Genomic DNA, 115343 nt, shown 5'->3' with positions numbered 1-115343 from the left:
CGGCCGTGAGGGAGGAGGCGGCTAAGTGGTCTCAGGCCGAGCTGACGGATCGGGAGCGGGCCGCCATCGAGGCGATGCGGAAGGCGGGTAAGGAGCACTGGGCGAAGCTTCTGGAGCGACAGGCACGTGGGCGATGGGTAGAGACGCGCGTGTCTCGTCGATTCCCGCATCTGACCTGGAATGAGCACGGCGTGGACGTCACAGGGCCGAACGGGCAGAGCTACCACTACGAAATTTTGTCTGGTACGGAAGTCCAACTTCACCCTGCACGGGCGCCGGATGGCGCGCACCTTCTTCCGTATGATCTTCTTCTGAGGTGAGGGCCGCGTGACTCCCAATATCCACTTCAAGGACCGAGTAATTGAGGGCGAGCGGGTGGAGTTGCCGAAGCACGCCATCTATTGGCTTGGGCCGAACGTGACGTTTCGCAACTGCACCGTGGTCATCAGCGTGGCGTCGCGGGGGCTCGTGCCCATGTCGGGCCGGTTCATTGATTGCACCATCCAGGCGAAAGGCGAGCTGAAGAACGTGCGCTGGGCACCGATGCACTTCAGAGGGTGCCGGTTCAAGGGGCGGTTTGCTGGCAATGACTTCGGCTTCCGTGAGGACGACATCGACAAGTGGAAAATCGGAGGGATCGAGGACTGCGACTTTTCAGAGGCGCGACTCGATGGCTGCCGGTTCTTCAACTGCGACATGAAGACAATTCGGCTGCCGCTCTGGCCGTGCTTCACCTTCATGGACGCACGCAGGCATGCGGCGGAGCTGGGTCGGCACGAGTGGCCCGGCTCGTTCGACTCGGTCATCAAGGTGGTATGCGATGCGCCCGAGGGCACAGTCGCATCGACCTGGCACGCGCATACCGCGGCTGAGAATATGGGCACTACGGCAGAGGAGCTGCGCGCAGCCCTGGAGAAGGTGCCATGGGTCGTCATGTAGAGGCGTACTCGGCAACGGCCTTCTGGCGCCGGCGTGAGGAGTCCAGAGAGGAGTGGGCGGGGAGGGCGGAGACGTTCTTCCGGCTACTGGCGCAGTGCCATCCGTCGTTCTCGCGGTGGTACGAGGAGGGCCGTTCAGCCGAGGAGTCGCTGCAACTTGGCTTTGAGCCCACGCGGGAGGCCTTCGCGCGGTTCTTCGGGCGAAGCAAGGGCCGCTTCGCAGAAGGTGGCTTCATCTTCCGCGCCTGGACGGGATACGTGGAGGGGACGCACGGGGTAACGGCGGGCATCACGTCGGCCGGGGCGTCCGGGCACGTGAGCAGCGGGGGAGACGAGCGTGGCGCTTGAGGCGGAGGCCAGGAAGGAGCCGAAGAAGGAGAGGACGCCGCGAGTGGACTGGGCGGAACTGCTGAGGAAGACGTTCGACTTCGAAGTGAGCCTGCCCCGGTTTTGTGGACACACCTCATAAGTCGGCATCTTAACCCTACTGTCCACGTAACTGGGGCAAGCCCAAAGCTGGCGCTGATCGCCGCACGTACTGCGTCGGCGGCAACCCGACGTAGCGGGTGAACGCAACGCTGAACGTGCTCGCGGAGCTGTAGCCGACTTGCTCAGCGACCTCGGCGACAGTGATTTCCTTCCGCCGCAGTAGGTCCTTCGCTAGGGCCATGCGCCAGCCGAGCAGGTACTCCATCGGGGCAACGCCCACCGCGCGGCTGAAGCGCTCGAAAAACGCCGAACGAGAGAGTGCCGCCTCTTTCGCCAACTGCGCGACCGTCCACGCCTTGGTCGGGCTCTCGTGCATTCGTCGTATCGCGGCGGAGAGGCGCTCGTCGGCGAGGCCGCGCAGGAGGCCCGGCGACGCCGCAGTCCCCGCCGTGGAGCGGAGGGCTTCGATGAGAAGAACCTCAAGGAGGCGAGCCAGGATGACATCACGGGCGGGCCGCCGTTCGCGGGACTCCTCTCTCACGAGCTGCACGAGGGTGGAGAGCCGTCGCTCCCCTCGAACATGCACGAGCCGCGGGAGGAGCGAGACCAGCAAGCTCGCATCCGGGGAACCGAAGACGCAGTAGCCCACCAGCATTCGAACGTCGGGAGGGCCGCCTGGATTGCCGTGTCTGACTTCGCCATCGGGCAATACGACGTACGCGGTGTCGCTCTTGCCCCTCGGCGGCTCGAGGCTCGACGCCGTGAAGTTGAACACCGAGGGGACCAGAACGAAGTCACCCTTCTCGAGGATCACCGGCTCGTGTCCGTCGACCGCAAGGCGGCTCGCACCATCGAGGATCGCGCAGTAGAAGGGCCCCCCGGCTTCCGCGCGGCGAACGCTCCACCGACCTGCACCGCTGACGAGCTTCGAGAACGGAGCGCCCGGCTGGAGCAGCGTGACTACCTCGGCAAGCGGATCGATCATGGCCGGACTCCTGCAAACGAAATACGGACTCCCTATTGTAGAACGTCCTGCCTCTGCCTCCTATCGTCTGGGTGCTGAAGACCACCATCTACGAAGGAGTTACAAATGATCTTGGTTACCGGAGGTTCAGGTTTCATCGGTTCACACACCGTTCGTGCGCTGCACGAGATGGGCGAGAAGTGCATGCTCTTCCAGCGCCGAACCGGGGAGGTCCCGGCTCACCTCGCCGATCTGCCCGTGGCGGTGGCACAGGGGGACGTCACCGATCTGGCGTCGCTGCTCGACGTCGGCACTCGCCACAAGATCACCGGCATCGTGCATCTCGCGGGCTCCATGCCCTGGCCTCCGACGTCCGAGCCGCCCGTCGACGCCACCCGCAAGGCGCTCGGCGGCCTACTCAACATCGTGCAGGCCGCCCAGAACTGGGGCGTCAAGCGCGTGGGCGTCGCGAGCACGATCGGCGTCTACGCCGGTGTCGCGAGCGAAGGCGCCCTCCGTGAAGACATGCCGCTGCCGATGTCGGCTCCACACCTGATCCCAACGTTCAAGAAGATCGGCGAACTGCTCAACGAACACCTGTCTGGCGCCACCGGCATCGAGATCGTCAACTACCGGATCTCCGGCACCTGGGGCCCAGTCGGTCACGACGATCCGTTCTTCCCCGCGCCCGCGCTCATCCACGCGGCGGCCCGTGGCACGAAGCCGGATCTGTCCCGACTCGTCATCCCCGCCTATGCAGGAAACGCGCTTGACCTCTGCTACGTCAAGGACACCGGTCGCGCCATCGCGCTCCTTCAGCTCGCAGACCGTCTGAACTACCGCACGTACAACGTCGCGTCTGGCCGTGCGACGACGAATGCCGAGGTCGTCGCCGCGATCAGGACCGTCGTTCCCGACGCACAGCTCGAGCTCCCCACCGGCAAGCCGACCCCGCACAACTACCTCGACATCAGCCGCCTTCAGCAAGACACCGGCTACCAGCCCGCCTATGGCACCCAGCGCGCGGCCGAGGACTACATCGCGTGGCTGCGCGCGGGCAACGCGCGTTGAGCAACGGCCCGGACGCGGTCCACGCGCACGCATCCACCCGATCTTCATCAGCTACGCTGGCGTCGCATCCGCATCCTGCGCCTGCTCGATGAGGGCTGGAATCTCAGAGCAGCGGCTGTTCGTGTCGCTCCATGGACACTACCTCCCGTGTAGCCGACTTATTGGGTGTGTCCACAAAATCGGGGCAGGCTCACTCCTCGTGGAGGTGATGACCCTCGACACGCCGGGGGCGCCGCCTTCCGGTGGCACGGTCGAGAAGACCTACCGCGTGCTGGAGCGGCTGCGCACGAAGCAACTGCCCGCGCTCCGCCGGAGCCCGGAGCTGGAGGCGCTGGCGGCGGAGGTGGCCCGGAGCGCCCAGGGGCCCGGTGAAGTCACGGACGTGGCGGTGTACGAGCGCATCCTCAAGGCGCTGCCGAAGGCGACGACCGCGTCCGCGACGGTGTACGAGCTTCCGGACGTGCTGGGGCTGCCGCGTCCCGCGGTGCTGCTGGACCGGGCCACCTCGGACCTGGGGGTGGCGGTGGTGGACGCGGGAGAGGCCTCGCTGAAGCGGGTGGTCGTCGTGTTCGCTTCGCGGCCCCGGCCGGACCCGAAGACGGAGGAGATCCTCCAGAAGTCTCCCACGAGGATGATGGGCGGCAGCAGCGGCAGCGTGAAGTGACACCAACATCCACCGCGGCCCGCACATCCGGCATGCCCTACCGAGCCTGGCCCTGAGAGGGCGCGCCCCCTGGGCTCAGTTCGACCTGGCCAGCTCCACGGCGTCCACGCCGGCTGGCTGGCGTATCGGGCACGCCGGATCGTTCACCGCGCGCCAGATCACTTCCGCCACGTCGAGCGACCGGGTGAACGGCCCCGAGCGCCGCTCCGTGATTCTCTCGAAGACGCTCCGCGCGAAGTCGGAGTACGCCTCGGGAATGGCGACGCCCTGCTTCCGCATCAGGGCCTGTGCGTTTTGAGAGAAGGGCGTCTCCGGGGACTGCCCCGGAATCACGAGGCTCACCCGCACATTGAAGGGCTGGAGCTCCAGCGCGAGCGACTCGGTGAACGCGTTGAGCGCGGCTTTGCTCGCGGTGTACACGGCAAGCATCGGGAGCGACTTCAGCGTCGTGCTCGACGAGACGTTCACGATGACACCCGCCTTCCGTTGCCTGAACCGGGGCAGGAACGCCTGGGTCACGGCCATCACACCGAACGTGTTCGTTTCGAAGGTGGCGCGGACCGTTTCCATCGAAGTGCCCTCGAAGACACTCAGCAGGCCGACGCCCGCGTTGTTCACCAGCACGTCGATCGGTCCGGCGGCCTCCACCATTTCGCGAATGCTCCGCGGGTCGGTGACGTCGAGCGCGAGCACGCGCAGATGCTCGGACCGGGGCAACACGCCCTCGCGCGGCGTGCGCATCGTGGCGATGACCTTCCAGCCGCGCGCGAGGAAGTAGCGGGCGGTTTCGAGGCCGAATCCGGACGAGCATCCGGTGATCAAGATCGTCTTCATGACAGCTCCTGTCGGGGTGGTTTCTGTCCCAGACGATAGGGAGGGGAGACCGAACGTGCTACAACAGGAAGTCCGTATCTCGTTTGCAGGAGTCCGGTCATGGTCGATCCGCTCGCGGAAGTGGTCACGCTGCTCCAGCCGGGCGCCCCGTACTCGAAGCTCGTCAGCGGTGCGGGCCGGTGGAGCGTTCGGCGCGCGGAAACCGGGAGGCCCTTCTATTGCGCGGTCCTCGAGGGTGCGAGCCGCCTTGCGGTCGACGGACGCGAGCCGGTGATTCTGGAGAAGGGGGACTTCGTCTTGATCCCGTCGGCGTTCGACTTCACGGCGTCGAGCCTGGAGCCGCCGAGGGGGCGGCGCGACACCGCGCACGTCGTGTTGCCCGATGGCGAAGTCAGACACGGCGACTCGAGTGGCCCGCCCGATGTTCGAATGCTGGTGGGTTACTGCGTCTTCGCTTCCCCGGACGCGAGCTTGCTCGTCTCGCTCCTTCCGCGGTTCGTGCACGTTCGCGGCGAGCGGAGGCTCTCCACCCTCGTGGAGCTCGTGAGAGAGGAGTCCCGCGAACGGCGGCCCGCGCGCGACGTCATCCTCGCCCGCCTCCTCGAGGTTCTTCTCATCGAAGCCCTCCGCTCCATGGCGGGCACCGCGGCGTCGCCGGGCCTCCTGCGCGGGCTCGCCGACGAGCGCATTGCCGTCGCGCTACGACGGATGCACGAGAGCCCGACCCAGGCGTGGACTGTCGCGCAGTTGGCGAAAGAGGCCGCGCTGTCCCGTTCGGCGTTCTTCGAGCGCTTCAGTCGCGCGGTGGGCGTTACCCCGATGGAGTACCTGCTCGGCTGGCGCATGGCCTTGGCGAAGGACCTGCTGCGGCGCAAGGAAGTCACTGTCGCCGAGGTCGCGGAGCAGGTCGGCTACAGCTCCGCGAGCACCTTCAGCGTTGCCTTCACTCGCCACGTCGGACTGCCGCCAACGCATTACGCGCGGGAGCAGGCGGAACCGCGACACCCGTGAGCTGGGCGGTGGCGCGCCGGCTCGGCCAGGCGGACGCAGCAGCGGCGGCGGGACTGCCGGGCCGGCGGCGGCCGTACGGCTTCAAGCCGACACTGGACGGATCCCGCCATGCCGCGTACTGGCTCGACGACCTCGAAGAGGGTGTCCGCTCCTCGAAGGGGAGCCGCGTGGCCGTGGCCAGCAGCAGGCCTCGCAGCCCGGCATCCAGGGGTGACGCGTCCAGCGTGGCTCGGATGTTGACGAGCGGCAACGTGAGCGGCCGGAACCCCAGCTCCGCTGGGCCATGAAGCAGCGCGACCTCGTCATCCGCGCTGAGCCTTCCCTCGAGGTACGCTTCGAAGATGCGGCCAACCCCTACCATCCCATGGGGGTGCAGCTCGGCCGCACGCAGCGCCCCCATGCTGGACGCGCCCAGGACGATGACGTCCTGCCCAAGGGCATACAAGATCTCCTTGTGCCAGACAGAGAGAGTCCCCTTGAACACGCCGTCGATGATCCCAATCGCACGTGGCTGATGTTGGACGAGTGCCGATACAAGTTCCCCCTGTGCCACGGGTGGAAGGAACAGTGCGTCCGGCAGAAGCGCTCGCGCCACCTCAAGCGGAAGAGAGGGACCCAAGAAAACGATTTTCTTCATCGCGCTCCCCTCTCCATGGCTCGGCGAGCCCGCGGGCCCGGCTTGTAGCTATCGAACCGATACCCTTCCAGTCCGGGTACCAGGATCCGCACCACGCTCACTGGCATCTCCGCGGTGGAGAGGTCCACGCGTAGAACCTGCGTGAGCGCATGTGCGGCCAGCCTCTCGAGAAGCCGGGTCAGGTCTCCTTCGAGGCTGCCCGTGGAGCCATTCCGCAGGGCCGCGAACTCCACCGACCTGGGAGGGAGCGCACGAGCCCGCGCCAGAGCGGCGGCATCGTCCAGGCGGCGCAGGCGCGACAAATCCTCGGCGAAGTGGTCATCTCGAGAACCGCTAATGAAGACGAGTCGGCTTTGCGCCGCCTCCGTCAGGGCGCGGGTCAGAGCCACCGCCGGGTCGAGGTGGGCACCATACCCGCGATAGACACCCACGTGCCGCTCACGAAGATCATGGAGGTCCACCATGAAAGTCGGAACCTCGAGGTCGCTGGTGCAGTCGCGGATGACCGGGAGCACATCGGCCGCGAGGAGTCGGTCGATCAACTCGGCCGGTACGGCCGCGTCCACACTGGCCGGGTCCACTCGTGAGATGGGACAACCACGAGCCGCCGCCTCCAAGGCGCAGGCGACACCGCGCTGATTGACCGCGTCATCCACCACGCGGACGTCCTCGCTATTGAAGGCGAAAGCTACCGCCGCCGCGAGGCCGAGGAGGCCGCGACGACCAGGAAGGCGAAGTCCAAGCGCTGAGCCTCACCTCGGACCGGGATGCCGGACCCCCGGCACACCTCCGGCTTCCCGGTCCAAATTTCCGCGCTTCTTCGTGAACGCCAACAGAGCCCGAAAGCCTCAGGGGGTTGCGCGCCCGCCGATCTCCGGGAAGCGATCGTAGGCCCGTTTGAGCGCGTCCAGGTGCGCGGGGTTGTCCAGGTCGAGCGGCGCATCGGTGAGCTGCACAACCCACCCAGCCGACGCCGTGCGCCGCGAGCGCAGCTCGGCGTCGCGGGCGGGGTCCGGAAAGCCGATGGCCCGTGCGGCAGCAGCCGACCAGTAGTTCAGCCACCCCAGATAATGTGGGATCTCTGGCAAGCGGATCTTGTCGGGGAGTTTGAGCGCTGGCAGCCCGCGTGGTGGACGTGGAGGCCCTTCCAACGTGGGATTCGTCTGCTGTGCGATCTCCACACCCGCGTTGAACGGCGTCGCGTGCCCCCAGAACGCGCGTGCGCCCTCCGCTACGGCTTCCAGCACATCCACTGCTGCCGCGATGCCGGCTGCGTCTAGCGGCAGGTCCGCATGGACTTCAAAGTGCGGCGGGCTGCCTGCTGCAAGACCGTTCGGGTTTTCCCAACCAGCAATCGTCACGAGGTGGTTATCGTCGTTGTTGCAGAGGAACGGAAACCCGCCGTCTGTTCTGTTTGCCGCGACCCACTCATCGCGGCGAGGCAATGCAATAAAGTCTTCCTTTTCGGAAGTCGTCCATCCCAGGCGCAAGCCCGGAAGCGCACGTTCCATCCCATAGATGATGGTGAGAGGCCGCATATCGGAGCCCACGAGTGCAGGCGCATAGACGATGATGCCAAGCTCATTGTGACTAGACGTCATTTCAGCACCAGTCCATGACGACGACTTTGAGGGAGCGATCCGCGAATAGCAATGCTGTCTTGTGAGCTTCACTGCGCACGCCAACAATGAAGTCATACCCACATTCCTTGGCAAGCTTGGCCTCGCGCTGTATCTCGCTCAATTTCATTTTGATGAAGAATCTCTGCGAGTGAGGTGAGTGCTTGCCAAAGTCATCCGTCTTGACCTCCCAGAGTGTACGCGTGGCCAGTTGCAGCGCGTCGAAGCTCTTCCCATTCACGTACACATCCCCCAGGGAAGGTGTTGCCCGGCATCCTGTCGGCGCATTCGTTGTGCGGGTCATGCCCACCAAGGTGGCGCGGCAAGGGGGGGCGTGCATCTCGGGTCGTCTTCCTCCACGAGGGCGGACGCGAGCTGCTTCTGGGGCGAGGGCTCCCGTGCCGGTGCTTTCGTCGCACGAGGCTGGGCCTCAAGTTCCACCATGAGCTGCCGCGAGGACTCCGAGACGTCCCGCAGCCGTGCCTCGAACTCCCGTTGAGCGTCGACCCAGGGCGGGCGACGGTCGATCTCCGGCCCGGCGGTGCTGGAGGGATAGAGCAGGACGAGGACCGCGAGCAACGGGCCCACTCGGGGGAGCCCTTCAGCCAACGTCCCGGCGCGTCCAGCCTGCGCGAGGCCCTCGGCTCCCCTCGCCACCTCTGCGGCTTGCCCGCTCGTCCTCGCGGCGCGGGAGAAGCGCTCGAAGGCCCGTTCCGCTGCGGTGAGCTTGCGGTCCAACTGTTCCCACTGACGCGGCTCGACGTGTTCGCCTGCGTGAGGTGTGGCGGCAGGCGCCGGGTGTTGGCGTAGCTCACCCAGGGCAGCGTCATCCGGCGCATTCTTCGCCACCTGCACCTGCTCGAGCTGCCCCCACCCCAGGCACCTGCCAGGGGGCCAGAGCAGCAGGCGCTGTGGGAGTTGACGCACGGCTGAGGGATGCACTCTCTGGCACAGCCCAAGGCGACCGGTCGCCTGCGCAGGGGAGGGGGGCCTGCCCTCCTGCGCCGTCCAATGCGTGTCGCGCGGCCCTCCTGGACGACCCTCCATCCCAGTGCACAGAAGGGGGGACGCCTGCTCGCCGTTGCCTACATGGCGCTGATCACGATCTGTCCGCGCGCGCGCCTGCTCACCATGTGCGCCACGGCCTGGCCGGCGTGCGCGAGCGGATAGGTCCTGTCGATCACGACCTTCACGGCGCCCGATTGAATCAGCGCGCCGATGTCCTCGAGGTTCTTGCGTGACGGGACGAATTGAATCGTGCGCCACTGCCTGGACTTGAAGAGCGCCCCGAACGCCATGCTGGGCAGCGTTCCCAGCCACTTGTGGGTGCCGATGCTGTTGGGCAGCAACACTCCATTCGCGGTGAGGACGCGCGCCGAGACCGACGGAGGGTGGTTCATCACGTTGTCCATCACGACGTCGTAGCGCGCGTCCTGCTCCGGGTAGCTCGTCCGCGTGTAGTCGATGACGTGGGAGGCCCCGAGCGAACGCACCAGCTCGACGTTCCTCGTGCTGCACACGCCCGTGACCCTGGCACCCAAGGCCCTGGCGATCTGCACGGCGAACGTCCCCAGGCCACCGGAGGCACCGTTGACGAGCACCTGCTGACCCGCGCGGACGCGAGCGACATCGCGCATGGCCACCAGCGCCGTCACGCCCGACATCACCGCCCCGGCGGCTTCCTCGAAGCTGAGCTGCGCCGGCTTGTGCGCCAGTTGTGTCGCCGGGACCACGGTGTATTCGCAGAAGGTCCCGGGAGCGCCGCGCTTGTAACCTCCCGTCCACACCGAGCCGAACACGGCGTCGCCGGGTGCGAAGCCGGTCACGTGGGCGCCCACCGCTTCCACGACGCCGGCCACGTCCGAGCCGCGGACCGGCGACCTGGGCGCACGGAGGCCGGACACCAGGCGCAGCGCGTAGGGAACTCCGAGGGTGGCGATGCAGTCCGGCGTGTTCACCGACGTCGCGTGCACACGGACGAGGACTTCGCCGTCGCCCGGCGTGGGGATGTCGCTCTCGCCCTGCACCAGGACGCGTTCAGGCTCTCCGTAACCGCTCTGCAAGATGGTTCGCATGAGGACCACCCTACGCGTGCGGAAACTGGCGCCCCACGCATGATTTCGGGATGTCGGCGTGCAAAAATGTGCGCATGGACTGGGACGACCTTCGCTACGTGCTGGCGATCCACCGCGAGAAGACGTTGTCCGGCGCCGCCGCCACCCTCGGGGTCTCCCGGACCACCGTCGGGCGGCGCCTGAAGGAGGCCGAGGATCGGCTGGGCGTCCGGCTCTTCGACCGCACCGAAGAAGGCTTCGCGGCCACGGCCGCCGGCGACGAGCTGGCCGAGACCGCGGCGCGGCTGGAGGCGGAGATCCACGTGACCGAGGGGCGGCTTCTGGGCCGTGACGCCGAGCTCCGCGGCCGGCTGCGGGTCTCGACGGTGGACTTCCTGTTCGCGGGTTTTCCCGAGGTGTTTTCCAGCTTTATCCAGCGCTATCCGGGGGTGGAGGTGACCCTCGGCGTGACCAATGAGCAGGTGTCGCTCATTCGCCGCGAGGCCGATGTGGCGCTGCGTCTGGGCAACAATCCGGCGGAGGGCCTGGTGGGCCGCCGCGTCGGTCGAATGCAGTTCGAGGCCTACGCCGCGCGTTCACTCGTGGATCGGATGGGCCCTGGTGCCACCCTCGCGGATTTTCCGTGGCTGCATTCGGACGAGCGCTCCGATGGGCGTTGGCTCGATGGATGGCTGGCCCGGAACGCGCCGGGGGCCAGGGTGTCGCTGCGCTCCGACGACTTCGCGGTCCGCCGGCGCGCGCTCTCCGCCGGCATGGGCGTCACCTTCCTGGCGTGCTTCGACGGCGATGCCGATCCAGGGCTGGTGCGCGTGGGTGCGCGCCTCTCCGAAGAGGCGCGCGATCTCTGGGTGCTGACGTTGCCCGAGCTTCGCAACAACAGGCGTATTCGTGCCTTCATGGACCACGTCTACGACGCCTTCAAACCCCATCAGCGCACACTTGAGGGGAGCGCATAGGCCGCGGACATCGGACAAGCCGTGCCTGGCGGCTCTTCCCGTCGAAGTGCCGGATGTTCAGCCTGGTCACATCCAGAACAACTGCCTCTCCACGCTCTCGACGATGTTGAAGGTCGCGGTGAAGTGGAAGGTCATCGACCGGATACCGGTGGAGGTCGAGCACCTCAAGGCGGCGGACAGTACCGTCGACTTCTACGAGGTGGAGGACTACGAGCGACTGGTGCAGGCCGCCGAGAAGCTCGGACCGGCGCAGCAGCTCGTGGTGCTGCTCGGCGGTGACGCGGGCCTCCGCATGGGCGAGATGATCGCGCTGGAGTGGAGCGACGTGGACCTCAAGCGCGGGCTGCTCAAGGTGCAGCGCTCGGACTGGAAGGGGCACGTCAATCTCCCCAAGGGCGGGCGGCCCCGTGAGGTGCCGCTGACACGCGCTCTGGCCTCGGCGCTCGTGCGTGCCCATCACCTCCGAGGTGAGCGGGTACTCTATCGCGAGGATGGGACGCCGGCGTCCCAGCAGACGGTGCGGAGCTGGATGTCCGCAGCGCAGAAGCGGGCCGGGCTGAAGGTGACGGGAGCGCTCCACATCCTCCGCCACACCTTCTGTAGCCACCTGGCCATGCGGGGCGTGCCGCCTCTCTCGATCAAGGAGCTGGCGGGCCACCGCAGCCTCCGCACCACGATGCGCTACATGCACCTGGGGAAGGGGGAGAAGAGGAAGGGCGGGATACGTCTCCAATTTGGAGACATTCTGGAGACGTGCAGGAGCCCGAAAACACCGAGGCCGGAAACCCCTGATTGCTCAGCGGCTTCCGGCCTCGGCTTGTGTGTCCCCGACGGGATTCGAACCCGTGTTACCGGCTTGAAAGGCCAGCGTCCTGGGCCTCTAGACGACGGGGACCTCTACCTCTGTGAGTCGCGGGGGGCTCGAACCCCCGACCCTCGGCTTAAAAGGCCGGTGCTCTACCAGCTGAGCTAGCGACTCGCACTATTCTTTTTTGGGCGGCTCGCCGGAATCCGCAACCCCCCGGCGTTCGAGCGCTCTCTACCAGCACTCGTTCCGGACTTCTACTGGCGATCGTGCCCCCTGTCACCTGACACCCTCCGTTCAAACAGCCTCTCCCCCCGTGGCTCCTTCCTGTCCCGGCTCGCAGGAGGCGCTATACAGAAGCCATGCGTCGAGACACCCGGAATTCCCAGGAAGCCCCTGAGGAGAACGACGAGTTGGAGTTGGAGGGAGGGGAGGAAGAAGAGGAGGAAAAGCCCTCCGGCCACCGGCGCTACCTCACTCGGGCAGGGGCCGAGCGCATGCACAAGGAACTGCTGCGCCTGCTCAACGAGGAGCGGCCCAAGGTCACCGCCGAGGTGTCCGCCGCCGCCGCCCAGGGCGACCGCTCGGAGAACGCCGAGTACATCTTCGGAAAGAAGCGCCTCCGGGAGATCGACCGGCGCATCCGTTTCCTCCAGAAGCGCCTGGACACGGCCACCATCGTCGATCCCTCGGAGCAGAGCGACACCGAGCGCGTCTACTTCGGTGCCACCGTGACGCTCGAGGACGAGGACGGCGCCCGGGTCACCTATCAGATCGTCGGCTCGGACGAGATCGACACCGCGGGTGGGCGGATCAGCGTGGAGTCGCCCATCGCGCGAGCCCTGCTGCGCAAGAAGATCGGGGACACCGTCGAGGTCATCCGCCCTCGGGGGGAGATCGAGTACACCCTCGTCCAGATCCGCTACATGTAGCGACAGGTGGACCCTCGCCTGTGCGCCCCCTCCCGGCGCTGTGAGGTGTCGATCGGGTGACACTCGGGTGCCCCGAGGGTTCATAATGGGCGGGATCCAGTGATCCCGCGTCCAGGCGCCTCCCGGGACTCTGGTGGTTAGCGTGTGCGTTGATCCGAAGTAGGCCTCCACAAGTGGCCCCGGAGGGCTGCTTGCGTGGGAGGTCGGACCTATATTGGTGGTGCAGTCAGGCAGTCAGACGCAGAAGCGGTCCGTCAGTCGGAGTCCCGTCGCACGGTCGGTTCCAGCGGTCGCACCCACACGAGGTCGCGCTCCACACGATGCGAAAGAACTTCATCCTCGACACCAACGTCCTCCTTCACGACCCCCGCTCCATCTACAGCTTCAAGGAACACAACGTCATCATCCCCATCTACGTCATCGAGGAGATCGATCAGTTCAAGCGCGATCTCTCCGAGCTCGGACGTAACGCGCGCCTGGTTGCGCGCTACCTGGACTCCTTCCGGGAGGAGGGTTCGCTGAAGGATGGAGTGCGCCTGCCACATGGCGGGGTGCTCCGGGTCTGCTTCTCCGAGAGGAGCCTGCCGCTCTCCGTGGCGGACAGCAACCTGATGGACAACCGCATCCTCTCGGTGGCCATCGATCTGATGGAGCGCGAGCCGCAGTCGCCGGCCGTCTTCATCACCAAGGACACCAACCTGCGCATCCGCGCGGACGCGCTGGGCCTCATCGCCGAGGACTACGACGCCGAGCGGGTGGAGATCACCGAGCTCTACACGGGCTTCACCGAGCGCCTGGTCTCCCGCGAGATGGTCGACCAGATGTACAAGCCCGGCGCCGAGGTGGAGATCTCCGGGCAGGAGTTGCTCTCGCCGCACCAGTTCGTGCTGCTCAAGGACGAGACGAACCCCTCGCACACCGCCATGGGCCGCTTCAACGCCGCCCGGGGCCGGGTGGTGCCGCTGCTGCGCGGAATGAAGAGCGAGGGCGTCTGGGGCATTCGTCCGCGCAACATGGAGCAGAGCTTCGCGCTGGATCTGGTCATGAACGACGAGATCAAGCTCGTCACCATCGTGGGCAAGGCGGGCACGGGCAAGACGCTGCTGGCGATAGCCGCGGGGCTCCACAAGGTGACCGAGGAGAGCGTGTACCAGAAGCTGCTCGTCAGCCGGCCGGTCTTCCCGCTCGGCCGGGACATCGGCTACCTGCCGGGCACCCTGGAAGAGAAGATGAACCCCTGGATGCAGCCCATCTTCGACAACGTGGAGTTCCTGATGAACCTCAGCCGGGCCGACAAGAAGGCCGGCAGGGGCTACCACGAGCTCATCGACCTGGGACTGATGGAGATCGAGGCGCTCACCTACATCCGCGGGCGCAGCATCCCCAACCAGTACATCATCATCGACGAGGCGCAGAACCTCACGCCCCATGAGGTGAAGACGATCATCACCCGAGTGGGCGACAACACGAAAATCATTCTCACCGGGGACCCGTTCCAGATAGACAACCCCTACGTGGACGCGACCAGCAACGGACTCGTTCACGTGGTCAACCGGTTCAAGAACGAGAAGATCGCGGGCCACATCACCATGGCCAAGGGCGAGCGCAGCGCCCTGGCCGAGCTCGCGGCGAACCTCCTCTAGCCCCTGCGCTGAACGAGGAAGCGGTCATGAAGGGAGACGGTCAGATCCAGCAAGAGGGCGACGGGCAGGAGAAGAAGCCGCTCATCGAGTACCCCACCGTCTACACCTTCAAGGTGATGGGGAGGCAGGCGCCGGACTTCGTCGAGTACGTGCGCAGCCTCTTCCGGTTGCTCATGGGCACGGAGATCTCCCCGGATTCCATCCGGGAGCAGCCCAGCAGCAAGGGCACCTACGTCTCGGTGAGCGTGTCCGTGTACCTGCTGTCCGAGGAGCACCGCCGCTCCATCTACACCCGGCTGCGGCAGGAGCAGCGGGTCGTCTACTACCTTTGAGGGCGGCCCGTTTCACTGGCATGCCGGGCGGGTAGGGGGGAATTGGCGATTCCCTTCCAGCGGTGTACAACGGCTTTCTCATGAGCCCGGCTGAGCCCTTCCCGCTCTACTTCCCTGGTGACGCTCGGCGCCCCTTCTGCTCCGAGTCCGCGACCCGGCGCTTCGCGAAGGTGGCGCAGTTGGAAGAAGGGGGGCGTGTGCTGGAGCTCGGCTGCGGTCCCGCCGGCCCGGCCAGCGTGGTGCTCGCCCAGGAGTTCGGCTGCTCGGTGGTGGCCGCGGACTCGGACGATGCGGCGCTCGTGGGCATGCGGGATCGGGTGCGTTCGCTCGCCCTGGATGGACGCGTCGAGGTGCGGCGCGTGGACTTCGGCCGGCCCGCCTTCCGAGAAGGGGAGTTCGACGCCATCCTCTGCCAGGGCCGGGTGTTGATGTCCCTGCTCGATGCGCTGGGGACCCTCCGGCCGCTGCTGGCCCACCGGGGCCGGCTGGGCATCACCTACCCGGTGCGCGTGGGACGGGTGACGCCTCGCGCGGTGCTCGAGTTCTGGGAGCGCCGCCTGGGGGCTCCGTTGGTGCTGCCGCGCGAGCTGCTCCAGTTCCTCTCGCTGGCCGGCTTCGAGCCGGAGTCCGTCGAGTCCCTGCAGGACGCCGAGCTGGATGCGCTCTACCGGGAGCTGGAGCCCTCGCTGGCCAAGGCTCCGGCAGAGCAGACCCGGTGGTTGCGAGAGGAGATGGCCCTGCACCGCGAGAGCGGCAAGGCGACGGCGAGCTACGCGTTCGCCGTGGGCCGCCGCCGCGAGCCCGGGGAGAAGCCTCCGGCCTCGCGCGATCGCGGATAGTCGGGCGGGTGTTCTCCGGCCCTCTCCCAGGGGGAGAGGGCGGGCAGGGCGCTCAGTTCACCGCGCCGTGGAAGTCCAGCAGCTCCACCGTCTCGGGGGCCACGCTCAGCTTCACTTCCTCGCGGTAGCCGGCCGCGTCCCCGCCCACCTGGAAGGGCATGGGCCTGGCGAAGCGGATGGTCACCTCGCTCGCGTAGAAGTCCCGGATGCCCTCGGGGAACCAGCGGCCCGCCCACAGCTTCGGCAGGTTCGCCAGGACGCTGGTGGCCTGAAGCTGGCCCAGGCGCAGCTGCATCATCCCCCGGCGCTCCCCCGCGAACGGGAACATCCGGAAGCCGTACCCGTAGAAGGGCATCGTCGCCGCCGCCGCCATCATCAGTTCGCCCCTGAAGATCGTCTGCCCCGGGGCGATGGGCGCGCCCACCGGGTTGCCATCCGGCCCCACCCGGTACGCCTCTCCGGCCTGGCCGTTGGTGATCTCGCACTCCACCCACGTCGAGTTCGTCAGGTAGTGCGGCGCCGTCTTGAAGGCCACCGCCGAGAAGTAGCCGCCCGGGCCCGACAGCATCTTCTTGAAGAAGCCGCGGCCCAGGTTGCTCTTCACCCAGATGTAGTCGTTGAGCACCTTCCCATCCACGCCCAGGCCCGCGAACGGCGTGCGCTGGCCGTCCACCAGCAGGAGATCCATCCGCCGGTAGCCCGGCACCTCGCCGGCGCGCGCCCGCACCACGTCCTGGAGGATCCCGTCCGAGCCACTGCCCGCGTTCACGAACGTGGCCAGGCCATTGCCCGTGCCCAGCTTCAGCACGCCGAAGCGCGGCGCGCGCCTGCCGGCGAAACGGCCCCGCGGATCCAACTGGCGGAACACCTCGTTCACGAAGCACTGGAACGTCCCGTCTCCGCCACCCGTGAACACCATCGGGTAGTTGCGCTCGAGCACCGTCTGGACGATGCGCCGGCAGTCCAGCTCCGAGCGCGACAGGAACAGATCCTGCTCCGGCACCAGGTGCGAGAGGGACTTCACCACCCGTGCGTCCACCTTGCGGGCGTTGGCGTTCAGCAGCACCGCGACCTTGTGCTCGGGAGCACCGGTGACGGACGGAATCTGGCGCGGATCCACGGACCGAAGTGGCTGTACCAGCATGGGAGTCGACTCCAAGGGGGTAGGGGCATGTCGCCGCCTCGCGGCAGCGCGATGGCTCTCCAGTGCACTTTCCCAGCCAAGGGCTGACGCGTGGCGTTATCTCCTCCTACATTAACAATTCCAATGGGTTGGCATGTCGGGAACTGTTCGGATGGCTGGCCGGTTGCTACCGGCGGGTGGCGGAGGTGGAGAGCGCGTTACGCACCGGTTGCAGTGGGGTGGCGCATCCGTGACGCAGCTTTCGGCGGTTTGACACCCCCCGGTGGGTGGTTACGTTGGTCACACATCGGAAGTACTCGAGGGTTTCGCGGTATTTTCCGCAATTATTCCGGGAGGTTACACACCGTGGGCAAGATTATCGGCATCGACCTGGGCACCACCAACAGCGTGGTGGCGATCATGGAGGGTCGCGAGCCCAAGGTTCTCACCAATGAGGAGGGGAGCCGCACCACGCCCTCGGTCGTCGCGTTCGCGAAGGATGGGGAGCGTCTGGTGGGGCAGGTGGCCAAGCGTCAGGCCATCACCAACCCCGAGCGGACCATCTACTCCATCAAGCGCTTCATGGGCCGGCGGTACGAGGAGACCACCGAGGAGGCGAAGCTCGTCCCTTATAAGGTGGTGCGCGGCCCCCATGGTGACGCGCGCGTGGAGATCGATGGAAAGCAGTACAGCGCGCCGGAGATCTCCGCGCAGGTGCTGCTCAAGCTGAAGCGTGCCGCCGAGAACTACCTGGGCGAGAAGGTCACCGAGGCGGTCATCACCGTTCCGGCCTACTTCAACGACGCCCAGCGCCAGGCGACCAAGGACGCGGGCGAGATCGCCGGCCTCACCGTGCGGCGCATCGTGAACGAGCCGACCGCGGCGGCGCTGGCGTACGGTCTGGACAAGAAGAAGGACGAGAAGATCGCCGTCTACGACTTCGGCGGCGGCACGTTCGACATCTCCATCCTGGAGGTGGGCGAGAACGTGGTCGAGGTGCTCGCCACCAACGGTGACACCCACCTGGGCGGCGACAACATCGATCACGCGCTCATGGACTGGCTGATCGCCGAGTTCAAGAAGGACACCGGCATCGACGTCTCCAAGGACAAGATGGTGCTCCAGCGCCTGAAGGAGGCGGCGGAGAAGGCGAAGATCGAGCTGTCCAGCACGATGGAGACGGAGATCAACCTGCCGTTCCTCACGGCGGACGCCTCCGGTCCCAAGCACCTCAACGTCCGGCTGACGCGGGCCAAGTTCGAGGCGATGATCGACAGCCTCGTCGAGCGCTCGCTGGAGCCGTGCCGCAAGTGCCTGAAGGACTCGGGCGTGGACCTCAAGGACCTCAACGAGGTCGTGCTGGTGGGTGGCTCCACGCGCATCCCGAAGGTGCAGGAGGCGGTGAAGCGGCTGTTCGGCAAGGAGCCGAACCGCTCGGTGAACCCGGACGAGGTGGTGGCGGTGGGCGCGGCGGTGCAGGCCGGCGTGCTCGCGGGCGAGGTGAAGGACATCCTGCTGCTGGACGTCACCCCGCTGTCGCTGGGCGTGGAGACGCTGGGTGGCGTGATGACGAAGCTCATCGAGCGCAACACCACCATCCCCACCCGCAAGTCGGAGACGTTCTCCACGGCGGCGGATGGCCAGACGCAGGTGGAGATCCACATCCTGCAGGGCGAGCGCGAGATGGCCGGTGACAACCGGAGCCTCGGCCGCTTCCACCTGACGGGGATTCCTCCGGCGCCGCGCGGCGTGCCGCAGATCGAGGTGACGCTGGACATCGACGCCAACGGCATCCTCAACGTCAGCGCCAAGGACAAGGCGACGGGCAAGGAGCAGAAGGTCACCATCACCCACTCGTCCGGTCTGGCCAAGGACGAGGTCGAGAAGATGGTGAACGCGGCCAAGGAGAACGAGGCCGCGGACAAGGCTCGCCGCGAGCTGGTCGAGGTGAAGAACCAGGCCGAGGCGCAGGTGTACGCCGCGGAGAAGATGGTGAAGGAGAACCGCGAGAAGCTCTCGGCGGACGCGGTGTCGACGCTCGAGTCGGCCATCAAGGCCGTCAACGAGGTGCGCGAGGGCCAGGACAAGGACGCCATCAAGGGCGCGTTGGATCGGCTGCAGCAGGCCAGCTACAAGGTGGCCGAGGAGATGTACAAGGCCACGGGCGGCGCTCCTGGCGAGGGTGCTCCGCCTCCGGGCGCCGACGCGGGTGCGGCTCCGGGCAGCTCGGCCAAGCCGAAGGACGACGTGGTGGACGCCGAGTTCCGCCAGTCGTAATCGGTGCCCCTCCTCCTCCCTCTCCCCTCGGGAGAGGGCCGGGGTGAGGGTCGCAGACATCCCGGGTTGAAACCCAGGAAGAGCAAGGGCCGGCGCTCCCGCGAGGGGGTGTCCGGCCCTTCTGTTTTGGGGCTACGATGTAGGAGCCCTTGTTCCCAGGCCGAATACCCGTGATCCATCCGCCCACTCACGTCCATCCCCAGGCCGCGCAGGCCTTCCGCCACTTCTTCCAGGAGCTGCGCGAGGCCTACCTCGAGCGTGAGACGCTCCTCACCCAGATCGAGCTGGCGCTGCTGTGCCGGGAGCACGTGCTCGTGGTGGGGCCGCCGGGGACGGCCAAGAGCGCCATCGCCTCCGCGGTGCTGGGACGCATCCTGGACGAGAAGACGGGACAGCCCTCGCTCTTCGCCAAGCAGATCGCCGAATCCACCGTGCAGACGGACCTCATCGGCCCGGTGGACTTCAAGGTGCTCACCGAGACGGGGCGCACCGAGTACATCACCGAGGACGGCATGCTGGGCGCCACCCACGCCTTCCTCGACGAGGTCTTCGACGGGCGCGACATGCTGCTGCGCTCCATCCTCAACGTCCTGCACGAGCGCGAGCTCAAGCACGGGCGCCGGGTGACGAGCGGGCGCATCGAGTGCGCCATCATGACGAGCAACCGCTACCTCTCCGAGGTGCTGGCGCGCTCGCCGGAGCTGCTCCTGGCCTTCGCGGACCGGCTCAGCTTCATCTCCTTCGTGCCCAAGTCCTTCGCCCGGCGCCCCAGCCGCGCGGCCATGCTGCACCGCTTCGCCCATGGCATCCGGCCGGATCTGCGCGCCACCCTCACCCTGCAGCAACTGGACGTACTCCAGGAGGCCGTGGAGCGGGTGACCGTCTCCAGCCACCTGCTCGAGGCCATCGAGATGCTCGCCGACGAGCTGGAGCGCGCGCTCACGGCCCAGGTGTCCAAGCTGCCCGACTACGTGCCCACCAAGTACTTCTCCCAACGCTCGGTGGTGAAGGCGCTGTGGGCCCTCAAGGCCGCGGTGGTGAGGGATCAGCTCTACCGCCGCCCGGAGCGGTCGCTCGAGGCCACCGTGGAGGACCTGGATGCCCTGCGCTGGTTCTTCCTGCTCGGCGGACCTCCGGCGGAGGAGTCCGAGGCGCTCCTCAAGGTGGCGGTGGATCCCCGCGAGCGCGCGCAGTTGGAGATCGTCCGCATCGAGCAGAAGGCCTTCGATGCCGCGCTGACCAAGGTGCGCGCGGAGCTGGGCACGGGCGTGGAGCGCGAGGCGTCGTCGCTCGGCGCGGCCGAGGATCTCAAGGTCGTGGAGGCCCTGGCGCGCAACTTCCAGCCCGGCATCGTCACCACCACGGCGCAGCGCCTGCGCATCAAGCTCGTCCCGGGGCCGCGTCATCCGGACAACCGGGTGGTCCTGCTGGGAGCCGCGCGCGGGCTGCTCGCGACGGTGGAGCAGCGCATGGCGCGCGGGCCCGTCGAGGGCACCGAGCCCCGGGCGGGCGTGGCCGTGTTCTCCGCGCTCGTGGAGACGGTGGATCTGTGCCGCCAGGTGCCGGAGTTGCGCCAGCGGCTGCCGGCCCTGTGTGAGTCGGTGGCCCGCTTCGTCCTGCAGGCGCTCGAGCTGATGGCGCTCAACGCCGAGAGTCTCGCCTTCGACGAGGCGGTGGTGCTGGAGACGCTCGTCGGTATGGTGGACAACCTCTCCGAGGAGCTGGCCAAGGTGGGCGAGCTCCTGGTGCTGCTCGCCGAGGGCAGCTCGGGCGCGGTGGCGCGCCTGCGGGCCTCGGAGTCCGAGGCGCGGCGGCGTGCCGTGGTCGCGCTCCGTCAGCGTGCGACGAGCGTCTTCCCCGCGTCGCGTGGCCGGAGGGATCCGCTCGATGCGCTCGCGGCGGACTCGCGCCGGCTCACCCAGCTCGAGACGGCCCTGTGCAAGCTGGATCCTGCGCAGCGCGGCCTCAAGCAGGAGCTGTTGCAGCCGCTCGGGTTCGCCTACGCGCGGGACGTGCTGTCCACCACGCCCTTCGAGCGCATCGACCAGTTCTCCCGCACGGTGCAGTCGGTGGCGGAGAACCTGCGGCGCGAGGGCCTGTCCCCGGAGCCCGTGTTCACCGAGTGCCGGGAGATCCTCGAGACGCGCCTGCGCGAGTACGTGCGGAACATTGGCCGCGAGGTGGCGAGCCCTCCGCCGGCCCCTCATGCCGCCGTCAATGGCGAGGCCTACACCTTCTACCGGGGGGACTTCTCCGCTCAGGTCCGGGACGGTGAGTTCGCCGCGCTGCTCGGGCTGGACGGACAGCTCGCCTTCGCGCGGCCGGCCTCCGCTACGTCCTTCCTCTCCGACACCATCCGCGACGCGGTGGCCCGGGTGGAGCTGTCCTTCGTCCAGACGCGTCTCAAGTACCTGCGCAGCTGGCTCACCCAGCTCTTCAACGCGCTGCCGGCCCCCGAGTCCATCCAGAACCGGGCCTCCGCGGAGCAGGTCTTCGATCGCCTGGTGAAGAGCCGATTCCCGCTGCTCGCGCTCAAGGAGGGTGAGCTGGTGCGCATCAAGGGCCTGCTCGGCGTGCTGATCGCCATCCCCGGCGAGCTGGGCGACAGCGCGCGCAAGCTGGAGAGCGTGCTGCGCGGCATCGACGACGACTTCACCCGCTTCAGCAAGCAGCTGCTGGAGCTGCGGGCCTCGTTGTGAGGAGGGGTTGACGCGTGCTCGGCTCGCGGCTCTCACGCCTGCGGCTCCGGTTGGACGCGCTCCAGGGGAGTCCGTCCCAGTCCGAGGGTCTGCGGGGTTGGTGGCTCGGGCTCACCGCCCCGGCCGAGGTGGACCTGTCCCTGCCCACCGTGACGGCGCTCGACAAGGCCCTGGAGCGGGTGGGGGTGCACACGCTCGCGGATGCCCGACTGCTGCTCGAGCTCGGTGTGAAGAAGGGCAGGGTGGGCGAGCTGGCCACGGGGCTGAAGACCCGGGCCGGCGAGGCGCTGGAGGAGTACGAGCGGACGCTGGATGCGGTGGAGAAGATGCTCCGGGTAGGCCGGACGCCTCCGGGGGCGCGCACGGCGCTGGAGCGGGGTTTCGTGCGGCTCGCGCGGGTGCTGCGGGTGGCGGACCTCTTCATGTCCCCCACACCCCCGCCTCGGGAGGAGGAGGGCGCGTTCGAGATCTTCACGAGGCCCGGTCCGCTCTGGAACGATCGCGGAGCCCCGAGCAAGGCCCGCATGGCCGTGGCCGAGTTCCTCGCCGAGCGTGCGCGCACCAACGTGGAGGACCTGGTCCAGAAGCGAAGGGACCTGGACGTCGCCCATGAGATCCTCCTGCGCATCGGCATGGAGCACGACCGGGATCGCGGCGTGGCCCTGCGCAGCGAGGTGGCCCAGGCGCGTGAGCGTGTCCGGGAGCAGCCGGCGACGCGCTCGCTGGATGCACTGGTGAAGGAGGTGCGACGCACCGCGAGCAGGGATCCGCACATGGCCTGGCGCTCGCTCCGGGGGCTCTATGAGCGAGCCCTCGAGGCCAATGATCCCCGGCTGGCGGCGGCGGCCCGAGCGGCGCTCGAGCCGATGATGCCTTCCCGCGAGCCGATGCGGGCCATGCTGGAGTCCGCCGAGCGCGATGATCTGACCCGCTGGTTCGGCGAGGCGCCCCCCGCCTTCGAGGGCCCGAACGCGCTCCGGCAGGCGCCCAAGGCCTCCAGCGCGGATGACCTGCTCGCGGATCTGGCCTTCTCGCTGCGGCCCGAGCAGCTCTCCGCGTTCGAGCTGGCGGCCGGCTGCGCCCGCTACTTCGACGTGGAGGACTCGCTCTCCGAGGAAGTCGTCGAGGTGAACACCCGGAAGGTGCGTCCCGTGCCGCGTCGGGTGCCGTACCCCACGCAGAACATGACGTTCGAGCGCACGGGCGGTCTGCACGACGTGCACAACTTCGTCATCTCGGACCCGAGGCTGCTCGTCTACGAGCTGGCCGCCCACAGCCAGACGGTGCGCGCCTACCTGGAGGAGGAGCCGCCCGTCCAGCCCAAGAAGAAGAAGCGCACCGCCGTGCGCGTGTACGTCTGTGACGCCTCGGGCTCCATGCACGGCTCCCGGGCGCGCTTCCGCGACGCCATCATCATCGCCGAGCTCAACAACCTCCGCGTCAAGGCGCGCCAGGGCCACCCCTTCGATCCGCTCTACTTCTCCTTCTTCAACGACGCCCCCACGGAGCTGGCCCGCGTGGACACGGCCCGCGAGGCCACCCGGCAGATCGAGAAGCTCTTCCGCGACTCGCCCGCCGAGGGCCAGACGGACATCACCCTGGCGCTCATGTCCGCCTTCGACTCCATCCGCGCCGCGCGGGGAAAGGATCCGTACCTCGCCCGGGCCACCGTGGTGCTCATCACCGATGGCGAGGATCGCGTCGACCTGGAGCTCATCCGCCGTACCCGCGCTCCCGTGGACGCGCTGGACATCTCGCTCAGCTTCATCTCGCTCGGCGAGGAGAACCCGGACCTCAAGTCGCTCGTCATGGAGCAGCGTGCCCGGGGTGGCCGCGCCTTCTACCACCACCTCTCCGACCAGGAGATCCAGTGGGCGAAGACCGAGTTCGACAGCCCCTGGCGCACCCTCCTTCCACACGACGTGCCCGTCACCCCGGAGGTGATCGAGGCGCTCACCCCCCACCTCGACGCGCTCGAGGCCATGGCCACCGGACGGACGGACGCCTCTCGCGCGCCCCTGGCTTCCGAGGCCTCCTTCGATGCGCTCTTCCCGGACCCGGAGCGGGTGGGCGCCCAGAAGCTGGCGGGGGAGGCGCCCGGTCCCGAGGTGATCGCCCGCGTGGCCGACATCCTCGATGCCATCGTGGAGGCGGCCGCGCTCGCCTCCGCCGACCGCCGCGCCACCGAGGGCCTCACCCTCCTGCAGCACCTGCTCGGGGTGTATCAGCTCACCCCGGCGCGCTACCTCTCGGCGCTGGCCGTCGGAGGTTCACAGGTGCACGAGCGCCTTTCTCGCGTGCGCCTCCTGTGCCGTCCGTTCGAGTAGGCTGTGCTCGGCCATGCTCTTCGACTGGTTGCGCAGGAAGAAGACACCCAAGAAGCCCCAGCGGTCCACGGATCCGCTCGCGGCCTTCGATCAGCTCATCGAGGACCTGGAGCGGCAGGCGGCCGAGGTCCGCAAGTCCGCGGCCACGCTGTTGGCGCTCAAGGGAGACCTGACCCGCTCGCAGGAGCGGTACGTCAAGCGGCTGGAGGACATCTCCCAGCGGCGGGCCGTCGCGGACGAGCAGGGGGATACGAAGATCGCCCAGGCGCTCGAGCGGGATCGCGCCCAGACCGAGTCCCTGTTGAACACCACGCGCGAGTCGCTCAACCGGGCCGAGCAGGACGGCAAGCTGCTGCTGGAGGCCGCCGCGGAGCTCGGCGACCGTGTTGCCGAGCTGCGCACCGAGCGGGAGAGTGCCTCGGCCCGGCTCGCCGTGGGGGGGCTCGTCTCGACCGCCCTCCGCGAGCAGGTGGAGCGCTTCGAGAAGGTGCTGGCCGTGGATGCCGCGCGCGATGAGATCGAACGGGCTCATGCGCTCGCGGACATCTACCGGGAAGAGCGCGGAGCTTGATCACGAACGGATAGGAGGGAAGCAATGGGCTGCTGCCACTACTACCAGCACGTCGGAGAGGGCTGCGACAACGCCTTCACCGTGGACACCTCGCGTATCACCTTCGGCCGCGGTTGCCTGGCGGAGGTGGGTGATCGCGCCAGGGCACTCGGGATGAAGCGCGTGGCCCTGTTCACGGACGCGCGCATGGCCCGGCTGCCGCACTTCCAGAAGGTCCACCAGTCCTTGAGCGCCGCCGGGCTGGACGTGGTCGTCTACACCGACGTGCACGTCGAGCCCACGGACCAGTCGTTCCTGCACGCGGCGCGCTTCGCCTCTGAGGCCCGGCCGGATGGCTACATCTCCCTGGGGGGAGGCTCGGTCATCGACACCTGCAAGGCGGCCAACCTCTACGCCACCCATCCGGCGGACTTCCTGGCCTACGTCAACGCGCCGGTGGGTGAGGGGCGTCCGGTGCCCGGCCCGCTCAAGCCGCACATCGCCTGCCCCACCACCTCGGGGACCGGCAGCGAGGTCACCGGCATCACCATCTTCGACCTGCTGTCGATGGGGGCGAAGACCGGCATCGCCTCGCCCGCGCTGCGGCCCACCGAGGCCCTCATCGATCCGGACTGCACCGCGACCCTGCCCGGTGAGGTGGTCGCCGCCAGCGGGTTGGACGTGCTGTCCCACGCGCTCGAGTCCTATACGGCGCGTCCGTACGTGCGCCGTCCCGCGCCGCAGCGTCCAAGCCTGCGGCCCATGAGCCAGGGCGCCAACCCGTGGAGCGACCTCGGCTGTCGCGAGGCGCTGCGCCTGATGGGGCTGTACCTGGAGCGCGGGGTGAAGGACGCGGAGGACCACGAGGCCCGCGAGCAGTTGATGTGGGCCTCCACGCTGGCGGGCATCGCCTTCGGAAACGCCGGGGTGCACGCACCGCACGGCATGGCCTACGCCGTGGCGGGTCTGGTGCGCGACTTCCGTCCCTCGGGCTATCCGCGGGATGAGCCCCTGGTTCCCCACGGCATGGCCGTCATCGTGAATGCGCCGGCCGTGTTCCGCTACACCGCGCAGGTGAGCCCCGAGCGCCACCTGGAAGCCGCGCAGTGGCTGGGCGCGGATGTGCGCGGCGCCACGCCCTCGGACGCTGGCGAGGTGCTCTCCGGCAAGCTCATCCAGATCATGCGCGCGGTGGGCATCCCCAATGGCCTGGGGGGCGTGGGTTACGGCGAAGCGGACGTGGCGGCCCTCACGGAAGGTGCCTTCCCGCAGCAGCGCCTGCTGCAGAACGCTCCCCGGGAGATGACCCGGCCCGTCCTCACCGAGCTGTTCCGCCAGGCGCTGAGCTACTGGTAATCGAAGCGGAGGCAACCCCCATGACCGAAGCCGAGACCGCGGACCGCTACCGTTACTTCCTGCCCATCACCACCCGCTGGATGGACAACGACGTCTACGGGCACATCAACAACGTCACCTACTACAGCTACTTCGACACGGTCGCGAACCACTACCTCATCCACGAGGGCGGCCTGGACATCCTCACCAGTCCCGTCATCGGCCTCGTCGTGGAGTCGCGGTGCTCCTACCGCGCTCCGCTCGCGTACCCGGACCGTCTCCGGGCGGGCCTGCGCGTGGACAAGCTCGGCAACCGCTCGGTGACGTACGGGATCGGAATCTTCAAGGAGGGCGAGGAGCAGGCCTCGGCCCACGGGTACTTCGTGCACGTCTTCGTGGACCGCCAGTCGCGCAAGGCGGTGGCCATGCCCGAGCGCCTGCGCGAGGCGCTCTCGCGGATCTCCATCGGGTGAGGGCCCGCCGCGCTACGTGCGGCGCGCGGTCTGGTGCAGCTCCAGCACGATGTTGCCGCCCTTGAAGAGCCTCACCGCTCCCGACGTCTGGCTCACCACCAGCGCGATGCACTTCGTCGTCGACGTGATGCTCGCCGCCGCCGCGTGTCGCGCTCCCAGCCCCAGCGGAATCTTCACCGCCTCGTCCGAGGCCGACAGGTAGCGTCCCGCCGCCAGCACCACGCCGTCCTCGCGGATGACGAAGGCTCCGTCCAGCACCGAGAAGTTCTTGATGGCCTCGCGGATCTTCGGATCCAGCACGTTGCGCTCGGCCTCCGAGATCCCCTGGAACGGGTTGATCGTCATCTGCCGGCTCTTCTCCATCACGCTTGTGTGATCGCCAATCGTGATGATCGTCCCGATGGGGTGGCCCTCGAAGCCCTCCTGGCCGACCTGCAGCGCCAGCTGGATGAGCGCGTCCACCACTTGCGAGTTGAACTCGTCCCCCAGCTTCACGCCCTCGATCGTCAGCCGGTCGTCGAGCGAGCCGCCGATGCGCATCTGCATCAGCGTGTCGGGAGAGCGGCCGAGCTTGCCCGTCATGCACAGCACCAGGTCCCCCTCCTTGAACGCTCCCTGGGACAGGGCGGACACGAGGGCCACCTTTACCCGCTCGGTACGCGAGTAGTCATAGGCGGGAATCACCAGCGCCCGCTGCTTCTTCGACAACAGCTCCTCCGCCATCCGGGGTGCGGTGACCGCGTAGACGAGCTTGCGCTTCGCCTGCTGCCGGCGCAGGTCCTCGGGCGCGATGGGCACGTCGCTGATGTAGAGGAAGTGGTCCACGTCCCCTTTTCCAGCGAGCGAGAGAGCGGCTCGCAGGAACTCCCGGTCGAATTTCGAGGTATCGCTCATGGGCTACGAACGCGCCGCCTGTTATGGGTTGTTGGTCAGGTCTCCTTGACATCAGACCGCATGTGAATAAAGCTTTCCGGCCATTTTTTTCGAGGCACCAGGGCCCATTTTCCCCGATGCACGGGAGCCTAAGGCTGTGAACCAGAAAGATCTCAAGCGTTACAAGAAGATGCTCGAGGACAGCAAGACGAGCCTGCTGGAGAGCGCCAAGAAGACCCTGGTGGAGGAAGCGAGCTTCGACACCGATGATCTCCCCGACGAGATCGACCAGGCCTCTTCCGAGTACGCCCAGTCCATGGTGTTCCGTCTTCGGGACCGGGAGAAGTTCCTGCTGCAGAAGATCGAACGTGCTCTCGGCCGTATCGAGGACGGCACCTTCGGCATCTGCGAACGTTGTGAGGAGGAGATCTCTCCCAAGCGGCTGGAGGCGCGGCCCGTGACGACGCTGTGCATCCGCTGCAAGGAAGAGCAGGAGAAGAAGGAGAAGTCCTACGGCTAGCCCGTAGGAGAGGGCAGGGGGGGTTCTCGCGTACGGGCCCGCGTGAGACCTCCTGCTTTCCTCAGGCCGCCAGTTGGATCTCCACCCGGAGCAGCTGGCGGCCAATGAGGAAGTGGTCCCCGTTGTCCACGAACACCGGACCGGTCAGTCGGATGAAGGTGCCGTTGGAAGAGCCCACGTCCTTCACTCGCAACCTGTCCTGCTTCACCATCAACAGCGCGTGGCGCCCCGACACGAAGCCATCGGTGGCGAAGGTGATGTCCCCCTGCTCGCGCCCCAGATGGTTGTCCCCTTCCTTGAGCGGGAAGGCGGCGCCCCGCAGACCCCCTTCCAGAATCTGCACCAGCCTCAGCCGGTAGCCCGGGTCGTTCGAGCCCCAGATGTGGGCTCCACCCGGACCCACGGCCGCCGCGGGGATGGGCTCGAGCACCAGCCGCTGCCGGCCCAGGCGCAGCTCGCCGCCCACGGGCAGCTCCCGCTCCTGGCGCAGGCGCACGAAGACGCCATTGGCGCCGCCCACGTCCTCGACCGCCAACCTCCCCCCCGAGAAGAAGAAGCGGGCCTGCACGGGCATGATGAAGGGGTCATCCGCCAGCGGCAGGTCGCCCTGGGGGCCGCAGGTGAGCGTGTCCTTGGTCATCCGCACCACCGACTCCGGGCCGCCGTCCGCTCGCACGACGCGCAGGGCCACCTGGGGCCGGGCCGCCGGTTTCGGCGCGGCCATCACCATCGTGTTGGAGCGGATGGGCGAGCCACAGGCGTGGCAGGTGGAGGCGGTGTCGGGGTTGTCGGCGTCGCAGCGAGGGCAGTAGACCATGGCGGGCGGGTGTACATATCAAGCCCGGCGGGGGGTTGCTCGGGCGGCGAACAATGCCCGCACAATGGCCGTCCACCTTGCGGGCAACCCGACGCTCGTGGGAAGTTCGGGCCCCAACACCCCGACCCCTGCTTCAGGGAAGCCCTCCTTGCATTGCCCCAGCTGCGGCGCCGACGCCGGTGACGTCTCCAAGTTCTGTCCCTCCTGCGGCGCCACGCTCGCGCGCGGGGAGCCGGACGAGTACATCGGCCGCACCATCGCCAGGAAGTACCAGGTGGAGGCCCTCATCGGAGAGGGCGGCATGGGCAAGGTGTACCGTGCCCGCCAGGTGGCTCTCGACAAGCTGGTGGTGCTCAAGGTGCTGCGCCACTCGCTGCTCGGGGATGATCGCACCGTGGCCCGCTTCAAGCGCGAGGCCAAGGCCGCCAGCCGCCTCAACCACCCCAACTCCATCAGCATCCTCGACTTCGGCCAGACCGAGGACGGGGCGCTCTTCATCGCGATGGAGTTCGTCCCGGGGCAGGATCTGCACACCGTCCTGAGCAAGGACGGCCCGCTTCCCGAGCAGCGCATCGTCCGCATCGTCAGCCAGGTGCTCTCCGCCCTGTACGACGCGCACAACGCCGGCGTCATCCACCGGGATCTCAAGCCCGAGAACATCATGGTGGAGCAGCGCCGCAACGAGCCGGACTTCGTGAAGGTGCTCGACTTCGGCATCGCCAAGTTCCAGGACGGCGACGGAGAAGGGCCCGCCCTCACGCGCACCGGCTTCGTCTGCGGCACTCCCGAGTACATGTCTCCCGAGCAGGCGCGTGGCGCCACGTTGGATCACCGCTCGGACCTGTACGCCGTGGGCGTCATCCTCTACCAGCTCATCACCGGCCGGCTGCCCTTCGAGTCCGACTCCGCGGTGGGTTACGCCACCAAGCACCTCACCGAGGAGCCCCTTCCTCCGTCCCGCAAGCGCCCGGAGATCCGCATCTCCCCGGCCATGGAGCGGCTCATCATGCGGGCCCTCTCCAAGAGCCCGGATGATCGGCCCCAGGACGCGGAGGCCTTCCAGGCCGAGCTGCTCGCCGTGGACAAGGAGCGCGAGCGCCGCGCCAACGCCCCCGCCACGGGTCGGCGCCAGCAGGGAGCGGCGGTGCTCGCGCCGCTGCCGCGCAAGGCCACGCCGCCTTCCGGAGGTCTGCACACGGAGATCACCGATCCGGGCTGGGGCGGTGAGTCCGACGCCACAGTGCGCGCCATGCCCGAGCGGATGCATCCGGGGGCCAGCATGGCCCGCGCCGCGCAGGAGCGTACGCAGCTCGCTCCTCCGAGTCGCCCCGCGCCAGAGCGGGAGCGCGGAGAGCGCTCGCAGCCCCAGCCGCTCGTCGTCGTCCGGCCCGCGCCGAGCGAGCGCGTGACGACCGAGCGCACCATCGCCGTCGATCGGGCGTCGGCGCCCACCCCCGTCAACCCGTCCCTGCTCAACAGCAAGACGGAGGCCATGGTCTCCACCGTGTCCGACACCGGTGGCGGCTTCGGCTTCCTCAAGGCCTTCGTCCTCACCCTGGCGCTCGTCACGCTCGGCCTGGTCGGCTACTGGCTGTACACGAGCTGGCGCAACCAGACCCAGGAGAAGCCCTTCGTCCCTCCGAAGAACGCGCCCATCCCGGGGCAGGAGTCCGGCGCCAACGTACCCCCACCCGGCACGCCGTTGTACGAGCTGGACGTCCCGGCGAAGAAGCGCGATCCGAAGCAGGCGCTGCAGCGGCGGCAGGCGGGATACGCCGCCTACAGGAGCGGCAATCTGGATCAGGCGGCCAGGGAGCTCGGCACGGCCTTCTCCCTGGAGCCCTCGCCGGAGCTGTCGCTGATGCTCGGAGAGGTGTACTGGGCGCTCGACAGCCACGAGGAGGCGCGTGGCTGGTGGATGCGCCACCTGCGCGACCTGCCGGACTCCAAGGCCCGCGACACCCTGTTGCGCAGGGAGCCGCAGCTGGCCTCCGCCATCGGCGGCCGGTAACCGGCGGACCGTTTCCTCAGCCCACCAGCTCCACCTGGATGATGTGCTGGCCCAGGCGCACCCTGTCTCCGGGGCGCAGCGGCCTGTCCACTCCGGGAACGATGCGCACGTACGTGCCGAGGCCTCCGGAGAGGTCACGCAGCTGGGCGCCGGTGAGGGTGAAGCTCAGCTCGCAGTGGCGGCCGGCCAGCCCTTCCTCCTGGGGGTAGCAGACGTCACAGTTCGCCTGTCCGATGGTCAGGAGCGGGGCGGAGGTGACGACGGTGCGTCCACTGCGGCCTCCCACCAGCATCTCCTCCACGCCGAAGACACCTTGTCCGGGCGGCACCGGAGCGCCGTAGACGGTGGGGCGTCCGGCCAGGGGCGGCGGGGCCTCGAGCTTCCCGAGGAAGCGGAAGAGGCGCTGGCCGATGCTGAAGAAGGAGAGCGGCGCGAGCGTCTCCGCACCCGGGATGGTGACATAAATGCCCGAGGCGCTGGACTCGTCGCGAACATGTAGCACGTTGTCCTTGATGAGGAAGGTGGCGTGCTGGGCGGAGACGAAAGGATCGTCCGCGAAGAGGATGGCGCCCCGGGTGCGGCCCACGGTGCAGCCGGTGACGGGCAGCTTGAAGCGCTGGCCGCGGGCCGAGCCGGCGACGACCGCCAGACCGAAGCGCGAGGCGGCCGGGGCGGGCCGTGCTCCCGAGACGGGCGCGGCGGCTGGTTTGTGTGCCAACGAAGGCGGCACCGCCTGGGGTGGTGCTCCGGCGGGGCGTGTCAGGGGGAGGGGGGCCGCCGGGCTTCGAGGTGCGGCCACGCCTGGCGCGGGACGGGCGGCCAGGGGGATGCCTCCAGCCGGGCCGACGGGAGGCGGGGTGCGCGAGGCCGGACGCAGACCGGGCGGGGCGTCGGGCGGACGAATGGCGCTTGAAGGGGTACGAGATACACCCGAGACTGGCCTGCCCACGGAGGAAGCGGGCATGGCTCGAGGAGGTGGCGGCTTCGCCGTGGCCGGCGCCTCGCTCAGCGGGGTGCCGCAGCTCGCGCACACCTCCGCACGGGGCGGATTGTAGCCGTCACAGTTCGGGCACACCACGGCGAGAGCAGACAGCAGGAGCTGTGACATGGGCAGATCGACTCTAGAAGTGGGCGCAACACGGGGTCAACGAAAGCGCATCCCGCGCAAATCCCAAGGTCCTGACATTGCCCCCCCTGGGGGCGGCAGTTAGCATTGCTGACGACTCGATGATTCGCCTCAACGACATCCTCCAGCGGGTTGCCTCCTATCATCCGGACCCCGATCTGGACATCATCAAGAAGGCGTACGTCTACTCGGCCAAGGTGCATCAGGGCCAACTACGCAAGTCGGGTGAGCCCTACCTCATCCATCCGCTCGAGGTCGCCGGGCTCCTCGCCGAGTTGAAGCTGGACGAAGCGTCCATCGTCACCGGCCTGCTCCACGACACCATCGAGGACACGCTCGCCACGGCCGAGGAGCTCACCGAGCTGTTCGGCCCCGAGGTCGCCCAGCTGGTGGACGGCGTCACGAAGCTGTCCAAGTTCTCCGCCTCCGCCACCCTCTCACAAGAAGAGAAACAGGCCGAGAACTTCCGGAAGATGATCATCGCGATGGCGCAGGACATCCGCGTCATCCTGGTGAAGCTGGCGGACCGCACGCACAACATGCGGACCCTGGACCACATGTCCGAGGAGAAGCAGCGGAGGATCGCCCAGGAGACCCTGGACATCTACGCCCCGCTGGCCAACCGCCTGGGCATCAGCTGGATCAAGACCGAGCTGGAGGACCTGTCCTTCCGCTACGTGAAGCCCCAGGACTTCTTCGCGCTCCAGGACAAGCTCAACAAGCGCAAGAAGGAGCGGGAGAAGTACATCGAGGACGTCAGCACGCTCATCCACAACAAGCTGGATGGGCGCGGCCTGAAGGGCGACGTCAGCGGCCGCTTCAAGCACGTCTACAGCATCTACAAGAAGATGAAGTCGCAGGGGATCGAGTTCGAGCAGATCCACGACATCATCGCCTTCCGCATCATCATGCCCGCGGTGCCCAGCTGCTACGAGGCGCTGGGCCTGGTGCACCAGCTGTGGAAGCCGGTGCCGGGGCGCTTCAAGGACTTCATCGCCATCCCCAAGCCCAACATGTACCAGTCGCTGCACACGACGGTGATTGGTCCGCTGGGCGAGCGCATCGAGGTGCAGATCCGCACCCCGGAGATGCACAAGGTGGCCGAGGAGGGCATCGCGGCGCACTGGGCGTACAAGGAAGGCAAGACGCCCAACGTCAGCAAGGACGACGAGAAGTTCGCCTGGCTGCGCCAGCTCATGGAGTGGCAGCAGGACCTCAAGGATCCCAAGGAGTTCCTGGAGACGGTGAAGGTGGACCTCTTCACCGACGAGGTCTTCGTCTTCACGCCCAAGGGGGACGTGAGGAGCCTGCCGCGGGGAGCCACGCCGGTGGACTTCGCCTACGCCATCCACTCGGACGTGGGCGGCCGGTGCGTGGGCGCCAAGGTGAATGGGAAGATCGTCCCGCTGCGCTACAAGCTGAAGAACGGGGACACGGTGGAGGTGCTCACCAGCCCCCAGGCGCACCCGTCCAAGGACTGGCTCACCTTCGTCAAGACGAGCCGGGCCCAGCAGCGCATCCGCGGCTTCATCAAGCAGCAGCAGCGCGAGAAGAGCCTTCAGCTGGGCCGCGAGCTACTGGAGCGGGAGCTCAAGCGCTACCAGCTCAACTTCAACCGGCTGCTGAAGAACGGCGAGCTGAAGAAGACCTGCGAGGAGCTGGGCTACCGGGTGGAGGACGACCTGCTGGTGGCCCTGGGCTACGGCAAGGTGGTGCCCAACCAGGTGATCTCCCGCGTGGTTCCGCCGGAGAAGCTGGCGGCCTCGACGGGAGACGGCAAGGGCTCGGCGGCGGCCATGGAGAGCCAGACGTCCTCTTCCAGCGGCAGCATGCTGCCGGGCCTGTCCCGCGTCACCGACTTCGCCAAGAAGCTGGTGGGCAAGCAGAACAGCAGCGGGGTGCAGATCGGCGGCGTGGACGACGTGCTGGTGCGCTTCGGCCGATGTTGCAACCCGGTGCCGGGAGATCCCATCGCGGGCTTCATCACCCGGGGCCGGGGCGTGACGGTGCACACGGTGGGCTGCGACAAGGCGCTGGCCACGGATCCCGAGCGTCGGGTGGACGTGTCGTGGGACGTGCGCGGCGACTTCAAGCGTCCCGTCACCCTGCGCGTGCTCACGGCGGATCGGACGGGCCTGCTCGCGGACATCTCCAACACCTTCTCCAAGAAGGGCGTCAACATCTCCCAGGCCAACTGCAGGGCCACGGGGGATGACCGCGCGGTGAACACCTTCGAGGTCACCATCTCCGACCTCAAGCAGCTCACCGACCTGATGCGCACCATCGAGCGTCTCCCGGGCGTCTACTCCGTCGAGCGCATCTAGCCGTGCAACGTCTCCCTCTCCCCCTGGGAGAGGGTGGGGTGAGGGTCTGTGACGAGGCAGTAGCGCGCCTCGTTCGCACACGGACGAAGCCGCCTGTCAGGGGGTTGGCCGCCCGCCGGGCTGGTGGTAGAGCCGCCGCGGACGCGCGGCCGCTCCTGGCCGCCTCACCTTCGAGGTGAACGCATGGCTCGCAAGATTGTGCACTCCGACGAAGCGCCGAAGGCGATCGGCCCCTACTCGCAGGCGGTGCAGGTGGACGCCGGGAAGATGACCTTCCTCTCCGGGCAGATCCCGCTCGACCCGAAGACGATGAACATCGTCGAGGGGGACGTCATCGACCAGGCCGAGCAGGTGATGAAGAACCTGGGCGCGGTGCTGAAGGCCGCCGGGCTTGACTTCTCCCACGTGGTGCGCAGCACCATCTTCCTCACCGACCTGGGCGACTTCACCAAGGTGAACGAGGTCTACGGCCGCTACTTCACCGGCGCGCCCCCGGCGCGCGTCACCGTGCAGGTGGCCGCGCTCCCCCGTGGCTCCAAGGTGGAGATCGACGCCATCGCCGTGTCCTGACGCGCGCGAGGGTGGGGGAGGAAGACCCCCGCCAAAGAGAAAGGCCGCCGGACCCGCTTCGGTCCGACGGCCTTTTTCATTCAGGCGGGGCGGGGACTACTTCTGGTCCGCCGCGACCGAGCCCTTCTTCTTCAGCTCCTCATCGATGACGCGCTTGAAGGCCTCGGCGGGCTGAGCACCCACGAGCGCGCGGCCATTGATGAAGAAGGTGGGGGTGCCGTTGACACCCACGCGGGAGGCCTCGCTCATGTCCGCGGTGACCTGCGCGTCGTACTTGTTGCTGTCGAGCGCGGCCTTGAACTGGCCCATGTTCAGGCCCAGCTCCTGGGCGTACTTCTCGAGCGAGGCGCGATCCAGGGCGCGCTGATTGGCGAACAGCTTGTCGTGGTACTCCCAGAACTTGCCCTGCTCGTGGGCGGCCATGGCGGCCATGGCGGCCGGCTTCGCGTTCGCGTGGAAGGGCAGCGGCTGGTGCTTGAAGGCCACGCGGACCTTGCCCTTGTACTCGTCCTCGATCTGCTTGAGCGTGGGCACCACGCGGCCGCAGAACGGGCACTCGAAGTCGGAGAAGGCCACGATGGTGACGGGGGCGTTCTTCGGGCCGCGCGCCGGGGCGTTACCGACCTCGATGTTCTGCACGGGCGGCTCGGCGGGGGCCTGCGCCTGGGGAGCGGCTCCGTTGGACTTCAGGCCCTCCTCGATCAGCCTGGCGTACAGGTCGCCCTGCTTGGTGCCGGAGGCCAGCAGCTTCTCGGCGCGGGCCTTCTCCTCCTCGATGATCTTCTTGAAGTTGTCGAAGGGCTGGGCGCCCACGAACTCACGGCCGTTGACGAAGAAGGTCGGGGTGCCATTGGCGCCCACCGCGGCGCCGGCGGCGGCGTCCGCCTCCACCTTCGCGCGGAACTTGCCGGAGTCGAGCGCGGCCTTGAACTGGCCCATGTTCAGGCCCAGCTCCTGGGCGTACTTCTCGAGCGAGGCGCGATCCAGGGCGCGCTGATTGGCGAACAGCTTGTCGTGGTACTCCCAGAACTTGCCCTGCTCATGGGCGGCCATGGAGGCCTCGGCGGCGCCCTTGGCGTTCGGGTGGAAGGACAGCGGCTGGTGACGGAACACCACGCGCACGTCCTTGGCGTACGTCTCCTTGATCTGCTTGAGCGTGGGACCGACGCGGCTGCAGAAGGGGCACTCGAAGTCGGACCACTCGACGATCGTCACCTTGGCGTCCTTCGGGCCGAAGGAGGGAGCGTCGGCGGGCACGTCCACCTTGCGGTAGGCCTGGGCCGGAGCCTCCTGCTGCGCGGCCTTGCTGGGCGCGGACTCCACGCCCTTGGCCATGATGGCGGCGTACACCTGGCTCGCCGGGGTGCCGGAACGCGTCAGGGCCTCGGCCTTGCCGAGCTCCTCGTCGATCAGCGTCTTGAAGTTGGCGATCGGCTGCGCGCCGGAGAGGAAGCGGCCGTTGATGAAGAAGGCCGGGGTGCCGTTGGCGCCGAGCTTGCCGGCCAGGGCCTGATCCCGATCGACGATGGCCGACAGCTTGGGGCTGGCCATGTCCGCCTTCCAGCGGGTGATGTCCAGGCCCAGCTGGCTCGCGTACTTCTCCAGGTCCGCGTCCTCGAGCGCCTTGCTGTTGGCGAACAGCGTCTCGTGGTACTCCCAGTACTTGCCCTGCTCACCGGCGGCCAGCGCGGCCAGCGCGGCGGGCCTGGCGCGCGGGTGGAAGGAGAGCGGGTTCTGCTTCATGACCACGCGCAGCTTGCTGCCGTAGTCCTTCTGGAGCTGCTCCACCGTGGCGTTCGCACGGGAGCAGAACGGGCACTGGTAGTCGGAGAACTCGACGAGCGTGACGAGCGCGTCCGCGTTGCCCTTCACGGGCGAGCCATCGATGGGAACCTTGAAGACGGTGGGATCCACCGGCCGGGCATTCGGACGGGGCGCGTTGGCGGCGGCCGCCGTGGGCTTGTTGCCAGCGGCATTGGTCGTGGGGCTGCCGGTGAAGGCACGGCCACCAACGAATCCCAGCACCAGGCCCACCAGCAGGGCCACGATCACATTGGGTCTCATGAGTCTTTTCAGCTCCTCGTACGTCGTCAGGTCCGACTGCGGTCCCGGGCTTTGGTCAAGTCAGCAGGGCGCGGGTAGATAACAGAGCCCGTTCCGAGCACGCAAGGCGACGCAGGCGTACCCGGCCGGGTGAAGACACCACCCAGGGCCCCGAAAACACGAAGCTTTTTGGCGAAAATTCCCCCAACACCCATTCGCCTGGGACCGCAAGGCAGGTGGTTGTGCATGAAGGGGAGCGGAGCGCCATCGGCTCGTGAGTGACACGAGCGGGCCCGGAGTTTCACCCGGAATTTCCGGCGGGATTTCCTTCCGCTCCAGGGGGCCTGCTTCCTACGTGAGCTGCAGCACCCGCTCCTCCAGCCGATGGCCCCGCGAGACGCCGAGGATGAGCACCCCCGTCTGCAGCAGGTGGCCCACCACGCGGCTGATGACCTCCTCGGGTTTGTGGCTCTGTCCGTCGAAGCGGACGTGCAGGAGCGTCTCCCCCTCCATGCGCGCGGAAGTGACGCCGGGGATCGCCTGGAGCTCCGGGATGATGACGGTGCCACTGGCCACCTGGACGCGGAACTCGGCGGCCTGGCTGGTGAGCTCGGCCATGGTGCCGGCCTGGGCCAGCCTGCCCCGATCGAGGATGGCCGCCGCGTCGCACAACTGCTCCAGCTCCTGGAGATTGTGGCTGGAGACCACCACCGTCGTGTGTTGATCCCTCAGCTCCCGGATGACCTGCCGCACCTGATTGGCGATGCGGGGATCCAACCCGGCGGTGGGCTCGTCGAGCAGCACCAGCGGCGGCCTGCCCATGAGGGCCTGCGCCAGGGCCGCGCGCTTGGCCATGCCGTGCGACAGCGCGTGCGTCTCCACGCCCCAGGCCTCCATGAGGCCCACCTTCTCGAGCGACTCGCGCGCTTCCTGCTCGGGCCTGTCCAGGCCACTCAGCCGCGCCCAGTAGGTGAGCAGCGGCCCCACCTTCCAACCACCGGGCAGCATCGCGTCCTGGGGCAGCACGCCGAGCTTTCCCTTGAGGGCCCCATCCACCCAGGGATTCACGCCCATCACCCGCAGCGTGCCTCCGGTGGGACGCAGGTAGCCGCACATCATGGAGAACGTGGTCGTTTTCCCGGCGCCGTTGGGGCCGATGAGCCCGTACACCTGTCCCCTCTGCACCGTGAGGCTCACCCCATCCACCGCGCTCTTGGGGCCGAAGCGCCGGGTGACGTTGACGAGATCGATCGCCGGCTCGCTCACAGGTCCCTCGTGCGCAGGGCGGTGTAGGCGCCACCCAGGAAGAGCAGCGCGAAGACGACATAGGCCAGGGCGCTCCCGCCGAACTGCAGGGGCTCCGGGTCGAGCAGCTTCGTGCAGTAGTTCATGGGCGACAGGTAGCGGATGTTCTCGAGCGGATGGCCCTCTCCGCGGCCGAACCACAGGCCGGCCAGCCAGATGCAGAAGGCGAGCAGGATGCAGATGAAGTTGAAGACCAGGCTCACCGCGGGGGTGGTGGTGAAGCTGGAGCACAAGGTGGTGAGCGCCAGGAAGGCCAGGGAGAAGACCATGGTCCCCACCCAGAACCGGAACAGATTGAGGACGAAGGCGCCGAAGCCGAAGCCCGGCGTCGAGAGCCACGCGTAGACGCAGAGGATCAAATCCAGCGCGAGCACCAGGCCCAGCAGGATCGTGGTCTGGGCGAGGAACTTGCCCATCAGCACCGACGAGCGGCGAGCGCGCACGGTGAGGTAGCGGATGGAGCGCGGCCCCACCTCTCCGCTCAGTTGATCGAAGCCCATCAACGCCACGTAGAGGGGCAGGAAGAGGATGCTGAGGTAGAAGACCACCACCACCAGGGTGGGCATCTGCTCGGAGGGGGCGAGCACGCCGCCAGCCTGCTCCGCCATCTGCTGGATCCACGCGCGCAGGAGGGCCCCCACCAGCAGCACCACCAGGGAGATCAGGCTGTAGAGCCCGAGCAACACCACCGCACGCGCGCTGCGCACGGTGCGCCGGCATTCGGCGCCCCAGATCACCGCGATTTCATTCAATCCGTTCAAGGCGGTTGGACCCTATCGGGCCAGACAGGGGCTCGCCAGGATTCTTGCTCTCCAGGGGAACATCGGCGGGAGAATGGACGTCTTGTCCGGGGCAGGTACCATGCCTCCCCCCAACCCCCCCTCCGCGAGACGGTTCCGTATGACGCTCTCCCGCGCCTTTCCGGCGATGCTTCTCCTTCCCGTGTTCCTCCTTCTCGTCGGCGCGGACGAAGGGAGCGCCGACGAAGGGAGCGCCCGGGATGGGGGAACGACGCCGGGGGCCGAGGTGGCGCTGCTGGATGCCGGGACGCCTGACGCTTCGGTCGCCGAAGTGGCGGAGCAGGTGGATGCCGGGGTGATGCTGGGGCTCGTTCCTCCCGTGCCGGTGCCCTCCCGCGAGCAGGATCCGCCCTTCGCCCGTTTGCGCTCGCTGTCCATGAAGCAGGACGTGCTCGCCCGGGCGAAGAAGGACGCCCAGGGACGGCTCGTGGTGCCGGGGCCCCAGGGCAACGTGCCGCTGACCATCGACCCGACGCTCCAGTCGCAGCTCACCCACATCCTCACGGACTACGAGGTGCCCTACGGCGCCGTGGTGGTGCTGGAGCCCTCCACGGGCCGCGTGCTGGCCATGGCCGAGCACTCGCAGGCGCAGCCGGGCCTGCGTGGGTTGTCCACGCGTGCCGTCTTCCCCGCGGCCAGCATCTTCAAGATCGTCACCGGCACCGCGCTGCTGGAGGCCGGCGTCACCCCCATGGACGAGACGTGCTTCCACGGCGGCAAACGGCGGCTCTCCGAGAAGCTGCTGGAGGACAGCGCGCGCGATGGCCAGTGCCATTCGTTGGCCGAGGCCATGGGCAAGAGCGCCAACGTCGTCTTCGCCAAGCTGACGCAGCGCTACCTGTCGCCCGACGCGCTGAAGCGCGCGGCGGCCCGCTTCCACTTCAACCGGGAGATCTCCTTCCCGGTGCCCACGGACGTGTCGCTCGCCGCCGTGCCGGAAGACGACGAGTTCCGCCTCGCGCAGACGGGCGCGGGCTTCGGGGACGTGTACCTCTCGCCGCTGCACGGCGCGCTGCTGGCGTCCGTGGCGGCCAACAAGGGCGTCTGGAGGGAGCCCATCCTCTTCGAGCCCGACCCGAACGCGCCGCTTCCGGCCGGCGAGCAGGTGCTGTCGCCCGAGGTGGCGCGCGACCTGACGACCCTCCTGGAGGCGACGGTGACCAGGGGCACCGCGCGCCGCACCTTCCGCGAGCGGGGCATGGGCGTGCCGGGCGCGGTGGGCAAGACGGGGACGCTGGCGGACCGCAAGCCCTTCCGGGACTACTCGTGGTTCGTGGGGTTCGCGCCCAAGGACAACCCGAAGGTGGCGGTGGCGGCGGTCATCGTCAACGAGCCGCTCTGGCGCATCCGGGCCACGTGGCTCGGCCGCGAGGCCATGCGTCTGGGCCTGGCGCGCCTGCCTCCGGGCTCGCTGACTCCCGCCAGGGAGGAGACGACGCCCGCCGAGGAGACTCCCGCGGAAGAGGAGTCCTCGGACGAGGAGCTGCCCGCAGAGGAGGTCGCCGGAACACCCGCCGCGCCCACCGCTCCGGGCGCGAAGGCGGCGATGACGGGCCCCTGAGTCCGTTACCGTGGAGGTCCCCTCTCCCTCTGGGAGGGGGAGCATGCGCAACCCGATTCACCGCGGGGTGAGCTTCACCAGCCCGGTGTCCACGAAGGCTTGGAAGTACTTCAATGCTTCCAACTCCTTCAGCGGGGACACGCTGATGATGGCTCCCAGATCGCGTTTGCCATCGATGCGTGACAGCAGGTAGCGCTCGGGCGCGCTGAGCTGCGTCGTCTTGAGTTGCGCCGTCGAGACCAGCAGCGAGGGCACCTGGGGCTTGTCCAGCATCTCCCGGCGCAGCGCCCCCAACAGCGCGGCCTCCGCCGAGCGCAGCAGCTCCTCCGTCTCCGGCGTGGCCGACATCTCGTGCGCCCGCCGCGCCAGCGCCTCGCCATCCCGGAAGTTGCCGTTCTCGAGGAACGACTGCGCCGCCTGGATGACCTCGGCCGTGGGGGACTCGGCGCCGATCACATCCACGTCCACCACCTGCGCCTCGTCCTCGTCCTCGGACGGCGCGGGCCGCTGGCGCCCCGCCGGTGGCTTGCTCTGCACCTTCACCGCCTCCAGCCGGTAGAGCGCGTACAGCCGCTGGTACACCAGGAAGTCCGAGGCGTGCAGCACCTTGGTCATCTCGTCGAGCGTCAGCCCCTCGCGGATGCGCTTCACCAGCTTCGCGTCCAGCGTGCCCGGCCTGGGCGGCTCCGGCAGCCGGCTCTCGTCCACCGTCAGGTACAGGTTCCCCGAGGGGAACGCCCCACGGATGGCCTGCCACGCCGTCTCGCGGAACTCGCCCTCCCGGTGGATGTCCGTCAATTCCACGCGCGCATCCACGCCCTCCACCTCTGGCACCGCGCCCGCGTCGAAGGAGAACTCGCCCTCCTCCCAGCGGAACATGTCCAGCAGCGTCTCCCGGAACTTCAGGGTGAGCGTGCCGCGGACCGTCTGCTCGGCCACCAGCCCGGTCATCACCAATATCTTCCCCAGCGGCACCCGCGTCTCGCGCTGGGTGGCATAGGCCCTGCTGAAGTGCTCCTCGGTCAGGTGCCCCATGTTGATGAGGAACTGGCCCAGGAACTCGCGCGGCTGGTTGGAACTGGCGCTCAGCACCTGCCCGTCACGCAGCAGGATGAGCTTGCGCACGCCTGCCCGCATGACCCTCAGCGTTCCCGTGGCCCGCCGGCTGCCCAGGTACGCGACGAGATCCTTGAGGGGCATCGTCGAGAAGTCACCTGACAGACCGCGCATCGCGTCACATCCTTCGACCGAATGATTGTCCGACTCTACTCGAAACCCAACTGTTGCCTCTGCGACCAGGCCAGGGAAGTGCTGGAGCGGCTACGCGAGCGCCTCCCCTTCGACCTGGTGGAGGAGGACATCCGGGCAGATCCCGCCGCCTTCGCCGCCTGGCGGTACGACATCCCGGTGGTCATCATCGACGACCGTGACACCTTCAAGCACCGCCTGGTGGAATCGGAGGTCGAGGCGTGTCTCCGTCGGGCGACAAATGGCACGCCAGTTGCTGATTCAGGTGCGCACGGGGAGTAAGTCCCTTCCCAACCCCAGGAAAAACAAGGGGATGGAAAGGGCAGGGGTGGGTAGGACTGTAAACCTGGGAAGTACGCCGGAGGAACGATGAGGAAAAAGGTTCTGGCCGGACGGGGGACACGGTGGCGTTGAAGCGCAAGCACAAAAGGGCGGAGCAGCCGCTGACGGTGCTGGTGGTGGAGCCGCGAGCGGGAGACCTGGAGAGGACCCGGGTCGTCCTGGGCGAGGCGGGCTTCCGGGTGGTGCCGGTGACGCGCTTCGACGCGGCGGGGCCATTGTTCGAGGCCATCCGCCCGGACGCGGTGGTGCTGGCGGCCCAGCCGCCGGACTACGCGGCGATTTCAGTGGCGCGACGGCTGCGGCAGATGGGCCGGGGCGCGGTGCCCATGCTGTACCTGGTGGACTCCGGGGAGCCGGAGACGTACCGCTACTGCCTGGAAAAGGGGCTGTGCGTGGACATCGTTCCGCGCTCCGGCTCGGGCGAGGAGTTGGTGCTGCGGTTGCGCGCCCAGCTGCGCCTGAAGGCGGCGGTGCGCCGGGCGATCGTCCCGGAGGACGCGGGCTCGGCGGCGCTGCGCGATCCGCTCACCGGGCTGTACACCCGCGCCTTCCTGCTGGAGCTCATCGCCCTGGAGATGAGGCGGACCGAGCGCTTCGGGGGCACCTTCTCGGTGGTGACGGGGTCGCTCGATGACTTCCGTCCCCTGCGCAAGGCGTCCGGCCGGACGCTGGCCGAGCGCCTGCTCGTCTACAGCGCGGTGGTGTTCGGCCAGACGGTGCGCGAGGCGGACATGGTGGCCCGGGTGGGCGAGGAGGAGTTCGCGGTGCTGCTGCCGGGGACTCCGGCGGAGGGCGTGCCGGACGTGATGGCGCGCGTGAGCGAGCGCTTCGCCCTGGCCCGGTTGCAGGTGGAGGGACGGGTGCTGCGCCCCTCGTTGACGCTGGGCGCGGTGAGCTATCCGGATGTGGTGGGGACGCCCGTGCAGTTGCTGAGCAGCTCGTTGCAGGCCCTTCGCAGGGCTCGCGAGGAGCGCCGGGGGGCAGGGGCGGCTGGGATGGGACTGACGGTTTGACGAGGGGCGGACCCGACAGGGACGTCCCACGGAGTGAATCGAGATGGACAGGGTGAGGGGAGGCGAGGGGATGGATCGGATCGCGGTGCTGGTGGTGGACGACGAGGAGCAGGTGCGGACGTTCCTCGCCGAGCTGCTCAGCAGCTCGGGGTACCAGGTGCGCTGCGCGTCGAGTGGCTCCCAGGCACTGGAGATGCTCTCCGGTGGCTCATTCGACGTGGTGCTGCTGGACGTGATGATGCCGGAGATGAGCGGGCTCGAGGTGTTGCGGCGCTACCGGGCCTCCGGAGGTGGCGCGCCCGTCATCGTGCTCTCGGCCCTTTCCGGGGCCGAGGACGCCATGCGCGCCATGAAGCTGGGCGCCAGCGACTATCTGTCCAAGCCCTTCAGCAATGACGAGCTGGAAGACGCGATGAGCCGGGCCCTGGGCAGCCGCATGCCGGCGAGGCAGGGCACCGCGGGCGCGCAGGTGGCGAGCGCGGCGACGGCCCGGGAGGAGTCGAGCGGGGAGCGTGTCCTCATCTCGCACTCGCCGGCCATGCGCCGGGTGCGCGCGTTGGTGGAGCGCATCGCGGACACGGACGTGCCCGTGCTGCTCCTGGGCGAGTCCGGTACGGGCAAGGAGGTGATTGCCCGCGAGGTCCACGCGCGCAGCAACCGGCGCAACCGTCCGTTCATCAAGGTGAACTGCGCGGCGCTGCCGGGCGAGCTGCTGGAGAGCGAGCTCTTCGGCCATGAGCGGGGCGCCTTCACCGGCGCGACGGCGGAGAAGCCGGGCAAGTTCGAGCTGGCGGACCAGGGCACCATCTTCCTGGACGAGATCGGCGAGATGGCCATCCGGCTGCAGGCCAAGCTGCTGCAGGTGCTGCAGGACGAGGAGTTCTTCCGGGTGGGCGGCAAGAAGAGCGTCCGGGTGGACAGCCGCGTGGTGGTGGCGACGAACCGCGACCTGGAGCGGGAGATCGAGCTGGGCAACTTCCGCGAGGACCTGTTCTACCGCCTGAACGTGGTGGCCATCCGGCTGCCGGCGCTGCGCGAGCGTCCCGAGGACATCGTTCCGCTGACGGACCACTTCCTGAAGAAGTACGGGCGGCAGTACATGAGCGGGGTGGCGGAGCTGCCGCCCGAGGTGCTGAGGGCCTTCACCGAGTACGAGTGGCCGGGCAACGTGCGCGAGCTGGAGAACATGGTGCGCCGGCTGTGCGTGCTGAAGGATCCGACGCTGGTGCTGGACGAGCTGCGAGCCGGGGGCAGGACGCCGGCGAGCGCGCCCTCGCTGCCGACGTCCTACGCGGGAGACGGGGACGTGGAGCCTCCCGCGCCGACGCTCCGGGTGCCGGTCCCCGCCGCGATGCCGGCGGTGACGGCGGCGGGAGCGGGTGGCTCGGTGCAGGTCCTGGAGATGCCGTCGCGAGGGGTGGTGCCGCCGGTGGAGGTGCCGGTGAATCAGGTGGCGCCGGTGCGCTACGCGAACCCGTTCGACGTGCCACAACCTCCGCCTCCGCCGCCGAGCGTGCCGGAGGGGGAGATGTCGCTGAAGGACATTGGCAAGCGGGCGGCGATGCTGGCCGAGCGCGAGGCGATCCTGGCGATGCTGCAGCGCACGGCCTGGAACAAGAGGAGAGCGGCGGGCAAGTTGCGCATCAGCTACAAGGCGCTGCTCTACAAGATCAAGGAATGCGGAATCGTGGACCCTAGGGCCACGGCCGAATTCTGATCCCGGGAGTTAGACCCTCTCCCTCTGGGAGAGGGACGGGGTGAGGGTATAGAGGTTCCCGAGTTGGCTCGGGACGAAGGTTCTCGGCGCTCCCCGTCATGTTCAGACGGGTAGCAGGCCCCATGCACATAGGGTGCATGGGGCCATTTTTATTGGGCGAGAGCCGCGAGGAAATCCAAGCGCCCCTCTAGAGACAGACGATCGTGTGTTGTTGGGGCTCAGACTCTCCCAGTGTCGCGGGGAGCCGATCGTGCAGCTGAGGCCATGCAGGCGCACATGGTCGTCGTGGGAGACGCCGAGCAGGTCGCAGATGACGCGAATGGCCACGGGGAGAGCGAAGGCCGCAATCAGGTCGGTGGGCCTCGGCCCGGCCAGCATCGCGTCGAGCGCCTCGTCGACGGTGCGCTGGATTCGCGGTCGCAGGACTTCCATCCGCCGCGACGAGAACTCCTGCACGAGCATGGCCCGCTGGACCCGGTACTCCGAATCGGCGCGGAATGGGAACGGGAAGGTCCGTTCCAGCCGGGCCGCCGATGTGGGCGACGTGTGAGGGAATCCCGGCAGCCTGAAGTCCAGGCTCAGCCGCGGATCGCCGAGGGCCGCATGGGCGTCCTCGTAACGGCTGATCAGCCATGGCGTGCTGCCGTCCCACACCCGAACGCGAGTGATCGGAGCCTCTTTCCTGAGGCGCTTGTACTCAGCCGGAGGGTCCAGCGGGCGCCGCCAGTCCTTGGGCATCGGATAGGAATGGAAATGCGTCTCCGGAACCAGGGCCGCCCCACCCTCCGAATGACGTCCTCACGCCATGCCGCCGGGTGCGCGGGGGCCAGCGGGAGATAGGCCGCGCCGCTTCGCCAGACGGCGATCGCGGTCTCGACGAAGGCGGGCCCGCGGTCCATCACGATCGCGACCACATCACCGCGCCCGATTCCCCTGGCTCGCAGCATCCCGGCCAGGCGCCGGGTCCGCTCCCGTAGCTGTGCGTACGTCACCTCGACGGCCGCGTCCGCCATCGCGACACGGTCGGCATGTCGCCCTCACTGCTGCTCGAGTAGATCCAGCACCGACCGCCACGGTCCGTGATCGATCCTGTTGTCTTGCACGCGTACGGCCATTCGCGCCCCGACCACGCCCTCCAGCGGTGCGTTCCCGGAGTGCGCATTTCCTATCGCCCACGGGCGCTTCAGTCGCAGGCTGGACAGCAGCCGTTCGTATTCTGTTCCGGTGAGCATGATGGACAGGGGATTGTTGTCTTTGTTTTGGAATGGATTTGGAGGCAATTATTTGGAAATGGATCAGTCGTTCATGTACAGGCGTGTCGAAGACTGTCTCAGAGCGATGGGGTGAATGCCTCACGAGAACGAGTGAGGGCTGGCTACCGTCCGAAGGGGGGCGCGGACTCCCACGAAGGAGGTATGACGCTTCCTCCCCCTTTCGAGGGATTTCCCGCACCTGGTTCGAGAGGTATGGGAAATGTTTCGTGTCACGGAAGGAGCGCGGATGATGGATACGACGAGCCACCGCAGGGAGCTGTCGTGGCACCGATGGGTCCTGTCGTGGCTCTGTCTGTTCCTGTCGTACGGCGTGACCGCCACCGCGCGGGCGAATGACCGCGACCGCGGCATCGGCCAGGACCGCGAAGGGACCCTCTGGGTCGGCACCAGTGGTGGTCTCGACTGCTTCCGTCACAGCTCGTTGGTGCTGGCGGAGTTTCCGCGCGGCTCACATGACTTCGCCCTGGCCGCGGGTAACGATGGGGCGATCTGGGCGGGCAGCACCAACCGGCCCCTGATGCGGCTGCACGACAAGCAGGTCGAGTTCACCGAGCTCGGTGAACCTGTCCGCTGCGCGTATCGCGATCCGGAAGGCACCGTGTGGTTGGGGACCTCGGACGGCATCTGGCGCATTGAAAACGACCGTCCCGTGCGCGTTGCCACGATTCCATCCCAAGAGACCTTTCAGCAGGTCCAGGCGATGACGAAGGACGCGGCCGGTGCGTTGTGGGTCGCGATGTCGACGGGCGGGCTGCTGCGCTGGAAGGACGGCGTGTGGACACGCATGGACCCACAGCTCGGCACGACCGAGGTGGCACGCATCTATTCCGCGACGACCGACGCGCGGGGCCGCGTCTGGCTGGGGTACCACGACAACAGGATCGTCATGGTCGACAACGGTCTCGTGCTCCGCTACGGCGCCACGGAGGGGCTCGACGTGGGACTGGGGACCGCGCTACGCGCCGGGCGGCGGTTGTGGGTGGGTGGGCAGCTCGGCCTCGTCCATTTCGACGGGCAGCGTTTCCATCCCCTGGCCGTGGCCAGCAGCGAGCCCCTGCGGGGTGTCGCCGGAATCCTGGAGATGCCCGATGGCGGGCTGTGGATCCATGCGGTGCCGGGCATCTTCCAGACGTGGTGGTTCCGTGCGTCGTGCCTCGCCGTGGTCCTGGCGGGCCTGTGGGGGTTGTTCCTGCTGCGATTGCGCCAGATGCGGGTGCGCATGCGCGGCCTGCTGGAGGAACGTCACCGCGAGCGAGAGCGCATCGCTCGCGAGTTGCACGACACGCTGTTACAGGGCGTTCAGGGGGTGGTCCTGCGCCTCCAGTCGGTGGCGGAGATGCTCCCGGTGGGAGACCCCGTGCGCAACGCGATGGAGGATGCGCTGGACCGGGCCGACAACGTTCTGGTCGAGAGTCGCGACCGGGTGAAGGATCTGCGCGCTGCTTCGGAGCATACCAGGGGCCTGTCCCATGCCTTCGCGAAGGTGGGTGAGGAGTTCGGGCAGGACCATTCCGCGGGCTTCCATGTGGTGGTGGAGGGGCAGCCCACGCCGTTGGAGCCGATCGTTCGCGACGAGGTCTTCCGCATCGGTCGCGAGGCGCTGGTGAACGCGTTCCAACATGCGGATGCGCAGCGGATCGAGGTGGCGCTCACCTATGACTGCCGGGAGCTCCGTCTGCGCGTCCGCGACGATGGACGCGGCGTCGATGTGGAATTCCTACAGGCCGGTGGACGGCCCGGACACTGGGGCCTGTCGGGAATGCGCGAGCGGGCGAAGAAGATCGGCGCGCGGCTCGACATCTCGTGCCGCAGCGAGTCCGGGACGGAAGTGGAGCTACGCGTGCCGGCCAGGGCCGCGTATCTCGGCGCTCAGAAGTGTGCCTGGCGCAACCGCTTGGGGCGCATCGTGGGGGGAGGCCGCTGAGCCGCCGGGGCGTGCCGGTCTCAGATGTCGATGATTCCCCGCTTCAGCGCGACAACCACCGCATGCGTCCGGTCCCTGGCACCGAGCTTGGTCAGGACGTTCTTCATGTGCGTCTTGACCGTCTCCTCGGAGATGCCCATCCGGGCGGCGACTTCCTTGTTGGCGTTTCCGGCGGCGACGTAGGACAGGACGTCACGCTCTCGTGCCGTCAGCTCGTCGTCCGCCACGTGCTCGGCCATCTCGGAGGCGATGTCCGCTGCGATGCGGCGACGTCCCGCATGCACGCTGCGTATCGTCTCCACCAACTCCTTGCGCAGCATGCTCTTGAGCAGATAACCGGATGCTCCGGCCTTGATGGCGCGCAGCGCCTGTGCGTCGCCCTCGTAGGTCGTCAGGACGATGATTCGTGCCGTCGGGAACTCCGTGCGTATCGCCGTGATCGCATCGATGCCTCCCATCGTGGGCATCCGCACATCCATCAGCGTGATGTCGGGCTGATGCTCGCGGAAGGCTCGCAAGGCCTGCTCGCCGTTCTCCGCTTCGGCGATCAACGCCATGTCCGATTGCCCGGCGATCATGGCGCTGAGCCCTTCGCGCAGCACCGGATGATCGTCGACGACCAGGATGCGGATGATCGGGCCTGAGGAACTCATCGGTGTGCTGGATACCTCTCATCACCCTCGTCGGGATCCCCCGAAAGAGGGATGACGGACCGCTTCATCTCGCGGACAACTCCCTGGTGCGGCTGCGTAGGCTGTTCCAGGTGTGGGCTCGACTCTGGCGGCTGACGGTCATAGGAGAGCATCACTATACCGAGAGCCCGGAATTTCCTGGAAGGGCATGCATGAGCCAGGCCCGGCCCACCGTGGGGGGATTCTCCGCGGATGGCCGCCTCTTCACCGTGGACATGAGGGGAGAGCTCCACTCCTGGATGCCCGGAACCCGCGAGGCGAGATTGCTCGCGAGCAACCTCGGCATCGGAACGTCGCTCGCCTTCGTCCCGGGCACCCCCTGGGTGGCGATCGGTACCCAGGAGGGGGTGAGCCGGCTGCGGAGCTCCGTCACGGGACAGGCCAGGGACCTCCACCATCACGAAGGGCTCGTCAACAGCCTGGACGTCACCTCGGATGGGCGTTACCTCGCCGCAGCCAGCGCCGACCGGACCGCGATCCTCTGGGATCTCGCGACCGGAGAGCCCCGCGTGCTGCGCGGACCCCAGCGCCTCGCCTCGGCGGACGAGAACGGTGGGGTGTGGCTGTGGGCGCCCTCCTCGGGAAAGGGACAGAGGCTCGGCGCACACGGCGCGAAGGTGTGGCGGCTCGCGTTCTCTCCCGACGGCGGGCACCTCGCCTCCGCGGGCGAGGACAAGGTGGTGCGGCTGTGGAACGTGAGCACGGGCGAGTCCCGGACCCTGACGGGTCACGCTATCGGGTCGTTCGCGGCGCGGTGCGCCCGAGGATTTGCTCGGCGGTCGCCAGCAGGTGCTGGTTCAGTTCCTCGTCGGAGAGATGGGGGAACCAAGCCGCCGCATTGCGCAACCCGCCGAGCGTGACCGCCAGATACACCAGCTCCGCGTTGTCGGGGGCGTCACTCTCGAAGAGATGTCTGATGCGTTCGGCGAAGAGCGTCATCTTCTCGCTGATGACGGGGCTGGCCGCCGCGATCGGATCCTGCTCCAGCAGGGCCAGGAGCCCACGGTGCTTGACCAGCAGCGACACGTAGCCGCTGAGCGCCAGACGTCTTCGCACCGCCTTCCTGGGCTCGGCCTCCGTCTCATCCAGGAACCGTCCCAGGTCCGTGAACGCCGGCTCCGCCACGGCCGCCAGGAGATCCTCCTTCGTGCGGAAGTGGTAGGACACGGCCGCCTTCGACAGCTCCATGGCCGTGGCGATCATCTGGATGGACGTGCCTTCGTAGCCGTGTTCCGAGAACAGCTCGAGCGCGGTGCGGATCATGCGCTCACGCGTTCGTTCCATGGCAGGGGTCGTCATTCCCCCTCATTACACCCCAATCCCATCCCTCCGTCCTGGATGTCCGTCTGGTCCATGGGCTGGACGATCGTCCAGTCATTCACTTGACGATCGTCCAGTTCGAGCGTTAGACGAACTGGACGATCGTCCAGGAGTCCGGCCGGTCGCTGTACCAGCGGTGCACCAGGATGGCGAGAGGTCCCCAGATGGCACCGGAGCGCCCGGTCGCCGCTTACGGACCGGAATGGAGATCTTCATGAGTGCGACGGAACGGGATGTTGGGATTGCTGGCAGGTTGGTCAACTTCGGGGCCGCGCGTGCCCGGCATGGTGAGAGGGCGGACTTCATGGCGCGCATGCTCGCCGTGGGCGATCCGCTGGCGGACGCGGTGATCGCCGAGTTGGATGCGCTGGGCCAGGCCGGGAGGCAGATGCTCAACGCGGGCCTCGCGGACGGTCTGGACAGCCTGAAGAACCCTCCGCCGGCCATCGCCGCGCTGCTGCGCCAGCTCGAGACCATTCCCGAGTGGGTCGACCGCGAGGCGTTGAGCCAGGGCGACGTCGTGTCCCTGTCCATTCCTCCGCTCTGGAGCGACCTCGCCTTCTCCCTCGGCTCGCTGGTGCATACCTACAGCTCGCCGGCCATCGCCCGGCTGCTGATGCAGACCGGGCAGCTCGCCACCATGGCGCCGAGGCGGCTGCTGGAGACCGGCGTCTGGCGCATCCAGAGCATGCTCCCTGGTGGTCTGGTGCGTGGTGCGCCCGGATACGTCCAGACCGTTCAGGTCCGCCTGCTGCACGCCCGGGTGCGTGCCACCGCGCTCGAACGCGGCTGGGATTACGAGCGGTGGGGTGTCCCCATCAACCAGACCGACGTCGCCCGCACCTGGCTGGACTTCACCGTGGTTCCCTTCCGTGCCTTGGAGAAGGTCGGGATCGCCATCACCGAGGCGCAGCAAGAGGCCCTCTACCGGCACTGGTGGTACGTCGGTTACCTGTTGGGCCTGGACGAGGGTTTCTTCCTGCCCCTGCACAACCATACCGAGGCCGAGGCATTGCTGGAGTTGGTCGACTCCACCCTCTCTCCGCTGGACGAGAACACGCGAGCCCTGGCCACGGCGCTGCTGGATGCCACCGTGGAGGCGACATGCGCCGTTCCGGGCTCTCCCTTCACGCAGCCCGTGGCGCGAGAACTGTTCAATGCCCTGACCCGGAGTTTCCATGGCGACGCGGTCGCCGATGCTCTGGGTATTCCTCCCTCGTCGGTCACATCGCTGCTCCCGCTGTTCGCCGCGGGAAATGCCGAAACCCGGCGCTGGCAACTCCGCACACCGGACTCCGCGGAACAAGCGCGCGCGGAGAACCTTGTCGTCTACCGCGAACGGACATCCCTGGTCCCCGACGGCACGGAATACCAGAAGCACGTCAGGGCCGCGGGCTAGCCGGCTGAAATCCTCTCCAGGATGTATGGCCTCTGCACCCGCGCTTGATTCCAGGACGCACGTAAATACTGGTATTGTCGGTCACTCAGTGACCGCTGTACGCCGCGGACGGAAATAGACGATGCCGCTCGGTATTTTCAGTCCTTTCTTCTTGGGTTCTGGGAATCGGAAAGGAGCGGGCGTCCGACTCCAAACGCTCGAGAGCGGGCGGGCTCGTATTTCTGGCGAAGTGTCTTGATGTGGACGAGGAAGTTCCTGTACCAACATCATGGGGCTTCTCCGCCGGGCTCGACGCTCCGTTCCGCATGGATGGTTTCATCAGTGGAACGGGTCTGGTGAGCAGACGGACGTAGGCCTGAGACACGCAATGTTGGGGGGGGGCGTATGAGCAGTCATGGACCCGTTATGCGCATGTGGCTGATGGGGCTCCTCCTGATCGGGGGCGGGGCGCTCGCACGTGAGCCGCAGGTGCTGCCGGACTTCGATCTGGAGCGTCTGGATTTGAATCCGGGGGCCGCGGGTTCGCTGCTGGTGGGGACGGGGGAGTTGTTGCCAGCGGGCGAGTTGCGTCTGTCGGCGATGGGGCACTACCAACACCACCCGCTGGTGATGGCCCGTGGCAACAAGCGGGTGGCGGCGGTTGGCCACCGGGTCACCACCCATCTGGCGGCCGCGTGGTCTCCGGTCCGCTGGCTCGAATTGGGGGCGCAGATACCCCTGGTGGCGCTCCAGCGAGGTGATGACCTGCGCGCGGAGGGCATCGCGCCGCTGGCGGAGTACGGCATCGCCACGCCCTCGCTGAGTGCTCGCGTGTCACTGCTGTCCCAGGTGGCGGGAATGCCGCTGGACGTGGCGCTGGGGGTCGGGGTGGGCCTGCCGTTCGCGAGCGCCTCCCTGCTCGCGAGCGATGGGAAACCGAGCTACACCCCGCGGGTCATGGTGGGCCGGCGCTTCGGCTGGTTCCGCCTGGCGTTGGAGGCCCAGGGGTTGGTGCGGCCGTTGCTCCAGACCTCGAGCACCGCGCCCTATCAGCAGGCTGATATTGGCAACGAAGTACGTTTCGGGGCGGCAGTGGCCACGGTGGGGCGGCGGCTTCGCTGGGAGCTGAACGTGCGGGGAAGTGTTCCCCTGGTGGATCAGCCGAGCTCGGTGGAGCTGCTGCTCGGACCCCGCTTCCTGATGAACCCGTCGATGGAGGTGTTCACGATCGCGGGGGTGGGGGTGGGCTCGGCACCCGGGACCCCCCTGTTCCGGGTGATGGTGGGGACCGCCTTCGGCGATGTCACGCCCTCTCGGCTGCCAGGAGAGTCGTCCATCAACTGTTCGCCGGACCTGCCGCACTCCTACGAGGAGTGTCCCGACATGGACGAGGACGGGGATGGTGTGCGCAATCTGGTGGACCAGTGTCCGGATGTGGCGGGGACGCTGGAGCGCAACGGATGTCCGCGGCGGGATACGGACAATGACGGCATCGAGGACATCCTGGATGCGTGCATCACGGAGCCGGGCGAGGCGGTGTGGAAGGGTTGCCCGATGCCGGATGGCGACGGAGACGGCGTGGCGGATGAGAAGGACCGCTGCCCGGAGATGCCAGGACTGGCGGACCATGAGGGCTGCCCCAAGAGGGATCGGGACGAGGATGGGGTCGAGGATGATCTGGATCAGTGTCCGGTGATGGCGGGACCGGTGGAGCGTCAGGGCTGCCCGGAGTCGGATGCTGACAGGGACGGGGTCGTCAACCGCCTGGACAGTTGTCCCAATGTGGCGGGCCTCGAGACGAACTATGGGTGTCCGAAGCACGAGATGCCGCTCGTCATCCTCACGCCCACGAAGATAGAGCTGACGTCGAGAATCCTCTTCGAGCCTGGAGACTCGCGGCTGCGGCGTACCTCGGATGCGATCCTGACGTTGTTGGCGAAGGTGCTCAACGAGCACCCGGAGTTCCCTCTCGTCGTGGTGGGGGCGCATACGGACGATCGAGGGAATCGTGAGTCCAACCTGCGGCTGTCCCAGGCTCGGGCGGAGTCGGTGCGCCGGTTCCTCATCCAGAAGGGGGTGGAGCCGGAGCGGCTGGATGCGAAGGGCTACGGACAGGACCGGCCAATCGACAGCAACGCCACGGCCTCCGGCCGGGAGAACAACCGCCGGGTGGAGTTCGAAATCATCTGGCCCGAGTAGGGCCCGCGCGAGCGCTGAGGGGGAGATGAACCAATGAAGAGAGGGTTCCAGGTGGCGCTGTTCGCCATGGGGTTGTTTTCAACCGTGGCCCTGGCCGAGCCCGACACCTTCGGGCTGGGGACCGGGCGGGACGGGTCTCTGGTCGTGACGGAGGCGGGGAGGGTGGTCAACAGCTACACCCAGATGACGGGGCCAGCGGCGCCGGGGGACGGCGTGCTGCTGGTGGAGGGGACGGAGGGCTTCGGGGCCGGAGACCTGGTGTTGGTGTTCCAGGCGACGGGCCTCGTACCGGAGCCCAGGCCTGGGGTGTCCGGGCCGATCGTGCTCTCGGATGATCCGGTGGGACGGTGGGAGTTGGCCCGGCTGGCGGCCGTGGGGAATGGAACGCTGACGTTGAAGGGGCCGCTGGTGCACTCCTATGCGGCACGCGTGACGCAGGTCATCCGGATTCCGGAGTACACCGACGTCCACGTCCAGAGGGGCGCGAGTCTCCGCGCGGTGCCCTGGGATGGTGGCACCGGCGGAGTGGTGGCGTTCCTGGCCACGGGGACCGTGCGCAACGACGGGGAGATCAGTGCCACGGGCGCGGGATTCCGGGGGGGCCGCTATGCCCCGGACGCGTCCGACCCGGAGCGGTGCATGGGGATGGCCGTGGCCGCCCGGCCGGGAGCACGGAAGGGCGAGGGCGTGGCCGTCACGCAGTATGGCCCCATGAAGACCGGGCGGGAGAGCGGCTCCAACGGGGGTGGTGGCGGCGTGTGCCCGATGGCGGGAGGCGGCGGAGGAGGCAATGGCGGGCCAGGTGGACGAGGCGGGTGGTCCGCCGACCTGGGGGAGGGCTCCCTGGACATCGGAGGGCAGGGAGGCGCGAAGCTCGTCCATTCCACGTTCGAGCGCCTGATCTTTGGTGGAGGTGGTGGGAGTGGCCACGGCGAGGACTGGTCTGGCCCGGAAGGAGGGGCGGGAGGAGGCGTCATCTTCATTCGTGCCTTGGAGCTGTCGGGGTTGGGCTCCATTGCCGCCGATGGTGAGGCGGGTGGAAGCGCGAGTGTGGGCGGGGGCAGCGGTGGCGGGGCAGGTGGAGACATTCTCCTGCGGCTCGTCGGCTCTGCGGAGTGCGGCAGTGTCTCCGCGCGCGGCGGTGCCGGTGGAAATACCGTGGGTGGCTTCATGGGAGGTGGCGGCCCGGGAGGCGGAGGTGGCGGTGGACGAGTGTTCCTCCTGGCCGGGTCGTCGAGTGACTGTCTTGCCACCAGTGAGGCGGGACTGGCTGGTTTCTCACCAGGCATGCACGAGGTCCGCTCTTCTGGATCTGGACGTGGTGCCCAGCCGACGATGGAGGCGCTTGCCGTGCACGCGGGCGTTGTTGTCCGATCACAGCCCGTGCCTGTGGACGCTTCTGCCAAGCCGCCGCCCCCGACGGTGACGAGCCCGGTGGACGGCGCTTTTGTGAATACTGAACGGGGGTTTTCAATTGCTGGCAATGCCTCGGACGCCAAAAAAGTGAGTGTAAGTATCTATGCTGAAGGCGAGGCGGGCATTCATACGACGAAGGAGGCTTCTGTCAGCTCTGGGTCATGGATTCTGAATGTCCCCCCGGGTGGCTATGCCGACAGCGCCGCCTTCATAGAGGGCGGAAAGTATATCATAAGAGTCAAGGCGGAAAGTGGATCTGGAGAAACCAGTGATTCTTCTCAGGATGTCAGCTTTTTCGTGGACTGGAGTGCGCCAGGTACGAGAATCGATACGAAGCCGCCCCTGCTGACCAAATCGACGGAAGCCACGTTCACGTTCTCGTCAACGGACAGCGATGTGAAGGGATTCGAGTGTTTGCTGGACGATGGCGCCTACACTTCGTGCACCAGCGGGCAGAAATACACCGGGTTGGGCCACGGCCTCCATACCTTCGCGGTGCGGGCCGTGGATGCGGCGGGAAACGTGGATGGCAGCCCGGCCACGTATTCGTGGACCGTGGACACGGAGGCGCCAGAAACGAGCCTCAGTACGAAGCCGCCAGCGGTGACCAGTTCCACTTCGGCGACCTTCACGTTCTCGTCAACAAGTAGCGATGTGGTGGGATTCGAGTGCGCATTGAACGGAGGCTCCTTTGCGACCTGCACCAGTGGGGTGGAGTACACCGGGTTGGCTCAGGGACTCCGCTCCTTCGCGGTACGGGCCGTGGATGGGGCTGGCAACAAGGATGGCAGTCCGGCCACGCACTCGTGGACCGTGGACTCGAATGCGCCAGAAACGAGCCTCGGTACGAAGCCGCCCCTGCTGACCAACTCGACGGAAGCCACGTTCTCGTTCTCGTCGAATGAGACGGGTGTGACGTACCAATGCTCGCTGGATGGGGGCGCCTACGCGACGTGCACAAGTGAGAAGAAATACACCGGATTGAGTCAGGGCCCCCATACCTTCGCGGTGCGGGCCGTGGATGCGGCGGGAAACGTGGATGGCAGCCCGGCCACGTATTCGTGGACCGTGGACACGGAGGCGCCAGAAACGAGCCTCGGTACGAAGCCGCCAGCGGTGACCAGTTCCACTTCGGCGACCTTCACGTTCTCGTCAACAAGTAGCGATGTGGTGGGATTCGAGTGCGCATTGAACGGAGGCTCCTTTGCGACCTGCACCAGTGGGGTGGAGTACACCGGGTTGGCTCAGGGACTCCGCTCCTTCGCGGTACGGGCCGTGGATGGGGCTGGCAACAAGGATGGCAGTCCGGCCACGCACTCGTGGACCGTGGACTCGAATGCGCCAGAAACGAGCCTCGGTACGAAGCCGCCCCTGCTGACCAACTCGACGGAAGCCACGTTCTCGTTCTCGTCGAATGAGACGGGTGTGACGTACCAATGCTCGCTGGATGGGGGCGCCTACGCGACGTGCACAAGTGAGAAGAAATACACCGGATTGAGTCAGGGCCCCCATACCTTCGCGGTGCGGGCCGTGGATGCGGCGGGAAACGTGGATGGCAGCCCGGCCACGTATTCGTGGACCGTGGACACGGAGGCGCCGGATGTCCGCATCCATGTAAAGCCGCCCGTGTTGGCCAACTCGAAGGAGGCCACGTTCACGTACTCTTCAACGGCCAGAGATGTGGAGCGGTTCGAGTGCTCGCTGGACGATGCCGCCTTCAAGCCGTGCCCGAGCGAGGGGATCACATATACCAGACTCGCCGATGGCTCTCACTCCTTCTCCGTGCAGGCCGTGGACAAGGCGGGAAATGGTAGTCCTACTCGATACAATTGGATCGTCGACACCATTGCGCCCGAGGTGCGAGAGCTGAGGCCTGCGGATGGGGAGATGGTGAACTCACAAACGCCCCTCATTACAGGCAGGTTGGAGGAGCCGCTCAGTACGGTGCGGGTCTATATCGATGGCGAGTTGGCTGGGGATCTGCTCGTGGATCACTCGGGTTCATGGTCTTTCAGGTCGCCCATGCACCTGGCCAATGGCCCGCACACGGTGAGCGCTGAAGCCACGGATCCAGCCGGGAATACAGGTCCTCGTACCCCCATGCAGGCCTTCACCGTGGACACGGAGCCCCCTGATACCCACATTGTCGAGGGCCCACCTTCCACCCATAACTCCAGACTGGCGGCTTTCGTCTTCTCGTCCCCCAACGGAGCCACCGAATTCGAGTGCCAGCTCGACGATGCTCCGGATTACACGGCCTGTGGCGCGGAATCGCTCTTCTCGGGACTTGCCAATGGTACCCACAAGCTTCGGGTTCGCGCCAAGGACCCTGCTGGAAATGTGGACCCGGAGCCTTCGGTCTATGAATGGTATGTCCTCGTCGAGTTGCCGCGAGCTCCCGAGATCTTGGAACCAGCTGATGGTGCCGAGGTGAATACCAGGACACCGGGCATCAGCGGAACGGCCGTGGCCAATGGCTCGGTAACCGTCTATATCAATGACAAGAAGAGCGGTGTCGCGCTGGTGGATGAGTCGGGACATTGGATCTTCAGACCCCCAGAGCCCCTGGAAGATGGGGTGTATAGAATGACGGCTGAGGCGACGGACGTGGCTGGCAACACCAGCGAGCAGCACTCGCTGGTTCGAGTCTTCACCGTTCGCTACATGGAGGGGGAGCCGCTTCGGTCGATTGGTGGCGGGTTGAGTTGCACCGCCTCGGGCACCGGTGTCTCTCTGTCCCTGCTGGGAGTGGGGGGGTTGATCCTGCTCTCCGCTCGACGCCGCCATCGCCGCTGACGCCTTTTCACCTTCACCTACCTGGCCCGATCCGGGTCAATCTAACGCTGTTGGAGGAGTAATAGATGAGAGGATGTCTGCCGTTGGTGCTATGGGCCGTAGGGCTCTGTCCCACCGTTGCCCTGGCTTTGCCGGAAACGCGAATCACCGCCGCTCCTCCGCTCTATACAAAGCAGAGGGAAGCCACATTCACATTCAATTCTCCCACATCCGGTGTGACCTTTGAATGTTCGTTCGATGGGTCCGACTATACCCCGTGCGTCAGCCCGAAGAGCTACAGTGCGCTCGCCGATGGTCGGCACAACTTCCTGGTGAGGGCCGTGGATGCCACCGGTGTGGATACGACCCCTGCCCGGTACCCATGGACTATCGACAACGTAGCTCCCTCTGTGCAGATCACCCAGCCCGCGAAGGACGAGGGGGTGGGCTCGCGAGCGCCGATCATCAAGGGAAAGGTCGAGGACCCATTCAGCACGGTTCGCGTCTTCGTTGACGAGGAACTCGCGGGTTCCGTGGAGGCTGAGGCGGACGGAGATTGGATCCTGGAGACCTCCCTGAATCTGGCCAACGGGCCTCACACTGTGAGCGCGGAGGCCACGGATCCGGCGGGCAACGTGGGGGCTCGCTCCTCCTCCATCCCCTTCAGTGTGGATACGGAGCCTCCTGAAACCAACATCGTCGAGGGTCCGCCGTCCATCCACTACTCCGGAGTCGCCGTCTTCATCTTCGAGTCCCCCAGTGGGGCCACGAACTTCGAGTGCCAGCTCGATGATGCGGCCGACTTCACCGCTTGCGCGGCGGCGCAGCTCTACACGAACCTCGCCGAGGGTTCTCACTCGTTGAAGGTGCGTGCCAAGGACAGCGCGGGCAACGTGGACCCGTCTCCCTCGGTCCATCAATGGAGTGTCTCCCTCCAGGCTGCCTCCGCTCCGGATCTCCTGGAACCCGCGGACGGCGCCGTCGTGGATACCGAGTTCCCGGTTATCTCCGGGCGGACTCAGGCCCAGAGGCTGGTGGCCGTCTACATCGATGACGTGAAGAGCGGCGTGGCGCTGGCCGACGAGTCCGGAGCTTGGAGCTTCAGGCCAACGGCTCCCTTGAAGGAGGGCGAGCACAAGCTGAACGTGGGCTCATTGGATGCCAGCGGAAACACTCTCGAGCCGCGTTCCGCTACGCGCTCCTTCTCCGTCTCACTCGGGGGCTGTGCCGCCTCGGGCGCGCAGCCGCTGCTGCCCCTGATGGGCCTGGTCCTACTCGCCATGCGTCGGCGTCGGAGCTGATTCAACGCCGCGCGGGGTCCGTGCCCTGGCGCGGGCCCTTCGGTGACTGGTCCGCCTTTCAGGCGGCTGGGGCGTCTATGCGGCCCTGCTGCGGGAGGAGGAAGTATCGCTCCCGCAGCACGGTACGCCGGAGCGCATCCTCGTCGGTGAACCCCAGGGCACGTGCATACACGCCGATGTCCGGGGGAGCGGGACGGTCTGGCCGCTTCGATCGGTGGCGGGTTGAGCTGTGCCTCCTCGGGCACCGATGCCTCACTGCCCCTGCTGGGGTTGGGGGGGCTTGCTTCTTCTCTCAACCAGCCGCCATCGCTGCTGACGACGCTTCACCTTCACCTACCAGGCCCTAGCCGGGTCAACCTATCACTGTTGGAGGAGTAATAGATGAGAGGATGTCTGCCGTTGGTGCTATGGGCCGTAGGGCTCTGTCCCACCGTTGCCCTGGCCGCGCCGGATACGCAAATCACCGCCAGGCCTTCGCTTTATACAAAACAGAGGGACGCTAGATTCACGTTCACTTCCACCACATCTGGTGTGACCTTTGAATGCTCGTTCGATAGATCCGACTACAGCCCGTGCGTCAGCCCGAAGAGCTACAGTGGGCTTGCCGATGGCCGACACACCTTCCTGGTGAGGGCCATGGATGCCACCGGCGTGGATATAACCCCTGCCCAATACATATGGACTATCGATAACGTAGCTCCCGGGGTGCAGATCACCCCGCCTTATTCACGAGAGGTGCAGGAGGATGACCGGAAAAGGAGGGTGACGCGCCTGACCTCCCGAGTGGTAGAGGGGTGTTGTTCAGACATCCACCACCACAAGGCAGGAGGCGCGTCATGGGTGAAATCCTCAACGACTTCGGGCTGGAGTTCAACGGCTCCGTGAAGCTGGAGGCGAGGGCGGAGCGGTTGACGTCGGAGGCAGGTGCGGTGCTGCTGAGGGAGGTGGACGAGCGGTTGGGGCTGACGCGCTGGCTGGGGGAGATGTTGACGGACACGCGAGACGAGAAGCGGATAACCCACTCGCTGAGGGAGTTGGTGCGCACGGACCTTCTGCTGTTGGGGCAAGGGTGGAGAGACCACGACGACGCGGACGCGCTCAGGAGGGACGCGGCGTTGAGGTTGGCGGTGTCGGACAGCAAGAGCAGCGTGCCGCTGAGGGGGAAAGAGGGGGGAGCGGAGGGGTTGGCCTCACAGCCCACCTTGTCGCGGCTGACGGCCATGTTGGCGCGAGAGGAAAACCGGAAGGTGCTGCACGAGGCGCTGGTGTGGCAGACGGGGCGGAGGCTGAGGGCGCAGCAGCCCAAGGGCCAGAAGCTCAAGCAGGTGACGGTGGACGTGGACGGGTTGCCGGTGGAGGTGCATGGGCACCAGGAGGGCAGCGCGTACAACGGGCACTACGGAGTACGCATGTACCACCCGATTGTCGCCAGTCTCGCCGAGACGGGAGACCTGCTGGACGTGAGGTTGCGCGAGGAAACGTGCACAGCGCCAATGGAGCGCTGGAATTCATCGACGAGTTGCTGGGGCGAGTGGAGAAGGAGGTGTGTGAGGTGGCGGCGGTGCGCTTCGACGCGGGCTTTCCCGAGGAGAAGCTGCTGGCGAAGCTGGAGGAGCGAGGCACGCCCTACGTGGCGCGCGTGCGCAACACCAGCGTGTTGCAGCGGGAGGCGGCGCTGCCGCGCTTCATGAATTCGGGAGTGCCGCTGGGGGAGCCGGGCACCCACCTGTACGAATGGGAGTACCAGGCGCAGGGCTGGAGCCGTGCGCGGCGCGTGGTGTTGGTAGTGCTGGAGAGGAAGGACGAGCTCTTCCCGCACGCCTTCTGGCTGGTGACGAGCTGGAGCAAGGAGCAGATGCCGGCACAGGCGCTGCTGGAGCACTACCGCCAACGCGGCACGGCGGAGGGCCACTTCGGAGAGCTCATGGACGTGCTGGCCCCGGCGCTCTCCTCGGCCAGACGGCCCAAGTCCAAGTACCGGGGGCAGCCGCCCGTCCAGCGCTCGGTGTCCATCGACGCCTTCGCCAACAACGAGGTACGCCTGTTGCTCAATGCCCTGGCCTACAACCTGGTGCACGCCGCGCGCGTGCTGATGGAGCAGGCCACGGGCGAGGGCTGGGGCTGCTCCGTGTGCGCGAGCGGGTGCTCAAAGTAGCCGCGCGGGTGCTGTTACACGCCAGAAGAGTGGTGCTGGTCATTGGCCGGGAGTCGGCCAGCCTCTGGCAGAAGCTGTGGACGAAGCTGGGCTCGCTGAGCACAGCGCACATCACGTAGCTGCCTGGAGTCAATTGCAGCTCACGTGTCGCACTCTCCCCACTCCCCTCTCCATCTCCTCCTGCTTGCTACCCGCTGCCCCGGGGCGGGCTTCCTCTGCCTTGTGCCCGATAACTCAACCCAACGCGCTCGACCTCAGCCTTCATGCATGTCTTGAGCCAGTCGTCGCGAATATGGTGGGATCACCCAGCCTGCGAAAGATGGGATGGTGGGCTCGCGAGCGCCGGTCATCAAGGGAAAGGTCGATGATCCATTCAGCACGGTTCGCGTCTTCGTGGACGGGGAACTCGCGGGTTCCGAGCAGGCGGACGATCTCGGGATGTGGACTATTGAGACCACCGTGAATCTGGGCAATGGGCCCCACTCGGTGAGCGCGGAGGCCACCGATCCGGCGGGCAACGTGGGGGCTCGCTCCGCCTCCATCCCCTTCAATGTGGATACGGAGCCTCCTGAAACCAACATCGTCGAGGGTCCGCCGTCCGTCCACTACTCCGGGATCGCCGTCTTCATCTTCGAGTCCCCCAGTGGGGCCACGAATTTCGAGTGCCAGCTCGATGATGCGGCCGACTTCACCGCTTGTGCGGCGGCACAGCTCTATACGAACCTCGCCGAGGGTTCTCACTCGTTGAAGGTGCGTGCCAAGGACAGCGCGGGCAACGTGGATCCGTCTCCCTCCGTCCATCAATGGAGCGTCTCTCTCCTGGCTTCCTCCGCTCCGGAAATTTTGGAGCCTGCGGACGGCGCCGTCGTGGATACCGAGTTCCCGGTCATCTCCGGGCGGACCCAGGCCCAGAGGCTGGTGGCTGTCTACATCGATGACGTGAAGAGTGGCGTGGTGCTGGCCGACGACTCCGGGGCTTGGAGCTTCAGGCCAACGGCTCCCTTGAAGGAGGGCGAGCACAAGCTGAACGTGGGCGCGTTGGATGCCAGCGGAAACACTCTCGAGCCGCGTTCCGCTACGCGCTCCTTCTCCGTCTCACTCGGGGGCTGTGCCGCCTCGGGCGCGCAGCCGCTGCTGCCCCTGCTGGGCCTGGTCCTGCTCGCCATGCGTCGGCGTCGGGCCTGATTCATGAGAATGGCCGTGCCGCGGGAGCAGGAAACATCGCTCCCGTAGCACGGCTCGCCGGAGGGCATCTTCGTCGGCGAACCCCTGGGCGCGCGCGTACACGTCGATGTCCGCAGGAACGGGGCGCTCGAGCCGCTCCTGGAAGTACCATTCCCAGAGCTCCTCCTCGGAGAGCCCTGCCTCGGCCAGTCCTGGCCTCTCCAGTCCGGACCCGGCGAGCACCTGCTCCTTGCGGCGGACGCGTTCCAGGAGCGACCCGTACTCGCCGGTTGAGCGCAGGTGGTCTGGCAGATGCCAGGCGATCTCCGGTTCGAGGAGCGCTTCGATCCGGCGCACCTGGAACTCCCCCTCGAAGAACGACACTTCATCCTCGACGTGCTGCTCCTCGAGCCAGCGCTCGAACCGCTCCGCTTCGAGCAAGCCGCGCTCGCGCCGGAACGTGTCGCAGACCTCACGCAGTTCTTCCTCCCGGACGGCATGCCCCTGCCGCATGGCCTCCTCCACCGCCAGCGCACGTAACAGTGCTCCCCGCCGGGCTCGAGGAAACGTGCCGGAGATTCGCAGCTCCTCGAGGAGCGACTCCCGCAGGGGTTCTCCTCCCTGTCCCTCCAGAGTCGAGGAGAGCTGCTCGGAGCGGCGGCGCGCCTCCTCCCAGGCATCCGTTCGCGAGAGCGAATAGGTGACCTTCTTCGGACCGGGGTGGTTCGCCAGCTCCTCGCGCATGTCGCGCAGCATGGCCAGCGCGTCCTCTCGCTTCTGGTTGATGCGACCCCGGGGCAACCAGGAACGGAGCCGCTCCAGCTCAACGGCTGGTACTCCCTCGCGAGAAGCCTGGGCCAGCAGGGCGGGGTAGCAACGCTCCGGGTAATGGAGCCCCTTGGCGATCCGTTCCAATGTGGCTCGCGTCTCCAGGCGGACTACCCCCGCCCGTTCGGCGCTCGCCAGTGTGGCCCGGATGTTGACCATTGCCTCCGAGAGCGGGCGATAGCCTTCTTCCGCCGGGGCGTGCACCACCGCGACCTCGTCATCGTCCTCCAGATCGCCGTGCAGGAACGCCTCGAAGGTGGCGCCGACTCCGCGCATGCCGAACGAGGCCAGCTCCGCCGCGCGCAGGGCTCCCATGCTGGCGCTCCCGTAGACGTGGATGCCCTCGGCCATGGCCCAGAGGATCTCCTTGTGCCACACGGCGGGCGTGCGCTCGAAGTACCCATCGATGAGCCCGATGGCCTCGGGGCGTTCGCACGCGGTCCGGTACACGTCTCCCTGGGCCGCGGGCGGCAGGAACACCGCGTCGAGCTCCGCCCTGGCTTCCTCCACGGAGAGGGTCGGTCCAACGAAGACGTAGATCATCGCGAGCGCTCCTCCAGGAGCCGGCGGGCCCGGGCACCTGGGACGTAGCCCGGAGCGTCGTGAATGGCTTCCAGGCCGGGAATGACCACTCGCGCCACCGCGATCCCGAACGCGGGCTTGGAGAGGTCCACCACCACCACCTGCTCGAGTCCCACCGCGGCCAGACGCTCCAACTCCCAGGCCACGTCCTCGTCGAAGCTGTCCCCCTCGAAGGAGGGAATCTCGTGGAAGCGCCGCACGGGCTCGCCGGAGTGCATCAGCTTCCGGACGCGGAGCCAGAGGGCCGGGTCCGTCAGGGTCTCGTAGTACCGGGCGACGCCCAGGTCATCGCGCGAGCCGGAGATCAACGTGGCCCGGACCTGGGCCGCCTCGGTGAGGGCGCGCAGGAGCGCCACCTGGCGGGCGGGATGGCACCCCGCGCCCGTCGTGGGAAAGAGCGGGCGGAGGGGTTCCGGCGAGCGCTCGGCGCTCATGCAGAAGAAGGCGGGCAGACCGACATCCGAGGTCGTCTCCCAGACGGCCACGTCCACCCCGGCGCGATCGAATTTCTCCAGCACCTCGCGGCAGCCCGGGTCCTCCACGGTGTCCAGGTCGAGCCGGGTCCGCTGCCGCTCCTCCGCGGTGCGCAGGTGCCAGAGGGTGGTCGCGTCGCGCTCCACCACCTCGCACAGGCCGTGGCTGATCGCCTCCAGCAGGTGGTTGCCGGAGGCCAGCCCGTTGGAGCTCATGAAGAACGAGCCGCTGCCGGAGGGGAGCGGCAGCGTGTAGTCGGTATGCACCAGCTCGTAGGGCAGCCACACCGGGGTGTTGCCCCGTAAATCGCGGCCTTCGATCCACAGCAGCCGCAGGGAAGGGTGGAAGGCGCCCACCGACAGCCGGGGGAGCCGGGTGACGTCGATCAGCGGATGGCTGAAGCGCAGCTCGTTGTGACTGGCGAGTACGAGCGGGAGGGTGATGTGCTCGGCGTGATACGTCTCCACGGCCTCCATGAGCCCGGAGACCCTGGCCGAGGTGAGATCCAACCCCTTGCCCTGGGAGACCGCGAGGGAGCGTGAGTTGGGCCGGCAGACCGTCACCACGGGAATGCCCAGACGGTCCAGGCCGGTGATGTTGGCGATGCGGGTGATGCCCATCACCGCCATCAGGGGACGCACCCGCCGCAGCGTCTCCTCGGGGGAGCGCAGGCGGTGCGTCCCTTCCCGGTACCGCTTGGGCGCCGCCGGTCCGGTGGCGGCGGTGTGGGTCGCCGGGTCGATCATTCGTCGTTCCTGTCATCCCCGCGGTGGGCGATGGACGTGACGCGCCTACGTGAGCCTCCGGACCTCGAGCCACGACGGGTCTGGGCGCGGCGCTCGACGGGTCTCTGTCCCTCCACCTCCAGGCCTTGCGTCCGCTGCCCCTTGACGAGCCGGGCGGCGTGCGCGCTTCCCCTCCGGATGGAGGCCATGTTCACCAACTGGCAGGCGCTGCCCGCCGTGGGCAGACGGGGGATGTCCGCGACCACCGCGCCCAGCTCCACCATGAGTTGTGGTGCGCTCTGCATGTCCTCCGGGAGCACCTGCTGCTCGTAGTACTGCTTCTTCACCAGGTAGAACTTCCCGTCCTCGCCGAAGATGACCAGGTCGTCCCTCTCGACCCGCAGTCCTGGCGGGCTCTCGACCTCGGGGGGCTCGGAGGTGGCATTCACCGGGTCGCCGTTCGGGATCGGGCGCCCGGCGCGGGGATCCTTGTGCTTCTCGCTCTCCTGCCGGATGGCGGCCATGTTCAGCACGATGCAGGCGCAATCCGCCGTCAAGGGCTCGCGCGCCGTCTCATCCTCCTGTGCCGATTGATAGGCGGTGACGTCCGCGACCACCGCCCCCAGTCCCACCAGGAACTCCGGTGCGCTCTTGAACCTGTCCGGGAGCCGTTGCTCCGGGGTCGCGTAGTAGGTCTTGGGTACGTGGTGGAACTTCCCGTCCTCGCCGAAGATGACCAGATCGTCTTGTTCGAGTTGCAGTGCCGTCACGCGTGTCCGCTCGGCCTGGCCTGGCTTTGATTTTCCGTTGTTCATGAGGTGGCTCCTGCTGAGGGATCGTCTGTCTCAGGCGGTCATCAGGAAGGGATGGTATTGATAGAAGCGCGACACGTTCCGGCAGAGGTGTTGCTCCTGGTTGCACAGCTTGTCGATCTCGGAATACACGCGGTTGTCCGCGAGCCGCAGCATCAGTTCCCGGTGCTGTTCGAGGTTCTCGAGCTGCCAGATGTTGAGGATCCAGTCGGGGTGGGACTCGAACTGGCCCGCGACGAGCAGGGAGAAGCCCGATTGGGCGAAGGTGGGGATGATCTGGGACACGTAATCAGTGAAGCGGGTGAGCCTGCTCACCGGGTCCTCACCGTCCTCCTTCTTCAGGACGCAGATGTCGTTCAGGAGGTAGGGCGCCGTCGCCAGATCCCGGGAGACCTCTTCCTGGCTCTTCTGCTCGAGCAAATAGGGCATCTGGAGGAGCGTCCGCATGTGGGGGATTTCCGGGCTCGAGGGATCCAACACCTCACGCGCCGGGAGTCGCTCGGCGTCGATGATCTCCTGGAGCGCCAGGTACTGCGCGGCGTCCTCTTCGTTCATCATTCCGTCCAGCGCCAGGGGCTGGTCGGAATCCCGGATCAGCCGCTCGGGCTCGTCGGCGTAGTAGACCTCGAACACATGATCCGGGTCGCCCGTCAGCGCGGAAGACTTCACCTGCCGGCGCAATCCATATGTCTCCAGCAATCGCTTTCGACCCTGGGTCGCCAGGAGATAACGCAACAAGTGACCGTGTTTCACCTTGCCGGTGAACAGGATGTACCGGACTCGTGAATCGATTTGACCGTTCAGCTGCGACGGCTGATGACCGTTCTGATTCATATGCTCCTCTTGGGATTGACACCGATGACCTGACGAGGACTGGGATGCGCCCCGGACGGACGCGACCCCGGTCCCGCCAACAGGATGACTCCAGCGGGAGTCAGCTCATCTGGGGTTCACGTTGCGGCAGCGACTGCTCGGCCACCACGCGCGCCACGTAGTCGCGTAGTCGGCTGGGGCGTAGCGACAGGGCCTCCATCGCCGGCCTGGGATCGACCGGGGCTCCGAGCGCGACATTGAGCATCAGCGCGGCGAAGGAGCGCTGGAGCGGATCCGTGGCGCCGATGCACTGCTCGCGAAGCTCCTGCTCGGGCACGTGCTCCAGGGTCCAGGACCGCCCGCTCCACTGCTCGAAGAGGTGGACCACGTCGAGCTGGCCGAGCGCCTCTTCCCCGCCGAGCTCGAGCACCGCGTTCCAGGCCCGGGGACTCGTCAGGGCCTTCACGGCGGCGCGGGCCACGTCCTCGACGGAGATCCAGTTCATCCCTCCGTGCCCCGTTCCGAAGAGGCGGGCCCGGGCATTCCGGTAATCGAAGCCGAGGGCGGGGCTCAGCCAGACCTCGGTGAAGTAGCTGGGCTGGAGGACGGTGTAGCGGGGAATTCCACTCCTCCTCAGCGCCTCCTCCACCGCGCGCTTGGCATCCTGCAGGGGAAAGCGCCCCTGGAGGGGAGCGAAGGAGATGAGAACGAAGTGCTCCACTCCGGCGCGCCGGGCGGCCTTCACGAGGGCGAGCTGACCGTTCAGATCCACGGATTGAATGGAGTCTCCCGCCTGTCGCGACAGCGTGGAGGAGGCCGTCGAGATGACCGCCCGGGCTCCCTCGCAGACCGCATCGAGCGAGGCGGGATCCTTCAGCTCTCCCCGCCGGGGCTCCACCCCCGCCCGCGCCAACCGCTCGACCCTGTCTGGAGCCGAGGTCGGCCGGACCAGGGCCCTCACGGGCACGTCCGCCGCCACCAGATGCTCGCAGATCCTACCGCCCAGCAGCCCGGTGGCGCCTACCACGGTCGTGACGTGCCTCATGCGCTCCCACCTCCGCCAGGGGAAAGTGACTCCTCAGGGAGAGAGTGGGGGGGAGGGAAATGTGATGGAAGATGGACCGGGAGGCTTGCCTGCCCTCACAGAAATCCCTGTCGCCGGGCGGAGCCGACGGCGTGCTCCAGGTATTCCCGCGCCTGCTCCTGGCGACCCTGCTTCCATGCGTCGAGTGCCGCTTCCAGATCGGAGGTCAGGGACTCCGGTAGTCGCTGCTGGGTCGGGTCCAGCAGTGCGTGCGCATGCTCCACCGCTCGAGCCAGCGCATGACGTTGGAGCTCCACCGCCACGAGCACCCACAATCCCTGCCATTGGAACGGGTAGGGGTAGAGCGTCGAGAGCTTGCTCCAGCATTCCAGGGCCGTGCGAGCCTCCTGCTCGGCGTCGTCCACCCGCTGCTCCCGCCAGGCCACCCAGGCGTGGTTGGCCCGGGCCGCGCCCACGTAGTCACGCATCTGCGTGGCGCGTGCCAGCTCCAGGCTCCGCTCGCTGTACTCGCGCACGCGGTCGACGTCGCCCCGCTTGCGGTAGATCAGGGTCAGGTAGGTGAGGAGGCGTGACTTCTGCGTCAGGTCCCCCGTCTGTTCCACCAGCTCCAGCCCGGCGAGGCTTTGCCGCTCGGCCTCGTCCAGGTCTCCATGGAACAGCAGGGCGAAGGCGTTGCTGAAGCGGGTGGCCACGCGCGTGCTTGGCTCCCCCGAGGCATCGGCGGCTTCCACCGCGAGGCGGCCGTATTCCAACGTCTCGGACTGGACCACGTAGCGCTCCTGGCGGAAGGCGGTGTTGAGCACCATCACGAAGAAGTTGGCGCGTTGCAGCGGGGTCAGCCGTGTCTCCGCGACAGTTCGTAACTTCCTCACCAGCGCGTCCATCTCCTCCCGCCGGTTCATCCAGTAGTACGTCCAGTGACGATCCACCTGGAGCTGCACCCATTCCTTCCACCAGTCGGCGATGTCCGGGGCTCGCTCGCCGGCTTCCTCGGGCGCGGGTCCCAGGGCGGCCTCGGCCTCGTCATAGGCGCGCAGCGCGTCCTCGTGCTGGTGGAGTGTCTCCCACGTCTTGCCTACCTTGCGATGGATGCAGGCGCGATGGAGCCGCTCGTCCGGGGAGAGCCGGGCCAGCGCGTCGCCGAAGGCCGCCCGGGCCTCCTCCTGCCGTCCCGAGAGCGCCAGGACGTCTCCCAGGTGCTCGTGGACGCGGAGCAGGGCCCGTCGCCAGTCCTCCGGCTCGTCGCGCTCCTGTCGCAGGTACGCGTGGGCCTCGGTGAGCGCCGCCCGGTAGAAGAGGATGGCCTCCGCGTTGGCATGGGTCGCGCTCGCGCGATCCCCCGCCAGCTGGAAGTAGCGGCTGGCCTGATCGTGGACCTCGGCCTTGGCCCAGTGATTGGCCAGGCTCGGGAAGTACAGGGAGAAGTCGAGCGCCTGTTGGTAGCGGTGTTCGATGGCCTCCGCGGCCCGGCGGTGGTGCTGGCGGCCTCGCTGGGACGTGATGCTGGCGTAGGTGAACTCCCGCAGCTTGTCGTGGAGGAAGCGCAGCCTGCCGCCCGCGGCCTTCTCGAGGATCTGCCGGACCCGCAGCGTCTGCAGGGCCTCCAGGGCCGCCGTGTGCTCCAGCGGCACCGTGTCCAGCAGGAGGTCCGCGTCGAACTCGCGTCCGAGCACGGCCGCGGTCTCCGCCACCAGCTGGGCCCTGGCGTCCAGGTCGCGCAGGCGCCGGTGGATGATCTCCGCGATGGAGCCGGGCAGCGACAGCTCCTCGAGCGAGTCCCCCGTGCGCACCCGCTCGTCCAGCCGCCACTCGCCGGCGGTGTCCCGGTGGAGCAGCCCCTCGGAGATGGTGGCCCGCAGGTACTCGGCGACGAAGAACGGGTTGCCCTCGGAGCGGCGGACCAGCCTGTCGAAGTCCCGGGGGAGTGAGTGCAGGGCGAGCATGCCGCGCGCCATCGACTCGATGCTGCGCTCGTCGAGCCGTCCCAGCTCGATGTGAAGGGAGCCCGGGGCGGAGACCACCTCCCGCAGCGCGTCACCCATCTCCTCCATGCGGTAGGTGCCCAGCAGCAGCACGCCTCGCTCGACCAGGTCCTCGTGCCGTAGCTGCCGCAGGAAGGCCAGGGTCATCTCGTCCGCCCACTGGAGATCGTCGATGATCAGCAGGACCGGATCCTCCTCGGCGAAGGCGAAGAGGACATCCTGGAGGGCGGAGAAGATGCGGGCGCGCGCGGCATCGGCATCCGGGACTGGGGGCGGTGGAGGCAGCTCCCGCTGACCGGGGAGCTGATCCAGGGATGGCTCGTAGGCGACCAGCACCTTGCCCTTCGGTCCGAGCAGCCGTGCCGTTTCCTTCGCGCCGCCGTGCTGGCAGTGATCCGCCACCGCGGCCAGCAGCGAGCGGAAGGGATGCAGGGGCGGGGCCCTCATGCCGGCATCCACCCGCGTGCCGGAGAGACCGAGCGGGATGCACTCGCAGGTCACCACCGGGAGATCCCGGTGGAGGGCCTCGCGGGCCAGCTCCAGGGCCAGCCGTGTCTTGCCCACGCCACTGCCACCGCCGATGAAGACCCGCCCGCCCTTGCAGAACAGCATCTCGTCCAGGAGATCGTTCAGCTCGCGCATGGCCTCCTTCCGCCCGGTGAAGGGCGGGCGGTAGAGGTAGGGCCGGGGCCGGGGGCGATCCTCGTCGGGCTCATCGGCTTCCACTCCCAGCTCCGAGAGCACCCGGGCCACGTCCTCGGCATAGCCGAGCCGGTCCTCGGGCCGCTTCGCGAGGAGCTTGAGGATGAGCCACTCCAGCGGCTCGGGGATGGGCTCCTCGGCGAGCAGGGAAGGAGGCGTGGGCGTGTCCTGCAGGTGCCGGCGGCGGACGATCTGCGGCGAGTTGCCGAGAAAGGGGACGAAGCCGGTCACGCACTCGTAGAGGATGCAGCCGAGGGCGTAGAGGTCGGCCCGGGCGTCCACGAGATCTCCGCGGATCTGCTCGGGCGCCATGTACATCAGCGTGCCCATGCCGGCGTGGTCCGCCTGGAGGACCTCCCGTCCCTGGGCCCCTCCGAACTCCACCACCACCCCGAAGTCGCCGAGCACCACGGTGCCGTTCTTCCGGATGAAGATGTTGCCGGGCTTGAGGTCGCGGTGGACGATGCCGCAGCCGTGCAGGTAGGCCAGCGGCGCGCACAGCTGGAGTACCCGTTCCAACAGCGGGCGGGCGGGCAGCTTCGGCGCCGCGTCTCGAGCCCGGGTGTTGGCCTGGTGGTAGTACCCCTCGATGAGCTGATTGAAGGTCCGTCCCTCCAGCAGCTCCATGGCGTACCAGGGGAGGCCGCCGGAGCTTCCGTGATCGAGGATCCGGACGATGCCCGGGTGTTGGATGCGACTGAGCAACTGGACTTCCCGCCGGATGCTCGCCAGCGTGGAGGCGCGGGTGACACGCACCGTCTTCAGCGCCACGCGCTCGCCCGTCTCCCGGTGGACTCCCAGGTAGACGATTCCCATGCCGCCGCTGCCGAGGACCCCCTGGAGGAGATAGGGGCCCATCTCCTGGAGCACAGGCGAGTCCTGCTCCGCTCGAGAGACCTCCACCCGGTTCACGGCTCCCCCCTGTTCCCAGGCTCTTCGTGCCTATATGGGTAGGGAGGGCCCGGCGACGCTGGCAAGAAGACCCGACGGAGGGCACGAGCCCTCGTCGGATCCCTCCCGCCACGGGCGTTCAACCCCGGTCGCGCCGGACCTGCACCTTCTTGCCGCGCAGCGTGGCCTGGCGCAGCGCGGTGATGATCTGATCGGCGAGGGGCTCGGGCACCTCGACGAGGGAGTAGTTGTCGCCGATCTCGATGGCGCCGATCCGTCGTCCCTCCACGCCCGCCTCGCCGGCGATGGCGCCCACCAGGTCCGCGGGTCGTACGCCCGCGTGCCGGCCCACGCCGATGAAGAGGCGCGCCATGTCGAAGTCCTGAGACGGGCCCGAGCGGCGCTTCGCTCCCGGCGGCCCACCCGGCCGCTCCCGGGCTCCGGCGCGCTCCGTCATCCGGGCGTTCTTGCCCGGACGGGGCGGTTTCTGCGCGGGCGGGGGCAGGGTGGGGATGTCCTCCTCCTCCTGCTCGTTGCCCTCCACCTGGGCGTCGTGGAGCAGCTTCACCGCGGCGGTGGCCACGTCCACCAGGTCGAACTCGGAGGCGAGGCTCTCCACCACGGAGCGGTACGAGTCGAGCTCACCGGCCACCAGGGCCTCGCGCAGGGAGGCGCGCACGAGCTCCAACCGGCGGGCACGCAGGTCCGCCACGGTGGGCACGGTGGCCACTTCGATGCGCTGGCCCGTGAGCTTCTCGATGTTGCGCAGCAGCCGGTGCTCGCGCGGCTCGGCGAGGGTGATGGCCACGCCCTCTCGCCCGGCGCGGCCCGTGCGGCCGATGCGGTGGACATACGCCTCGGGGGCATTGGGCACGTCGTAGTTGACGACGTGGGAGAGCTTCTCGATGTCCAGTCCGCGCGCGGCCACGTCGGTGGCGACCAGCAGATCCACGGCGTGGCTCTTGAACTGCTTGAGGACGCGGTCGCGCTGGGCCTGGTCCATGCCGCCGTGGAGGGCCTGGGCGCGCCAGCCCCGGCCGTTGAGCGACACGGTGAGCTCATCCACCTCGGTGCGGGTGCGGCAGAAGACGATGGCGGCGGTGGGGGCCTCCACGTCCAGCACGCGCCCGAGCGTGGCGGCCTTGAAGGCGCCCGGGACGATGTAGGCCGTCTGGCGCACGCGAGGGCCGGTGCCGGGCGCGACCTTCTCCTTGGCGATGCGCACGTGCACGGGCTGGTGCAGGTGGCGCTCGGCGATGGAGGCGATGCGCGGGGGCAGGGTGGCGGAGAAGAGGGCCGTCTGGTGCTCCTCCGGGGTGGCCTCGAGGATGGCCTCCAGGTCCTCGGCGAAGCCCATGTCCAGCATCTCGTCGGCCTCGTCGAGCACGACGGTCTGGACGGAGTCGAGCAGGAGCGACTGGCGGTTGAGGTGATCGAGCGCGCGGCCCGGGGTGGCGACGACGACGTCCACGCCGCGCTTGAGGACGCGCAGTTGCTGCCCGATGGGCTGGCCGCCGTAGAGGGGCAGCACGCTGATGCCGAGCTTCTGGCCGTAGCGGTGGATGGCCTCGGCCACCTGCATGGCGAGCTCGCGCGTGGGGACGAGCACGAGCGCGGAGGTGGAGAACGGCGCGCGCTTGCCTCCGGGGGTGATGCGCTGGAGGAGGGGGAGGGAGAAGGCGGCGGTCTTGCCGGTGCCGGTGGCGGCGATGCCGAGCAGATCCTTGCCCGCGAGCAGCGGGGGCAGGGCGGCCCGCTGGATGGGGGTGGGCTCCTCGTAGCCGAGCGCGCCGAGCGCCTCCACGAGGGCGGGCCCGAGGCCCAGTTCTTCGAAGGTGGGGATGGTGTCCGTTGCGGTGCTCACGTTGGGCGGCTTGTATCACAATGCTCAGGCCGCCGAGGCGGTCGCCGACGCGTCCGTCAGAGTGAGGACGAAGCGGGCGCCGCCCTCGGGCCGGTTCTCCGCGGTGAGCGTCCCCCCCGTCCGGGCGACGTACTCGAGGCACAGCGCCAGTCCCAGGCCCGTGCCCTTTCCCGGGGGCTTGGTGGTGAAGAAGGGCTCGAAGAGCCGCGGCAGCACCTCCGGGGGAATGCCCGGGCCGTTGTCCTCCACCTCCAACCGGACGCCCTCCTTCGTCCGCCGGGCCCGCAGCGTGATGCGCGCCCGGCGCGCGGGCTCCGCTCCCTCCACCGCGTCCGCCGCGTTCAGCAGCAGGTTCAGCAGCACCTGCACCAGGCGCCGTTGCCCCAGCCGCACCATCGGCAACCCCGAGGGGACGTCCAGCTCCACGTCGCCCAGGCCGCGCAGGCGGACCGAGGCCAGCCGTCTGGCTTCCTCCATCGCATCCCCCGGGTCGCCCTGTTCCTCCTCGTTCCCATTCCCCTCCCGCGAGAAGCGCCGCAGGTCGGTGACGATCTGTTGGATGCGCAGCACCCCCTGCCGCGTTTCATCCAGCAGCTCGCGCAGCTCGGACATGTCCGGAGGCCAGCCCTCGCCCAGCAGCTCCTGCTCAAGGTAGTGCAGGTTGGACTTCACGAAGGCCAGCGGGTTGTTCACCTCGTGGGCTACTCCCGTGGCGAGCTGCCCCACCAGCACCAGCCGCTCCACCTCCGCGCGCTCGCGCTCGGCGCGCCGCCGCAGCCGCTCGCTCTCGGCCAGCTGCGCCAGGGCGCGCAGCCGCTCCTCCTGGGCCACCTTCTCCGCCTCGCGCAGCCGCCGGTAGGTACTCCCTCCGTACAGCCCGATGCTCCCGATGAGGCCGAAGGTGAGCACCTGCGGAAGGAAGGTGCCCGTGGGTACTCCGGCCAGGACGTTCAACAGCACCACCGCGCCCAACATCGTCCCGAGGGACACCAGCGTCGGCAGCCGGGAGTCCGGGGTGAACATGGACAGCAGGAGGGGCGCGGCGACGAGCGTCACGAAGTAGGGGCTCGCCGGTCCACCGGTGTAGTGGACGATGGCGGTCACCGAGGCGATGCACACCAGCGCGGACGCGGAGCCCGAGGCCCAGGGGGCCAGCAGTCCCGCCCCCACTCCCAGTCCGAGCAGCACGAAGCTCACGCTCCAGGCGACCTGCACCAACACCAGCCTCGGATCCTGGGCGGGGGAGATCAACCAGTGGAGCAGGAGGCTCGTCGCCATCATCCCCGCGGAGACGAAGAAGGCCCTCTTCTTCACCCGGAGCTGGGCCTGGAGCGCGGCGCGATCTGCGTTCATCACGGAGAACGCTGCCACGAGGGGCGTTGGGGCACGGTGTCACCCCGAGTCCTCCCCCGGAGGGGGCATCCAGTTTACGACACATGCCCGCCAGCAACGCCCGCTTGCGTTCCCCGCACCGGCCCAGTAATCGCGGGGCATGACTCCGCTCATCCTGCTCGGATGTGGTTACACGTTGACGCGGCTGGCGCGCGAGGAGGCCCGCCAGGGGCGCCGGGTGCTGGCGGTGACCCGTGACGAGCAGCGCCGCGAGGAGCTGTCCCGCGAGGGCGTCCAACTGCTCTCGCTGGAGGAGGCCGTGGCGTCCTCGAAGGAGGCGCACGTGGTGATCTCCATTCCACCGGACGCCGGGCTCGACGCCACCCTGGCCGCGTCACTGGAGCGCACGGGTCCCTCCTGCCTCGTCTACCTCTCCTCCACGGGGGTCTACGGGGGGGCGCGGGGACATGTGGACGAGGACACGCCGGTGGACCCCAGCTCCGCGAATGGCCGTGGCCGCATCGAGGCGGAAGCGCGGTACCGGCGGCTCGGGGGGATCGCCCTGCGCGTCGCGGGCATCTACGGCCCCGGCCGGGGCCTGCACGAGCGCCTCCGGGCCGGCACGCTCCGCATCCCCGAGAGTGGAGGGGGCCGCATCTCCCGGGTGCACGTGGACGACCTGGTGCAGGCCATCCAGGTGGTGCTGGAGAAGGGGGAGCTGGGGGGCTGGTACTGCGTGGCGGATGATCGGCCGGCGACCCAGGCGGAGACGGCCGCCTGGCTGTGCGCGCGAATGGGGCTGCCGCCTCCGCCCGCCGTCCCCCTGGCCTCCCTGCACGAGTCCCTCCGGGGTGATCGGGCCATCTCCAATGCCCGGCTGAAGGCGCTGGGGTGGCGGCCCCGCTACCCGGATTTCGTCGCGGGTTTCTCGGCCCTCCTGGACGCGGGGCGCTGAGCTTCCCCGGCTGCTTCCACACTGGCTGACGGACGCGATTCCAGCTACTTACGGCCCCTCACCATCCCGTTGCACGAAATGACGGGACGCGAGGTAACAGTTCGCGCCCGCTCCGGTGTTCAGGTGCGCGCAAGGGACGGAGGGTCCGACGTTGGCCATCGATGTGGAAGCCTGCTACCGCCGGTATGGACCGATGGTGCTCCGGCGTTGCCGCTTCCTTCTTCGTGACGAGGAGCGGGCCGTGGACGCCATGCACGACGTATTCGTCCAGCTCATCGATCATCAGGAGGCGCTGACGCAGACGGCCCCCTCGAGCCTGTTGCACCGCATGGCGACGAATGTGTGCCTCAACCGGATGCGCTCGGAGCGCCGGCGCCCGGCGGACGCGGACGAGGAGCTGCTGGTGCGCATCGCCTCGCTGGAGGACATGGAGGCGCGCACGGGGGCGGCGGCGGTGTTGGAGCGGCTCTTCGGACGCGAGCAGGTGTCCACGCGCACCATCGCCGTGCTGCACCTGGTGGACGGGATGACGTACGAGGAGGTGGCGAAGGAAGTGGGCCTCTCCGTCTCCGGAGTCCGCAAGCGCCTGCGCACCCTGCGCTCCCACCTGCAGGAACTGGAGGCCGCCTGACATGTCCCAACGCACGCCCGATTGGCTGTTGGAGCGCATCGCCCTGGGAGAGCTGCCCCCCGAGGAACTGGCCGCCGCCCGCGCCCGGCTGGCCGCGGAGCCCGAGGGTCTCGAGCGGCTCGCCCGACTGGAGTCGGATGATGGGGCCACGCTCGAGAAGCTCCCCCCCTCCCAGGTCGTCGCCGAGGTCGCGCGCCGTCGCAGGGGGGTGGAGGCCTCCCGCTCGCTGAACGCCTCCCGGCCCACGCGCGGCTGGCTACCGGCCGTCGCGCTGGGCGCGCCCCTGGCCCTGGGCCTCGCGCTGATGATGTTCTTCTCGCGCGAGAAGCTGCCCGAGGAATCCCGGCCCCAGCAGGTGGCGCTGCTGGAGACGACGCGCACCAAGGGTTTGGAGCCGAAGCTGCTCATCCACCGCCAGAGGCGGGGCGAGCCCGAGCCGCTGGTGGACCCGGCCCGGGCGCGGCAGGGCGACGTGTTGCAGCTCAGCTACGTGTCGGCGGGCCGGCGCTACGGCGCCGTGCTGTCCGTGGACGGCCGGGGCTCCGTCACGCTCCACTTCCCGGAGTCGCTCACGGGCTCGCTCGAGTTGAAGGGCGGCACCGTGTCGCTGCCGAGCGCCTACGAGCTGGACGACGCCCCCGTCTTCGAGCGCTTCTTCTTCGTCACCAGTGACGCGCCCTTCGACGTGAACGCGCTGATGGAGTCCGCGCGCCAGCTGGCCCAGGACCCGGACCGCGCCCGCCGCGAGCCGCTGCCCTTGCCGGAGCCGCTCTCGCAGACCTCCCTCACCCTCGAGAAGGTGCCTTGACGCGCGGCGCCGTTCGTCGGCGCCTCGTCGCAGAAGATTCACTTTCTGTCCGGAGAAGCGGGAATCCAGGTGGGGATGTGGACCGGGCCACAGCGCCTACAGGTTTGGGATTCCCGAGAAGTCCTTTGTCCTGTCACGCTTCCATGTCCGGCCGAGGTTCATGGGCCGGTCGCACGACGAGGCCGGCATGCGTGCCGGCGACAAGGGGCCCTATGTCCACTCTGCTCGCGGCATTCAATGAGGGCGTCAGCCTCTCGATGTCTGGTCATCACCAGGCCGCCATCCAGGTGTTCGATCGCGTTCTGGCTCAGGATCCGAACCACGTGTTGGCGCTGAGCGCCAAGGGATCCTCGCTCGCCAGTCTGGGACGTCCGCGCGAGGCGCTGAAGTGTTTCGAGCGCGCCATCGATCTGGATCCGGAGACGGCCGAGCACTATCGCAACGCGGCGCTCTGCCAGCTCGAGCTGGACGAGCCGGAGGCGGCGAGGACGCTGCTGGACGAGGCGCGGAAGCTCAACTCCGAGAAGGCCTGGCTCGAGGCGACGGCGGTGGAGATCGCCACCCTCGGCGAGGCGCTCCTGACGGAGTCGGGCAAGCACCGGACCCGGGGCATCGGGCTGACGGGCAAGGCGCGCTACCGTCACGCGCGCCACGTGCTGGAGATGGCGCTGGAGCTGCATCCGGGGCTCACGGAAGCGGCCAGGGCCCTGGCGGACGTCTGGGCGCACCTCGGGGACACCGAGAAGCGAGATCAGTACACCCAGCTCGCGGGCCGGCTGATGCGCGCCACCGCGCTCTGACTCCTCTGACTCAGAGGGCCCGCCACATGAGGTAGTGCGGGCCGATGCCGGGGAGCTCGAACTCCCCACCTTCCACGGCGAAGCCCAGCTTGCGGTAGAAGCCCGACGCCGTCGTGCGCGCGTTGCACCACAGCCGGGTGCCGCCCTGACGCGTCGCATGAGCGATGCAGGCCTGGAGCAGGGCGGCGCCATGACCCCTGCCCTGGTCCGCGGCGAGCACCGCCATCCCCCGCAGGCGCCACTCGGTGGTGGACCTCGAGCCCGGCTGGGGCTCGCGGTAGAGCGAGGCCACCCCGTGCTGCGCGTCTCCCACGTAGAGCGCCAGGTGCAGGGTGTCCGGGGCATCGTCTCCCGGGTAGACCAGCTCCTCGGGGCGCTGGTGCGGGCGGAGCACGACGTGGCGGAGGTGGCGCGTCTCCGCGGCGGAAACCTGACGGATCTCGTATGGGGGCATGGGGCCGGGGATTCTCCCGGAGGGGCTGGAAAACAGGGGGAAAAATCAGCGGTATGCCTCCCGAGGGGCTCGTGCGTCCTCCTGAGTGGAAACCGGGCAACGAGGTTCGACCTTGAAGGGCACCGCCGTCATGAACGAGCCGTCGATGAAGGAGAGGGTCACCCCCCTCGACTTCGACGTGCTCGTGGAGGGTGAGCAGGCGGCCCTCCTGCGGCTGGCCCGGCGGCTGGTGTGGGATGGGGAGGAGGCGAGGGATCTCGTGCAGTCCGCCCTGGCCGACGCCTACGAGAAGCGCCACACCCTGAGGGATGCCAGGGCCGGCCCCGCCTGGCTGCGGCGCATCCTCGTCTCGCGCGCCATGGGCCACCTGCGCCGACGCCGGGTGTGGAACGTCCTGCGCGAGGTGCTGGAGCTCGGTCCGGCCCCGCAGCCCTCGCCCGAGGAGCGCTTCGCCGGTGCCGAGCGCTGGCGCGCCTTCGGCCGGGCCCTGCGGACGCTCCCGGCCCAGCAGGCCACGGCCTTCTCCCTGCGGTACCTGGAGGGGCTCGATCTCGATGCCATCGCCGATGCCATGAACATCGAACGCGGCACCGTCCGCATCCACCTCTACCGGGCGCTCCAGAAGCTCAAGGCCGCGGACGCGCTCCAAGGAGACACCCCATGAGCTGCCAGGACATCGCCGCGGCCCTCGTGGACGAGCGCCTGCCCCGGCCTCCGGACTTCCAGGCCCACCTGGAGCGGTGCGCCGCGTGCCGCTCGCTCGCCCGACTCCATGCCTCCGCCAGCGCGCTCCAACTGCCGGAGCCACCCGCTCCGGCCCCCTTCGCGCGCGAGGCCATCCTCGGTGAAGTTCGCCGCCGCCAGCACCGCCGCCGGAGGGTGGCCAGCGCCACCGCCACGGCCGCCGTGGTCACCCTGTTCCTGCTCGTCTCGCCCCGCGTGAGGACGCCGGTATCCGTCGAGGACACGCCGGTGGTGGGGGGAGCCGCGGAGGGCTCCCTGCGGGTCGAGCAGCCCGTGCGGACTGCGCCAGAGGGGCAGGGGAGCGAGGTCGCCTCCATCGGGGCGCTGTTCGGCGAGGTGTACGGCTACACGCGCACCCACCCGAGCGTCGAGGACGAGATGTACCAGCCCTTCGGGGCGCTCGCCGTCTGGGTGCGTCCGCCAGACGGCTCCCGACGTGAGTGAGCCGTGGCAGTGAATGCGCAGTGAATGAAAGGAGCAGCACCATGATGAAGAAGCTGATGTGTGCCCTCGTGGTCCTCACCGCCGTGCCGACGCTCGCGCAGGACAGGACGGAGGACGTGCGCGTCAACGTGCAGCAGCCGATGCCGCCCCTGCCTCCAGTGCCGCCGGCGCCTCCGCTTCCGCCCGAGCATCCGCTGGCGCCGCCGTCCTATGGGATTCCGCCGCAGGTGGCGGCGAAGATCGGCCTGCCGCAGGGCCTCGTGCAGAAGGTGCAGGATCTGACCTTCGAGGCCAACGACGCGCTGATCGGCCTGGAGGCGGAGCTCAAGCGCACCCAGCTCGCGCTGGAGAAGGAGTTGCGCCAGCCGAGCCCCAACGAGGGCACCGTGAAGGAGCTGGTGGAGAAGGTGGGCCGCGCGGAGACGGCGGTGCGGCAGAACCGGGTGGGTTTGATGGTGGCCATCAAGAAGACGCTGGGCCCCGACTACTGGCAGAAGCTGGAGGCGGAGATGGGTCCCATGACTCCGGGCGCGTCGCCGCGGCGCATCCGTATCGAGCGGCGCATCGAGGTCCCCAGGACCCCCGCTCCCCCGGCGCCGGAGCGTGAGGCTGGCAAGCGCTGACGCTTCCTCCCGGTATCGCCGAGCCCACACTTTCGCACCGCCGCCCCTTCCCATTCCCCTGGCCCAGGCGCCATGGTCACGGGAATGGATGCAGACAAGAAGCACCAGCTGGAGGCGGACGCGGCTCAGCTCCAGCGTCTGGGATATGCGCAGCAACTGCTGCGTGACATGGGCGGCTTCTCCAACTTCGCCGTCTCCTTCTCCATCATCTCCATCCTCACCGGAGCGGTGACGCTCTATGGCCATGGCCTGCGCTTCGGCGGGCCGTTCGTCATGGGAGTGGGCTGGCCATTGGTGGCGGTGATGACGCTGACGGTGGCGGCGAGCCTCGCGCAGCTCGCCTCCTCGTACCCCACGGCGGGTGCGCTCTACCACTGGGCCGCCATGCTCGGGGGCGTGCGGGTGGGCTTCTTCACGGCGTGGCTCAACACCATCGGCCAGTTCGCCATCACCGCGGGCATCGACTATGGCCTGGCGGAGTTCGTGGCGGACATGTTCGGGTGGCCGCGGGAGCGGGGCTATGTGCTGCCGCTCTACGCGGCCATCCTCCTGTCGCACGCGGTGCTCAACCACGTGGGCGTGCGCGCGGTGGCGCTGCTCAACAACCTGTCGGCCTGGTACCACGTGGCCGGCGTGGCGGTGGTGATCGGCGCGCTGGTGGCCTTCGCGCCCAAGCAGGACGCCTCCTTCCTCCTCACGCGTTTCTCCACGGAGAGCAACGTCTACGCCTATGGTTTCCTCATCGGCCTGTTGCAGGCGCAGTGGACGTTCACCGGCTACGACGCCAGTGCCCACGTCTCCGAGGAGACGGTGGATCCGACGCGCAACGCGCCCTGGGGCATCTTCCTGTCCGTGGCGGTGAGCGCGGTGGTGGGGTACGTGCTACTGGCGGGGGTGACGCTGGCGATTGGAGACCTGTCGGCCGCGGCCGCCGCGCCCAACCCCTTCCTGCACGTGCTGCGCGAGTCGCTCGGGCCCGCGCTCGGCGGGGCGCTGGTGTGGATCGCCATCGGGGCCATGTGGTTCTGCGGGCTGTCCTCGGTGACGTCCAACTCGCGCATGCTCTTCGCGTTCGCGCGGGATGGGGGGTTGCCGGCCTCTCCGCTGCTCGCGCGCGTGTCACCGCGCTACCGCAGCCCGCATGTGGCCATCTGGGTGTCGGTGGCGGCGGCCTTCCTGGTGGCCATCTGGAGCGGGGCCTACGCCGCCATGGTGGCGCTCAGCACCCTGGCGCTCTACGCCTCGTACGCACTGCCCGTGCTGGTGGGCCTGATCGCGCGGCGCAATGGGACGTGGACGCACCGGGGACCGTGGGACCTGGGACGTTACTCCACGCTGGTGAACGTGGTGGCGCTCGGCTGGTGCGCGGTGGTGATGGTGCTCTTCGTCCTGCCCCCCAACGAGCTGGCCGGGTACACGTTCGCCGGGGCCCTGATCCTGTTGACTGTCTACTGGGTGGCATTTCAGCGGCACACCTTCGTGGGGCCGAAGCTGGCGCGGGTTGCTCCGGCATCGCTTCAGGCCACTTCGGGGAAGTGAGTTGGAAGGGGATCTGTTAGGAACAGGGCTCGGCCCCTCCTCTTCCCGACGGGAGCAGCACCTATGAGTAAGCGGCAGCAGTCCGATTCCTCCGAGCTGGTCAACGCCGCGATGGCGATCGAAGAGGAGCTGCGCAAGTTCGAGATCCTCGCGGAGGAGGTCCGCACGGGCGAGCTCCGGTCGCAGAAGCACCTGGAGCGGATGGGCAAGCTGCTCAACCAGGTGGCGGACTGCGACGAGCGGATGGTGGCGAACATGCGCTCGCTGCTCTCGGTGCTCAACGGCTGGAGGGATCGGCAGCAGGTGCTGGCGGCCGAGGTGAACAACCGGGCGCTGGAGCTGCAGGAGCGCACGAAGGTGTACCAGTCGTTGATGGAGCGCTTCGCGGCGCTGGGGCAGGAGGCGGGCTTGCTCAGCTCGCACATGCAGGAGCTGGCCAGCCGGACGCAGAAGGGCGAGCCGGTGAAGGCCGAGGACATCATCTCCTCGCTGCAGATGGTGAACGACCGGATGTCGAAGGTGGCGGAGAGCGCCGGCTCCCTGGCGAGCGACGCGGAGGCGCAGGACTTCGTCGACGTGGCGCGCGACGCCGAGTCGCTGCGGCAGCAGCTGTTGTCGGCGCGCAACCGGGCGAACCTCCTGCAGCAGAAGTTGCACCCGGCCAACGCCTGAGCCGCCGCGCTCCGCTCACTTCGCCCGGGGCAGCTTCGTCCCGCTCATGGCGAGGATGTGCTTGAAGTGCTCGGCGGTGGCGGGCGCCACGCTCAGCCGGCTCCGGGTGATGAGCGGGAAGTCCTTCAGCTCGCGGGTGGCCTTGATGGTGGCGAGCGTCACCGGCTCCTCGAGCGCCACCACGGGCCCCACTTCCACCGAGGCCCAGTCCTCACCGGGCGCGGTGGGATCCGGTCCGGGATCGGTGAGCACCCGGGCCACGCCCACCACGGCCTTGCCCTCGTTCGAATGGTAGTAGAGGCACAGGTCGCCGGGCTTCATCGCTCGGATGTTGTTGCGAGCCTCGAAGCTGCGCACGCCCGTCCACTCCGTCCTGCCGTCCTTCTCCAGCTGCGCGTAGGCGTAGACGGAGGGCTCGCTCTTGATCAGCCAATACTGGGGTTTCGCCATGGCGGCGCATGGTAGATAGCTGGCCCATGGCCATCCAGGGATACGACGAGCTCGACGCGACCGCCCTCGCCGCGCTGGTTCGCAAGAAGGAAGTCCACCCCACGGAGCTGGTGGAGGAGGCGATCACTCGCATCGAGGCCGTCAACCCGATCCTCAACGCGGTGGTCCACAAGATGTACGACCAGGCACGCGATGCCGCCGTGAGGCCGCTGCCCGAGGGGCCATTCTCCGGGGTCCCCTTCCTGGTGAAGGACCTGGACGGCTATCTGGCGAACGAGCCCTACGCGGGCGGCTGCCGGGCGCTGGTGGGCTTCGTCCCCGACCATGACGCGGAGCTGATGAAGCGCTTCCGCCGCGCGGGCGTCATCATGCTGGGCAAGACGGCCACGCCCGAGCTGGGAATCCTCGGCGTCACCGAGCCGGCGCTGCGCGGTCCCACGCGCAACCCCTGGAACCCGGACCATACGCCCGGAGGCTCCAGCGGAGGCTCGGCGGCCTGCGTGGCGGCACGGGTGGTGCCCATGGCCCATGGCGGAGACGGGGGTGGTTCCATCCGCATTCCCTCGTCCGCGTGTGGCCTCTTCGGGCTCAAGCCGACCCGGGCCCGCAACCCCGTGGGCCCGGATGTGGGGGAGGGGTGGGGCGGCTTCGTCCAGCAGCACGTGCTGACCCGCAGCGTGCGTGACAGCGCGGCGATGCTCGATGCGACCCACGGGACGGAGTCTGGCGCTCCCTACGTGGCGCCGCCTCCCGCCAGGCCCTTCCTCCAGGAGGTGGGCACCCCGCCTGGACGGCTCCGCATCGCCTTCTCCACGGGCTCGCTCTTCGGGAAGAACGTGCACTCGGAGTGCGCCGCCGCCGTCCTGGACGCGGTGAAGCTCTGCCAGGAGCTGGGACACGAGCTCGTCGAGGACGCTCCCCGGTTCGATCGCGAGGAGCTGGTGCGCGCCTACCTCGTGATCGTCGCGGCCAACGTGGCGGTGCAGGTGGAGGAGATCGGCGCGCTGAAGGGCAGGACGGTGGGCCCGACGGATGTCGAGGCCTCCACCTGGGCGCTCGCGCAGATCGGTAACATCCTCACCGCGGCGGATCTGCAGAAGGCGCGGGACTCCATGCACCGGGCCTCCCGGGTGATGGCGGCCTTCCACGAGCGGTACGATCTCTTCCTCGATGCGACGCTGGCCCATCCGCCGGTGCGCGTCGGGGAGCTGGCGCTCAAACCCGCCGAGATCGCCGCGCTGGCCGTCCTGCGCAAGCTCCCGCTGAAGCCCGTCATCCTCAAGATGTTCGACGCGCTCGCCGGCAACAGCCTGGAGCGCACGCCCAACACCCAGCTCTTCAACCAGACGGGGCAGCCGGCCATGTCGGTGCCGCTCTACTGGAACGCCGCCGGGCTGCCCATCGGCGTGCAGTTCGCCGCCCGCTTCGGAGACGAGGCCACGCTCCTGCGCCTCGCCGCGCAGCTGGAGCAGGCCCGCCCGTGGGTGGGGCGCAAGCCTCGGATCTCCGGACGGGCGCTCTAGAAATACCAAGGGCCTGCTCCCAGGAAGGGAAGCAGGCCCCGGTTCGAGCCGCTCGTCGAAGTGGCTCAGGTCCGCATCACAGCGGACGGACGTTCTGCGCCTGCAGACCCTTGGGGCCGCGGGCCACGTCGAACTCCACGCGCTGGCCCTCGGCCAGGGTGCGGAAGCCCTCGGTCTGGATGGCGGTGTGGTGGCAGAACAGATCCTCGCCACCGCCCTCCTGCGTGATGAAACCGAAGCCCTTCGCGTCGTTGAACCACTTCACGGTACCAGTCGCCATTACTTTTCTTCTTTCTCGCCCGACGCGGTGGAATGCGCCGGAACTCCGTCGCTCTGTGCGAGGGAGGCTCCTATGTGGCATCTTTGGGGGAACAAAGGAAGCCCCCCCTTTTCATTTCCCGAAAACGAATTGTCAGGTAGGCGTCACTCGGACGCGCCCGATGAAGAGGGTGTGCAGGGGCCCACCGCCCTTGCCTCGCGCGGGAGTCTCCACCACCTCGGTGTCGAATCCCGCCCGCTTCAGCCGGCTGGAGAAGGCGCGATCCGGTGCGGCGGACCACACCACCACCACGCCCCGCGGCTTCAGCGCACGCCGGATGGCGGCCAGACCGCGCTCCCCATAGAGCCAGCGGTTCTGTTCCTGGGTGAGGGCCTCGGGACCGTTGTCCACGTCCAGGAGGATCGCGTCGTAGTGCCCCTCCGCCTGACGGAGCAGCTCTCCCACGTCTCGCGTCTCCACCTTCACCCGGGGATCCTCGAGCGGCCTGCCGGCCAGGGGCGCCAACACACCCTGGTTCCACGCGACGACCGCCGGCACCAGCTCCGAGACGATCACCTCGGCTTCTGGCGGCAGCCGCTCCAGCGAGGCCCGGACCGTGTAGCCCAGCCCCAATCCGCCCACGAGGACCCGTGGGCGTTTGCCGCCGAGGCCCGTACAGGCCACCTCGGCCATCTTCTCCTCGGAGCCGTGCTGGCGGCTGGACATGAGCTCGCGGCCGTTCACACGGATGGCGAACTCCTCGCCTCGCTGGTGCAGCACCAGCTCCCCACCGCCCGGAGCGGGCGCTCGATCAATCACCTTCCACGGCTTCATCGTCCCCGTACCCTACTCGTTCCCGAGTAGGGTTACAGGGCGGACGCCTCGTCCATGCCCACCTCGGCCATGAGGGAGGCCAGCTCCGCCTTGAGCTTGTCCTTGGCGCGGATCTCCAGCTGGCGGGCGCGCTCGCGCGAGAAGCCGAAGTGCTCGCCCAGCTCGCTCAGGGTCATCTCCGCGTCACCCATCACCCGGTGCTCGATGATGAAGCGCTCGCGGGGATCCAGCCGCATCAGCGCCTGCTGGATGCGCTCGCGCGTCATCTTCGCCTGCTGCCGGTCGGCGACCTCGTCCACCTGCGAGTTGGACTCCGACTCCACGAAGTCCAGGTGCGTGGCGTCACCCTCCTCGCCCACGGGCGCGTCCAGCGACAAGTCCCGCCCGCCCATGCGCTGCTCCATCTCGCGCACCTCGGAGGCCTTCACGTTCAGCTTCCGGGCGATCTCCTCTGCGTCCACGATGGCGCCGTCGCCCGAGCCGAGCTTCTCCAGCTCGCGCCGCGTGCGCGCCAGGCTGAAGAACAGCCGGCGCTGGGCCTGCGTGGTGCCCAGCTTCACCAGGCTCCAGTTCTTCAGGATGTAGTTCTGGATGTAGGCGCGGATCCACCACACCGCGTAGGAGATGAGGCGGATGCCCTTGTCCGGATCGAACTTCTGCACCGCCTTCATCAGGCCGATGTTCGCCTCCTGGATGAGGTCGGACATCTTGATGCCGTAGGAGCGGTACTCGTACGCGACCTTCACCACGAAGCGCAGGTTGCTCGTCACCAACTTGTGACCCGCCGCCAGGTCTCCCGAGCGGAAGCGACGCGCGAGAGCCTGCTCCTCGGGCTGCGTGAGCAGCGGGTACTGGTTGATGTCCGAGAGGTACGTGGAGAGGGTATCGGCGGAGAAGGAAGAGGTGGCCTGCATGGGGTCGTCTCTCGGGGTGGGTGAAAAGAAGGTGGGGTTTGCGTTCCGACTTCGTGCCCCTTGCCAAGAGCAATACGGGTGCCAGCGGGCCTTTCGGAACGTCCCTCAGTGAAAGCGGGTACTTGCAGCGCGCGCCCTCCATGACTAGGCCGGTAATCGGTCGTTTTTACAGACCCGGTTTTTGGAACTTTTTACAGTCGACCCCCTTCCCCAGGTGGTTGGGGGGGAGGAATGGTGGGTTTTGTGCGTGCGATGTGTGGGGTTTTGCCCACGTCCTGTGTCCAGAAGAGATGGGGTGTGCGGCACCGGACGTGCAGTGGACCTCGGGTCGGGCCAAACGTGTGCTGTTGGACGGACGGGGGGGTCTGGACGAGGGAGCTCCTGCGCCCGCCACCGCCTCACGGGTATTGCGTTCTCCATCACGAAGGATCTGCAGGGGCGCTACACCTTCATCAACAGCGTCGGGGCTCGCTTCCCCGGCAGGCCGGCGGAGGAGATCATCGGTCGCAAGGACAGCGAGCTGATGTCTCCGGAGGAGGCACAGAACACGCTGGAGTTCGACCGGCAGACACTGGGAACTGCGCCTGCTGCGCCTGCTGCGCCTCAACGCCCACGCCGAGTCCCTGCTGGGCCACGAGGCGCGCGAGGTGGATCGGCACCGAGCTGCGCCGGCTGGAGCTGCCCCAGGAGGACCTGCGCGAGCTGCTGGAGGCGCTCACCGAGGCCCGTGAGGCACCGAGCGCATGCGGCTCATCGTCGAGAGCCTCCGGGCGCTCTCTCTCGGCGACGCGGTGCTCACCCACCCGTTGGATCTGCACGAGGTGCTGGAGAACTCTTCACCACCAAGCCGGTGGGGGAAGGGACGGGCCTGGGCCTGTCCATCAGCCACGACATCATCCGCGCGCTCGGCGGCGTCATGACCGTGGACAGCACCGTGGGGCAGGGCAGCACCTTCCGTGTACCTGACGGCCTGACCGAGGAGCGAGGGCCCTCCCGTGCGTGGGATGTGCTATGCGCCCGGTCGGGCCGGACGGGACTCCCGGCCCCCGGTTGCGTTCCGCCCGGTGAACGAAAGGCATGATGGGATGGCGTCACTCACCGAGACACTTACCAACGAGACCAAGAAGACGGCGGTCATCGACGACTGCTGTGCGCTCATCGACGCCGAGGTCGCCGACAAGGGCGGCATCTCGGGTCTCGCCATCAAGGCGGGCTACAGCGCGGTGAAGGGCATCAAGCCCGGCTTCATCAGGCACGCCGTCTCGGATCTCCTCCCCGAGTTCGCCGCGGCGCTCGATCCGCTCTACCAGGAGGCCAAGACGGGCGGGAAGCCGGTGGCCGCCCACATCACGTCGAACTCGGGGCGCGCCGCCGATGCCCTGCTCGCCATCACGGACGGGAAGGTCCGCAACGCGCAGAGCGGGCTCGTGAAGGGCACCTACGAGAAGCTCCGCGGCACGGCGAAGAAGAACGTCGAGGCCGCCGTCCCCCGCATCGGCAAGCTCATCGAGAAGCACGCGGGCTGAGCAGTCGGGAGGGGCACTCCACCGGGTTTCGCAGACACCCGGTGGCACGGACACCGGCGACAGATGAGAGGGACTCTTCACCGTGCCGCGGAGGCGGGAGTGATTGGGGCCTCGAGTGGCACGGCGAGCCGCGAGCCCCCCTCGCCTCCGAGCACCACCGTCTGTTGGGCCACCACGGGTGTCGTCTCCTCGTACCAGGGCCGCGCGGTGTTCATGTGCACCGACAGCATGGGATGGCTCGACGAGGACACCCACACCCCGAGCCGGTGCCCCTTCGAGAGCACCCAGGAGGTGGGATGGAAGTCGATCTCCACCTCGCGCTCACTTCCCGGCACGTAGGGCACGAGCGTCGCGGTGTCCGCGGTGGGCCAGCGCAGGGTGGCCGCGCCATCGGTCACGTGGAGTGCCCGCCCCCTGGCGTCCACGTCGACGAGCTTGGCGACGAACGCGGTGTCCTCCGCGCTCGAACGCACGCGCAGGCGCAACCGGGCCCGGCCGGCGATGCGCTCGTCACGCACGGCTTCCGCGCCCAGGAAACGCAGCACATCCTCGCGCTCGCAGGGCCACGTCTGCTCCACGGGTCCCGGCTCGACGCCATCCCCTCTCAAGAAGGCGAACGCGATCCCCCGTGCGCCTCCCTCGCTCTTCCACGGCTGGAGAGGGTCATAGCGGTAGCTCAGCTCCGCCGGCGTGGAGTCCGGCTCGGACGTCAGCGAGGAGGAGGCACAGGCCCCCGGCGCCGCGACGGCCCGTGCCGCATCGAGGAAGAGCACCTGCTCCTGCGTGGGTGGAGGCCAGGTGGGCAGCTCGCGGAAGCCCGGGTCTCCATGCCCGGCGATGAGCGCGCGACCGGTGGCATACGGCAGGGGAACGCCCTGGAGCGTGTGGCGCAGCCAGGGAATCACGGTGCCCCACTGCTCGAGGCCATCCTTGATGCCGGTGACCTTCACGCCTGCTCCACCCTGCGCTCCCAGGTGGTTCCACGGCCCCACCACGATGACGCTCTGCTCACGCGTGGCGAGCGATTCCCAGGTGCGCAGGGTCGCCGGGAGGAAGGGATCGTCGAACCCTCCGACGAGGAGCATCGGGATCCCGAGGTGCTTCGGACTCTGGCGCAGGGCCTCGGTCTCCGGCCGCTGCCACAGCGCTCCCCCGGGCTGTAGGGACGTCAACCACTCGCGATAGAAGGGGAGGGGCGCTCCGAAGCTCGCGACATCCGCCTCGAGGTGGGGCCGGTGCGCGAGCATCTTCCGGTAGGCCGAGCCCGCGCTGCGCTTCGACTCGCGCCCCGGCATGTAGGCCGCCCACGCCGTCAGGAGCTCGTGTGGCATCAGCCCCCGCTCGGAGAGCACCTCCCGCAGGTCCGTGCCGAACACGCTGACGACGATCGTCTTCACTTCCACCGGGAGCTGCCCCGCCGAAGCCGCGAGCGCGGTTCCCCCGAGATACGACATGCCGTAGAGCGCGATGCGACCGTCGACGAAGGGCTGCTGCACGAGCCAACGCAGCGTGTCCTCGCCATCGGCCTGCTCGTTCATCAGGGGCCACCATTCGCCGCCGCTGTCGAGCCGCCCGCGGACGTCCTGGAGGACGCAGCCCATGCCGTAGCGGACGAACAGGTCGCAGCTCAGCTCGAAGAGGAAACGGAGATCATAGGGGTTGCGGATGAGCACCACCGGCGCCCGTTCCACCCCCTTGGGCAGCAGGATGCGGGTGGACAACTCCACGCCATCCCGCATCCGCACCCGCTCGGTACGCCAGTCTCCCGCCTCATGGGTGAAGGCCGGAAGCGCGTACGAGGATTTCCGGTCCTCCTGGATGTAATCGCGCACCAGCCCACAGGCGCTGAGCGCACCCCCCAGGAGGAGCAAGAGGCCCATCCTGGCCCACACATCGATGCTTCGCATGTCACCTCTCTACTGGATATCTCCGGGAAGTCAGTCCTTCCTACCCGCGACCGCGCCCTTCGGTGACAGGACCGCCGTGGGCTCCTCGCTCCTGGCGAGGACGGGATCACACTCCGGCCGGGTCTCCTGCTCCGGAGCGCCGATCACGACCGGTTGCTTCCTGCGCACCATGGCCTCCTGGACCAGGCGGGCCAGCGCCTCCTGTCCGTGAGGATAGGGCGCGACGGCGCCGGTCAGCTCACAGAGCTGCTCGCGCAACCTCAGTCCCCGGGGCGTGCGGTCCACCACCCTCCACTGGATCAGGCCCATGATGGCGGCGTCGAGCGCGGGGGGGATGTCTGGACGGAAGCTCGAGGGCGGCAGGATGAAGGGCGGGGGAGCGCTCCGCGTCGTGTCGGACACATATTCTCCCTGGAAGAGGCGCCGTCCCGTGAGCGCCTCGTGCAGCGTGAGGCCGAGCGCGAAGAGATCCGCGCGCCCGTCGAACGGCTCGCCCCGGGCCTGCTCCGGAGACATGTACCCCAGCTTGCCGCGGACCCGGTCGGCCTGGGTGAGGCGGACATGGATGGCCGCGCGGGCGACCCCGAAGTCTCCCAGCTTCACCTCACCAATGCGCGACAGCAGGATGTTGGGCGGATTCACGTCCCGGTGGACGAGGTTCAGCGGGACGCCGTCGCTCGCGGTGCGCCGGTGGACATAGTCGAGCGCCTGGCCCATCTCCGCCCCGATGTAGGCCACCACCGCTGGCGGCAGGGGGCCGTGGAGCTTGATCAGCTCGCGCAGGGAGAGCCCCTCGATGAACTCCATGGCCATGAAGTAGGTGTCCGCGAACCGGCCCACGTCGAGCACCTGGACGATGTTGGAGTGGTTGAGGAGCGAGCCCAGCTCCGCCTCGCGCCGGAACAGCGTCACGAAGTCCTCGTCCTCGGCGTAGGCCGGGAGGATGCGCTTGATGGCCACCACCTTCTCGAAGCCACCCTCCGGGCTGTAGGTGGCGCGGAACACCTCCGCCATGCCGCCCACCCCCAGCTTCTCGTGCAGGAAGTACTTGCCCACCAGGTCCTTCGCCCGGATGGCGTGCAGGGCTTCCTCGGCCTTGCGCGTCAGGTGGCTGGCCACGAAGGCCGCCAACCCACCCGTGGTGAAGTAGTAGATGGCGCGCTGCACCATGAGCGTCGGTGTGAACATCAGGGCGATGGGCTCGCTCAGCCGGGGCAGGGCGACGAAGAAGTAGAGCAGCAACATCTCGGCCGTCACCAGACAGCCCGCGAAGAAGGCCAGCCCGCGATTGGCGCGCAACGCCGCGAGCAGGATGAGCGTGCTCCAGAGGACGGCCGAGGGGTTGGACAGCGCCTGCTCGGCATCCCCATAGAGGATGTCGAAGAGGAAGATCCACGCTCCGGCGGCGGTCTCCAGGCAGACGTTGAACCAGCAGAGGGCGGGATGGAACCAGCCCCGGCTCAAGATCCGGGCGAGCCACGCGTAGTACCCGGCATAGAGGACGCACATGCCCGCCACGGAGAGGGCGCGAGGCCAGCCGAGCAGGGGTCCCAGGGCGAGCGCGGTGAGGATGAAGAGGCAGCACACCCCGCTGTTGAACCGGGCCACGGAGGCTTCTCGGGCGGCGGTATCCGACCGGATGTGCTCGGCGAGCAGTTGTCTGCCGAGCGGTGTCACGCGTCCTGGACGGTGGAAGAGGGGCATGTCGCCCCCCATTCTCTTGCAGCCTGGGAGGCAAGGCGAGTTCAACGGCACGCCAGGAGGGCAGTCAGCCTGCCCTCATGGGGCGGATGGTGCTAGATGACCTGGCAGGAGGAGCTCTCAGTGGACCTGATCTCAGGAGTGTGGGAGTCGCTGAAGGCGGTGCGGGAGCGGTCGCCGCTCGTGCACAACATCACGAATTATGTCGTGATGAACAACACGGCCAACGCCCTGCTCGCCGTGGGGGCCTCGCCCGCCATGGTCCACGCACGTGAGGAGGTGGCGGACTTCACGGCCATCTCGCAGGCGCTGGTGGTGAACATCGGCACCCTGTCACCCGAGTGGGTGGAGGGCATGCAGCTGGCCGTCCAGTCCGCGCGCCGGGCCCGGGTGCCCTGGGTTTTGGATCCGGTGGGCGCCGGGGCCACGCGCTACCGCACCAGCACCGCCGCCGAGCTGGCCCGCCAGGCCCCGGCGGTCATCCGTGGCAACGCCTCGGAGGTGCTCGCCGTGGCGGGCGAGGCGGGCGCCACGCGCGGGGTGGACAGTACCCAATCGTCCGAGGCCTCGCTCGAGGCGGCCCGGCGGCTGGCCTCCAGCCTGGGCACCGTGGTGGCCGTCACGGGCAAGACGGACTACGTCACCGACGGCACCCGCGTGGTGGCGGTGGACAATGGCCACCCGCTCATGGCGCGGGTGACGGGCATGGGTTGCACGGCGTCCGCCCTGGTGGGGGCCTTCCTGGCGGTGGAGTCCGACGCGGTGCTGGCCGCCGCGCGCGCGCTCGCGGTGCTGGGGATGGCGGGAGAGCTCGCCGCCGAGCAGTCCAAGGGACCGGGCTCACTGCAGCTGCACCTGCTGGACGTGCTCTACTCCCTGGACGAGGACACCGTGCGCGCCCGCGCCCGGGTGGGCTGAGGAGGCTCCGCCCATGTCCCGTCGTGTGCCCGACCTGTCCGTCTACCTCGTCACGGATCGCCTGCTGGCGCGTGGGCGCGAGTTGGTGGACGTGGTGCTCGCCGCGGTGCGCGGCGGGGCCACCGTGGTGCAGTTGCGCGAGAAGGAGGCCTCGGCGCGCGAGACGCTGGAGCTGGGCCGGGCCCTGCTCGGACGGCTCCGGCCGCTCGGGGTGCCGCTCATCGTCAATGACAGGGTGGACCTGGCCATGGTGCTGGGGGCGGACGGTGTCCACGTGGGGCAGGGCGATCTGCCCCCCGAGGTGGCCCGACGCCTGCTGGGGCCCGACGCGCTGGTGGGGCTGTCCATCACCGGACCGGCGGATCTGCGCACGCTGGATCCGTCGGTGGTGGACTACGCGGGCGTGGGTCCCATCTTCCCCACCGGTTCCAAGGCGGACGCCACTCCGGCGCTCGGCTTGGAGGAACTGGCCCGCCTGCGGCCCCTGTTGCCCGTCCCGGTCGTGGCCATTGGTGGCATCAACGCCGCCAACGCCGCGAATGTCATCGCCGCCGGGGCGGACGGCGTCTCCGTGGTGTCCGCCATCTGCTCCGCGGATGACTGCGAGGTGGCCGCGAGCGCCCTCGTCCAGGCCGTCCGGCGGGGGCTCGCGAGCCGGAAGTAGGCGTCGCCCTACGGATTCCGCGCCGGTCCTGCTCGCCCCGTTCTCAGGCGCGTGCTGGCGGCGGGCGCCGTCTCGGCCCGCACGGTGTGGTTGCGGACCCGGAACTCGTTGTCGAAGTGGCCGCTCTTGAGTGACACCTTGCCGAGGTCATCGGTGGGAGGCGCGTCGGAGCGGAAGGCGAAGCGGTCGGCCACGAGCACCTCGGTGCCTCCTGGAGGCCGCACCCAGACGCTGTAGGTCTTGGCGTTCAGGTCCGTGCGCATGCGCACGTGGTACGTGGCATTGGCCTGGTAGGGCACGTTCGCGAGCGCGGCGTACGCGGCACCCCGGCGCACATCGAAGGAGCCGCTCGGGTTCATGCGGATGGCCATGGCCAGGCTGGAGTAGGCGGTGACGTTGGTCGAGGTGTCCGCGTAGCCGATGACGCCGTCGATGGGCTGGCTGAGCGGCGTCACGTCGAACTCGACGATCCGCACGCCGGTGTTGCCGGTGCCCAGGCCGCGCACGCTCGCGGGGAAGCCGAGCGTCGAGAGCCACCCGTCCTGGTTCCACAGCTTGAAGCGGCTCACCGCCTCGACGAGGTAGTAGTCGCCGTAGATGAGGCTCTTGTCGATGTCCTCTCCCTGGGGCTTGATCGCCGTCCTGTAGAACGCCACGCCGTGCAGGAGGATGCCGGGGCCACCACCCGTGGCCGAATTCAGGTAGGCCGGGGAGGCGAGGGTGTCGAGCGTCGCCAGGGCCGCGTTCCGGTACCGCTGGGCCACGGTCGCGTCGGTGACGTACCTGCTCAACTCCTGGAGCGCCGAGGCGACGATGGCGGCGGCCGAGGAGTCCTTCTGCTGCTGGTCCGCGGGGGCGTTGAAGTCCCAGTTGGGGATGGAGTCCGCGGGCAGCCGGGGCAGGTAGTAGTCGGTAACCTTCTGCGCGGCCTGCAACATGCGCGGATCTCGCGTGTACCGGTAGGCCGTGGTGAAACCGTAGATGGCCCAGGCCTGTCCCCGGGCCCAGGTGGAGCTGTCGGAGTACCCCTGGAACGTCTTCCGGGAGAGGATGGCGCCCGAGGTGCTGTAATCCACCACGTGGAAGGTGCCGCCGTCCGCGCGGACCATGTCCGAAGCGGTCTTCAATGCATGACGGAGCGCCATGTCGTTCCAGGCGGGATCTCCTCCGTTCCGGGCTCCCCAGAAGAGCAGCTCCAGGTTCATCATCGTGTCCACGACCATGGGCACATGCCAGGTGCCGTCATTCCAATCGCAGCAATCGATGACGCCCACGGTGGGGTTGAAACGTCTGGCCAGCGAGGTGGCGGCCGTCAACGTCACCTGCCGGTAGTAGTCATCCCCCGTCAGCCGGTACGCCTGGCCGAAGCTGTTCATGAACTTGAAGCCCAGATCATGGGTGATTTGACGGATGTCGGTGTTGCTCTTCTGGACCTCCAGGTTGCGCGTCCAGGCGTCGGCCTTGGTGCGCCAGAAGGGATCCCGCCCCTGCTCGTACATGAGCCAGAGCTGACCCGGGAAGAAGCCCTGGACCCAGTCGTGGTTGGCCGTGTTGGGGACGAGCCGCCATGGGCCGTTGGTCGTGGCCTTGGGGTACTGGTTGGTCGGTATCGCGGGATCCGAGGATGTGGCGCGCAACTTCTGCTGGGCGGTCTGTAGGACCCGATCAGCCGCCGCGTTGTCGAAGGCCCAGGCGGGTGCCGCCGCGAACACGCAGAGACATCCCGCCAGCAGCCCGCTGATGGTTCTTTTCCTGTTCATGTCCTCCTCCTGGTGTGCCCAATCAGGGCGGACAGGTGGAGTGACTCTCCTGGATTCGTGACGTCTTCTTCCGGGCCGACTACTCGTAGAAGTCCGGAGCGAGGCGGCGCGAATGGACGTCGTCCGGATCATGCAGGAGGACGAGCTCGCCGCCGGTGGCGTCGCGGATCGCCTTGAGCTTGCGAATCGACGCGATGCCCTGCTCGGGGGTCGAGCACTCCCCGGGCGCCAGCTCCCGCTCGAAGTTCTCGTGCAGGTCTCCCGCGTCGGCGACGAGGATCTTCGTGCCACTCACGGGCAGCTCGACGACGAGTGATTGGTGCCCGGGCATGTGACCGGGCGTCAGGACGCCACGCACGCCCGGCATCAGCTCCCAGTCGCCCTCGACGAGCCGCCAATCACGGTCCGCCAGACGGAGGTCCTCGTCGAACACCGCCGGGTTGCCATGAGGACCCATGGCGAAGTCGTACTCGCGGCGCTGGATGTAGATGCGGGCGTTGCGCAGGTATTTGAGGTGGCCCGTGTGGTCGTAATGGACGTGGCTGAGGATGACGGCGGAGATGTCGTCCGCCCCGATCCCCAGCCTCGCCAGTTGCGGCAGCAGCTCGTGCTCCGGCAGGACGATGGGCGGCGCCAGCCAACCCGGACCCGAGAAGAACCGCTGGCGCAACGCCGGATCCTTCAACCGCGCGGGATCGATCCCGGTATCGAAGAGGACCCAACCGTGCGCCGTATCCAGGAGATAGGCGCAGACCGGCTCGCACAGGATGACGGTGGGATCCGCTCCGTGGATGGAGACGGATCTCGGCAGGATCTCGTACCCGCAGCGGAGGATGTAGAGCCGGCGGACATCGCTCATGGGAGAGGTCAGCGGGCCCCGGTCTTCAGGAAGACGCGCAGCGCCTCCGCCACGCTCCAGGCCTGGGCGATGCACCCTCGCGGCCGGTAGGGCTCCGTGGCATCGAAGATCTCACTGATCTGCCCCACGCCCGCGTGCTCCAGGTGATCCTCCAGACCGCTGAGCAGTTCCCGCGCCGCGCCCTTGTCCGGGTTCACCTTCATCGTCGCGTCCACGTAGTGGCCGATCAACCAGCCCCACACGGTGCCCTGGTGATACGCCGCGTCGCGCGCCCGCAGATCTCCGTCGTACTTCGCCTTGTAGTCCGGGTGCCCCGGCGCCAGGCTCCTCAGGCCCACCGGTGTCAGCAATTCCTTGCGCACCTTCTCCAGCACGGGCTCCCACTTGTCCCGCCGCAGCACCGGATTCTTCAGCGAGATGGCGAACACCTGGTTCGGCCTCACCGAGGGATCGTCCTTCCCGTCCTCACCGTCCACGACGTCGAACAGGCAGGACTCCGTCGCGTTCCAGAAGCGCCGGTTGAAGCTCGCGTAGGCCTTCTCCGCCGCCGCCGCGTACGGCCTCGCGTCCTTGCCCAGCCGCTCGGACCACTCCACCATCAGCCGCAGCGCGTTGAACCACAGCGCGTTGATCTCCACCGGCTTGCCGCGCCTCGGCGTCACCACCCAGCCGTCCACCTTCGCGTCCATCCACGTGAGCTGGTAGCCCTCCTCGCCCTGGCTCAGCAGGCCATCCGCGGGATCCACCCGGATGTTGTGCCGCGTTCCCTTCTGGTGGTGGTCGATGATCTTCGCCAGCGTCGGGTAGAAGTCCCGCAGCAGCTCCTCGTCCTTCGTGTGCTCGAGGTAGCGATCCACCGCGTGGAAGAACCACATCGTCGCGTCCGCCGTGTGGTACAGGCCCTCGTTCTCGCCCTCGGGGAAGAGGTTGGGCAGCAGGCCGTCCCGCACGTGGTGATGGAAGGTGCGCAGGATGGCCGCCGCCGTGGAGTGCAGGCCCGTGCACAGCGTCAGCCCCTCCAGGGAGATCATCGTGTCCCGGCCCCAGTCCGTGAACCAGTGGTAGCCGGCGATCACCGAGCGCGCGTCCTGGCCCACCGCTCGGGCCCAGGCGTCGTCCGCGGGGCGCGTCGGGTCGATGATGAACTGGTCCGCCGCCAGCACCAGCCGCGCCGGCACTCCCGTGCGCGCCTCCTCCGGGGCCCGTACCAGCAGCCGCCGCTCGCGCTCGTACTCCAGGGACAGCGTCTCCTGGGGCTCCCGGTCCAGCACCACCGCATCCTCCGTGGTGACACCCAGCGCCAGGGACTCGCCCGGCCGCAGCGTGCAATCGAAGTAGCCCGGGCTCACCAGCGTCTCCACGAAGTCGTATCCGCGCGCCTTCTCCACCCGGTAGAACTGTGGCGCGCTCGCCTCGCACAGCCCCACGAACGGCGCCGGGCGGGGCGAGTAGAGGCGCATCTTCATGGGAGGCACGCCGTCCCCGGCCTGCATCTCCACCCGCGAGCCCCTCAGCAGCACGGTGGGCTCGAGCTCCGAGTGGTGCAGCTTGTCATCGTGCATGCGCATGGCCGGGAAGGGCCGCAGTTGCAGCGCCACCTCGGGACCCGACAGGTGCTCCCACAGCACGATGAGCGTGTTCTCCCCGTGCACCAGCGCCAGCTTGCGTTGGATGCGCGCCTCGCCCACCTGATAAATCCAGTGCGGGACCAATCCGTCCAGGTGGAAGCCGCGCAGCAGCGTGGCGGCCTCGGGCACCTGCGTCCCGTCCGCGAGATCCTCCGCGTCCAGCCGGTACGTTCTGCCGCGCACCACGGCCAGCTCCCCCAGCCGCGCCAGCAGCACCGTGCGGCCACGCTTCTCCAGACCGGGGATGAACATCCCGTGGTAGCGGCGCGTGTTGCACCGCGCCACCGAGCCCGAGGCGTATCCGCCGCGCCCGTTGGTCACGAGCCACTCGCGGGTGACGATGTCCGAGAAGTCCGCGCCCGTGGGCCAGTCGAAGGCGAGCCGGGGCAGGGAGGGGCACTCAGTTGCAGGAGGGGTCACGTCTTCATCTCCTCGCTCGTGAGCACGAGCGACGTCTGTCCAGGTATCCGCATGCGCGTCTCTTCCGAGAAGGGCGGGGTCCCCATTCCGCCGTAGCGGACGTGCTCAGAAGCCAGGAGGAGGCTCCACTTATTTCCCGGTGGGGGAGCCAGCAGCGGCTCTGGACACGGGGCCACCTCCAGCTCCGTCCCCAGGTTGAGCAGCACCAGCCGGTCGCCCTCCTGCCCGCTTCCAAAATAGCGCAAGACCAGCGCGTGCTGCGACAGCACCGCTCCCGCGAGGCGCTTCGGGTCCCGCGCCGCGAACACCGGATCCTCCCGCCGCAGCCTCAGCAGCTCCTTGTGGAGCGCCAGGGCTCCCGTGTTCCGCTCGCGCTCGCTCCAGTCCAGCTTGGACAGACGGAAGGCCTCTTCACCGAACGGCACCTGATAGCCCTCCTTCTCCAGGGCATGGCGGGCGCTCGGGAATTGGGAGAGGAAGTCGTTGCGCCCCTTGCGCACCAGCTCCTGCAGCTCCGCGTTGTGATCCACGAAGTAGAGGAAGGGCGAGGAGGCGTAGAATTCCTGCCCCATGAAGAGCATGGGCGTCTGGGGAAGCAGCAGGAAGAACGTCGTCAGCGCCCGGGCCCGCGCTGGCCCCGCCTGCTGGTGCAGCCGCTCGCCCTTGAGGGCATTGGCGAGCTGATCATGGTTCTGCAGGTAGAAGACGACGTGCTTCGGATCCGTGTGCAGCAGCGGCGTACCCCGGGGCTTCTTCTGCCACTTGTAGTACTGCCCCTGGTAGAGCGAGTTACGCAGCACGCATGACAGCAGCTCCTGCGCGGTGCCGCAGTAGTCCATCAGGTAGGCCTCGGAGCGGCCCACCGCCGCCACCTTCGCCGAGTGGTGGAAGTCGTCCACCCAGATGGCGTCCACCCCGTACCCCTTCTCGGAGGGGGGCTTCACCAGCTTCACGTTCTGGGGCTCGTTCTCCCCGATGATGAGGACGTGCCGCCTGCCCGCCGCCTCGCGCACCCGCTCGACGAGCTCCGCCACGATGTGTTTCGGCGAGGCGTCGTACAGGCTCTGCGTGGCGTCCAGGCGAAGCCCGTCGAAGTGGTACTCGGCCACCCAATAGCAGGCGTTCTGGATGAAGAAGTCGCGCGAGGGGCCCGCCGCCTCCCCGTCATCGAAGTTGGTGGGATCGCCCCACTCGTTGGGGTACTTCGGGTTGAAGTAGCCCTCTGCGTACTGGGACAGGTAGTTCCCGTCCGGCCCCAGGTGGTTGTAGACGACGTCCACGATGATGCCGAGCCCCAGCCGGTGCGCCTCGTCCACCAGCTGCCGCAGCTCGTCCGGGCTCCCGTAGGCCGCGTGAGGCGCGTAGAGCTGCACGCCGTCGTAGCCCCAGTTGAAGCGGCCGGGACAGGCGTGCAGCGGCATCAGCTCCAGCGTGGTGACGCCCAGCTCATTGAGCAGCGGGAGCTTCCAGGCCGCCGCCGTGTAGGTTCCCTCGGGGGTGAAGGTGCCGATGTGCAGCTCGTAGAGGACCTGTCCCTTCGACGTGACGCCCGCCCAGCCGCTGTCCTTCCAGGCGTAGCGCGTGGGATCCACCACCTGCGAGGGGCCATGCGGGCCCTCGGGTTGGAAGCGGGAGCAGGGGTCCGGGAAGGCCTCTCCGCCGTCCAGGCGGTACTTGTAGAGGCTCCCCACCGGGACGGGGTGGGTGCCCTCGAAGTAGCCGCGACCGGAAGGCTCGAGCGGCAGGTTGCGGAGTCCGCCCGACTCGTGGACACAGACATCCACCCTTCGGCGGCGCGGTGCCCACACGCGGAAATGGGTGCGGCCATCTGTGAGCGGACGCGCGCCGAGCGTCATTTGAAAGCTTCCCGACCCCACGGCTCCTCCCAGACAGAAGCGAACGCCGTCAAGGTTGTGCAGGGTCTCGGGAGAGAGGAAGGCATGCCATCCCGTACGCCCCTCCTCACCGGGGGAACGCATGCCCGCCCGCCTGGCTGGCGATGGGGGGCATGTCTCGATGCTCCATCGGCTTTCAGCCCCGGTGCCGCTTGGCCTCGCGGTAGAGCCAGGTGAGCGAGTAATCCAGCAACGCCTGTCGCGAGCGCATGTAGTGGCGGGCCCTGGCGAAGGGCAACCACACGCGGTTGCCCACGAGAACCTGTGCCTCCTCGAGCTTCTGGCGCGGAATCCACCTCCCGCCGAGGTTGCGCACCAGCGCCTCCCCCAGGTACGCACCAATGGCGGGCACCGCGTGCTCGTCGATGGCTTCCCTTGGGCGGCTTGTCGGGAATTCCTCGCGCCAGAAGTAGAAGTCGATGTCCGTGAGCGACTCGGGCGTTGCCCCGAAGACGGAGGGCACCTCCGAGTGCAGCAGCGCCACGAGGTGCTCGGCGAGGGTGCTGTAATGCTCGCGAGCGCGCTCCAGATCCTCCACATCCGGGGGGAGGGCGGAGTCGGCGGGGCGCCACTCCTCGGGCTCGGGAGGGCACCATGTGTTGAGCCCGGCGATCCTCCGCTGGCGCTCATGGCTGGCGGCGCGGTCCACCACACGCGAGAGGAGCGGGGCCAGGTCCGGGTGGAAGCGAGGCTCCACGGGGGCGAGCATGGCACTGCGCTCGTGCAGGGTGCGCAGCACGGCGTCGAAGTCGAGGTCCGGCCGGAGGTGCGCGTGGGCACGGGCCTGCGCGAGCCGTGCCTCCTTGCTGGCGAAATCCGCCACGGTGGGCCACGTGACGATGAGGACGGAGCCGTTGGGCAGTTCCTCCACCCGGTGCGCTGGGGTGGACAACATGCGCTCGCGGCCCACGGCTTCCACCAGCTTTGGACCGAAGACGTTGAGCCAGAACACCTCGTAGACTCTGTCGAACCCGTCTCTGGATTCCGTCTCGTCGTCGCGGCCGAAATTGGGAGAGCCCGCCAATATCATGTCATCACCGCTATGAGCCACGGCATGTGTGACTGGATAACGGGAGGCCCAGGCACGCACCAGCTCCACGAATTTCCCGCAGTGCTCCGGCTCCGCGAAGAAGGAGAGCGGTTTCAAGGTGAGCGTGAGGTCCAGTTCAGGATGGAGCGGCGGGAACCAAAGCCGTAGCGTCATGTCCAACGCGGGCCACTGCGTACGATAGAGTCCGATGGCCGTTCTTCTCTCCTGGCGCTCCTCTTCCAGGGACTTCCAGATGGCGGCGCGGGCATACTTTCGCCGCCGCTTGCCTTCGACGATGTCCGGCATCCACCCGTCGGCATGCTTCTCGAGCGCCAGGAAGAATGGCTCCAGTTCTCTCTCCGCTGCCGCGTGCGGATCGAAGGCTCCGTCGAAAGTGAGCCGGAGGCGATCCTCCGCCTTCAAGTCGTGCAAGTGCAGCACTCTCATTGGAATTGCACCTCCACTCCCGGAGCCAGTCTCTTGGTTTCGTTCACGGCTCTCTTCAACATGGCTACATCCGAGGGCTTGAGTTCGCCCCCCTCGTAGATGAGGCGAGCTCTCGGCACGTTCACCTCACTGCCTCCTGGGAGAAGGTGCTGGAGGGATTCTCGGCGGATGTCCAGCGTCTCGCCATAGTACCTCAGGGCCTCGCTCGCGTCGTCGGTCATCTGCGCTGCCAGCTGCTTTTCCCCCATTGTCGAGAGATCGCGACTCTTGAAGCTGAGCGTCTCCACTCGCCGTGGTCGCCCGCCGGACTCGCCCTGTTCAATGACGAGCACGTCCGCGTAGCGAAGGCCAGGGCCCGGCTTCCTCACGCCCACATGCGTTTCGATGCGGGGCTTGTCGAAGTCCCCAAGGAAGCGGCGATCGGCCCGAGGCTTCTTCGCGTCCTCTTGAAGCAATTTCACCATGGAGCGCTCGAAGGCCAGCCCCCGGGCGAACAACCCGCGCATCCGCTCGTAGCCCTCCCATTTCAAGGGGCCCTCGGCGGCCGTGCCCTTCTCCACCTCGAGAGAGCGTCTCTCGTAGTAGTCGACATACTCGCGCCAGCGCGGGTTGCCCCGGGCCTCGGGCGGAGGGGCGTCGAGGGTGGGGTGGTGCTTCTTCAGTACGCCTATGTCCGTGGGGTGGCGCGGGCCCGTGGTCTCGAGCTCCACCGCCGCCAGCTTGGCCTCCACCACCTCCCGCGTGTGGCCCACCCCCTCGTCCACCAGCGAGGCCAGGGTGCCAGGGCGCTTCGTGGCACGGGCCTTCTCGAGAGAGGGACGTGGAGCCTCATTCGCCGCGGCGGCTTCCCTGGCGCCTGTCCCCGCACCGCTCTTCACGGGCGGGGAGTCCGTGGCCCCGGGTCTGGCCCTGGACAACAGTGGCCGGGCCTTGGCTACGTCCCCCCGGGCCTCGTACAGCGCCAGCGCGGCGTCCGCTCCTCCCGCGGCGACGAAACGGCCCGCCTCCCGGCTGGCCTGGAGGTACCGCACGAGCTCGCGCAGGCCCTCCTGGCTCATCCGCCCTTCCAACTGCCTCGCTGTCTCCTCGAGGGCTCGCAGCCGCAGCTCGAGGGCCTCGAGCCCGGTGCGGCGGTGCGGCCCCCTCCCCGGTGCGCCTCTACCCTCGGAGAGGTAGCGCAGGCCCTTGCCTCCCGCGTAGAGGGCCACCAGCAGCGCCGCTGGAGCCAGCTCGCGCGTGGCCTGCTCGTACCTGCCCTGCGCCAGCGACCGCGCGCCATGCCCCGTGCTGGCCAGCAGCCCGTAGAAGCCCAGCGGCACGCCGAAGGTGAGGTGGTCGAATCCTCCCAGTGCCACGTTGCCCGCCGAGAAGTGCTGCTCCGCCCATCGCTTCTCCGCCTCGTCGAGGGCCTTCTGGTACTCCGGCGGCAGTTGGCCTCGTATGGGGAGGAAGGCGAATCCTCCCCCTCCGTCGTTCGCCAGGGAGCTGGAGAGTCCGTCCCTCAAGGCGCGGCCAGCGCCTCGGCCCAGGTCTCCGACTTCAAAGTCCCGGTCCACACGGGCCGTGGGTTTCAGGCCCCTCCTCTCCAACGCCCCCTGGAATGCGGGCAGGCTCGCGAGCGTTTCCTCCAGCCGCTTCTCCCGGGCCAATAGGAAGAGGAGCTCCCTCAAGTCGTCGTCATGGGCCGAGTCGACGATGAAGACGGCGAGCACCTCGGCTCCGAGGGCGCCATACTTCTCGGGGGCCTTCATGAGGAAGGCGGCGCGCTTGCTGTTGAGCAGGTGGGCGACATCCTCGCGCGGTGTGCCCAGGGCACCGAGTCGCACGGCGCGCCAGTCGTCCAGGGCTTCCACCAACCGGGGCATGTCCACGCGCTCTTGCAGGGCGAGGACTTCCGCGGGCGAGGTGCACGAGAGGAAGGGAGCGAGCAGTGCCTCTCTGTCTCCAGAGGAGAAGTCGGGCCAGCCTGGAGGCACCGCCTCCCCTCCGCAGGAGGGCGGGCCGTGGGCTTCAGGCCCCGCGCTCGCCAGGGCCGGGCCTGCTCCGCCAGCGCTCCGGCGGCGGTGCGGTGGCTCCGGCTCGGAGGAGGAGCGGGCCCCCATTTCGTGCAACGCGGAGAGGGTGCGAGGGCCTTCGGGGGAGCCTCCGCCTGGATGCGGCGTCAGTGTGACGCAACCGCTCGTCACCAGGACGGCTCCCAGTATCAGCGCCGCCCACGTGTACGCTCGTTCCTCCGCGTGCATCGTCCATCCCCAGGAGTTGCCGCGCAGGCTCGTTGACGGAGCCCTCACCGGAACCGGGGTGAGGACTCAGCTGGAGGTGACCTCGAGGGTGCTCGTCCTCATGTGTTTCCCCCTGCATTCGTGGACGTGCCGCCTCGGAGCGCGGGCGTCCGGAGCTGGCTCCGTCCATTTGCGCTCACAAGCTAGCTAAACGTTGAATACAGGAAAAGCTGAAGAATGTTGAATTGTTTGACGCATGCGGACATGGGCCCATTGGGGCGCCTGGCGCCGCGAGCGTTTCGCTGAAGCGGGTGGTCGTGGCGGCGCTGCCCGCGCAATCGCCACCCGCTTTTTTTCAGCCCTTCATTCGTGGACTTCAGGCTTCCTTGGCTACTCCCGCCTGAGGCACCGCGTCCTTGTTTCCGCTCAGGACCGAGCTGCCCGCGAACAATCCCACGCCCACCAGCGCCAGCGTGGCCGCCTCCGCGTACGTGCCCAGTACCGAGCCCAGCAGCGTCATCATCCCCGCGCCCACCGTGAACATCGCGATCACCGCCCCCGCCGCCGCCTTGCTCATAGCCCCGTCCGCTCCTCACTCGCCCGGTCCTGTCTGAACCCGGGCGTCGCGAGAGATGAATTCAAGCGGCGTGCCACGCGCCTCTCCAGAGGGAGAGGGAAAAAACGAGGAGCGGCGGAGGAAGCGCGCTGCCCACCCCGGGGGCCAGAAAGACTGAGATCCTGACCCTCCCTTACGGCCGATGCCGGAATTTTTTCCCGGACATCCCACACGGTTCCGAGGGGCTGTAGCGCGTAACCCATGACGATCCGGGGACTTTGCCCGCGTGGGAGGTTTGGCACACCCGCTGCTAAGGCCTTCCGCGAACACACGGCCCCTGGCCTTTCATCGGGGCCAGGGACTTTGGGGAGAGGCGAGCGATGGGAAAGACGAGCGCGAGGTGGTGGGTGGTGCTGGGGTTGCTCATCCTGTCGGGGTGCGCACACAAGGCGACGGGGAAGGTGGACAATTCGGACCAGCCGTACCGCATCGGCCGTGAGGATCTCCTGGACGTGGCGGTGTGGCGTGACGCGGATCTGTCGCGCACGCTGCCCGTGAGGCCGGACGGTTTCATCTCCCTGCCCATGGTGGGCGAGGTGAGGGCCGAGGGGCGCACGCCGACCGAGCTGTCCGACGAGATTCGCGAGGCGCTCAAGCCGTACGTGCAGGAGCCTCGGGTGACGGTCGTCGTCCGGGAGGTGAACAGCAGCCGCGTCTTCATCACCGGCGAGGTGGCCCACCCTGGCGCCTACCCGCTGCGCGGCCGGGTGTCCATCCTGCAGGCCATCGCCCTGGCGGGAGGCTTCACGGACTTCGCGGATCGCGACGGCATCGTCGTGCTGCGCCGCTCGGGCACGGATGGGAGCACCATCCCCGTGAGCTACAACGATCTGGTGAAGGCGCCGGACAAGAACGAGCCGCTCATCCTTCGTCCGGGCGACACCATCGTCGTGCCGTAGCGCGGTGGAGTGCCTGGGGAAGTGGGGCCGGTTCCGGGTCGGAGAGTGGGGATGGAGGGTGCCGTGAGACGTTCATGGAAGGGTTGGGTGGTGGCGGCGGCGGTTCTGGGCACCTGTCCGGCCGCGCTCGCGGCCACGCAGGTGGAGCCTCGGCTCCGGGTGTCGCTCGAGGAGCGCTACGACGATGACTTCCGGCTGGCCGCAGACGGCCAGGCGGGTGGTCAGTTGATGACGAAGCTGACGCCCCGGCTCGGCCTGGACGTGAGGGACGAGACGCTGAAGCTGGAGAGCTTCTACGCGGCGGACCTCCTCATGCGGCACGGCAGTGGCTCGCTGACGTTGGATCACCGCGGCGGCCTGTCGGTGCGCAAGCTGTTGTCGCGCCGCCTGAGGGTGGAGGCGTCCGGGAGCATCTACCGGGTGACGGATCCCGCCTCGCTGCCGCGTGACAGCGTGGCGCGCTCGAGAGAGCCCGTCCTCTACGGCCAGTCCCGGGTGTACGTCTCCGGGCGGGCGACGCGCCGGTTGGACGTGGGGGCCGGTTACGGCTTCGAGGGCGTGCAGGTGCTCGCGCCGGGGCAGGTCGCCGGTTTCGTGCACACCCCGTTCGTGGAGGCCTGGCTGCGCACCACGCGGCGGCTGTCGTTGGGCGTGGAGTACCGCTACCAGGGCTTCCTGTACGGCGACAGCTTCCAGCAGGCGCACGGTGTCTTCGGAGGCCTGCGCTACCGGCTGAGCCGGCAGACCACCTTCACGGCGCGCGCCGGTCCGGTGGCCTTCTCCGGGCAGGAGGGCACCAGCGGGGTGATTCCGCGGGTGAAGCTGGAGCTGCTGCATGAGGCCAGGCACTTCGACCTGGGCATCATCGCGGGGCATGACCTGGTGGGCGCCAGTGGCTTCACCAATGCGTTGTGGGCGGACTACGCGGGCATGGTGCTCAACAAGCACTTCAGTGACCGGGTGTCCGTGTATGGAATGGCGAGCTTCTTCCGCAACGGGCGGGCGCCGGGCCATGGCGTCTTCTCGTGGGGAGAGGATCCCACGGTGGCACAGGGCTACGCGCTGGGCGCGGGGCTCGAGTTCAAGGTGAATCGGTATGTGTCGATGCAGGCGGCCGTGGATCGCATCGCACAGGTGGGGATGGATGAAGAGGCCACGGCCGGACTGAACCTGACTCGGAATGTGGCGGCGATCCGCCTCCACATGACGGCCTGGTGAGACACGTGACTGGAGTAGGAGGAGGAGAGCACATGGAGCGTGGGATGACGGCAGACCAGGTGCTGAAGGCACTGTGGCGCCGCAAGGTGCTGGTCGGGGCCATCGTGCTGGGAGCTTTCGCGGTGGGCGCCGCCATCGTGTTGAGCCAGCAGAGTGTGTACGAGGCAACGGCGGTGGTGCGGGTGCAACCGCAGCGCCCCGGTGAGGAGATGGTGCAGCGCACCGTCAGCGAGCTGGTGGAGCAGCGGTTGCTCACCGTCCGCCAGGAGTTGATGGCGCGTCCGGTCCTCCAGAGGGCCATCGAGGAGATGAACCTCTATCCGGAGATCGTCTCCGAGGCGGGCATGGAGGCCGCCGTCAACCGCATGCGCAAGGATCTCACCGTGCGCGTGGAGGGGGAGAGCGCCTTCGAGCTGACGTACGCGCACACGGATCCGAACGTGGCGGCTCAGGTGGCCAACCGGCTCCCGCAGCTCTTCTCCGAGCAGGCGCTCAAGTCGCGCCAGGAGCAGGCGGCGCGTGCCACGAAGCTCTTCGAGGACGAGATCGTCGCCCTCTCCAAGAGCGTCACCGAGTGGGAGAAGAAGATCGCCCAGTTCAAGGTGGACCACATCGGCGAGCTGCCCGAGCAGCTGGAGATGAACATGCGCGGGCTGGAGCGCGTGGGGGCGCTGCTGCAGACGAAGTCCGAGGAGCTGCGCGTGGCCGAGGCCCGCCGCTCGGAGCTGGCGCGGGCTCGCAACGCCGCGGACAGCGAGGCCGGCCGTCTCGAGGCCGCCGAGCACTCCCTCACCCAGAGCCTGGTGGCCGCCCGCTCCTCGTGGACGGCGGATCACCCCGAGGTGAAGCGCCTCACCCAGGAGCTCAACACCATGCGTGAGCGCCGCAAGGACGCAGAGAGCCGCCAGTGGGCCGAGCGCCAGGAGCGCTCCCGCGTGGCCGAGCTCATCTCCTCCATCCAGAAGGAGATCGAGGGTCTGCACCAGCAGGCCAGGAGCTACCAGGAGCGGTTGGATCGCACCCCGCGCTGGGCCCATGAGCTGGGGGTCCTCAACCGCGACTATGAGATCGCCCGCGCCAAGTACCAGAGCGTGGTGTCCCGCCGGGTGGAGGCCGAGCTGGCGCAGGACCTCGAGGTGAAGAGCGCGGAGAGCCTGTTCAACGTCGTCTCCCCGGCCGGTGTGCCCGTGGCGGCGGCGCGGCCGGATCGCCTGAGCGGCCTGCTCATCTCCTTCCTGATCGCCCTGGGTCTGGGCGTGCTCGTCGGGGTGGTGCTGGAGATGCGCGACGACAGCATCCGGGACACGCAGGAGCTGCGCGATCGCCTGCCCCTCCCCGTGCTGGCGGTGGTCCCGAACATGCAGGGTAAGGCGGAGAAGCGGGTGCTGATGCCCGCCTCGGGGGTTCGCAATGGAGTGGCGTCACCGTCTTCGTCGGACTCGCCGCTGAACTAGGAGACTTCGGGTGAACAACGCGGAATCCGGGAGGAACAAGATGGATCAAACGATGGAGCGGGCGGGGAACTTCCTTCCTCGCGTGGATGACGCCGCGGGGTCTCCGAACGCCGTGGACAAGCGGGTGGTCTCGCTGACGGCCCCGGCCTCGGGTGCGGCGGAGCAGTACCGCAGCCTCTACTACCGGCTGGAGCGGATGCGCGAGCTGCGTCCTCTCAAGGTGGTGGGTGTCACCTCGGCGCTGCCCGGCGAGGGCAAGACGGTGACCACGGTGAACCTGGCCCTGGCGGCGGCCCGGGCGAACATGGAGCGGCGCATCCTCCTCATCGACGCGGACCTGCGTCGCGGCCAGGTGGCGGACGTGCTCGGCATCAAGGGCCGGCCGGGTCTGTCGGAGCTCTTGAGCGGGGAGTGTGAGGTGCGCGACCTGGTGCGCCGCTTCCATGCCACGCGCATGGCCGTCATCACCGCGGGTGCCACGCCCGAGGAGCCCACGCAGGCCCTGGCCAGCGCGCGGATGAAGCAGTTCCTCAAGGTGGTGCGTGAGCACTTCGACGAGGTCTACATGGACCTGCCGCCCACGCTGCCCTTCGCCGACTCGGCGATCCTCGGGCACCAGGCGGACGGCCTGCTCATGGTGGTGCGTGCCAACGTCACCCCGGCCCGGGCGGTCAACCAGGCCGTGGAGCAGCTGGGTGGGGCGCCCATCCTGGGCTGCGTGTTGAACGGGGCGGAGATGAGCGACACCCCGTACTTGAAGAACTACGTCCGGAAGTAGGACGTCGGCGGTAGCCCGGCCACGCGCGAGGGGGCGCGTGGCCGGGAGGGGTGTGGCAGGGGGGCGAGGTGGTCGGAGGGAGAGATACGTGCTTCGGGTTTTCCATCATTACTTTTCGTCCAGGAAGCTGACGCTCTTCGTCATCGAAGGAGCCGCGATTGCCCTGGCGTGTCTGTTGGGGGCGGTGGCCTGCGCGAAGATGCTGGCGCCAGAGGATGCGCACCTGCCGCTGGCGCAGTCGGGGCCCGCGCTGCTGCTGCTGGGCGCCACCTTCGTCCCCACGTTCCAGTTCTCCATCTATCTGATGGATCTCTACAACCTGAGGGTGGCCGCGGAGGATCGGGGTCGGGGCGCGCGGCTCCTCAAGGCGGCGGGGGTGACGACGGCCTTCGTCGGTTTGTTGATGCTGATGGCGCCGGCGGTGCTGCCGGTGCACCTGCCTCCGGGGGCGCTGCTCGGCGGCGCCGTGGGAGCCCTGGTGGGGACGCTGCTGGTGCGCTCCTCGCTTCGCGCGGTGGTGGGCATGCCCAGCCGTGTCGTCATCGTGGGTGACGGGCTCAAGGCCCGCGCGCTGGCCAGCGTCATCGAGCAGGGCGGTGAGGACAGCTTCCAGGTGGTCGCGCTGGTGGAGCCCCGCGTGCCGAGGGCGGATGGCTCGCCGGCCGAGCAGGTGGACGAGACGGCCGCGCGGCTCGGCGCCGAGTTCGTGGTGCAGGCCGCGGACGACATGCGCGGGGCCAACTGGATGGACGCGCTGCTGCGCTGCCGCCTGGCCGGGCGCCGGGTGTACGAGGCCGCCGGCTTCTGCGAGCGCGTGCTGCGCCGGATTCCGGTGGCGCACCTGCGCACCAGCGACTTCGTCTTCGCGGACGAGCTGACGGTCTCCCGCTCGAGGCGCATGGCCAAGCGCGTCTTCGACATCCTCGTGGCCTCGATGCTGCTGCTGTGCGCCGCGCCCTTCCTTCTGCTGGTGATGTTGGCCATCAAGCTGGATTCGAAGGGGCCCATCTTCTACCGGCAGGAGCGCGTGGGGCTCAACGGGAAGACGTACTGGCTGTGGAAGTTCCGCAGCATGCGCACGGACGCGGAGAAGGACGGAGCGGTGTGGGCGCGGACGAACGATGATCGCGTCACCCGGGTGGGCCGCTTCATCCGCAAGACGCGCATCGACGAGATTCCCCAGGTCTTCAACGTGTTGATGGGGGACATGAGCTTCGTGGGGCCGCGGCCGGAGCGCCCCGTCTTCGTCGAGCAGCTCAAGCAGCAGATTCCCTTCTATGGGCTGCGCGAGGCGGTGAAGCCGGGCCTCACCGGGTGGGCTCAAATCCGCTACCCGTACGGGGCGTCGGTGGAGGACGCGCGCAACAAACTGGAGTTCGATCTGTATTACGTGAAGAACGGCTCCCTTTTCCTGGACATGGGCATCATCTTCCACACCGTGCGGCACGTGTTGCTGGCGCGCGGTGCGCGGTAGGTCGGGCCGGGCCCTGGTGGGGGCCCGGGTGTTGACGCCGCCGGGGGGCCCGGCGGCGGGGATTCGGATGGGCGTTGGAGGGGATGGAACATGCTCGAGCTGCAGTCGCCTCTCGAAGAGGCGTGGGAGAGGGAAACGAGCGATGGGCGCCGGATTGGCAACCGGAACGAGCTGTTGCAGGCGCTCGACCTCCGGCCGACGCGCATCGTGGCCATGGGCGGTGGGACGGGGCTCCCCATGGTGCTTCGCGGCCTGGCCCGGCGCGCGGCTCCCAAGCTGGGGGATCCCGGCCTGGATATCACCGCCGTGGTGGCGATGAGCGACGACGGGGGCAGCTCCGGCCGGCTGCGCCGCACCCGCGGGGTGCTGCCTCCCGGGGACGTGCGCAACTGTCTGGTGGCCCTGGCGGGCGGCAAGAGCCAGAGTCCCCTGAGCGAGGTCTTCCAGTACCGCTTCGCCGGGAAGCGCGGGCTGGCGGGGCACGCGGTGGGCAACCTGCTGATCGCCGCGCTCGCCGAGCTCAAGGGGGACTTCCTGGAGGCGGTGCGCGTCTCCGGGGAGCTGCTGGGGATAAAGGGCCGGGTGCTGCCCAGCACCACCTCGCCGGTGCAGCTGGTGGCGCAGATGGATGACTCCACCGAGGTGGTGGGCGAGAGCGCCATCTGTCGCGCCCATGGCCGCATCCGCAAGGTGCTGCTCAGCCCGCGCTCGCCGCCTCCGGTGGACGGGCTCATCGAGGCCATCCACACCGCGGACCTGATCGCGATCGGCCCGGGCTCGCTGTACTCGAGCGTGATGCCCAACCTGCTCGTGGACGGGGTGGCCCAGGCGCTGTGCGAGACGCGGGCGCTCAAGGTGATGGTGGCCAACCTGATGACGCAGCCGGGTGAGACGGACGGCATGGACTGCCTGGATCACGTGCGCGCCGTCATCGACCACGTGGGCCCGGTGCTGGACGCGGTGCTGCTCAATGGCACCGCGCCCTCCGAGGAGGCCGCCCGTCGCTACGCGCTCAAGGGCCAGTTCCCCGTCCGGGTGGATCGCCGCGCCCTCATCAGCGCGGGTGTCGTGCCGGTGGAGGCGGACCTCCTCAAGGAGGGCTCGCGCATCCGCCACGACAGCCGCAAGGTGGCGCGCTGCCTGATGAAGATGGCGCGCTGCGGGTTGTAGCGGGCGGCGGCGTCGGGCCTGGAGGTGAGCACCTCGAACACCATCCGAGGGGACAACAGGCACCCGTCTTCAGGCCGGCCGCCCCACGGCCCTCCAGGACGCGCACGTCGGGCAGGGCCCGCACGTGCTGGCGGACCACCCATTTCCTGGTTCGTTCAGGCCGCCTGCCGTGGGGTGGCGGCGATGGGGGCCGGGCCGGGGATGAGGGCGGCCTTGTCGGGCTGGGCGGTGAGCACCTTCATCAGCATCCGCGGGGAGAACAGGGCCGTGGGCGATTCGAGCATGTGTTGCACCCGTGTGAAGGTCTTCATCGCGCCCTCGTCGTAGTTGGTGAGTGTCTGGAGCCGGTCGACGTACCAGTGGATCAGGCCGAACCCCGGCGGGCGCTTGCCCTTCACCTCGGGGATGCTCAGGTCCCCGAGCGTCGCGAGGGTCCAGAGTCCATTGAGGAGCTGGCCCGCCCGCTGGCGGTAGCGCGTGGAGGCACCGTGCAGCCCCTCTCGCAGGGACTCACCCATCGCCTGGACCTGCAGCGCGCTCGAGGTCATGCCCTGGCCGTAGATGGGATTGAACGAGCAGACGGCATCGCCGACCACCGCCAGGCCCTCGGGGAAGCGGGGCATGCGCTCATAGTGGCGCCGCTGGTTGTGCGGGAAACGGTGGCTGTTGATGGGCCCGATCGGCTCCGCGTTCTTGATGGCTTCGTAGAGGTGCGGTTGGGGCAGGCCGCGGGCGAACTCGAGAAACGCCGCGTTGTCCGCGGAGGGGACCTCGCCCAGCCAGCCCGCCAACTGCACGAGCCATCGGTTTCCCTCGATGCTCAGGATCAGTCCGAGCCGCCGTTGCTGGGGCAGCTTGGGCGTGAGGGCGAGCATGTCCCATCCCGGCGCGAAGCCCGGCGGCTTCTGGTAGAGTCGGCTGACGTAACCCACGTCCACGTGGATGTGCGTCTCCTCCACGCGGGGGTAGCCCAGTGACTCCAGCCACTGGGGCATGCGAGATCCACGGCCGCTGGCGTCCACCACCCAGTCGCCCTCCAGCGTCTCCTCCTGCCCGCCACCAGGGGCCTGGAGCTGGAGGCCCGTGATGAGGGCCCGGTCCGCGCTCGTCTTCAAGCCCACCACTTCACGTCCATCGAGGATGCGTACGTTCGCGAAGGTCAGCAGGCGCTTGCGGACGACCCAGTCGATCAGCAACCGGCTCTGCGAGGAGGCCCTGACGCCCACATGATACCGCCGACGCCAACCGCCAGCTCCAAAGGCGGCGGTGGAGTCGCCCACGTCCACCACTGCCGCCCCGGCGGCTTCCAGATCCTCCAGGACACCTGGGAAGGTGTCGGCGATGATGTTCAGTCCCCGCATGAGCAGGGCATGAGCGTGCTGCGCCTGGGGGATGCCTTTGCGCGGGTTCGGTCCATCCGGGAAGCGGTCGCGTTCCACCAGCGTGACACGCTCGAAGTAACGGGACAGGACACCCGCGGAGATCAGCCCCGTCATGCTGCCGCCAAAGACGATGGCGTGCTTGCCGACGGGCCTGGGGGGAAGGGGGAGGGGGCTTGAGGTTGGCATGGGCGGCTGATCGTAAGTGAACGAATCCCTGCCCGTCGAGCCATGGAGCCCGGTGCGCCGCGGCCCCTGGCTTCTGGCATCACATACACGCTGGCCAGTTGTGCGCGCGTACCCGACTGTCCTCCCGGGCGAAATGGCAGGCGCGGGTTGTGGGCGGCAACGTCCGTGGCCACCTTGCGGCGCATGCGGGACCTCGGGGGCCCTGCATCGTCAGGAATCGGATAGAACACATGGAAGCCAGACAGCTCACCTCCGCACCGCGTGTCGTCGAGGTGGCCGACCGGACCACCTTCATGGCGCTGGAGCCGGAGTGGAACGCGCTCGTGGAGTCCACGGCTGATGAGCCTTTCTACCGTCATGAATTCTTTCGGATATGGCTGGATGATTTCGCCCCGGAGGCGCGGCTGCGAGTGTTCACGCTGCGGGATGGGGAGGGACGCCTCAGCGCGGCCCTGCCGCTGATGGCCGGGCGTGTCTCCATGTACGGAGTGCCGGTGCGGCAGCTCTCCGCCACGGCCAATCCGCATTCATGCCGTTTCGATCTGCTGGCGCGCGATCCCGGGGAGGCCTCGGCGGCGTTCCTCGAGCACCTGCGCGGAGACAAGAACTGGGACGTGCTGCTGCTCACGGACGTGCCCGAGGGTGGCGCTGGCTGGAGCCTGTACGCGGCGGCGAAGGCGGCGGGGCTGTCCGTGGGGACGTGGGAGTCCCTGCAGTCGCCCTACATCCCGCTGCCGGGCTCGTGGGAGGCGTACCAGAAGACGCTGCAGTCCAAGTTCAAGGCCAACTGCCGCCGACGGCGCCGCAAGCTGGAGGAGAAGGGCCGCGTCACGGTGGAGCGCGTGGAAGGCGGGCTCGAGCTGGAGGCGAAGCTGGAGGAGGGCTTCGCGCTGGAGGCGAGCGGCTGGAAGGGCCGGCGGGGCACGGCGATGGCGCAGGACGCGCGCACGCGGGGCTTCTATTCGGAGCTGGCGCGCACGGCGGCGTACGAGGGCCGGCTGGCGCTGTTCTTCATGAGGTTGGACGGGCGGGCGGTGGCCTTCCAGTACGCGCTGGAGTACGGCGGGCGCTACTTCCTGCTCAAGCCTGGCTACGACGAGTCGCTGGGCGACTGCAGCCCGGGACAGCTCCTCATGGAGGACGTGCTGCGCGACTGCGTGACGCGGGGCCTGCGCGAGTTCGATTTCCTCGGGCCGGACATGGTGTGGAAGCGGGACTGGACGGACAAGGTGCGCCGCCACACGTGGCTCTACGTCTTCAACGATACGGCTTTGGGTCGCGCGATGTGCGCGGCCAAGTTCCGCTGGGCCCCGGTGGCCAGGGAGGTGGTGGCGCGATGGAAGAAATGACGAATGCCCGGCTGTTCGTTCCCGCCCTGCCCACGTTGTGGCCGGGCATGCTGTTCGGCCGGCGCGAGCCGAGCAACTTCATGCCCTTCAGCGCGCCCAACGTGCGCTGGTTCTACTTCGCCCGCAACGCCGTGTGGCTGACGGTGAAGATGCTGGGGTTGGACAAGGGCGAGGTGCTCATGCCGGCCTACCACCACGGTGTGGAGGTGGAGGCGGTGGCGGACGCCGGGGCCACGCCGCGCTTCTACCGGGTGGGCAGCCGCTGGGACGTGGATGTGGAGGACGTGGAGCAGCGCATCGGTCCGAAGACGAAGGCGCTCTACCTCATCCACTACGCGGGCTTCCCCAGCCCCGCCGAGGAGATGCGCCGGCTGGCGGACAAGCACGGCCTGCCGCTCATCGAGGACTGCGCGCTGTCGCTGCTGAGCGCGGACGGCTCGGTGCCGCTGGGGACGACGGGGGACATCGGCATCTTCTGCCTCTACAAGACGTTGCCGCTGCCGCACGGTGGGGCGCTCACCGTCAACGGCCCGCGCTCGTACAGCCTGCCGGAGCCGCCCACGCCTCCCTTCACCTCCACGCTGAGCCATACGCTGTCCGCGCTGCTGCAGAACCTGGAGCTGCGCGGGGGCGCGTTCGGGCGCGGGGTGCGCAGCCTCATCCGGAGCCTCGGCAAGGGGGCGGTGAAGGCGGCGGACATCCAGCGGGTGGCCACGGGGACGCAGCACTTCGAGCGGCGGCACGTGGACCTGGGGATGAGCCCGTTCGCGAAGCGGATCGCCCAGGCGCAGGACCTGGAGGCGATCGTCGAGCGGCGGCGGCGCAACTACTTCTTCCTGTTGGGGCGGCTGCGGGACGTGTCCGCGCCGCTGTTCAACCAGCTGCCCGCGGGGGTGTGCCCGCTCTTCTACCCATTGGTGGTGGCGGACAAGGCGGAGGTGCTGGCGAGGCTGCACTCCAAGGGCATCGAGGCCATCGACTTCTGGAAACACTTCCATCCGGCGTGCGACGCCTCGGCCTTCCCGGAGGTGGCGCAGCTGCGGCGGAGCATCGTGGAGATTCCCTGCCACCAGGATCTCTCGCCGGAGGTGATGGCGGAGGTGGCCACGGTGGTGCGAGGCGCGCTCACGCAGGATCGCCGTACGCGCAAGCACGCGGGCTGAGCGAGCGGACACGACAACCCCTCCCTCTCCCTCCGGGAGCGGGTCGGGGTGAGGGTATTTCGAGACACGAGGTCGACACCGTGATTCACGAAGCGGAACTGTCACCCACGCCGAGCCCCGCGAGGTGGCTGGAAGTGGGCACCGTGCGGGAGCTGTCCCAGCTGGCGGGACTGAGGAGCGCCTGGGACGCGCTGCTGGACGAGAGCCAGGCGGGCCCGTTCAACGCATGGGAGTGGCTGTACCCGTGGTGCAGACGCATCGGAGCGGACCGCAAGCCCTTCGTGCTGCAGGCGAAGGATCGGAGCGGGGCGCTGGTGGGGCTGATGCCGCTGGGTTTCGATTACCACTGGGTGCTGGGCAGGCCCATCCGGCGGCTGGCGTTCCTGGGCGAGACGCACGTGGGCAGCGACTACCTGGACGTGGTGGCCAGGAGGGGCCGCGAGGAGGAGGTGGCACGCACCTTCGCCGGAGCCCTGTGGGAGCTGAGGGATCAGTGGGACGTGCTGGACCTGACGAACCTGCGAGAGGACTCGGTGACGGTGCGGGTGCTGCGGGAGACCTTCGAGAAGCACCGGG

General features: G+C 68.2%; 97 protein-coding genes, 2 tRNA genes and 5 pseudogenes (2 of these 104 only partly in view). 59 read left to right on the top strand and 45 right to left on the bottom strand.

Annotated elements, in window-relative coordinates; genetic code table 11:
• The 3 genes and pseudogenes from sitA5 to JQX13_RS45955 form a co-directional block, all read left to right on the top strand.
• Positions 1-315, top strand: a pseudogene (sitA5, locus tag JQX13_RS45965) (SitA5 family polymorphic toxin); it begins 1333 nt to the left of the window's first position.
• Positions 316-327: 12 nt separating this feature from the next.
• On the top strand, positions 328-939 hold the full coding sequence (locus JQX13_RS45960; RefSeq protein WP_203405737.1) for a hypothetical protein: 612 nt from the start codon (positions 328-330) through the stop codon (positions 937-939).
• The gene (locus JQX13_RS45955; RefSeq protein WP_203405736.1) at positions 924-1286 is read left to right on the top strand and encodes an Imm52 family immunity protein; all 363 of its coding nucleotides are present in this window, start codon (positions 924-926) and stop codon (positions 1284-1286) included. The genes JQX13_RS45960 and JQX13_RS45955 overlap by 16 nt, the downstream gene beginning before the upstream one ends.
• A 136-nt stretch (positions 1287-1422) precedes the next feature.
• Here JQX13_RS45955 and JQX13_RS45950 read toward each other — a convergent pair whose 3' ends face one another.
• A complete protein-coding gene (locus tag JQX13_RS45950; protein WP_203405735.1) occupies positions 1423-2352 on the bottom strand; it encodes an AraC family transcriptional regulator in 930 nt (309 codons plus the stop codon).
• 105 nt (positions 2353-2457) lie between these two features.
• Between JQX13_RS45950 and JQX13_RS45945 the strand changes: the two genes are divergently transcribed.
• Both JQX13_RS45945 and JQX13_RS45940 read left to right on the top strand, forming a co-directional pair.
• The gene (locus JQX13_RS45945) at positions 2458-3402 is read left to right on the top strand and encodes an NAD-dependent epimerase/dehydratase family protein (protein ID WP_203405734.1); all 945 of its coding nucleotides are present in this window, start codon (positions 2458-2460) and stop codon (positions 3400-3402) included.
• A 208-nt stretch (positions 3403-3610) separates the two neighbouring features.
• Positions 3611-4066 carry a hypothetical protein gene (locus JQX13_RS45940; protein ID WP_203405733.1) on the top strand — a complete coding sequence of 152 codons (456 nt, stop codon included), beginning with the start codon at positions 3611-3613 and terminating at the stop codon, positions 4064-4066.
• 75 nt (positions 4067-4141) lie between these two features.
• On the opposite strand, the gene JQX13_RS45935 is transcribed toward JQX13_RS45940, so the two are convergent.
• Positions 4142-4900 (bottom strand): SDR family oxidoreductase, encoded by a 759-nt coding sequence (locus JQX13_RS45935; protein WP_203405732.1) that lies wholly within the window; start codon positions 4898-4900, stop codon positions 4142-4144.
• 99 nt (positions 4901-4999) lie between these two features.
• Here JQX13_RS45935 and JQX13_RS45930 point away from each other — a divergent pair, with 99 nt between their 5' ends.
• On the top strand, positions 5000-5911 hold the full coding sequence (locus JQX13_RS45930) for an AraC family transcriptional regulator (RefSeq protein ID WP_203405731.1): 912 nt from the start codon (positions 5000-5002) through the stop codon (positions 5909-5911).
• Here JQX13_RS45930 and JQX13_RS45925 read toward each other — a convergent pair.
• Positions 5844-6356 carry a TfuA-like protein gene (locus JQX13_RS45925; protein WP_239014256.1) on the bottom strand — a complete coding sequence of 171 codons (513 nt, stop codon included), beginning with the start codon at positions 6354-6356 and terminating at the stop codon, positions 5844-5846. The two genes, JQX13_RS45930 and JQX13_RS45925, sit on opposite strands and share 68 nt — an antisense overlap.
• 188 nt (positions 6357-6544) lie before the next feature.
• Positions 6545-7207, bottom strand: coding sequence for a YcaO-like family protein (locus JQX13_RS45920; RefSeq protein ID WP_203405729.1), 663 nt, complete (start codon positions 7205-7207; stop codon positions 6545-6547).
• Here JQX13_RS45920 and JQX13_RS54910 point away from each other — a divergent pair.
• Entirely contained in the window at positions 7184-7297 is a 114-nt protein-coding gene (locus JQX13_RS54910) for an ATP-binding protein (protein WP_343211160.1), read from the top strand. The two genes, JQX13_RS45920 and JQX13_RS54910, sit on opposite strands and share 24 nt — an antisense overlap.
• Positions 7298-7396: 99 nt before the next feature.
• Here the strand turns inward: JQX13_RS54910 and JQX13_RS45915 are convergent, their stop codons facing one another.
• The 4 genes and pseudogenes from JQX13_RS45915 to JQX13_RS45900 form a co-directional block, all read right to left on the bottom strand.
• Positions 7397-8149 (bottom strand): DUF5953 family protein, encoded by a 753-nt coding sequence (locus JQX13_RS45915; RefSeq protein WP_203405728.1) that lies wholly within the window; start codon positions 8147-8149, stop codon positions 7397-7399.
• A gap of 1 nt (position 8150) precedes the next feature.
• Positions 8151-8586: pseudogene (locus JQX13_RS54905) on the bottom strand (DUF6310 domain-containing protein).
• A complete protein-coding gene (locus JQX13_RS45905; RefSeq protein WP_203405727.1) occupies positions 8468-9094 on the bottom strand; it encodes a hypothetical protein in 627 nt (208 codons plus the stop codon). Before JQX13_RS45905 ends, JQX13_RS54905 begins: the two are co-directional and overlap by 119 nt.
• Before the next feature lie 158 nt (positions 9095-9252).
• Positions 9253-10242, bottom strand: a complete 990-nt coding sequence (locus JQX13_RS45900) for an NAD(P)-dependent alcohol dehydrogenase (protein ID WP_239014255.1) — start codon at positions 10240-10242, stop codon at positions 9253-9255.
• A gap of 74 nt (positions 10243-10316) precedes the next feature.
• On the opposite strand from JQX13_RS45900, the gene JQX13_RS45895 reads away from it, so the two are divergent.
• Together JQX13_RS45895 and JQX13_RS56645 are read left to right on the top strand one after the other, a co-directional pair.
• Positions 10317-11198 carry a LysR family transcriptional regulator gene (locus JQX13_RS45895; RefSeq protein ID WP_203405726.1) on the top strand — a complete coding sequence of 294 codons (882 nt, stop codon included), beginning with the start codon at positions 10317-10319 and terminating at the stop codon, positions 11196-11198.
• A 103-nt stretch (positions 11199-11301) separates the two neighbouring features.
• A pseudogene (locus tag JQX13_RS56645) lies at positions 11302-11835 on the top strand (tyrosine-type recombinase/integrase); the annotation flags it as partial.
• 185 nt (positions 11836-12020) lie between these two features.
• Here JQX13_RS56645 and JQX13_RS45885 read toward each other — a convergent pair.
• Positions 12021-12093, bottom strand: a tRNA-Glu gene (locus JQX13_RS45885).
• Between the two features lie 11 nt (positions 12094-12104).
• Positions 12105-12177, bottom strand: a tRNA-Lys gene (locus tag JQX13_RS45880).
• A 188-nt stretch (positions 12178-12365) separates the two neighbouring features.
• Here JQX13_RS45880 and greB point away from each other — a divergent pair.
• The 4 genes from greB (at position 12366) to JQX13_RS45860 (ending at position 15749) form a co-directional block, all read left to right on the top strand.
• Positions 12366-12935: a transcription elongation factor GreB gene (gene greB, locus JQX13_RS45875; protein ID WP_203405725.1), complete on the top strand. Its 570-nt coding sequence runs from the start codon at positions 12366-12368 to the stop codon at positions 12933-12935.
• Between the two features lie 320 nt (positions 12936-13255).
• Positions 13256-14578 carry a PhoH family protein gene (locus JQX13_RS45870; protein ID WP_203405724.1) on the top strand — a complete coding sequence of 441 codons (1323 nt, stop codon included), beginning with the start codon at positions 13256-13258 and terminating at the stop codon, positions 14576-14578.
• A gap of 26 nt (positions 14579-14604) precedes the next feature.
• Positions 14605-14910: an HP0495 family protein gene (locus JQX13_RS45865; protein ID WP_203405723.1), complete on the top strand. Its 306-nt coding sequence runs from the start codon at positions 14605-14607 to the stop codon at positions 14908-14910.
• A gap of 80 nt (positions 14911-14990) precedes the next feature.
• The gene (locus tag JQX13_RS45860) at positions 14991-15749 is read left to right on the top strand and encodes an SAM-dependent methyltransferase (RefSeq protein ID WP_203405722.1); all 759 of its coding nucleotides are present in this window, start codon (positions 14991-14993) and stop codon (positions 15747-15749) included.
• Between the two features lie 52 nt (positions 15750-15801).
• On the opposite strand, the gene JQX13_RS45855 is transcribed toward JQX13_RS45860, so the two are convergent.
• Positions 15802-16893 carry a diacylglycerol/lipid kinase family protein gene (locus JQX13_RS45855; RefSeq protein ID WP_203405721.1) on the bottom strand — a complete coding sequence of 364 codons (1092 nt, stop codon included), beginning with the start codon at positions 16891-16893 and terminating at the stop codon, positions 15802-15804.
• A gap of 345 nt (positions 16894-17238) precedes the next feature.
• Between JQX13_RS45855 and dnaK the strand changes: the two genes are divergently transcribed.
• The 6 genes from dnaK (at position 17239) to JQX13_RS45825 (ending at position 26533) form a co-directional block, all read left to right on the top strand.
• Positions 17239-19149, top strand: coding sequence for a molecular chaperone DnaK (dnaK, locus tag JQX13_RS45850; RefSeq protein ID WP_203405720.1), 1911 nt, complete (start codon positions 17239-17241; stop codon positions 19147-19149).
• 173 nt (positions 19150-19322) lie between these two features.
• Complete coding sequence (locus tag JQX13_RS45845) at positions 19323-21848, top strand: AAA family ATPase (protein ID WP_430384232.1); 2526 nt, start codon at positions 19323-19325, stop codon at positions 21846-21848.
• 14 nt (positions 21849-21862) lie between these two features.
• The gene (locus JQX13_RS45840; protein ID WP_203405718.1) at positions 21863-24175 is read left to right on the top strand and encodes a vWA domain-containing protein; all 2313 of its coding nucleotides are present in this window, start codon (positions 21863-21865) and stop codon (positions 24173-24175) included.
• A 13-nt stretch (positions 24176-24188) separates the two neighbouring features.
• Positions 24189-24746 (top strand): PspA/IM30 family protein, encoded by a 558-nt coding sequence (locus JQX13_RS45835; protein ID WP_203405717.1) that lies wholly within the window; start codon positions 24189-24191, stop codon positions 24744-24746.
• A 24-nt stretch (positions 24747-24770) separates the two neighbouring features.
• Complete coding sequence (locus JQX13_RS45830; protein WP_203405716.1) at positions 24771-26081, top strand: hydroxyacid-oxoacid transhydrogenase; 1311 nt, start codon at positions 24771-24773, stop codon at positions 26079-26081.
• Positions 26082-26101: 20 nt separating this feature from the next.
• On the top strand, positions 26102-26533 hold the full coding sequence (locus JQX13_RS45825) for an acyl-CoA thioesterase (protein WP_203405715.1): 432 nt from the start codon (positions 26102-26104) through the stop codon (positions 26531-26533).
• A gap of 12 nt (positions 26534-26545) precedes the next feature.
• Here JQX13_RS45825 and JQX13_RS45820 read toward each other — a convergent pair whose 3' ends face one another.
• Positions 26546-27427 carry a DNA integrity scanning protein DisA nucleotide-binding domain protein gene (locus JQX13_RS45820; RefSeq protein ID WP_203405714.1) on the bottom strand — a complete coding sequence of 294 codons (882 nt, stop codon included), beginning with the start codon at positions 27425-27427 and terminating at the stop codon, positions 26546-26548.
• 136 nt (positions 27428-27563) lie between these two features.
• Here JQX13_RS45820 and JQX13_RS45815 point away from each other — a divergent pair, with 136 nt between their 5' ends.
• Positions 27564-27926: a TraR/DksA family transcriptional regulator gene (locus tag JQX13_RS45815; protein WP_043398472.1), complete on the top strand. Its 363-nt coding sequence runs from the start codon at positions 27564-27566 to the stop codon at positions 27924-27926.
• Between the two features lie 61 nt (positions 27927-27987).
• Here JQX13_RS45815 and JQX13_RS45810 read toward each other — a convergent pair whose 3' ends face one another.
• On the bottom strand, positions 27988-28743 hold the full coding sequence (locus JQX13_RS45810; protein ID WP_203405713.1) for an FHA domain-containing protein: 756 nt from the start codon (positions 28741-28743) through the stop codon (positions 27988-27990).
• 148 nt (positions 28744-28891) lie between these two features.
• Between JQX13_RS45810 and JQX13_RS45805 the strand changes: the two genes are divergently transcribed.
• Positions 28892-30754, top strand: a complete 1863-nt coding sequence (locus tag JQX13_RS45805) for a serine/threonine-protein kinase (RefSeq protein WP_239014254.1) — start codon at positions 28892-28894, stop codon at positions 30752-30754.
• A 16-nt stretch (positions 30755-30770) separates the two neighbouring features.
• On the opposite strand, the gene JQX13_RS54900 is transcribed toward JQX13_RS45805, so the two are convergent.
• Positions 30771-31472: an FHA domain-containing protein gene (locus JQX13_RS54900; protein ID WP_239014253.1), complete on the bottom strand. Its 702-nt coding sequence runs from the start codon at positions 31470-31472 to the stop codon at positions 30771-30773.
• Between the two features lie 509 nt (positions 31473-31981).
• On the opposite strand from JQX13_RS54900, the gene JQX13_RS45795 reads away from it, so the two are divergent.
• Together JQX13_RS45795 and JQX13_RS45790 are read left to right on the top strand one after the other, a co-directional pair.
• The gene (locus JQX13_RS45795; protein WP_203405710.1) at positions 31982-34204 is read left to right on the top strand and encodes a RelA/SpoT family protein; all 2223 of its coding nucleotides are present in this window, start codon (positions 31982-31984) and stop codon (positions 34202-34204) included.
• Between the two features lie 183 nt (positions 34205-34387).
• Complete coding sequence (locus tag JQX13_RS45790; RefSeq protein WP_203405709.1) at positions 34388-34774, top strand: RidA family protein; 387 nt, start codon at positions 34388-34390, stop codon at positions 34772-34774.
• Positions 34775-34870: 96 nt separating this feature from the next.
• On the opposite strand, the gene JQX13_RS45785 is transcribed toward JQX13_RS45790, so the two are convergent.
• From JQX13_RS45785 to JQX13_RS45775, 3 genes are all read right to left on the bottom strand, one after another.
• A complete protein-coding gene (locus JQX13_RS45785; RefSeq protein ID WP_203405708.1) occupies positions 34871-36838 on the bottom strand; it encodes a DsbA family protein in 1968 nt (655 codons plus the stop codon).
• Positions 36839-37168: 330 nt separating this feature from the next.
• Positions 37169-38083: an ABC transporter ATP-binding protein gene (locus JQX13_RS45780; RefSeq protein ID WP_203405707.1), complete on the bottom strand. Its 915-nt coding sequence runs from the start codon at positions 38081-38083 to the stop codon at positions 37169-37171.
• A complete protein-coding gene (locus JQX13_RS45775; RefSeq protein WP_203405706.1) occupies positions 38080-38883 on the bottom strand; it encodes an ABC transporter permease in 804 nt (267 codons plus the stop codon). The genes JQX13_RS45780 and JQX13_RS45775 overlap by 4 nt, the downstream gene beginning before the upstream one ends.
• A gap of 139 nt (positions 38884-39022) precedes the next feature.
• Between JQX13_RS45775 and JQX13_RS45770 the strand changes: the two genes are divergently transcribed.
• Entirely contained in the window at positions 39023-40483 is a 1461-nt protein-coding gene (locus tag JQX13_RS45770; protein ID WP_203405705.1) for a penicillin-binding transpeptidase domain-containing protein, read from the top strand.
• Between the two features lie 57 nt (positions 40484-40540).
• Here JQX13_RS45770 and JQX13_RS45765 read toward each other — a convergent pair whose 3' ends face one another.
• A complete protein-coding gene (locus JQX13_RS45765; RefSeq protein WP_203405704.1) occupies positions 40541-41713 on the bottom strand; it encodes a DUF4388 domain-containing protein in 1173 nt (390 codons plus the stop codon).
• Between the two features lie 21 nt (positions 41714-41734).
• On the opposite strand from JQX13_RS45765, the gene JQX13_RS45760 reads away from it, so the two are divergent.
• From JQX13_RS45760 to JQX13_RS45750, 3 genes are all read left to right on the top strand, one after another.
• Positions 41735-42013 (top strand): glutaredoxin family protein, encoded by a 279-nt coding sequence (locus JQX13_RS45760; RefSeq protein WP_203405703.1) that lies wholly within the window; start codon positions 41735-41737, stop codon positions 42011-42013.
• 122 nt (positions 42014-42135) lie between these two features.
• The gene (locus tag JQX13_RS45755) at positions 42136-43086 is read left to right on the top strand and encodes a GGDEF domain-containing protein (protein WP_203405702.1); all 951 of its coding nucleotides are present in this window, start codon (positions 42136-42138) and stop codon (positions 43084-43086) included.
• Between the two features lie 70 nt (positions 43087-43156).
• Positions 43157-44803 carry a sigma-54-dependent transcriptional regulator gene (locus tag JQX13_RS45750; RefSeq protein WP_203405701.1) on the top strand — a complete coding sequence of 549 codons (1647 nt, stop codon included), beginning with the start codon at positions 43157-43159 and terminating at the stop codon, positions 44801-44803.
• Positions 44804-44905: 102 nt separating this feature from the next.
• On the opposite strand, the gene JQX13_RS45745 is transcribed toward JQX13_RS45750, so the two are convergent.
• Together JQX13_RS45745 and JQX13_RS45740 are read right to left on the bottom strand one after the other, a co-directional pair.
• Positions 44906-45541: a hypothetical protein gene (locus tag JQX13_RS45745; protein ID WP_239015558.1), complete on the bottom strand. Its 636-nt coding sequence runs from the start codon at positions 45539-45541 to the stop codon at positions 44906-44908.
• Complete coding sequence (locus JQX13_RS45740; RefSeq protein WP_203405700.1) at positions 45430-45816, bottom strand: AMP-binding protein; 387 nt, start codon at positions 45814-45816, stop codon at positions 45430-45432. The genes JQX13_RS45745 and JQX13_RS45740 overlap by 112 nt, the downstream gene beginning before the upstream one ends.
• 487 nt (positions 45817-46303) lie before the next feature.
• Here JQX13_RS45740 and JQX13_RS45735 point away from each other — a divergent pair, with 487 nt between their 5' ends.
• Positions 46304-48001, top strand: a complete 1698-nt coding sequence (locus JQX13_RS45735) for a sensor histidine kinase (protein WP_203405699.1) — start codon at positions 46304-46306, stop codon at positions 47999-48001.
• Positions 48002-48021: 20 nt separating this feature from the next.
• Here the strand turns inward: JQX13_RS45735 and JQX13_RS45730 are convergent, their stop codons facing one another.
• A complete protein-coding gene (locus JQX13_RS45730; protein ID WP_203405698.1) occupies positions 48022-48654 on the bottom strand; it encodes a response regulator in 633 nt (210 codons plus the stop codon).
• 191 nt (positions 48655-48845) lie between these two features.
• Here JQX13_RS45730 and JQX13_RS54895 point away from each other — a divergent pair.
• Positions 48846-49340: pseudogene (locus JQX13_RS54895) on the top strand (WD40 repeat domain-containing protein); the annotation flags it as partial.
• 85 nt (positions 49341-49425) lie between these two features.
• On the opposite strand, the gene JQX13_RS54890 reads toward JQX13_RS54895, so the two are convergent.
• Positions 49426-49977, bottom strand: coding sequence for a TetR/AcrR family transcriptional regulator (locus JQX13_RS54890; protein ID WP_239014252.1), 552 nt, complete (start codon positions 49975-49977; stop codon positions 49426-49428).
• Between the two features lie 250 nt (positions 49978-50227).
• Between JQX13_RS54890 and JQX13_RS45720 the strand changes: the two genes are divergently transcribed.
• The 7 genes and pseudogenes from JQX13_RS45720 (at position 50228) to JQX13_RS45695 (ending at position 62422) form a co-directional block, all read left to right on the top strand.
• Positions 50228-51412, top strand: a complete 1185-nt coding sequence (locus JQX13_RS45720; protein WP_203405696.1) for an oxygenase MpaB family protein — start codon at positions 50228-50230, stop codon at positions 51410-51412.
• A 384-nt stretch (positions 51413-51796) separates the two neighbouring features.
• A complete protein-coding gene (locus JQX13_RS45715; RefSeq protein WP_203405695.1) occupies positions 51797-53590 on the top strand; it encodes an OmpA family protein in 1794 nt (597 codons plus the stop codon).
• A gap of 33 nt (positions 53591-53623) precedes the next feature.
• Complete coding sequence (gene agmC, locus JQX13_RS45710; RefSeq protein WP_203405694.1) at positions 53624-57802, top strand: adventurous gliding motility protein AgmC; 4179 nt, start codon at positions 53624-53626, stop codon at positions 57800-57802.
• A 389-nt stretch (positions 57803-58191) separates the two neighbouring features.
• Positions 58192-59082: an Ig-like domain-containing protein gene (locus tag JQX13_RS45705; RefSeq protein ID WP_203405693.1), complete on the top strand. Its 891-nt coding sequence runs from the start codon at positions 58192-58194 to the stop codon at positions 59080-59082.
• Positions 59083-59918: 836 nt separating this feature from the next.
• A pseudogene (locus JQX13_RS56640) lies at positions 59919-61237 on the top strand (IS1380 family transposase).
• Positions 61225-61356, top strand: a complete 132-nt coding sequence (locus JQX13_RS55735; RefSeq protein ID WP_275424885.1) for a hypothetical protein — start codon at positions 61225-61227, stop codon at positions 61354-61356. The pseudogene JQX13_RS56640 and the gene JQX13_RS55735 overlap by 13 nt, the downstream one beginning before the upstream one ends.
• Before the next feature lie 205 nt (positions 61357-61561).
• Entirely contained in the window at positions 61562-62422 is an 861-nt protein-coding gene (locus tag JQX13_RS45695; RefSeq protein ID WP_203405691.1) for an Ig-like domain-containing protein, read from the top strand.
• Here the strand turns inward: JQX13_RS45695 and JQX13_RS45690 are convergent.
• From JQX13_RS45690 to JQX13_RS45655, 8 genes are all read right to left on the bottom strand, one after another.
• On the bottom strand, positions 62333-63772 hold the full coding sequence (locus tag JQX13_RS45690; protein WP_203405690.1) for a TfuA-like protein: 1440 nt from the start codon (positions 63770-63772) through the stop codon (positions 62333-62335). The genes JQX13_RS45695 and JQX13_RS45690 overlap by 90 nt on opposite strands.
• Entirely contained in the window at positions 63769-65031 is a 1263-nt protein-coding gene (locus tag JQX13_RS45685) for a YcaO-like family protein (RefSeq protein ID WP_203405689.1), read from the bottom strand. Before JQX13_RS45685 ends, JQX13_RS45690 begins: the two co-directional genes overlap by 4 nt.
• Positions 65028-65825: a hypothetical protein gene (locus JQX13_RS45680; RefSeq protein WP_203405688.1), complete on the bottom strand. Its 798-nt coding sequence runs from the start codon at positions 65823-65825 to the stop codon at positions 65028-65030. Before JQX13_RS45680 ends, JQX13_RS45685 begins: the two co-directional genes overlap by 4 nt.
• 30 nt (positions 65826-65855) lie before the next feature.
• Positions 65856-66656 (bottom strand): hypothetical protein, encoded by an 801-nt coding sequence (locus JQX13_RS45675; RefSeq protein ID WP_203405687.1) that lies wholly within the window; start codon positions 66654-66656, stop codon positions 65856-65858.
• A 100-nt stretch (positions 66657-66756) separates the two neighbouring features.
• Positions 66757-67680, bottom strand: a complete 924-nt coding sequence (locus JQX13_RS45670; RefSeq protein WP_203405686.1) for an SDR family oxidoreductase — start codon at positions 67678-67680, stop codon at positions 66757-66759.
• A 95-nt stretch (positions 67681-67775) separates the two neighbouring features.
• Positions 67776-71276 carry a serine/threonine-protein kinase PknK gene (locus JQX13_RS45665; protein ID WP_203405685.1) on the bottom strand — a complete coding sequence of 1167 codons (3501 nt, stop codon included), beginning with the start codon at positions 71274-71276 and terminating at the stop codon, positions 67776-67778.
• Positions 71277-71394: 118 nt separating this feature from the next.
• Positions 71395-73119, bottom strand: coding sequence for a DEAD/DEAH box helicase (locus JQX13_RS45660; protein ID WP_203405684.1), 1725 nt, complete (start codon positions 73117-73119; stop codon positions 71395-71397).
• A gap of 24 nt (positions 73120-73143) precedes the next feature.
• Positions 73144-74472: an ATP-binding protein gene (locus tag JQX13_RS45655; protein WP_203412509.1), complete on the bottom strand. Its 1329-nt coding sequence runs from the start codon at positions 74470-74472 to the stop codon at positions 73144-73146.
• Positions 74473-74611: 139 nt separating this feature from the next.
• Here JQX13_RS45655 and JQX13_RS45650 point away from each other — a divergent pair, with 139 nt between their 5' ends.
• The 4 genes from JQX13_RS45650 to JQX13_RS45635 all read left to right on the top strand — a co-directional run bounded on the left by JQX13_RS45650 (position 74612) and on the right by JQX13_RS45635 (position 77645).
• Entirely contained in the window at positions 74612-75406 is a 795-nt protein-coding gene (locus JQX13_RS45650; RefSeq protein WP_203405683.1) for an NAD-dependent epimerase/dehydratase family protein, read from the top strand.
• 151 nt (positions 75407-75557) lie between these two features.
• Positions 75558-76037, top strand: a complete 480-nt coding sequence (locus JQX13_RS45645) for an RNA polymerase sigma factor (protein ID WP_203405682.1) — start codon at positions 75558-75560, stop codon at positions 76035-76037.
• Position 76038: 1 nt separating this feature from the next.
• Positions 76039-76845, top strand: a complete 807-nt coding sequence (locus tag JQX13_RS45640) for an ActD protein (RefSeq protein ID WP_203405681.1) — start codon at positions 76039-76041, stop codon at positions 76843-76845.
• Between the two features lie 257 nt (positions 76846-77102).
• Entirely contained in the window at positions 77103-77645 is a 543-nt protein-coding gene (locus JQX13_RS45635; RefSeq protein WP_239014251.1) for a tetratricopeptide repeat protein, read from the top strand.
• A gap of 10 nt (positions 77646-77655) precedes the next feature.
• Here JQX13_RS45635 and JQX13_RS45630 read toward each other — a convergent pair whose 3' ends face one another.
• Positions 77656-78099: a GNAT family N-acetyltransferase gene (locus tag JQX13_RS45630; protein WP_203405679.1), complete on the bottom strand. Its 444-nt coding sequence runs from the start codon at positions 78097-78099 to the stop codon at positions 77656-77658.
• A 112-nt stretch (positions 78100-78211) separates the two neighbouring features.
• On the opposite strand from JQX13_RS45630, the gene JQX13_RS45625 reads away from it, so the two are divergent.
• The 5 genes from JQX13_RS45625 (at position 78212) to JQX13_RS45605 (ending at position 82121) form a co-directional block, all read left to right on the top strand.
• The gene (locus JQX13_RS45625; RefSeq protein WP_203405678.1) at positions 78212-78763 is read left to right on the top strand and encodes an RNA polymerase sigma factor; all 552 of its coding nucleotides are present in this window, start codon (positions 78212-78214) and stop codon (positions 78761-78763) included.
• Entirely contained in the window at positions 78760-79287 is a 528-nt protein-coding gene (locus JQX13_RS45620) for a hypothetical protein (protein ID WP_203405677.1), read from the top strand. Before JQX13_RS45625 ends, JQX13_RS45620 begins: the two co-directional genes overlap by 4 nt.
• Positions 79288-79328: 41 nt before the next feature.
• Positions 79329-79910, top strand: coding sequence for a periplasmic heavy metal sensor (locus JQX13_RS45615; protein ID WP_203405676.1), 582 nt, complete (start codon positions 79329-79331; stop codon positions 79908-79910).
• Between the two features lie 84 nt (positions 79911-79994).
• Positions 79995-81449 carry an amino acid permease gene (locus tag JQX13_RS45610; protein ID WP_203405675.1) on the top strand — a complete coding sequence of 485 codons (1455 nt, stop codon included), beginning with the start codon at positions 79995-79997 and terminating at the stop codon, positions 81447-81449.
• Between the two features lie 63 nt (positions 81450-81512).
• Positions 81513-82121 (top strand): hypothetical protein, encoded by a 609-nt coding sequence (locus tag JQX13_RS45605; protein WP_203405674.1) that lies wholly within the window; start codon positions 81513-81515, stop codon positions 82119-82121.
• A 15-nt stretch (positions 82122-82136) separates the two neighbouring features.
• On the opposite strand, the gene JQX13_RS45600 is transcribed toward JQX13_RS45605, so the two are convergent.
• Positions 82137-82571, bottom strand: coding sequence for an EVE domain-containing protein (locus JQX13_RS45600; RefSeq protein ID WP_203405673.1), 435 nt, complete (start codon positions 82569-82571; stop codon positions 82137-82139).
• Positions 82572-82597: 26 nt separating this feature from the next.
• On the opposite strand from JQX13_RS45600, the gene JQX13_RS45595 reads away from it, so the two are divergent.
• Positions 82598-84094: an amidase gene (locus tag JQX13_RS45595; RefSeq protein WP_203405672.1), complete on the top strand. Its 1497-nt coding sequence runs from the start codon at positions 82598-82600 to the stop codon at positions 84092-84094.
• Between the two features lie 76 nt (positions 84095-84170).
• Here the strand turns inward: JQX13_RS45595 and JQX13_RS45590 are convergent, their stop codons facing one another.
• The 3 genes from JQX13_RS45590 to rpoH all read right to left on the bottom strand — a co-directional run bounded on the left by JQX13_RS45590 (position 84171) and on the right by rpoH (position 86101).
• Positions 84171-84374, bottom strand: coding sequence for a cold-shock protein (locus tag JQX13_RS45590; RefSeq protein ID WP_203405671.1), 204 nt, complete (start codon positions 84372-84374; stop codon positions 84171-84173).
• A 132-nt stretch (positions 84375-84506) separates the two neighbouring features.
• Positions 84507-85187: a spermidine synthase gene (locus JQX13_RS45585; RefSeq protein ID WP_203405670.1), complete on the bottom strand. Its 681-nt coding sequence runs from the start codon at positions 85185-85187 to the stop codon at positions 84507-84509.
• A 32-nt stretch (positions 85188-85219) separates the two neighbouring features.
• Positions 85220-86101, bottom strand: coding sequence for an RNA polymerase sigma factor RpoH (gene rpoH, locus JQX13_RS45580; RefSeq protein ID WP_203405669.1), 882 nt, complete (start codon positions 86099-86101; stop codon positions 85220-85222).
• 214 nt (positions 86102-86315) lie between these two features.
• On the opposite strand from rpoH, the gene JQX13_RS56030 reads away from it, so the two are divergent.
• Positions 86316-87182, top strand: coding sequence for an ATP-binding protein (locus tag JQX13_RS56030; protein WP_343211045.1), 867 nt, complete (start codon positions 86316-86318; stop codon positions 87180-87182).
• Between the two features lie 4 nt (positions 87183-87186).
• A complete protein-coding gene (locus tag JQX13_RS45575) occupies positions 87187-87627 on the top strand; it encodes a DUF6918 family protein (protein ID WP_203405668.1) in 441 nt (146 codons plus the stop codon).
• 77 nt (positions 87628-87704) lie between these two features.
• Here the strand turns inward: JQX13_RS45575 and JQX13_RS45570 are convergent, their stop codons facing one another.
• Both JQX13_RS45570 and JQX13_RS45565 read right to left on the bottom strand, forming a co-directional pair.
• Positions 87705-89534 carry a CocE/NonD family hydrolase gene (locus JQX13_RS45570; protein ID WP_203405667.1) on the bottom strand — a complete coding sequence of 610 codons (1830 nt, stop codon included), beginning with the start codon at positions 89532-89534 and terminating at the stop codon, positions 87705-87707.
• Positions 89535-89564: 30 nt separating this feature from the next.
• Positions 89565-91238 (bottom strand): serine/threonine-protein kinase, encoded by a 1674-nt coding sequence (locus JQX13_RS45565; protein WP_203405666.1) that lies wholly within the window; start codon positions 91236-91238, stop codon positions 89565-89567.
• A 120-nt stretch (positions 91239-91358) separates the two neighbouring features.
• On the opposite strand from JQX13_RS45565, the gene thiM reads away from it, so the two are divergent.
• Positions 91359-92153 carry a hydroxyethylthiazole kinase gene (gene thiM, locus JQX13_RS45560; RefSeq protein WP_239014250.1) on the top strand — a complete coding sequence of 265 codons (795 nt, stop codon included), beginning with the start codon at positions 91359-91361 and terminating at the stop codon, positions 92151-92153.
• Positions 92154-92166: 13 nt separating this feature from the next.
• Positions 92167-92817: a thiamine phosphate synthase gene (gene thiE / locus JQX13_RS45555; protein ID WP_203405664.1), complete on the top strand. Its 651-nt coding sequence runs from the start codon at positions 92167-92169 to the stop codon at positions 92815-92817.
• Between the two features lie 8 nt (positions 92818-92825).
• On the opposite strand, the gene JQX13_RS45550 is transcribed toward thiE, so the two are convergent.
• The 7 genes from JQX13_RS45550 to JQX13_RS45520 all read right to left on the bottom strand — a co-directional run bounded on the left by JQX13_RS45550 (position 92826) and on the right by JQX13_RS45520 (position 103655).
• Complete coding sequence (locus JQX13_RS45550) at positions 92826-94577, bottom strand: glycoside hydrolase family 88 protein (RefSeq protein ID WP_203405663.1); 1752 nt, start codon at positions 94575-94577, stop codon at positions 92826-92828.
• Between the two features lie 79 nt (positions 94578-94656).
• Positions 94657-95436: an N-acyl homoserine lactonase family protein gene (locus JQX13_RS45545; protein WP_203405662.1), complete on the bottom strand. Its 780-nt coding sequence runs from the start codon at positions 95434-95436 to the stop codon at positions 94657-94659.
• 8 nt (positions 95437-95444) lie between these two features.
• Positions 95445-97484, bottom strand: coding sequence for an amylo-alpha-1,6-glucosidase (locus tag JQX13_RS45540; protein WP_203405661.1), 2040 nt, complete (start codon positions 97482-97484; stop codon positions 95445-95447).
• Positions 97481-99340 carry a malto-oligosyltrehalose trehalohydrolase gene (gene treZ / locus JQX13_RS45535; RefSeq protein ID WP_203405660.1) on the bottom strand — a complete coding sequence of 620 codons (1860 nt, stop codon included), beginning with the start codon at positions 99338-99340 and terminating at the stop codon, positions 97481-97483. The genes JQX13_RS45540 and treZ overlap by 4 nt, the downstream gene beginning before the upstream one ends.
• A 175-nt stretch (positions 99341-99515) precedes the next feature.
• Complete coding sequence (locus JQX13_RS45530) at positions 99516-100856, bottom strand: hypothetical protein (RefSeq protein ID WP_203405659.1); 1341 nt, start codon at positions 100854-100856, stop codon at positions 99516-99518.
• Complete coding sequence (locus JQX13_RS45525; protein ID WP_239014249.1) at positions 100853-102832, bottom strand: hypothetical protein; 1980 nt, start codon at positions 102830-102832, stop codon at positions 100853-100855. Before JQX13_RS45525 ends, JQX13_RS45530 begins: the two co-directional genes overlap by 4 nt.
• Before the next feature lie 622 nt (positions 102833-103454).
• Positions 103455-103655, bottom strand: a complete 201-nt coding sequence (locus tag JQX13_RS45520) for a hypothetical protein (protein ID WP_203405657.1) — start codon at positions 103653-103655, stop codon at positions 103455-103457.
• Between the two features lie 359 nt (positions 103656-104014).
• Here JQX13_RS45520 and JQX13_RS45515 point away from each other — a divergent pair, with 359 nt between their 5' ends.
• The 6 genes from JQX13_RS45515 (at position 104015) to JQX13_RS45490 (ending at position 110687) form a co-directional block, all read left to right on the top strand.
• A complete protein-coding gene (locus JQX13_RS45515; protein ID WP_203405656.1) occupies positions 104015-104593 on the top strand; it encodes a polysaccharide biosynthesis/export family protein in 579 nt (192 codons plus the stop codon).
• 63 nt (positions 104594-104656) lie between these two features.
• Positions 104657-105811, top strand: a complete 1155-nt coding sequence (locus JQX13_RS45510; protein WP_203405655.1) for a hypothetical protein — start codon at positions 104657-104659, stop codon at positions 105809-105811.
• A 32-nt stretch (positions 105812-105843) separates the two neighbouring features.
• Positions 105844-107265 (top strand): GumC family protein, encoded by a 1422-nt coding sequence (locus JQX13_RS45505; RefSeq protein WP_203405654.1) that lies wholly within the window; start codon positions 105844-105846, stop codon positions 107263-107265.
• Between the two features lie 40 nt (positions 107266-107305).
• On the top strand, positions 107306-108043 hold the full coding sequence (locus tag JQX13_RS45500) for a CpsD/CapB family tyrosine-protein kinase (protein WP_203405653.1): 738 nt from the start codon (positions 107306-107308) through the stop codon (positions 108041-108043).
• Positions 108044-108131: 88 nt separating this feature from the next.
• Positions 108132-109517 carry a sugar transferase gene (locus tag JQX13_RS45495; RefSeq protein WP_203405652.1) on the top strand — a complete coding sequence of 462 codons (1386 nt, stop codon included), beginning with the start codon at positions 108132-108134 and terminating at the stop codon, positions 109515-109517.
• Positions 109518-109730: 213 nt separating this feature from the next.
• Complete coding sequence (locus JQX13_RS45490; RefSeq protein WP_430384231.1) at positions 109731-110687, top strand: gluconeogenesis factor YvcK family protein; 957 nt, start codon at positions 109731-109733, stop codon at positions 110685-110687.
• A gap of 155 nt (positions 110688-110842) precedes the next feature.
• On the opposite strand, the gene JQX13_RS45485 is transcribed toward JQX13_RS45490, so the two are convergent.
• Complete coding sequence (locus tag JQX13_RS45485; protein ID WP_203405650.1) at positions 110843-112255, bottom strand: FAD-dependent oxidoreductase; 1413 nt, start codon at positions 112253-112255, stop codon at positions 110843-110845.
• A 230-nt stretch (positions 112256-112485) separates the two neighbouring features.
• Between JQX13_RS45485 and JQX13_RS45480 the strand changes: the two genes are divergently transcribed.
• From JQX13_RS45480 to JQX13_RS45470, 3 genes are all read left to right on the top strand, one after another.
• Entirely contained in the window at positions 112486-113604 is a 1119-nt protein-coding gene (locus tag JQX13_RS45480) for a GNAT family N-acetyltransferase (RefSeq protein ID WP_203405649.1), read from the top strand.
• A complete protein-coding gene (locus tag JQX13_RS45475; RefSeq protein WP_203405648.1) occupies positions 113592-114767 on the top strand; it encodes a DegT/DnrJ/EryC1/StrS family aminotransferase in 1176 nt (391 codons plus the stop codon). The genes JQX13_RS45480 and JQX13_RS45475 overlap by 13 nt, the downstream gene beginning before the upstream one ends.
• Positions 114768-114847: 80 nt before the next feature.
• On the top strand, positions 114848-115343 hold the 5' portion of the coding sequence (locus JQX13_RS45470; protein WP_203405647.1) for a GNAT family N-acetyltransferase. The gene runs 716 nt beyond the window's last position; only the first 496 of its 1212 coding nucleotides appear in the window; it begins with the start codon at positions 114848-114850; its stop codon lies beyond the right edge, outside the window.

The sequence above is a fragment of the Archangium violaceum genome, from assembly GCF_016859125.1.
Classification (GTDB): domain Bacteria; phylum Myxococcota; class Myxococcia; order Myxococcales; family Myxococcaceae; genus Archangium; species Archangium violaceum_A.
The sequence above is the reverse complement of the archived record's forward strand: the minus strand, read 5'-3'. Positions and strand labels throughout refer to the sequence as shown.

Coding starts and splice junctions, on each gene's coding strand:
- JQX13_RS45485 (WP_203405650.1), bottom strand. CDS start 112,255: ATGCCAACCTCAAGCCCCCTCCCCCTTCCCCCCAGGCCCGTCGGCAAG.
- JQX13_RS45735 (WP_203405699.1), top strand. CDS start 46,304: ATGATGGATACGACGAGCCACCGCAGGGAGCTGTCGTGGCACCGATGG.
- JQX13_RS45730 (WP_203405698.1), bottom strand. CDS start 48,654: ATGAGTTCCTCAGGCCCGATCATCCGCATCCTGGTCGTCGACGATCAT.
- JQX13_RS45795 (WP_203405710.1), top strand. CDS start 31,982: ATGATTCGCCTCAACGACATCCTCCAGCGGGTTGCCTCCTATCATCCG.
- JQX13_RS45600 (WP_203405673.1), bottom strand. CDS start 82,571: ATGGCGAAACCCCAGTATTGGCTGATCAAGAGCGAGCCCTCCGTCTAC.
- thiE (WP_203405664.1), top strand. CDS start 92,167: ATGTCCCGTCGTGTGCCCGACCTGTCCGTCTACCTCGTCACGGATCGC.
- JQX13_RS45740 (WP_203405700.1), bottom strand. CDS start 45,816: ATGGCGGACGCGGCCGTCGAGGTGACGTACGCACAGCTACGGGAGCGG.
- JQX13_RS45670 (WP_203405686.1), bottom strand. CDS start 67,680: ATGAGGCACGTCACGACCGTGGTAGGCGCCACCGGGCTGCTGGGCGGT.
- JQX13_RS45945 (WP_203405734.1), top strand. CDS start 2,458: ATGATCTTGGTTACCGGAGGTTCAGGTTTCATCGGTTCACACACCGTT.
- greB (WP_203405725.1), top strand. CDS start 12,366: ATGCGTCGAGACACCCGGAATTCCCAGGAAGCCCCTGAGGAGAACGAC.
- JQX13_RS45650 (WP_203405683.1), top strand. CDS start 74,612: ATGACTCCGCTCATCCTGCTCGGATGTGGTTACACGTTGACGCGGCTG.
- JQX13_RS45630 (WP_203405679.1), bottom strand. CDS start 78,099: ATGCCCCCATACGAGATCCGTCAGGTTTCCGCCGCGGAGACGCGCCAC.
- JQX13_RS45575 (WP_203405668.1), top strand. CDS start 87,187: ATGGCGTCACTCACCGAGACACTTACCAACGAGACCAAGAAGACGGCG.
- rpoH (WP_203405669.1), bottom strand. CDS start 86,101: ATGCAGGCCACCTCTTCCTTCTCCGCCGATACCCTCTCCACGTACCTC.
- JQX13_RS45955 (WP_203405736.1), top strand. CDS start 924: ATGGGTCGTCATGTAGAGGCGTACTCGGCAACGGCCTTCTGGCGCCGG.
- JQX13_RS45675 (WP_203405687.1), bottom strand. CDS start 66,656: ATGAATCAGAACGGTCATCAGCCGTCGCAGCTGAACGGTCAAATCGAT.
- JQX13_RS45745 (WP_239015558.1), bottom strand. CDS start 45,541: ATGCCCAAGGACTGGCGGCGCCCGCTGGACCCTCCGGCTGAGTACAAG.
- JQX13_RS45530 (WP_203405659.1), bottom strand. CDS start 100,856: ATGAGAGTGCTGCACTTGCACGACTTGAAGGCGGAGGATCGCCTCCGG.
- JQX13_RS45900 (WP_239014255.1), bottom strand. CDS start 10,242: ATGCGAACCATCTTGCAGAGCGGTTACGGAGAGCCTGAACGCGTCCTG.
- JQX13_RS45860 (WP_203405722.1), top strand. CDS start 14,991: ATGAGCCCGGCTGAGCCCTTCCCGCTCTACTTCCCTGGTGACGCTCGG.
- JQX13_RS45895 (WP_203405726.1), top strand. CDS start 10,317: ATGGACTGGGACGACCTTCGCTACGTGCTGGCGATCCACCGCGAGAAG.
- JQX13_RS45520 (WP_203405657.1), bottom strand. CDS start 103,655: ATGAGCAAGGCGGCGGCGGGGGCGGTGATCGCGATGTTCACGGTGGGC.
- JQX13_RS45565 (WP_203405666.1), bottom strand. CDS start 91,238: ATGCCCCTCTTCCACCGTCCAGGACGCGTGACACCGCTCGGCAGACAA.
- JQX13_RS45640 (WP_203405681.1), top strand. CDS start 76,039: ATGTCCCAACGCACGCCCGATTGGCTGTTGGAGCGCATCGCCCTGGGA.
- JQX13_RS45685 (WP_203405689.1), bottom strand. CDS start 65,031: ATGATCGACCCGGCGACCCACACCGCCGCCACCGGACCGGCGGCGCCC.
- JQX13_RS45855 (WP_203405721.1), bottom strand. CDS start 16,893: ATGCTGGTACAGCCACTTCGGTCCGTGGATCCGCGCCAGATTCCGTCC.
- JQX13_RS45615 (WP_203405676.1), top strand. CDS start 79,329: ATGATGAAGAAGCTGATGTGTGCCCTCGTGGTCCTCACCGCCGTGCCG.
- JQX13_RS45490 (WP_430384231.1), top strand. CDS start 109,731: ATGGGCGGTGGGACGGGGCTCCCCATGGTGCTTCGCGGCCTGGCCCGG.
- JQX13_RS45500 (WP_203405653.1), top strand. CDS start 107,306: ATGGATCAAACGATGGAGCGGGCGGGGAACTTCCTTCCTCGCGTGGAT.
- JQX13_RS45940 (WP_203405733.1), top strand. CDS start 3,611: ATGACCCTCGACACGCCGGGGGCGCCGCCTTCCGGTGGCACGGTCGAG.
- JQX13_RS45720 (WP_203405696.1), top strand. CDS start 50,228: ATGAGTGCGACGGAACGGGATGTTGGGATTGCTGGCAGGTTGGTCAAC.
- JQX13_RS45765 (WP_203405704.1), bottom strand. CDS start 41,713: ATGCGCGGTCTGTCAGGTGACTTCTCGACGATGCCCCTCAAGGATCTC.
- JQX13_RS45585 (WP_203405670.1), bottom strand. CDS start 85,187: ATGAAGCCGTGGAAGGTGATTGATCGAGCGCCCGCTCCGGGCGGTGGG.
- JQX13_RS45915 (WP_203405728.1), bottom strand. CDS start 8,149: ATGACGTCTAGTCACAATGAGCTTGGCATCATCGTCTATGCGCCTGCA.
- JQX13_RS45655 (WP_203412509.1), bottom strand. CDS start 74,472: ATGAACGCAGATCGCGCCGCGCTCCAGGCCCAGCTCCGGGTGAAGAAG.
- JQX13_RS45620 (WP_203405677.1), top strand. CDS start 78,760: ATGAGCTGCCAGGACATCGCCGCGGCCCTCGTGGACGAGCGCCTGCCC.
- JQX13_RS45770 (WP_203405705.1), top strand. CDS start 39,023: ATGACGCTCTCCCGCGCCTTTCCGGCGATGCTTCTCCTTCCCGTGTTC.
- JQX13_RS54890 (WP_239014252.1), bottom strand. CDS start 49,977: ATGGAACGAACGCGTGAGCGCATGATCCGCACCGCGCTCGAGCTGTTC.
- JQX13_RS45505 (WP_203405654.1), top strand. CDS start 105,844: ATGGAGCGTGGGATGACGGCAGACCAGGTGCTGAAGGCACTGTGGCGC.
- JQX13_RS45690 (WP_203405690.1), bottom strand. CDS start 63,772: ATGATCTACGTCTTCGTTGGACCGACCCTCTCCGTGGAGGAAGCCAGG.
- JQX13_RS45865 (WP_203405723.1), top strand. CDS start 14,605: ATGAAGGGAGACGGTCAGATCCAGCAAGAGGGCGACGGGCAGGAGAAG.
- JQX13_RS45695 (WP_203405691.1), top strand. CDS start 61,562: ATGGTGGGCTCGCGAGCGCCGGTCATCAAGGGAAAGGTCGATGATCCA.
- JQX13_RS45605 (WP_203405674.1), top strand. CDS start 81,513: ATGAGTAAGCGGCAGCAGTCCGATTCCTCCGAGCTGGTCAACGCCGCG.
- JQX13_RS45930 (WP_203405731.1), top strand. CDS start 5,000: ATGGTCGATCCGCTCGCGGAAGTGGTCACGCTGCTCCAGCCGGGCGCC.
- JQX13_RS45635 (WP_239014251.1), top strand. CDS start 77,103: ATGTCTGGTCATCACCAGGCCGCCATCCAGGTGTTCGATCGCGTTCTG.
- JQX13_RS45550 (WP_203405663.1), bottom strand. CDS start 94,577: ATGAACAGGAAAAGAACCATCAGCGGGCTGCTGGCGGGATGTCTCTGC.
- JQX13_RS45785 (WP_203405708.1), bottom strand. CDS start 36,838: ATGAGACCCAATGTGATCGTGGCCCTGCTGGTGGGCCTGGTGCTGGGA.
- JQX13_RS45680 (WP_203405688.1), bottom strand. CDS start 65,825: ATGAACAACGGAAAATCAAAGCCAGGCCAGGCCGAGCGGACACGCGTG.
- JQX13_RS45545 (WP_203405662.1), bottom strand. CDS start 95,436: ATGAGCGATGTCCGCCGGCTCTACATCCTCCGCTGCGGGTACGAGATC.
- JQX13_RS45590 (WP_203405671.1), bottom strand. CDS start 84,374: ATGGCGACTGGTACCGTGAAGTGGTTCAACGACGCGAAGGGCTTCGGT.
- JQX13_RS45480 (WP_203405649.1), top strand. CDS start 112,486: ATGGAAGCCAGACAGCTCACCTCCGCACCGCGTGTCGTCGAGGTGGCC.
- JQX13_RS45820 (WP_203405714.1), bottom strand. CDS start 27,427: ATGAGCGATACCTCGAAATTCGACCGGGAGTTCCTGCGAGCCGCTCTC.
- JQX13_RS45595 (WP_203405672.1), top strand. CDS start 82,598: ATGGCCATCCAGGGATACGACGAGCTCGACGCGACCGCCCTCGCCGCG.
- JQX13_RS45715 (WP_203405695.1), top strand. CDS start 51,797: ATGAGCAGTCATGGACCCGTTATGCGCATGTGGCTGATGGGGCTCCTC.
- JQX13_RS45950 (WP_203405735.1), bottom strand. CDS start 2,352: ATGATCGATCCGCTTGCCGAGGTAGTCACGCTGCTCCAGCCGGGCGCT.
- JQX13_RS45870 (WP_203405724.1), top strand. CDS start 13,256: ATGCGAAAGAACTTCATCCTCGACACCAACGTCCTCCTTCACGACCCC.
- JQX13_RS45935 (WP_203405732.1), bottom strand. CDS start 4,900: ATGAAGACGATCTTGATCACCGGATGCTCGTCCGGATTCGGCCTCGAA.
- treZ (WP_203405660.1), bottom strand. CDS start 99,340: ATGACGCTCGGCGCGCGTCCGCTCACAGATGGCCGCACCCATTTCCGC.
- JQX13_RS45610 (WP_203405675.1), top strand. CDS start 79,995: ATGGATGCAGACAAGAAGCACCAGCTGGAGGCGGACGCGGCTCAGCTC.
- JQX13_RS45515 (WP_203405656.1), top strand. CDS start 104,015: ATGGGAAAGACGAGCGCGAGGTGGTGGGTGGTGCTGGGGTTGCTCATC.
- JQX13_RS45825 (WP_203405715.1), top strand. CDS start 26,102: ATGACCGAAGCCGAGACCGCGGACCGCTACCGTTACTTCCTGCCCATC.
- agmC (WP_203405694.1), top strand. CDS start 53,624: ATGAAGAGAGGGTTCCAGGTGGCGCTGTTCGCCATGGGGTTGTTTTCA.
- JQX13_RS45570 (WP_203405667.1), bottom strand. CDS start 89,534: ATGCGAAGCATCGATGTGTGGGCCAGGATGGGCCTCTTGCTCCTCCTG.
- JQX13_RS45760 (WP_203405703.1), top strand. CDS start 41,735: ATGATTGTCCGACTCTACTCGAAACCCAACTGTTGCCTCTGCGACCAG.
- JQX13_RS45830 (WP_203405716.1), top strand. CDS start 24,771: ATGGGCTGCTGCCACTACTACCAGCACGTCGGAGAGGGCTGCGACAAC.
- JQX13_RS45750 (WP_203405701.1), top strand. CDS start 43,157: ATGGATCGGATCGCGGTGCTGGTGGTGGACGACGAGGAGCAGGTGCGG.
- JQX13_RS45835 (WP_203405717.1), top strand. CDS start 24,189: ATGCTCTTCGACTGGTTGCGCAGGAAGAAGACACCCAAGAAGCCCCAG.
- JQX13_RS45810 (WP_203405713.1), bottom strand. CDS start 28,743: ATGGTCTACTGCCCTCGCTGCGACGCCGACAACCCCGACACCGCCTCC.
- JQX13_RS45790 (WP_203405709.1), top strand. CDS start 34,388: ATGGCTCGCAAGATTGTGCACTCCGACGAAGCGCCGAAGGCGATCGGC.
- JQX13_RS45475 (WP_203405648.1), top strand. CDS start 113,592: ATGGAAGAAATGACGAATGCCCGGCTGTTCGTTCCCGCCCTGCCCACG.